Source organism: Levilactobacillus muriae (assembly GCF_045862015.1).
Lineage (GTDB): Bacteria > Bacillota > Bacilli > Lactobacillales > Lactobacillaceae > Levilactobacillus > Levilactobacillus muriae.
This window is the reverse complement of the sequence record NZ_BAAFRU010000002.1, coordinates 115,344-225,885: the sequence shown is the minus strand read 5'-3', so window position 1 is coordinate 225,885 and position 110,542 is coordinate 115,344. Positions and strand designations below refer to the sequence as shown.

Genomic DNA, 110,542 nt, shown 5'->3' with positions numbered 1-110,542 from the left:
TCTTCCGCCGAAGTAGGATCTTCTGGCCATCGAAAAAAGTAGTCTTTCCCAGATGGTCGTATGATGTGGCCAAGAAGCGTAAACCACGGTCAATACCTACAATTTTGGGACTACCTTCTCTGTCAAAATCAGCTACATTCTTAGTGATGCCAATATGTAGGAACCATTTTCCTTGGTTGTGGACCAGCTTGCCAGTTCCTAGCTTCCAGTCGCCCTGAAAGTAGTCTTCAAAACCTTTATTGGTAAAAGCTAGCTTCGTTCGCTTCCCAAGGGTGGTGATGGATATCTGGGTCATACCATTGATGAAGGAATAATTACTCTGACGAACCAAATCGGCTTGAGGCCGGCAAAAATCAATCGGTTTTTCCAGCCACGTCAAGTCTCGCGGAATTTGAATCCACTTGTTGTCGGCTGCCTTGTAGCGATAAGAATGTTGTTTCATTTGTTCCTGGACCGTCTTGTAACGGGCGACAACCGTGCGAAAGACCGATTGTACCATCTGACTATTGAGCGATGATTCTTGTCTAAACTTTTTATACAGATGATTATTTATTTTCAACCAACTCAGTGGAAAGTCGTGGTCAAAGACCCACTGGCTGACAATGTTCGCTAATCGCTGATATTCTTGGGTCATAGCTAGAAATTCACCGGCTTGAATCGTGTCTAGATAGAGTCGCAACTTAATCGTACGTCCTAGTTTAACCATCGGCAACCTCCCCTGTAGGTTGGATTTAGTATACCATATCTGGTAGTCCAACAGGGGAACGTATGTTTAAGAACGGCTTAAATTCTGGCATTCATCTCGCGATTGAAATCGCGGGTTTTCTGCCTAGTTTTTAATAAATTTTCGACGTTTTGTAAACACTTACATTATACCGGCTTTACGGTCATTTTAAAAGTGCTAATACGAAGCTACTCCTCCCTTTTTGTAATTTACTCATTATAACTGTTGTCACAACGATACTGGACCTAAAATTAGGCAATGTTGTCCAACCATTGCCTTACCGGCCGGTAGCTATGGGCTGGATCGGTGCGAACACAACTTGCAGCCTCGAAAGAACCAAGTCTCCAAGCTTGGTTTTCTACTAAGCCAGTGGAACATTCTGTAAAAGATTATTTTGAGCCATTCACAAGCACGTACAGGTCTAAGGTCGATATGCTTGACGACACTTTTATTCTAAACGCCTTCCCCTATCATCCTCCAAGTTTTCTGTCACCGCGTCCGTAAGTAACCGTCCACTAGCAGCCACCGCATTTTGTTTGCAATTTAGTAATAAATCGTTAAAAATGGAGGGTAAATGAAGCGACACCGAGTCGCGAGGGAGGAATTTATTTTGATTAAGGAATTTAAAGAGTTTATTGCCCGCGGCAATGTGATGGACCTGGCCGTTGGGGTTATTGTGGGGGCTGCCTTCACGGCGATCGTCAACTCGCTGGTGGAGAATCTGATCAACCCCCTCTTGGGAATCTTCATTGGCAGCATTGATTTTTCAGACTTAGTCTTAACGGTCGGCAAGGCCCACTTCCGCTACGGGGCGTTTATCAACTCCATCATTAATTTCTTAATTATTGCGTTCGTGGTCTTCCTGCTAATCAAGCTGCTGAATAAGCTGTTGCCAAAACCCGCGGAGGAACCGGCCAATCCGGAACCAACTGGTGAGGAGAAGTATCTGAAAGAAATCGTCGAATTGCTGAAAAAGGACGAAAAATAGTGAGCTAAGCTTATCGTTATGTGGGTCGTCTCCTGTGACGGCCTTTTTATTTTTTCTGTACGAAATCAAGCCAACACACAACGTGAACACTCTAAAACTTAATCGAAAGCTTAGATTTTGCTTGAAATCCCCTAACCCACCCCATAGAATGAGAAAGGAAGCCCTAACCGCTTCCATCCCGACAACGGCTAAAGCCGCTATGTTGGAAATTTCAATCTACATAAAGGAGTGGCTCATCATTTTTCTCACACTTATTTGGCTAGCCGCTTGTGCCGGCGGTGGCTACTGGGCATTTACGCACCATCGCAAATGGCTGGTTGCCCTTAGCGCCGTGCTCTTTATCTTTGGCGGACTGGTTGCGTTGGGTGCCAGCCAGCCCACGGTGCAAACGAAGACCGTCAAAGTCGGCACGCAACGGCTAACCGCTGCGCAGCGCGAATCCCGCCAGCTGGCGGTCTCCTCCAGTCGTCAGGCTGCAGCCTTTGCCGTGGTCGACAGCCAAGCAGCCGATTCTGAATCAGCTAGTAAATCACGCGCAGACAGCACCAGTGAAGCGGTGGCCAGTTCCAAGGCAAGCGCCCGCTCCATATCCAAGGCTGAATCGAAGGCCGCCACGCAAGCCGCAACTGCTGCCAGTAGTCAAGCGACCCAGACGAGCCGTGCAAGCCACAAGCAAGGCAATCTCGACACACACAAGGCCAAGAAGATTGTCGGTAACCGCAATTCCAAAATTTACCATACGCCCGATCAAGCTGGCTACCACATGAACAGTAGCAATGCCGTGTACTTCAACACTGAGGCTCAGGCTAGAGCGGCGGGCTATAGAAAGGCGCTGCGCTAATGAAAAAAATAATCACACTTACCGCCAGTCTGCTGGCTATGCTTGGCACCGGTCTCAGCGGTTGCGGGCAGCAGAAGTCAACCGCCAAGTCGGCCAGTTCCAGCACGAAAGTTGTGTACGATCACGGTCCCCAGAAGAAAGCCAGTAGCTTAGAAAAAGCCAATGCAGCTGAAAAGGCGCGATTGGATAAACGCCAGTCTAAGCTAAATAGTCAACAAGCTAGTCTCAAAGCAGCTAGCAAGGCTACTGGCCACAGATCAACAACTACTGCGTCACAAGCCAAAACCAAGTCGTCTGGCGTCAACCTCGGTAACTTGACCTACAACGGCCAACAGGAAATCACCGTCAATCAGAACAAGCCTGGTTTTAGTCGGACAGAACTATCCACCAAGAATGGGGCTTGGGCCACCTATCACAATCTGGACGGCTTGAACCGGGTAACGGGTGCCCAGGCCCTCCTGAATCAATCCTTGATGCCTAGCGCCAAGCGAGAGGCGCTGACGGTTGATCCAACGGGCTGGCATAACAAACGCACCAGTCACGGGTGGCTCTATAATCGCAGTCACTTAATTGGCTACCAATTTACGGGGCAAAACAATAATCCTAAGAACCTGATGACTGGGACACGTACGCTGAATAGTCCCTGCATGCTCCACAACGAAATGGACGTGGCGACCTACCTCAAGGAAAGTAAAAGTCATTACGTTCGCTACGCCGTAACACCGGTCTTTAAGGACAATGAACTGGTTGCACGGGGCGTTCAAATGCGGGCCCAGTCCATCGGCTCCAATGCGGTTCATTTCAATGTTTACATTTTCAATATCGAATCCGGTCACCATATTGATTACGCCACTGGATATAGTCGTGTAAGTTAATTGGTTCGCCAACCGGTACGATTAATTTGCAAGTTTGCTTACCATTCCCGGAGATAATGCTATACTATTCGAGGGATACGGTTTCGTAATCGTTATGGTTTATTTTGTTAGATCAATATTACATAAATTATGAAACGACAAGAGGATGAGCATATGAGAAATGAGAAGACTGAAATCACCAAAACTGATTGGCAACGTGCCCAAACGGCCGTTTTCAATGAATACGATCGTTTCGTTAAGCAGCTACACGTTGAAGGCGTTGACTATACCATTCTACTGGCACGGCGAATCGTCATCTATCAGGATTTAATCGAAGAGTGGAAACATAAACTACCGACGCTGATCACGGATTTAGAAGACAATTCACAAGCCCTCACCGTTTTCAATGATCTCGCCGAGGATGGGCAGAGTCATCTACTCTCCCGCTGTGCGAAGAAGATGGAAGCTTGGCCGGACTACATCCCCTCTCAACTGACGATTTGGTTGGAGTTGGCGGAGGATGCTGATCGGGAATAGGTCAGCAAAAAGCGCGTAAGACCATTGGCCCTGCGCGCTTTCTTAATTGGTCACGATGGACGCCTCATCAGGCGTCCAGGTAATGAGATCCAGGTGCACCAATCGAGATAAGTAAAAGGATAACTCAGTGGCGGTAATGCCCAATTTCTCGCGAATAGCCTTGACCGTTACGGGTTGTTCTGGTGCGACGGCAATATCTAACAGTGTTTCAATCAACGCAATTTCAGTTGCGTCTAGGTGATCAACGACCTGATTCAGCCGCCGACTAAAACCATGAACGCCATTCTTGAATTCAAATTCCATCAGCTTCATCTCCCCAAATAGTGAATTCCCTCAAAGTGGCTTGGCCTTAGCTTATCACGGTGATCCGCAATTGCCGTTGTGCACAGCTGACTATGATAACATGATTGCCCAACTAACCGATAGTATAAAGGAGACGACGGATCATGGATACACTCATTAAAACAATTTTAGACAAGGTTGCGAAGCTCCCCGCAAAACGCAACCTGATGTACGATGTCGAGGGCTTCACTGAAGAAGAAGTGGCGACTATTCAGGAAAAGCTGGCCACACATGAAGACCTCCACGTGGAATTGACTGGGACGAAACGGCATCCAGTGTTGGAGATTCATCCGCAGGCTTAGGCGTTTACTATATTTAACAATTTAGTTCTAGGCAACAGCCCCTAAAGCGGTTACACTGAGGGTAACCACGAAGGAGGCTTTCACATGCATCATAAAACAAACAAATGTCTGAATATTATTTCAATTATCGTGCACCTTGTGACAATCTGCTTACTGTTGCAGACACTCCATCTTGAACGTGAAGAAGAACGAGAAGATTAATCATAATAGAAGGGACCCCACTCACCATGAGTGGGGTCCCTCTTTGGTTACACCCGACTGCCATAATCGAGTAACTCAAGTTTGCTAAATTTTTTCAAACGCTGTTCGACTTCTTCAGCTGACAATTGAATCCCGCAATTGGGAATCACGCAGTCGTTGGTCCAAGACCACTGGGTAATCTGATCGAGCAACTGAATATCCTCATCGTCTAAGTCGTTAATCACCACTGTCAGACGATCGATAAAGGCCGTGGTCCCCCCGTGAAACTGAAATGCTAACCCCTTTGTCATTGGATACTCCCCCTTGATGGTAGCGTGTAAATCTAACCTGATTGTAGGTTACCATTATTATTGGGAAAGCGGCTATAAATTGACTTATCTGGACAGGCCAGTTTATGAACGAAGTAAAACCATTTTGTATTTTATTCAGTCGAAGCGTTAAATAACCGCACGGTAGTCAGTAGCAACCCAAATATTCAGAGTATTTAACGCGAAGTGCAAGTCGTGTACTGTTCACTGAATTGAATAAAATTGTATGCAAAAAGCCCGCATTTGCGGTAGCTTCTAAGATAACTAAACCAGAAAGAAGAACCGTAAATGTAAGCCCTCCTTACAATTAAATCACTAAAACCAACGTCGTTTTCTGAACGATAGCCCTAGTTCACAAATAGCCTGCAGAGATGTTTTCCTATCAGCTGTGCGGGCTAGGCTATAGTTCTAATTTCGTTCTTAGCGCTTCAGTTAATACCTGGGAGACATTAATCTTTCGCTCTTTAGCAATCACGTTTAGATACTCAGGAATGGTAACGTTCTTGCGAACAGTTCGTGAATACTTGATACGAAATTCTGCCAAGTCAACGGAAATATAAACCAAAGATTCTCCGTCTTCTAACTTAATGTCTTCTGGATTTGATGGCTTAGAATATTCTGATTGGTCTTCTAACAAGTTGCCAATCAGGTTCTCAGCCATGGTCACGGCGTCCAAGGTATCATTTCCTTGTGTAACCCCACCTTGTAGATCAGGGACTCGAACAAAAATATAGTCCCCATCCTTGCTAAAAATGGCAGGGTAAATTACCATATCCTTCTTCATAGAGTCGATCTCCTTCATGTTTTCTATATCAGCTTTTTATGTTCTCACATTCTGGACAGACAAACCCGAGAGAGTGTAACAAAACGATCAGTCATTTTGGCCGCAAAAAAGAAACACTATGGCTTCTCTATATTTGCTTCGCTCAAAATCGTGCTCTAACCCTTTCCCCAGCTCCTTAGCATGAATCGGTACCATAACAGTAATGTTGCTTTGAGTATTATAGAGTTTTAGAGGTTTCCACCTTCTTTCGTCATTAATTTTGGGCACTTAGACCAATGGAGAACATCAACAACAAAATCAAAGCAATCAAGCGAGTCGCATACTGTTTTGGCTGTTTCACCAGCTTTAGATTAAGGATCCATCTAGCATTTGGACTCAAAAAAATTGTCTAATCTCAAAGGATTAGACAATTTTATAAACGGAATTACCAACAACAGTTGCCATATCTTACTTCGTTTCATCCTCATCAGTCTTCAAAACGGCCATGAACGCTTCTTGCGGAATATCAACCTTCCCCACAGCCTTCATGCGTTTCTTCCCAACTTTTTGCTTTTCCAACAGCTTCATCCGCCGGGTACGGTCACCACCATAGAGCTTGGCGGTCACATCCTTCCGGTAAGCCTTGATCGTCGTTCTCGCGATAATCTTAGCGCCGATGGCAGCCTGCACTGGAATTTCAAAGTTTTGGCGAGGAATGATATTCTTCAACCGCGACGCAATCTCACGACCCCGTTGGGCAGCGAACGTCCGGTGGGCAATAAAGCTCAGCGCATCGACCTTGTCAGCGTTCAACAAGATATCGATCTTGACCAGGTCGGCCTCTTGGTAACCGCTCCGTTCGTAATCCAGCGATGCGTATCCGCGAGTGCTGGACTTCAATTTATCAAAGAAATCGAAGATAATTTCCGACAGCGGCATGTTATAGATAATATTCACACGATAATCATCCAAATATTCCATCGTCAGGAACTGGCCCCGTCGGTGTTGGCACAAGTCCATGACCGCTCCCACGTATTCGTTAGGCGCCATGATGGTGGCCTTCACGATTGGTTCCTCAATTCGCTTGATAGCTGAGGCTTCCGGCATCTCCGCTGGGTTCTCGACTGTCTTCATGGTCCCATCCGTCAAGTACGCGTGGTACGTCACAGATGGTGCCGTCGTAATCAGGTCCAGGTTGAATTCACGTTCCAACCGTTCCTGGATAACATCCATGTGGAGCATTCCCAGGAACCCACACCGGAACCCAAAGCCCAGCGCCTGTGAGGCTTCTGGCTCGAATTCCAATGCCGCATCGTTCAGCTTCAACTTTTCCAAAGCTTCCCGTAAATCATTCAACTTGGCATTGTCAGTCGGGTACAATCCGGCGTAGACCATCGGGTTCATTTCCCGGTAGCCTGGCAGTGCCTTTTCTGCAGGATTTGCGGCATTCGTCACCGTATCACCCACCCGCGTATCAGCAATGTCCTTGATGCTGGCGGTAATGTATCCCACATCGCCGGCAATCAGACAGTCACGTGAAATTGGCTTCGGCGAGTTGACCCCGACCTCGGTCACTTCGTATTCACTGCCACTGTTCATCAGTAAGATCTTGTCGCCGGGTTGAACGGTCCCTTCGAACACCCGCACACTCATAACCACCCCACGGTAGTCATCGTAAACGGAATCAAAGACCAAGGCCTTCAATGGCGCATCCAAATCACCGGTTGGTGCCGGCACCTTGTGAACGATCTGTTCCAATAATTCTGGAATACCGACTCCTTGCTTGGCACTCGCCAACACGGCATCGGAGGCGTCCAAACCAATGACGTCTTCGATTTCCTTCTTGACCTTCTCTGGGTCCGCCGCTGGCAAGTCAATCTTATTCACAACCGGCACGATCTCCAAGTCGTCATCCAACGCCAAATACACGTTAGCCAACGTCTGGGCTTCGACCCCTTGTGCTGCGTCAACGACCAGAACAGCTCCTTCACAGGCCGCCAGACTCCGTGACACCTCATAGGAGAAGTCCACGTGCCCCGGTGTATCAATCAAATGAAACTCATAGTCGTGGCCGTCCTTGGCGTGATACGTCAATTCAACCGCGTTCAACTTAATCGTAATTCCGCGTTCCCGTTCAAGATCCATACTATCCAACACTTGATCTTGCATGTCACGCTTGGAGATGGTATCCGTTAACTCCAAGATTCGGTCCGCAATCGTGGATTTCCCGTGGTCGATGTGCGCCACGATGGAAAAATTGCGAATATATTTTTGATGGTTTTTTAATTTCTCAAGATCCATGTTGATTTCCTACTTTCTTAAACACCATGTCCAGATAATTATACCAACCATCCGTGGTAATCACAAACTAAAAGGCAGGCCGGTCCTAATTCCCACCCAGTCGCGGCGCATTTTGTCTAAGCAAAGGCCACAAAAGGCCCGGGCATCAGCCCGGACCTCTCAGATTACTTGTTATTTTCGTATTGACTCAGCTGAGATGGTTCCAACTGCTGCCATTGCTTCTCATAGAATTTGTCACTGGTGTGATAACGCGGTTGGGCCTGCTTCTTGGTTAAGAATGGGTCCACTCGCTTATCAATAGCCAACCAGCCACGCCAGCCCGGATGAATCGTGTCGGTCATAAAGTACGGCACGTTCCCCTTATCCGATAAATCAACAATGTTGGTGAAGCCTTGCGACTGCAATTGATAATGAATCTTTTGGTCGAATTGCTTCAGCATCGTTGCGGATAAGCCGGTGTATTTCTGCCAGCGTTGATTGATTGGTGGAATGATGAACAGGACGTCGGTATGCAGCCGAGCAAATTGATCCAGACACAGCTGGAAGTCACTATATTCTGGCGATTGGAGGTAAGACAGGTTCTTTTGGAAACCCTTCAAGCTCCCTGTCTTAATTTCCTGTTTCAAGCCATGATTGTAGAACTGATCACTGATTTGGAACGGATTATTGCCCGTTGCTTGCTTCCCTAACTGACCGCCGAGTCGATCCAGCGCCGAATAGGAGTAATGAGTGGGTAACTTCTTGGCTTGCCGGTTGACACGACTCAAGTTCTGCGATGGTAAATTAATGCCGGAGAAGAACTGGTCTTCTTGGGTCAACATGTTCTTTCTGGTTTGCAGATAGAACCGTTGATCATCCGTCAATGATTTACCGGCCGCCACCCGTTGTAGTGCGGCATAGATGAAATGGTCGGACTTTGCGGCAGGCATCTGCAGGAGGCGCTTAGCTGCGTACTGATCAATTGCATCGTGCCGGTAGTGGGTCAACCACTCCGCCGTCTGTAATTGTGAGTAGTAGAAGCCAAAGGCATCTTTACGTGTCCCGCCCTTTACGAACCACTGTGGTGAAACGAAGAAGACTGCCTTCTTGTTCCGCAATTCACCTTGGATGTTTTGCATCACGAAGAACTGCGTTAACGACTGAGTTCCCCGCGCACCTAACAGAAATGGCCGATAGTCACGGTGATACTTCTGTGCCAGAACTGAGGGATGCATCGGATCGATCCGTGACCACTCCGATGACCCAAAGAATGGCACGTAACCGTCACTTAAGGCTGCTTCCTTGATATGCTTACCACGTAAAACGTTGGGTGACAGCGACACCGCTGCCTGCCGCTCCCGAGTGGCACTGATGTGCTTAAACCCGAAGGTGACCGGCGAAGCGAGTACCGCAAAAACTAGAATAGCTGCGAGAATTAACGGACCAAAGATCCGTAGTAATCGCTTTGCCATTGGCTAAGCCAGGCTTTCCACTTTCGCAATGATTTTGTTGGGCGTGTCCCACTCTGACCGCTCAAATTCGGAAACAGGCACGTTAACACCCAGTTCACTTTGTAGTGATAATAATAATTGGACGGAAGCCATGGAGTCCATGATGCCGCTGTCGAACAGGTTGTCATCCATTGCGCCACTAACATCGCTACCCGTTAAATCGTTTAAAATGTCTAATACAGTTGCTTTGATATCCATTTTTATTTCCCCCTCGATGAAATACATCCTCTACTGCTTACTTCAAAAACCAAACTTTATCCAGAATCCCTGAGAAGATCAAGAAACTAAAGCAAACCAGGTTGGCCGTTAAGAAGATGGCGAAGATCTGCGTAAACTTGTTATGCGGAATACTCTGCCGGTGTCTCTTCTTGTAACGTAACCAGATATCATTGACCATCAGTGCAACCCCGTGAAACAGACCGTACGTGATGTAATACCAGGTCACCCCATGCCAGAATCCCATGATCAGCATGTTGATGATATACGTGACGTTGGCAGTTGTCGTCGGCTTCTTAAAGATCTTATGCTTCATGAACCAGAAGACCAGTCGCATGTAGATAAAATCTCGGAACCAGAACGATAACGTAATATGCCAACGATTCCAGAAATCCTTAATGTTCGGTGACCGCCAGGGTTGATTGAAGTTCATAGGCGTGGCGATTCCCATGATATAGGACGTCCCCACGGCGAACAAACTGTACCCAGCAAAGTCAAAGAACAAGTCTGCACTATAACAGTACATGTAGCCCACAAGTGGCCACGAGATATCCAGGAACCCACCGCGTGAGTGCATCGCCATCAGTTGCAGCTTCGGCATCAAGATCGTCCCAAAATAGTAAGCCAGGATAAACTTGTACATAAAACCGACAAACAGATAGCGAATCCCCTTTTGCAGCATACCCAGATACTTGTCGCGATCCGGAACCGACCGATAATCGGCTTCAAATCGTCGATACCGATCGATTGGACCAGAAGAGATGGTTGGGAAGAACAACATGAATTGTAAGAATGTCATGATGTTATAGTTTTTCAACGTGCCATCCCGTGTTTCCATCATCGTCTGCACGGCTCTAAAGGTCAGGTAACTGACCCCCAGAAACCCAATCAGTGAGGCCTGACCATTCTCGACAGCCGGAGTCACCTTGACGATGGTTAAGGGTGCAATGGCAAGAATCACCAACAGGTAAAACAACGGCCCCGAATTATGGTTTCTCCGATAAACGGCATACCCCCAGGTCAAGACCACCTCATACAAAATGTAGATTATCAAGGCCACCCCTTGAGTCCATTTAGAACCCCCAAAGGTTAAGACCAGGAAGAAGATAGACACTAACGTTTCATAGAGGCGCGACCGTTTGCCGTACAGAAGACCAATCATCAGTGGCAGTAACGCCACCCCCAACAAGGCGAAGTACGTTGGGTTGCCATACGGTTCAAAAGTCAACATTATTGATTGACCTCAGCAATAATAGATTTAATATCAACCTTGCCGTTGGGGGTCATCGGTAGGCTATCCTTGTACACAAAGCGCTGCGGAATCATATATTCCATCATATCGCCACCTTGCAAATTATCCTTGATCGCCTTGGTCAGGTCTAACTCGCTGGCAAAATTATGACCACTTGGGACCACCCAAGCAATCAGCTGGCTGACCTTGTGATTCCGGTCATATCGCGGCACAGCAACGCCAACCTGAATGTGGTCTTCCTGTGACAAGTAGTGATTGACCTCCTCCAATTCGATTCGGTAACCGTGGAGCTTGATCTGAAAGTCGGTTCGTCCGCGGTACATGATCAGATCATCCGCCGTAACAACACCTAAGTCGCCGGACCGATAAACGGTCTTACCGTCCATGGTCACAAAAGCCTTAGCCGTCTTTTCCGGATTGTTCAGGTAACCCTTCGACATCGAAGGACCACTGATCAAAATCTCGCCTTCAGTCCCCACCGGTACCGGACGCAATTGGTCATCGACCACCGTGATCTCAGTATCGCCCTTGGCATACCCAATAGGTAACCGTGGATGATCAGCTAAGATCTCCGCCGTGATTTCAACTTGAGTCACTGCCACCGTGGTTTCCGTTGGCCCGTACGTGTTAAAGATTCGGGCATCTGGGAAGCGTTGGTGTAAGTTCTGCGCCGTAGCATGGGTCAATTCTTCTCCACAGAAGAGGAAGCGACTCAGTCGTGGATAATGTGCGGCATCAAAAGTGGGCTCTAACAAGCAAATATCCATAAAGGACGGCGTAGAAACCCAGACATCTAGGTCCATTTGTGGTAATGTCTCAAACAGTTCTTTGAAGTTATCCGTCACCGTCTTGGGCAAGGCAACAAGTGTGCCCCCGCTGGCCAATGTTGGTCCCCAATCCATGACAGACAGGTCAAACGAATAGGGTGCCTGGGACAACGTCCGTGGTGCGGTTGGCAACACGAAGTCGGCACTCAACATCCAATTGACATAACTCAATAAATTTTTGTGTGAAATCTGCACACCCTTGGGCTTACCCGTTGTTCCGGACGTAAAGATAATATAGTAATTCTCATCGCCACTCACGCCATGGTCGACCTGGTAGTCCACAACTGGACTGCTGAAGATGGTCTGCAGGTTATCCGGTGTAATCACCGGCGTCTCACCCAAAGTCGTGGGTAACGCGCTCACGGCAATCGCTGCAGCGGGTTGTGCAATCTCGTTAATGGTCGTAATCCGCTCGAGTGGCGAATGCGTATCGATTGGCGCATAGGCGTGCCCACTCTTGACGATTCCTAAGAAGGTCACCATCATGTCAAACGTTTGGCCCCCATAGACTAGGATGGGTGCGTGCGCTGGTAGCTGCATGGCGTCTAAATGAGCGGCCAAAGCATCCGAACGCTGTTTCAACTCACCGTACGTGTTTGTGTGTCCCAGATCATCGTAAGCGATGCGATCCGGATCACTGGTGGCAAACTGATCAATCGCTGTGATCATGTTTTCTATCATTCTATATCCCCCCCGAAGAAATCATGGTTAATGGTTAGTTGACCCCGCAACTAAAACTCGTTGTAAATAAAAGTCGAGTTATTCAAACCACTATAGCCATACAAATAAACCAAAACCATCAAAATCACAAAGTAAAACATGGTCCAACCAATGAAGGCTACCACCGGCTGATGCCATAACGCCAGCCACTTTGCTCTCATGAAATTCACCCCCAAGTTTTGCTGGTCGATTCGTCCCCCAAACCAGCTTCCGTTCGCAACCAATTCACCTGTATTTTCCCCGACGAATCCACGTGAATTGGTGAGGAGTTTTGCAGCTAAAGCCGCGCTCCTTATGTTCTGAGAGTATCATTGCCAAAACCGGATTGCAATTAACCTTACTCAAGCTTAAGCGTTTCTTTGACATTTTATAATTATTATTATATTTAGGGGCAATCAAAAAGGCTGCCGAAATCTTCAGCAGCCTTGATAGATTAGCTATTTGAGCACGTTGGTCCGCAAGCTAATTTTCATTAAATTTATCACGCATTTTGTTAAATAAGTTACCTTTGCCCGTACCTGTAACGGTCTCACCGCTGGCCTTCGCAAAGTCACGGAGTGCATCCCGTTGACCCTTGTTCAGATTCTTTGGCGTCAAGACCTTCACAGTGACGTGTTCATCACCATTTCCGTTACCACGCAGACGAGGTGCACCCTTGCCGCGTAGCCGGAAAGTCGTCCCAGCTTGTGTCCCGGCTGGCACCTTTAATTTGACATCCCCATGAACGGTTTTGACCGTCACGTCATCGCCCAGTGTTGCCTGAACGAATGAAATCGGTTGGTCAAAGTAGATCTCCGTGCCGTCACGCCGGAAGTCCTTGCTTGGTGTAACTTGGAAGATAATGAATAGATCACCGTAACCACCACCGTTTTGGCCGGCTTCACCTTGACCTTGTAACCGCATTTGTTGACCGTCATCGACCCCTGCTGGGATGGAAACTTCAACTTCATGCTGTTCTTCTTCGTGACCAGAACCCCCACAGGTTGGGCACTTTTCCTTGATTTCTTGACCCGTACCATGACAGACAGGGCAAGGTTGTTGGCTTCGCATCCGACCCAGTGGCGTGTTGGTCTCTGTCGTGACGTAACCAGTCCCGCCACATTGGTGACAGGTTACTGGTGACGTCCCCGGCTTAGCACCGTTCCCACCACAAGTGTGGCATTGGGACTCACGCGTATACTTAATCTTGGTCTTCTTCCCAAAAATGGCCTCTTCAAACTTCAAGTCCATCTGGTACTGCAGATCACGACCCGGCCGTGGCGCATTGGGGTTGCGTTGACCGCCCCCGCCACCACCAAAGAATTGATTGAAGATGTCGTCGAAGCCACCTCCGCCGCCACCAAAACCACCGAAGCCGCCACCGGCATTGCCGCTGCCAAAGCCGCCAAAGCCCTGAGGACCGTCAGCTGAACCGTACTGGTCGTAGTTAGCCCGTTTATCCTTGTCACCTAAAACATCGTAGGCATCCTGAACCTCTTTAAACTTGTCCGCCGCGTCGGGGGCCTTGTTTAAATCTGGATGATACTTCTTAGATAATTTCCGGTAGGCCTTTTTAATTTCATCTTGGCTGGCATCCTTTGAGACACCTAAAACGCCATATAAGTCCGATTGCGCCATCGTTTTCCTCCCAATCCATTCCGAAATTTTTCGCTACTAGTAAGAATAGCATACTCGAAACAAAAAGCCAAAGCCCCACGGACTCTGACTTTTTGCCATGACAATTTACGATTAAACAATCAGTCTTTACTTCTTGTCCTTATCGTCGTCATCGTGAACTTCATGGAAGTCTCCGTCAACGGTGTCGCCATCTTTACCGTCAGTCTTAGCACCATCAGCACCGGCAGCTTGATCAGCATCGCCGTTAGCGTCGCCTTGAGCTTGTTGTGCTTGTTGGTACAACTTCACGGAAAGGTCTTGGATAATCTTGTTCAGGTCATCCTTCTTAGCCTTCATGTCGTCCAAATCGTTGGACTCTTGGGACTTCTTTAAGGCATCACGCGCGTCTTCAGCCTTCTTGATTTCATCATCGGAGACCTTGCCCTTAACGTCTTTCAGTGTCTTGTCAGTCTGGAAGAGCAATTGGTCGACTTCGTTCTTGGTGTCGACTTCTTCCTTACGCTTCTTGTCGGCAGCTTCGTTTTCCTTAGCTTCCTTCATCATCTTTTCGACTTCTTCGTCGGAAAGACCACCGGAACTCTTGATAGTGATCTTTTGTTCCTTGTTGGTTCCCATATCCTTAGCGGAAACGTTAACGATCCCGTTCTTATCGATATCGAACGTCACTTGGATTTGAGGAACGCCACGAGGTGCAGCTGGAATGTCAGCGAGTTGGAAGTTACCCAACGTCTTGTTGTCAGCAGCCATTGGCCGTTCACCTTGTAAAACGTGAATATCAACGGCTGGTTGATTATCAGCAGCGGTTGAGAAGACTTGGGATTTGCTGGTAGGAATCGTGGTGTTCCGGTCGATCAGCTTGGTGAAGACCCCACCCATGGTTTCGATACCCAAAGATAATGGCGTCACATCAAGTAAAACAACGTCCTTCACATCACCAGTGATAACCCCACCTTGCACGGCAGCACCTAAAGCAACGGCTTCGTCAGGGTTGATGGAATGGTTGGATTCCTTACCCGTCCACTTTTCAACGGCATCTTGAACGGCTGGAATCCGAGTAGACCCACCATTTAAGATAACAACATCAATGTCGCCAGCCTTTAAATCGGCATCCTTCAACGCATTTTCAACGGGAATCCGAGTCTTTTCGACCAGATCAGCCGTCAATTCGTTGAACTTTGCGCGACTCAATGACTTTTCCAAGTGAAGTGGCCCGTTGTCGCCAGCGGAAATAAATGGCAAGCTGATCTGTGCTTCGGTAACCCCAGAGAGGTCCTTCTTAGCCTTTTCAGCAGCATCCTTTAGCCGTTGTAAAGCCATCTTATCCTTAGATAAATCGACACCGTTTTCTTGCTTGAAGTCGGCGATCAACCAGTCCATGATCTTCTTATCGAAGTCATCCCCACCTAAATGGGTATCACCGTTCGTTGAGAGAACGTCAAAGACACCATCACCTAAGTCTAAGACAGAAACATCAAAGGTCCCACCACCAAGGTCGTAAACCATAATCTTTTCGTCTTTATCTTGCTTGTCCAAACCATAAGCTAAAGCAGCAGCCGTAGGTTCGTTGATGATCCGTTCAACGTTCAAGCCGGCAATCTTACCAGCATCTTTAGTCGCTTGACGTTGGGCATCGTTGAAGTAAGCTGGTACCGTAATAACCGCCTTTTCAACTGTGTCACCGATGTAGTCTTCAGCGAAGGCCTTCAAGTGTTGTAAAATCATTGCTGAGATTTGTTGTGGCGTGTAATCCTTGCCATCAACGGAAACCTTGTAACCTGCTTCACCCATATGACTCTTGATGGATGAGATTGTGTTTGGGTTGGTGATTGCTTGCCGCTTGGCAACTTCACCGACTTGCGTTTCACCGTCTTTAAATGCAACAACTGATGGCGTCGTCCGGGCGCCTTCCTTGTTCGCAATAATCTTCGGGGTACTACCTTCAAGAACGGCAACGGCTGAGTTGGTCGTCCCTAAGTCAATTCCGATAATCTTGTTACTTGCCATCAAAAATTCCCTCTTTGTTAGTTTTTTTTAATTTGCTTTATTGTGCGACGACAACCATTGCTGGCCGTAGAACGCGATCCTTCAGTTGGTAACCCTTTTGGAGGACCTTAACGACCGTTTCGGCCGCCTGACCATCCTCTGCAGGCACTGATTGAACCGCTTGATGCAACGTTGGGTCGAATGTCTTCCCAATGGCTTCAATCTCCGTGACGTGGTTTCGCTTTAGGGCATCTTCCAAATGATCATAGGTCATCTGAACACCCTTCTTCAGTTGTTGCCCCGCCTCGTCCGCTGCTTCTACTGCGAGAGCACGCTCCAAGTTGTCAATGACGGGGAGCACGTCCTTAGCCAGTTGTTGGCCATCATACTTGATAAGCGTTGCCTGTTCCTTTTGGAACCGCGCTTGCATGTTTTGGACTTCCGCCTCCGCACGCAAATACTTATCTTCGAAGTCACTGGCCTTGCGCTTGAGTTCATCAACTTCGGCCGCGGTCGCAACCTTCTTAAATAACTTTGGCTTCTTTGGCGCTGCCTTTTCGGCCGATTCAGTCTTTGAATCTGGCTTAGTCGTGGCGGCCTTTGCCGCAGTTTGGTCATCGGTGGACGCTTGTTGCTTGTCAGCCACGATAAAAACCCTCCCTTTCTTTACTCGTCATAAAACCGGTAGTAATCTAATAGTTTCTTCGCGAGCTCTTCACGAAACGCCCCAACAATACCGAGCATCCGAGAATATGGCATTCGCGTGGGTCCCAGAATTGCGATCATCCCCTGACCATGTTGGTCAACATCATAGGTCGCCGTGATCAGACTGAAATTCTGCAACGCATCATTGGTCATTTCATTACCGATGCGCACGGAGATCTTATCGCTAGGTTGCCCCAACACACTCGCAATGTCATCGGTCTTATCGATCAACGAATACAAGGACTTCAGTGAATCAACGTCGCTATCCTGAGAAAAGTTCAGTAGGTTGAGTCGCCCACCAACGTAGAACCGCTCCTGAGCGGCCCGCGTCAGCACATCGCCAAAGATATCTAAGAATCCCTGAGGACTTTGTAGATAGTGCGCGATCTTTGCGGGAATATCAGCCTGTAGCTTCCGTAAGACTTCCGGTAAAGTCAGTCCCACCAATTGGTCATTGATCAAGCGGACCACAGCTTCAAGCTGCTCACCGTCAACGTCGCCGGCCACGTCAAACGTTTGGTTCTCCACGTCACCACTATCGGTGACGAGAATGGCCATAATCTGCCGCTTGCCCAAAGGCACTAACCGAAAGCCGCTGAGGCGACTATCCTTTAACTCCGGCTTCAACGTGAACGCCGTGTAACTCGTCAGGTTAGACAGGATTGTCGCGGATTGCGAAATGATTTCGTCAATCTTATGAAAATCGCCACCTAGTGATGACTGAATCACATCGATATCGTTGGGCCGCAAAGGATCGGGCTTAACCAGATGATCAACGTAATACCGGTAACCTTCGACCGAAGGAATTCGGCCGGAAGACGAGTGGGTCTTCTTAATCAAGCCCTGCTCTTCTAAGGCTGCCATCTCGTTACGAATTGTCGCTGAGCTTACGTGGATGGGTAACTGCTTGGCTAATGCCTTGGACCCCACCGGAACACCGGTATTGGTGAAGTCGCGGACAACGGCTCGCAGAATCATCATTTGTCTTTCTGAAAGCATCACAATCACCCCTTTTTTAGCACTCAAACTAATCAAGTGCTAAGACACATATATAATGTAGCAAAACCGGGATTTGAAGTCAAGAAATCTGGTAGAATTTTTAGCAATCTCTGCAATTAAGTGCTAATTTTTTGATTTGGCCGTGATCTTGATGACTATTGCCACCTGCGGCTGCCAGAGATTCCGGCGGCTGTGGGGATCGCCTGCAGCCTCCCCACAGCGTTCCGGCTTAAATTTGGTGAACGGTAAGCCGGCTGGTTTAGACAATGTAGCCAACTATTCAGGACGCTATCTCTACTGTGTAGAGGGTTATGCCAACATTTTATCTTTCACCCTTCAGTTAGCTAGTTGTACCACTAGCTATAACCCAGATTTCAACCGCCATAACCCTGTTTTCTAACTCAAAACACCTATTAACCAATCCCCAGCATAGCAAAAATCTTTCACCTTGCAATTATCTTCCCAAAATAAAAGAGCCCAGATAAAATTATCCAGGCCCCTCATTTATGCTGTGATTAAATTGCCTAATCTGAGACGACCTGGGCGAAATAATCTCGCGTAGCCGTCTCGTCCTTCTTGAGTTGGGCAATTAACCTCTCTGCGGAATCGAATTTCACTTGGCCCCGTAAACGGTGATGCCACTCAACTTCAACGTTTTCACCATAAAGGTTCCCCTGATAGTCCAGGAGATTCATCTCCACCGTGATTGGCCGATCGTCACCAAAGGTATCGTTATGTCCCACGGAAATCATACCGGGATACCAGATAGCCCCAACCTTTAACCGCGCCGTGTAGACACCAATGCCTGGCAACCATTCATTCTCCGGTGTCAGAACGTTTGCGGTTGGGTAGCCAATGGTTCGACCTCGAGCTTCACCATGAACAACGACCCCCGTCGACCGGTAAAGGTAGCCCAAAAGTGTATTAGCCGTATCGACATCGCCAGTCTTCATGGCCGCACGAATCCGCGTCGAACTGATCTTTTCCTGATCACCAATTTCCTTAGCCACCGTTTCCACCCCAAAGCGCCCCTGTGCATAGGCTGGCAACAGATCCATCGTGGCTACATCCTTCTTACCGTAAGTGTGGTCAAATCCAGCCACCGCTGTCAGCGTATGAAAAGCCACGAGGTAGTTGTCAACAAACTCTTGGGGCTTCTGGGCAGCGAATTCTCCGGTATAGCTGACCAGAAAGACCCGGTCGACACCCAATCGATCAAGCTGTTGGAGCTTACGTTCGGGCGTGCTCAGGTACTTGCGGTCATCACCCTCTAACGGCCGGTAGACCAACGCTGGATGGTGATCATAGGTCAATACCGCCAACTTGACGTGCTTGGCCGTAGCGAGCGCCTTAGCCCGCCTAATGACCGCCTGGTGCCCTCGGTGGACACCATCAAAGAATCCCATGGCCAAAACAACCGGGTCTGCCGGAATCTGGCGGGGGTCCAACGGATGATGTATGCGAATAACTTCCATTACGAGACGCCTCTTTCTTAACGCTTAATTCACCGTAAACATTTTCAACGGCTTATATTGTTTTTTTTCGGGAAGGTACTGGTACAAACACTTCGTCTGGTCCTGATACGTCAAGGCCACGATGCGTGCTGACAGGCCAACCTGATCTTCATCCAGGAAGACGCCGTTCTTCACGAGGCCCCAGAGCCGCTCTGATAACGCCACGTGTGGATAATCCTGCAAGGCATAGTCGATTGGTCGAAGAATCCCGGAAAGGTCCTCAGCGGCCATTGCAGCGGCCACCTGGTCCAACGTAACCGTTTGGTCCAGGTCAAAGCCACCACTCTTGAGCCGCGTCAACGAGGCCATCACGGCAGGTACCCCTAACTGTCGACCGAGGTCAACTGCGAGCGTCCGCACGTAAGTCCCTTTGGAACAGGCAATCTCAAACGCAATAGTCTGAGTACCCTGTTCGCCATCAAACTGGCCATCATCGACCAAGTCAAAGGCTGACACGGTAATCGTCCGAGTCGGCCGTTCAACGGTCTCACCAGCCCGCGCGTATTCATAGAGCCGACGACCGTTCACCTTCACTGCGGAAAACATCGGTGGTGTCTGCTGGATGGTCCCAGTCAACGTTGCGGCCGCTTGAAGCAGTGTAGCGCGATCAAACGGCGTTGTCAAAGGTTGGCGGTCAACGACGTCACCGTCCAAATCCTCCGTAGTCGTTGCCAGGCCTAGTGTGACTGTTCCCTTGTAGACCTTCCCAGAGGCCATGAGATACGGCACAACCTTCGTCGCACTCCCAATACAGATGGGTAGGACCCCATCCACACTCGGGTCCAGCGTGCCACTGTGGCCGACCTTCTTCGTATGCAGAATATGACGCAACTTCGCCACACAGTCAAAACTCGTGAGGCCGCGTTCCTTATAAAGCGGGATAATCCCATCCATCTTCGTTTCCTCCGTTTCGTGGTGCACTAATTATCGTGACTTGCTAAAAGCTGAAAATATTGGCGAACGATACCTTTAATTAATAAAAAGATTGCTCTACCAGGCGGTTAGTTGCCTAGCCAGAGATGGTCAGGGATGGAACCAGCTGTGACGAAAGCCTGACCTTTGGCTGCAGACGTTCCCACAGCAGACGGAATCCCTGACCACCGCAGGCAAATTAACCCTTGTTCGTCATTAAAAAGGGGCGTTGATCCGCTTGGATCAACGCCCCTCTCAAACACCGTGAGAAACTACTCGCGGCGGTGTAGATCATTCAGCAGTTCATCGATATGACTTCCGTAACGTACGGAAGAATCCTGTTCAAAGTTCAGCTCTGGCGTCTTATAGATGCTCAAGCGTGAACCCAGTTCAGACCGAATCAGACCCGTCGCCTTATTCAGACCTTGTTGTGTCTTTTCCGCTGAAGAAGCCTTGTCCGATAAAATACTGTAGTAAATCGTTGCCTGCTGCAAGTCACCTGTGACTTCCACGCCGGTAACGGTGACGCCCTCGACCCGGGGATCGCGGACACGTTTTAGGAGAATATCCGTAACTTCCCGCTGGATTTCTTGTTCCAACCGGCCAACTCGATATTGTGCCATGACGTTTGCCTCCGATTTTTATTTAACGGGAACTTCCTTCATGATGTAGGCTTCGATCACATCGTCCACCTTAATATCATTGAAGTTCTCGATAGTTAATCCTAATTCATAACCCATCTTAACTTGCTTGACGTCGTCCTTGAAACGCTTCAAGCTACCAAGCTTACCTTCGTAGATGACCACACCGTCACGGATTAACCGGACGTCGGCGTCAGCTGTCACGTAACCTTCAGTAACCATCCCACCAACGATTGTACCAACCTTAGAAGCATGGAAAATGTTCTTAACTTCGATTTGGCCAGTAACTTCTTCTTCGTAAGTAGGTTCCAGCATCCCCTTCATCGCCGTTTCGATTTCATCGATGGCGTTGTAGATGACGTTGTGCAAACGAATGTCGACCTTATCGCTATCCGCTTGCGTTCGTGCTTGTGGCGTAGGCCGCACGTTGAACCCAATAATGATGGCGTCTGAAGCTTCGGCTAAGGTAACATCACTTTCGTTAATGGCACCCACGGCGGAGTGAATGATGTTCACCCGGACACCGGAAACATCGATCTTTTGCAGGCTCCCTGCCAAGGCTTCAACGGAACCTTGAACATCAGCCTTGATGATAACGTCAACTTCCTTCATTTCGCCTTCTTTAAGAGAGTCGAAGAGGTTGTCCAACGTGACATGGCTGGTATTCTTACGTTCCTGAACCAAGGCTTCCTTAGCCCGTTCTTCACCAGCAGCCCGAGCAGTCTTTTCGTCGTCAAAGACCACGAAACGATCCCCAGCTTCTGGCACATCGCTCAACCCAGTGATTTCGACTGGTGTTGAAGGCTTGGCTTCCTTGATCCGACGACCACGTTCGTTGGTCATCGTCCGAACCTTACCAAAGGTGTTCCCAACCACGATTGGGTCACCCACGCGTAAAGTCCCTTGTTGAACCAGTAGGGAAGCAACAGAGCCACGGCCCTGATCCAAACTAGCTTCGATGACGGAACCGACCCCGTTTTGTTCTGGGTTAGCCTTTAATTCCAACACTTCGGATTGCAGGAGAATCATGTCGAGCAATTCGTCGATGTTCTTCCCAAACTTCGCAGAGATTTCAACGAAGATGGTGTCACCACCCCAGTCTTCAGGAATCAATTCGTATTCCGTCAACTGTTCCATAACGTGGTTCGGGTTAGCACCTGGCTTATCAATCTTGTTAACAGCCACGATAATTGGCGTCCCAGCAGCCTTCGCATGATGAATGGCTTCGATGGTTTGTGGCATCACACCATCATCGGCGGCAACCACTAAGACCGTAATATCGGTAATTTCAGCACCACGCGCCCGCATTTCAGTAAAGGCAGCATGTCCTGGTGTATCCAAGAACGTGATGGACTTGTCATTGTAGTGGACTTGGTAGGCACCAATGGCCTGCGTGATCCCCCCGGCTTCACCCTCAGTAATGTGAGAGTGACGCAGGTGGTCCAACAACGTCGTCTTCCCGTGGTCAACATGTCCCATAATGGTAACGACTGGCGCACGTGTTTCCAGATGATCCGTGTTGGCCATTTCAGCATCAAAGAACTTATCGATGTCGGTCACGTCAACTTGGACCTTCTCTTGTGCTTGGATGCCATAGTCATCGGCTAAGACTTCAATGGTATCCTTATCCAAGGATTGGTTCTGGTTGACCATGACGCCCAACATGAAGAGTTTCTTCACGATTTCGGCTGAAGAACGGTGTAAGATCTTGGCTAAGTCTTGAGCGTTCATGCCGTCCGTATAGACTAATACATCTGGTAAAGCCTTGTTCTTCCGTTCTGGTGCGCCCTTGTGTTGATTCGTGTCTTTGATCCGTTGGTTCTTCTTGTAACGATTATTATTGTTATTATTACGGCGGCGATTGTTGCGGTTGTTCCGGTTATTCCGGCCCCCACGACTGTTTCCATTGCTGCTGCCACGCCGGCCATTGCTATTATTTGTATTATTATTCAAGCTTCCACCAAATCTGCCGGTTCCGGAATTATGCTGCTCAGTGTGGTTACTTCCGGACTGGCCATTATTATTTTTATTGTTGTTAGTCGTGTTATTTGTCGTACGTTGTTGGCTACGATTATTGCTGTTACCGCTGTTGGACCGCTGGTTAGATGAATGATTACCACCGTTAGCCGATTGGTTGCCACCATTGCTGTTATGGTTCCCATTATTGGCTGGGCGGTTACCCCCATTCGACCGATTACCATTGCCCTGTGACGCAGGCTTATGACTGGTGGTCTTTGGGTGATCGCTCTTCTGACTAGCAGGCCGGGCCGCTTGCATCGTTGCAGGTTGCTTCGCAGGCTTGGCACTAGGTGTCGCTGTCTTGCCCGCAGGCTTCTTGCTAAATGCTTCGCGGAGCTGACGTTCTTCGTTCTCGCCGAGCGTTGACATGTGGTTTTTCACCGGAAAGCCCTTTGATTCAGCTTTCGCAATGATCTGTTTACTGGAGACATTAATTTCTTTGGCGAGTTCATAAATTCGCTTTTTCCCCATATCTTCACACTCCTTTGTATTCTGCCGATCACGAGAACGTCAGGCGGCTACTTAGCAAGTAATTGTTGTAACTTCCGGACGAAACCCGGATCGGTGATTGCGATGACCGTGCGCGCCGACCCAATGGCCGTGCTCAACTGGTCTTTCGTAAAGTCCTCGTTTAATTGGACGTCATAGCTCGCCGTCTTATCGCGAAACTGCTTCTGACTGGTCTTGCCGGCATCGTTCGCCATTAAAACCATCTTAGCTGAGCCGTCTCTGACTGCTGCCATAACGAAGGATTCGCCGGTGACCAGTTTGCCTGCCCGCCGCACTAATCCTAAAAGTTGTAAAGCACGCTCAGAATTAGTCATTGTCGAATAATTCCCGCCGTGCCTGTTGGTGATCCACGTAAGCAATTAAGTCATCGTAGAAGTCATCTGGAACCTTCACATCAAACACACGATCGAAGGTTCGTTCCTTCTTAGCCCGCTTCGCAATGTCCACATCTAAAGCAATGTAGGCACCACGACCGGATTGCTTACCGGTAGGGTCAACGCTAACTTCCTGTTCCTGGTTGCGAACAACCCGAACCAGTTGCTTCTTAGGCGCCATTTCCCCAGTCACAATATCCTTGCGCATAGGGACTTTCCGTTGTTTCATGGGACCAAGCCTCCTTTAGATGGGTGCTATTCAGCTGACGAAGAATCGTCAGTAGTTGACTCACTAGCTGCTGAATCTGTGGCGTCATCATCGTTAGCAGCTACATCGGTCGCGTCATCGTCAGCGACTTCATCGCTAACTGGTGCGTCTTCCGTCACTGGAGCTTCGTCAGCAGACGTATCTGCTGCGGTGTCGTCAGTGGCAACGGGCGCATCATCGTCAGCTGCTGGTTGTGCATCAGCAGTCTGATCAGCTTCCATTATAGCAGATGCTTCGGATTCTGATTTAATATCGATCTTATAACCCGTCAACTTAGCGGCTAACCGGGCATTTTGACCCCGCTTACCGATGGCCAAAGACAGTTGATAGTCCGGCACAATGACTTGACAAGCCCGTTCGTTGTTCGGATCAAAGATAACATCCAAAACTTCAGCAGGGTTCAGGGCGTTGGCGATGAACTTTGCCTCGTCATCCGTCCACTCTACGATATCCATGTTTTCACCGCCAAGCTCATTGACGATAGTTTGGACACGTTGCCCACGAGGACCAACGCTGGTCCCAACGGGGTCAATGTCGGGGTTGTTCGAACGAACAGCCACCTTGGCCCGGTCGCCGGCTTCACGTGCGATCGCCATGATTTCAACGGTTCCATCAAAGATTTCAGGCACTTCTTGTTCGAACAAGCGCTTCAATAAGTCAGCATTTGTTCGGCTAACGAAGACCTGAGGCCCCTTGGTGGCATTTTCCACACGGGTCACGTAGACCTTGATCCGGTCGTGAATCCGGTACGTTTCATTAGGCATCTGGTCTTGGTGGCCCATAACGGCTTCGACCTTACCTAAGCTAACGTAGACGAAGCGGGAATCTTGACGTTCAACTTCACCGGTGATGATTTCATTTTCATACTGGCTGTATTGATCGTAAATAATGTTACGTTCCGCTTCACGAACCCGCTGCAAGATGACTTGCTTAGCAGTCTGGGCGGCGATCCGACCAAAGTTTTTGGGGGTCACTTCAAACTTGATGTCATCACCAATTTCGTAACCCTTGCTGATGGCCAAAGCGTCATCCAAACCAACTTCCAAGCGGGAATCGTAGACTTGATCAACGACCTTCTTCACGGCAAAGACGTGAATGTCACCCTTCTTTTGGTCGAACTGTACTTCAACGTTTTGGGCTTGGTCGTAATTCCGCTTGTAAGCAGAAACTAAGGCCGCTTCCAAGGCGTCGATAACGACTGATTTCTGGATACCCTTCTCCGTCTCAAGGACGTCAAGAGCACCTAATAATTCTTTACTCATGTTGTGTTTCGCTCCTTATTTAGTTAGAACTTGATGGCTAACCGGGCTTGGGCAATCGCGTCACGTGGAATGGTCAACGTTTTGATGCGCCCCTTTAAATTAACGGTTAAATCCAAGGCATCATCGCGTAATTCTTCCAACGTGCCTTCGTAAATCTTGCTTTGTCCAATCTTTTGGTAAAGGGAGACGTGAATGTATTCACCCACGGCCCCTTCAAAATCTTCTGGCTTCTTCAACGGCCGTTCTGCGCCAGGTGAAGAAACTTCGAGGAAGTAGGCTTGGGGAATGGGATCTGGATCGATTGCATCCAACTGTTCGGACAACTCATCGCTTACCATCGCACATTCTTCAATGTTAATGCCACCGGGCTTATCAATGTAGACCCGTAGGTACCAGCCCTTACCTTCCTTGACAAATTCAACGTCAACTAATTCAAACTGATGCTGCGCCACGATTGGCCGGGCCAGATCCGTCACGGTCTCGACGACTGTACTCAAAGAATTCCGCCTCCTACATTTTTCCATTAAAAAGAGTGAGCATGGACTGCTCACTCATTTAAAAAACGAGTTTAACTACAAAGCCTACTTTACTACAGTTCACGCGGGATTGCAACCATTGTGCTATCTACTGTTCGCAGGTGAACAGGAGCAAAATGAATCCCGCAATCGTAATGAATTCAAAAACCAATAAGTTTAACCGATTCAGTGCCATTTCCTTTAAGCTAATCGCCTTGATTACGGTCAGAATAAACGCAATCAGGAAGTAGCCAATAACGACTGCCAAGAACGGCACCGCCGCGACAGTTGATACCAAGCCAAACAACACATAACCTAAACCAATCAAACAATAGCCTGCCAGAAACAACCAACCGTCTGGTAACCGTGCAAACCGCTGTAGCATGGTGAACACCCGCTTTCGTTAAAGTTTAGTAATGGTTCTCTGATTCCTCACCATTATTGTACCATAATTCAGCAGTTTTGTAAGCGCTTACCATGCTATTAGTCCTGATAAAAGCGGGTTTGTGTTGCGTTAGTTCACCAGCGTGCTTAATTCAGAAAATTTGGTTGCGAACTATCGCCTGTACCTGCCAGAGATTCCAGTTACTTCTGTTTTTTACCATCGCCTTGACAGTCGTCATCTCTGAACTGGAAACGTTTATCCATCATCATTGACCGCAATCTAATTTGACAAACAGTAAGCCGACAGATTCAGATCACCTTGCCATTTTTTGTGTTCTATCCCCTTACAATCAATTCGTGACTAAAACGAATTTCCAACTAATTGCCAAAAGAATGAGACAAATTCCTTCAAAATTACATTAGTAGTAAGTAAGGGGCTCCACTGAACTCAGCAGGCCATTACAAAAAGGCCCATCACCCAGCCATTTGGCTACAGTGAGGGACCTCCTATTTAGCATTCGTTAACAAACTATGACTTTTAGCGTCGCCAATCAGTTAACTTACCTACATTTGATGTCACCACAACCATGGACTACCGCAATCTTAGCCGCAGAGCCGGCGAAGTCATTGCCGTCCAAAGTTGCTGTTACATCATGTCGTCAAACAAACTCAGCTGGTTCTCATCTGGTAATCCAGCGAGGACGCCGTTTTCCGTCATGAAGTCGATCAAGGTCTTCGAGACCTTCCCCCGCTTAGCCAGGTCTTCTTTGGAAATAAATGGCCGATCGTTACGTGCGGCTACAATCTGCTTGGCCACATTCAGCCCCAGTCCAGGAGCCGACTTGAATGGCGCAATCAACGTATTACCGTCGATAATCCATTCTGCAGCATCGGACTTCTCAAGGTCGATCATCTTGAATTCATAGCCCCGTTCCAACATCTCATTGGCCAATTCGAGCACCGTCAAGAGGTTCTTATCCTTGGTGGACGCATCCATTCCTTGGTCGTTGATGGCCTTCATAGCCGCCTTAACTGCTGATTTCCCCTGAGACATGGCAACAACGTCGAAATCATCTGCCCGTACGGAGAAGTACGCTGAATAGTAGATAATTGGGAAATACACCTTGAAGTAGGCTACCCGCAGGGCCATCAACACGTAGGCAGCAGCATGGGCCCGTGGGAACATATACTTGATCTTCAAACAAGAATCAATGTACCAATCGGGACAATCCGTTGCCTTCATCTTTTCCTGCCAGTCGTCCGGGATTCCCCGGCCCTTCCGCACGTGTTCCATGACTTGGAAGGACGTTTCGGAATCAAGGCCGAAGTTGATCAAGTCGGTCATGATGTTATCCCGGCATCCAATCACGTTGGCGATGGTGGCGGTTCCGGCCTTAATCAACTCTTCGGCGTTCCCCAACCACACATCGGTCCCATGAGACAGACCGGAGATTTGTAGCAATTGCGAGTAGTTCTTCGGATGCGTTTCTTCCAGCATCCCTCGGACAAATCGCGTCCCAAACTCGGGCACACCCAGTGTCCCAGTCTTGGACTGAATCTGCTCTGGCGTAACACCCAGTGAATCCGTACCAGAGAACAGCGCCATGACGCCCGGATCATCCATTGGAATGGTCTGCGGGTCGACCCCGGACAAATCTTGCAGTGTCCGAATCATGGTTGGATCATCATGGCCCAGAATATCAATTTTTAAAATGTTATCGTGAATCGAATGGAAATCAAAGTGGGTCGTTTGCCAAGCGGCATTTTGATCATCGGCTGGATACTGGATCGGCGTAAAGTCGTAAATATCCATGTAGTCCGGCACAACAATGATCCCCGCCGGATGTTGACCCGTGGTCCGTTTGACCCCGGTTGCGCCCTTGGCCAACCGATCGATTTCGGCACCTCTAAAGGTCTGTTCCGTATCCCGTTCGTAAGCTTTCACGTATCCATAAGCTGTCTTGTCGGCAACCGTTCCGATCGTTCCGGCCCGGTACACGTTCTTCTCACCGAACAGCACCTTGGTATAATTATGGGCGATGGGTTGGTAGTCCCCGGAGAAGTTCAAATCAATATCGGGAACCTTGTTTCCCTTAAACCCTAAGAAGGTTTCGAACGGAATGTTGTGTCCGTCACCGATCATCAGCGTTCCACAGTTCGGGCAATTCTTTTCCGGCAAATCATAGCCAGAGCTGTACTCACCCTTGGTGTAGAAGTGGGAATACTGACAGTTTGGGCAACGATAGTGTGGTGGCAGCGGGTTCACTTCAGTAATTCCCGTGAACGTGGCAACCACACTGGACCCAACGGACCCCCGGGACCCAACCAAGTAGCCGTCTTTATTGGACTTAGCCACCAACCGTTGGGCAATTAAATAGATCACGGAGAACCCGTTCCCAATGATCGACTTCAATTCCCGGTCGACACGATGTTGTACCAGTTCCGGTAACGGATTGCCATACCATGCATGTGCGGTGTCCATAGTCCGCTGACGAATTTCGTCTTCGGCCCCTTCCATCCGCGGCGTGTACAACTTGTCCTTCAACGGGTGAACCTCGTCAACATCGTTCGCAATCTTCTGCGTATTGGTCACCACGATCTCCTTGGCCGTATCCTCGCCAAGGTAGGCGAAGTCATCCAGCATTTCGTTGGTCGTCAGAAAGTGTGCATCAGGAAGCTCTTGACGGTTGAGCGGATTGGCCCCACCTTGCGAATGAATCAAAATTTTCCGGTAAATGTAGTCCTCGGGGTTCAGGTAATGCACATCCCCGGTAGCCACGACCGGTTTATTCAAGTCATGACCCAATTGAACCATGTTACCCACGATTTCTTCCAAATTGGACTCGTCGGCAATCAGACCCGAATCAATCAACGGCTGGTAGGCCGCCTTGGGTTGAACTTCGAGGTAGTCGTAGTACTTGGCCTTCGCCGCAGCCTCAACCTGACCCTTTTGCATCATTGCGGTAAAGACTTCACCGGATGAACAGGCCGACCCCACAATAATCCCTTCACGATAGTGGTCAAGCACGCTCCGTGGCACCCGTGGTACCCGATAGAAGTAATCCACGTTGGAAGCCGAGACTAATTTGAACATATTCTTCAAACCAACCTGAGTCTTCGCAATCAAGATGGCATGACTTGGACGTGCATGTTTGTACGCATCGTTATCAGTCATGTGATCGTTCAATTGATCGTGGTACTGAATATTGTAGCGGTCCTCGGCGTCCTTCAAGAATAGATAGTTCAGGTGCCCCGTAGACTCGGCATCGTAAACGGCCCGGTGATGGTGCTCCAAGCTGACATGGAACCGTTTAGCCAGCGTATTCAGCCGGTAGCTCTTCAACGTTGGGTATAGGAAACGTGCCAACGTCAAGGTATCAATGATTGGATTACTGATCTCTGACATCCCGTGGCGCTTGTAGCCGGTATTCATGAATCCCACATCGAAGGTCACATTATGTCCAACAATAATTGCATCACCACAGAATTCACGGAAGAGCTTGAAGACTTCCTCCTCCGACTTGGATCCGGCAACCATATCATCGGTGATACTGGTCAGGTTCGTCGTCTGTTCGGACAACGGAAATCCGGGATCGATAAACTCTTCGAACTGAGAAATCACATTCTTGTGCTCCATCTTAACGGCAGATAATTCAATCACCTTATCATAAATGGCGGATAGCCCCGTGGTTTCCACGTCAAAGACGACGTAGGTCGCACCGTCCAGCGGCACGTGCACACTGTTATAACCAATTGGGACCCCATCGTCCACAAGGTTTGCTTCGACCCCATAGAGCATCTTAACGCCCGCCTTGGCACCTGCGTTAAATGCCGCAGGAAACCCCTGAAGGTCAGAGTGATCCGTGATGGCCAGTGCTGGCATGCCCCACTTCTTCGCCTGACTGACGTAATCACCGATTGGGTTGGTTGCATCCATCTGACTCATCGTGGTGTGCAAGTGCAGTTCGACCCGTTTTTCATCAGCGGGTGCCGTATCTTGACGACTCGCATGCTTCACTTCATTAATGTCATAGGCGTTCAGAGCCAGGTCACGCATGAAGCTGTCCTCTTGGACACTCCCACGAACCTTGACCCAGCTACCCTCTTCGACGCCAGCAAATTGGGCTTCATCCTCGGCACCGCGCGAGAATTTCTTCACGACGATGGAAGATGTGTAGTCGGTGATCTTGATGGTCAACAGCTGCCGGCCGGAGCGTAACTTCCGAACTTCCTTGTCAAAAATATACCCTTCAACAATGACGGACCGTTCTTCTTGGGTAATGTCGACCATCCGCATCGTCTGTTGATCGCCTTTGATGGCCTTCCCAATCTGGGTAGGACCGCTGGCGGCCTGAACATCCCCATTGCTTTGACTAGCACGTTTTTGATTGGCCTTTTCGATCGCCACAGCTGCCTGCTGTGCCAACTGGGCATCGGTCTTCTCCTGCCGCGCCTTGAATTCGTCAATCTTAGCCTGAGACTTGGATTCATCGACCATCACGTGGATGTTAAACTTCGGAAAACCAGCCTGCCGATAGGTATCCTCGATTGGCCCCAAAGCTTGGTTGGTCAGAAAGTTCTTCACAACTTCATTTTGTGCGTATAACAGGACCCGGTCATCCGGATCGAGCTGTGGGACCTGAGATTGGCAGAGTTCCTGTACCAAATTACTGGTCAGGCCGCTGTTCTTCACGACCCATTCCCAGTAATCACCCACCAGACGATTGGTCAATTCGGGCTGGTCAACCTCGATACTAGCGCCCACCGTCGCAATTTCCCGAAACGCAATTTGGAGGTGATTATGAAACTCCACAAAGGCTGTCAGGGGTAAAATACTGGGCATTTTGAGATAAAAATGCCAACGCCGTGACTGTTCGTGAACGGTCAACCGGTCGATCGTGGCCGTTTGGTAGTACGGCTGATCGGCCGCACCGGACAAGTCTAGTTGTTGTAATAATTTTTCAAATAATGCATGGCGATCTTCGTCCACAAGCGAACTCCTTTCACACTGTCTGAATCTCTTCTTATTTCCACATTTTATGGATTACTGATGGTTATAAACTGTCGCCTACGGCTGCCAGGGATTCTGCCGCTATGGAGACCGCCTACAGCCAAAGAACGGGCTTCCGGCTCGTTTTGAAACCTCGCGAAGGGCCCACGAGTTTCCAAACACGTCTCGCGCTGTAAGGTCGGGGAAAAACAACCGCCCGGCCTAACACCGCCGTCACAGCCGGCGCCATCCCTGGCCTCCTCCGGCTAAGCTAGTTTTTACCCATCAAACCACATTTAAATAACACGCTCTTAGTCTATTGTTACTGTACTCTAGGTACTCATTCATACCGACCACAACTAATTGCCCACAATAACTAGTTAAACCATCCGTCAGCTAATAGCTGGTTGAGATCCGTTCATGTCGATAACTTTAGCTACCGTTTAGGTTATAAAGCGGGCTTCAAGCCACGGCACAAGACCGCTCTTGGGATTACACCGGTCCTCTCAGCACGCATAATCTTTGACAGCTGGTCGGTGACAAACTACTTAGTCCACAACAACGACCAGCCTTAGCTGAACGTTGTTCTCAGATCAGCCACGTAAGCCGAGAGGTCGGCAATGGTTGAACAACGCCGCTTGATTTCAGGCCCAGCATTGTTGTTACGACAGTCTTCATGACTGTTTGGGAACTAGTCAAAAGACTAAAAAGACCAGCCGCTAGCTGGTCTTTCGGTAAGCTAGTCGATGTCCTTAAAGAGGATTTCCACAGTACTTGCGACTTCATCCTTAATAACTTCGACCGTTTCACCAGTCTTTCTGATCTTGATTTCAACGATACCCTCGCCGGCCTTCTTACCGATGGTGATGCGGACCGGAATCCCCATCAAGTCGGAATCGGCAAACTTCACACCGGGACGTTCCTTCCGGTCATCAGTCAGCACACGGTACCCCTTGGCCGATAATTGTTCTTCCAGCTCAGTGGTCAGGTTCGCTTGGTCTTCCTTCTTCAGGTTGACTGGAACCAAGTGAATATCAAACGGCGCAATATTCCGTGGCCAAACCAGACCATTTTCGTCAGCTTGTTGTTCGGCAATTGCTGATAGTAACCGGCTCACACCAATACCATAAGATCCCATGACGACGGGCTTTTGGCGGCCACCTTCGTCCAGAACGGTCGCACCCAAGGCATCGGAGTAACGCGTCCCCAACTTGAAGATGTGGCCAATTTCGATTCCCTTGGTGAACTTCAGTACACCGGCACCATCTGGAGACAGGTCGCCAGGTTGGACTTCACGCAAGTCAGCATAGTCGTCAACCCGGAAGTCACGACCAGCGTTGGCGTTGATGTAGTGGTGGCCATCCTCGTCAGCACCCACGGTCACATTGACCATGTCACTCACGTATTGGTCGGCCAAAATTTTGACGTCTTCGCCCACGCCTACGGGACCCAGTGACCCAAAGTTGGCTCCCAGGAACTGCTTGGCTTGATCTGGCGTTGCGGGATCTAAGAAGTCGGCATCCAAGTAGTTCTTCAGCTTGGTTTCGTTGACTTCGTGATCACCGCGCACCAGAACCATCACAGGTTGATCCTTGTTGGCCACATAGAGCATGCTCTTGACTAGTGTTGCGGGCTTCACATCCAAGAATTCGGCGACTTCATCAATCGTCTTGGCTCCTGGCGTCGCAATCTTTGTCATCTCTTCTGGTTGGGCGTGGGACTTCTTACTGATGAAGAGGCTCCGAGCCATTTCCAGGTTAGCTGCATAATCGGATGAGTCAGAGTAAACAATCGTATCTTCACCAACGGGTGCAATAGCAGAGAATTCCTTGGAATCCTTCCCACCCATGGCACCACCGTCACCAACGATAGCCCGGTAGTTCAAGCCCACGCGATCGAAGACGTTTTCGTAAGCGTGTTCCATTTGAGAGTAGATACGGTCGAGGTCTTCATCGTTGATGGTAAAGGAATAGCCATCCTTCATGATAAATTCACGACCACGCAATAACCCATAACGGGGACGATCTTCATCCCGATACTTGGGTTGGATTTGGTACATCACCAACGGCAAACGCTTGTAAGACTTAACGGCGTCACGAACCAACATCGTAAACGTTTCTTCATGGGTCGGGCCCAGAATAAAGTCACTGTCATGCCGGTTCTTCAGCTTGAATAAGTTTGGCCCGTATGTCTCGTAACGACCGGATTCTTCCCAAAGTGAAGCGGGCAAGATTGCTGGCATCAAAGTTTCAACGGCATCAATCTTTTCCATTTCCTCACGGATGATCTTTTCGATGTTTTCTAAGACCCGGTAGGCCAGTGGCAAATAGGCATAAACCCCTGCTGTCACTTGGCGAATGTAGCCGGCCCGTAACATCATTTGATGGCTCAAGGCCTCAGCACCATTCGGCACCTCTTTCAAAGTTGGAATGAGTAATTTCGATTGTTTCATAGTCAAATATTCCCTTCTCGTTACATCCCTAATTTACTAGTGAATAAAGTAGCGTTCGATATCGTTCCAGGTGACCAATAACATCAGAATCACTAGGAAGCCGACACCGACCAGCGTAATTCCCGCTTCCACATTTTCAGAAAGGGGCTTGCGCCGAATAGCTTCAATAAAGTTCAATAATATTTTACCACCATCTAAGGCAGGAATTGGTATTAAATTGACAATCGCCAAGTTGATCGACAAGAAAGCCAGGAAATTCAGCACACCGACTAATCCAAATTTAGTCGCTTGAGAGGTCGTCGCAAAGATAGCAACTGGCCCACCCAAATCGTTCAAACTAAAGTGTCCGGAGACCATACTCCAGAGTGCCCCAAAGAGCGCCTTGGTCATGGTCCACGTCTGCGTAAACCCGGAGGCTAGGATTGGCCCAATATGCTTGTTCTGCGCCTGGGTAATCCCAATCATCCCGACAGTCTTGCCATTAGACTGCTCACCCTTAGGGGTTAACGTCAGTATCTTCTTCGTACTCCCACGTTGAATGACGACCTTGGTAGCCTTGTTGGCACGTGGCTGGATAGCCGTACTCAATGCCGTCCAATCCTTAGTCTGCTTACCATTCACAGACAAAATCTTATCATTGTTCTGAATGCCAGCTTTCTTGGCAATGGACACGGGTGCACTCGCCACTTGAACCTGGTTCGTCCCCATAGCGACGCCGCCTTGTACAAGAGACATCAGCATAAACGTCACGATGGCCAAAATAATATTGTTCATCGGTCCCGCGAAATTGGTCATGAGACGCCGGCCTAACGACGCCGCCTGAAATTGCACATCCTTAGGGGCAATCTGCAGCTCGGTCCCATCAGTCTCGATGATAGTTGCATTGTGGGCAACTGGGTAACGTTTGACTTCGGACTCATCGCCGTTTTCATAACCTTCGATCCAGAGTTCATCCTCCAGGTCGGAACCAGTGATCTCAACCGGAATTCCGTTAAACAATGTCGACTTCTTGCTAGCATTGATCCGTTCGACTTGATCATCCTTACCTAAATACAGGCTGACCGGTGTCCCAGGCTTAATCTCATCTTCGTCATCTTCGGCGCCCGCCATGCGGACGTACCCCCCGACGGGTAACAGGCGGAGCGTATACGTCGTTCCGTCTTTTCCCCGCCGATAGAACAGCTTGGGGCCCATTCCGATAGAAAATTCTCGGACCAAGATACCACCACGTTTGGCAAAATAAAAATGCCCGAATTCGTGGACTATGACCAGAATCCCAAAGACGATAATAAAAGTAATAATCGTTGTAATCACAGCTGTCGTCCCTTCTACTGTTCGACTCGATCCTACGTTTTTTAACTGCTGTATAGCATACCTTAACCACCCCAAAGGGCGCAAGCGAACAGCAAAACTAACTTTGCAACCCAAGAGTTAACCTCATCGGATTTCAAACGGTCCACACGTCAAAACTACTTAACTTCAGCAGGTTAATTTCTGCCTTAGTTAAGGATGGCGTGAATTTATCAGTTTTCAGCGTCTAGATCAGACCAAACAAATGAATAACTGGCAGAACTAACAGTAAGCTATCGAACCGGTCCAAGATACCACCGTGACCGGGCAAAATCTTTCCAGAGTCTTTGACCCCATAATACCGTTTGAGCGCAGATTCAACTAAGTCACCAAACTGACCCACGATGGAGAAGATCAGTGTCAGAATGATCATCACGATCAAGCTGTAGTGACCGATTGGGAAGAAATACCAGAAAACACTGCCGACAATTGTGGCCACCAACGACCCACCGATAGACCCTTCCCAGGTCTTGTTAGGACTGATGTGAGGTGCCAACTTGTGCTTTCCTAATTTCCGGCCGATCATGTAGGCGCCAGAGTCCGTGGTCCACACGATGAACAACGCGTACAGTAAGGCCACCAGACTAACGGCCCGAGCCGCGATAAAGAAGTGGAATCCAATCCCAATATACAGCACGCTCAGGGTGATCATCCCGGCATCGTCAAATGAAAAACGGTTCTTAGAAACCACCGTCCGTAACAATAAGAGCAGGATAAACAGATAAACGATGTACCAAGGATCGAGGAAATGAGGCAGATCTGCCCACCATCCCTGCGGTGCAATGACCAGCAAGATACCAAGACCCGAAATAAAAGCTTCTGGACTTACTAATAACTTTTTGCGCATAATTAAAACTTCTGACAAGGCCACGAGACCCAATGCAAAGGCGGCAATGTCGACCCAGATTCCCCCAGCAATGATGATGGGAATGAAGATAATCAGGGCAACGACAGCCGTTATAACCCGCTGTTTCATATTACAAACTCCTCAATGTTCTCAATTTTTGGTCGTATCAGTCGCGGGGTTAAGCCCACCAAAGCGCCGATGACGTTGCTGATACGTGTAAATAGCTTGTTCTAGCGTTGCTTGGTCGAAGTCCGGCCAATGTTCTTGCATGAAGACAAACTCGCTGTATGCGACCTGCCAGAGCATGAAATTCGACAACCGTTCTTCGCCACTGGTTCGAATCAAGAGGTCCGGGTCGGCTAACTCGGCCAAGTCCCCAGTCATTAACTGTTGACCAATCATGTCCGCGGTAATGTCCGTAGGTGCCAATTCACCAGCCTGTACCTGGGCAGCCAGTTTTTGCGTTGCTGTGACCAATTCAGCCCGACCACCATAGTTCAACGCGAAGTTTAACACCATTCCCGTGCAACCAGCCGTATCCGCAATCGCATCACGAACCGCTTTTTGGGTCGCCACTGGCAACTGATCCGTATAGCCCATGACTTTCACACGAATATTATTCCTCACCAAATCGGGAACAAACGTGCTAAAGAAGTCGACCGGCAACTTCATAAGATAGTTGACCTCGGTGGATGGTCGCTTCCAGTTCTCCGTGGAAAAGGCATACAACGTGAGTACCTTGACGCCCAAATGGCTGGCCGCCTTGGCAACCGTCTTCACCGTATTCATCCCCTGCTTATGGCCGGCGATGCGGGGTAAATGTCGCTGTTGTGCCCACCGTCCGTTGCCATCCATGATAATGGCGATATGGGCGGGAATATTTTGCTCGTCCAACTGGCGCTCTGTGACCTCGCCCGTGGCTTGATCTTTATTTAAAAATGAAAACACTGCGCACCTCCGTTGATTCTAGGTTCATCTCTACAACCTCTCATCATAACAAAAAAAGAGCCGGGAAACTATCCCGGCCCCCAAATTGAGCAAATCTTTAGCTTTTGACCGGAATTACTCGATTAGCCGCCATTCGCCGCGCTTAGCGTCTACCAAAGTCCCGAAGTAGCTCAAGAGATTGTTGGCATCGTCAGCACTGGTTTGGCCCAAAAGATTCAAACCCGCACCAGTTGGCAGTGGATCTGAGAGATCGGTAATTTCGTTACCGTTCGTAATGGTGGCCTTGGAGAACGCCACGATCCAGTCGTCCCCAATTAATTGCGTCACGACGAAGAACAAGTTGAAGTCGTCACTGACGTATGCAGGTTGTGCATAGACGCCGTCTTGAATCTGTTCCAATTCTGCCCCATTATAGTTCAACACGGAAATATTTTCAGCGTTAACTGGGTTATTCAGACGGAAAACCATCTTTCCAAATTCCTCAGTACCAGGGGTGATTTCAACGTTATCTTGATCTTGGTTATTTTGGTTATCTTCTGCCATTTTTAAGTGCTCCTTACTCAGTTAGATTAGTCCGTTAAGACTTCTTTTTCTTTGTCTGCCGCAATGGCGTCAACACCTTTGATAGCCTTATCAGTTGCCTTTTGGACTTGGTCTTCCAGGTTGTGTAGGTCATCGTCAGTGTAGTCGCCGTCCTTGTGGCCCTTTTTAACGCTGTCCATGGCATCGCGCCGGACATTCCGGACTGCGACCTTGCCTTGTTCAGCGGTAGCCTTAACTTGCTTGGCGATTTCCTTACGACGTTCCTCAGTCAATTGTGGAATCACTAATCGCAGTGCAGTCCCATCGTTAGCTGGCGTGATCCCCACGTCAGATTCCAAGATACCTTTTTCAATATCCTCGAGGGCGGACTTGTCATAAGGCGTCACCATCAATACTCGTGGTTCGGGAATGGTGATGGAGGCTACCTGATTCAATGGCGTCTGAGCGCCATAGTAGTCCACTGTGACCCGGTTCAAAATGCTAGCATTGGCACGGCCGGCACGAATCGTCCCGAGTTCCCGCTTCAAAGCTTCTTCGGCCTTTTTCATCCGACTCTGTGCATCTGTAATAATCTGATCTGCCATATCTATTTTCCCCTAACTGTTGTCCCGATATTCTCGCCTTCAACGACCTTGCGAATGTTGCCACTCTCATTGAGGTTGAATACGACAAACGGAATATCATTATCCATCGAAAGTGAACTAGCCGTCGTATCCATGACGTGCAGGCCCTTGTTGATGATATCCAATTGTGTTAATTGGTCAAACTTAACGGCATCCGGATCTTTGTTCGGATCAGCGGAGTAAATGCCATCAACCCCGTTCTTTGCCATCAAGATGGCATCAGCGTTGATTTCCGCCGCCCGTAAGGCAGCCGTTGTATCCGTGGAGAAGTACGGACTTCCCGTACCCCCAGCGAAGATCACAACGCGTTCCTTCTCCAAGTGCCGGATAGCCTTGCGCCGAATGTACGGCTCGGCAATCTGCCGCATCTCAATAGAAGTCTGAACCCGCGTTGGTACGCCAATTGACTCTAGGTTGTCTTGTAAGGCTAACGCGTTCATGATGGTAGCCAGCATGCCGATGTAGTCGGCTTGGGCACGTTCCATGCCCATTTGCTCACCAGAGACACCACGCCACATGTTACCGCCACCAACCACAATAGCGATTTGAATGCCCAAGTTATAGACACTCTTAACCTCTTCCGCTACGGTTTTAATCACAGGCGGATTAATCCCAAAACCTTTGTCGCCGGCCAAAGCCTCACCACTAAGTTTCAGCATAATCCGTTTATACTTTACGTCCGCCATTGTGTTTCCTCCTATTGTATTCTGACAATAATTCTATCATATTCCCCGGGCTAGTGATAGTCAGGGGTTACGAATTACCACATTTCGCTAAAAATATATGAAAAAAGCGCAGCCTCCAACCGGAATCTACGCTTCTTTACTGAAATTAGCCGTTGATCTGGTCGTGAACTTCCTTGGCCAAGTCACTCTTAGGCTTTTCGATACCTTCGCCAACTTCGTAACGAACAAAGTTAACTAACTTGCCACCCTTGCTGGCAACAAATTGGCTGACAGTTTGGTCGCCATCCTTAACGAATGGTTGGTCAGCTAAGCTGATTTCGGATAAGAACTTGTGCAGACGGCCTTCGACCATCTTTTCAACGATCTTTTCAGGCTTGCCTTCGTTCAAAGCTTCTTGCTTCAAGACTTCACGTTCGTGAGCTAAACGATCTGCTGGAATGTCGTCCTTAGAAACGAATTCTGGGTTGATCGCAGCAACGTGCATCGCAACGTCCTTGGCAGTTGCTTCATCAGCACCTTCCAAGACAACAACGGCAGCAATTTGGCCACCTTGGTGTAAGTATGAACCGAACACTTGACCGTCCGTCTTTTCGACAACAGCGAAACGACGTAATTGCACGTTTTCACTGGTGATTTGCGTGGTCTTCACGATCGCATCGTTCAAAGTATCGCCATCAGTCGTCTTCAATGCTAAAGCGGCATCCAAGTCAGCTGGTTGTTGTGCGGCAATCGTGTTCGCAACAGTATCAACTAAAGCGTTGAACGTGTCGTTCGTAGCCACGAAGTCAGTTTCGGAGTTTACTTCGATGATGGCAGCGGTGTTCCCACTAACCTTCACACGAGCTAAACCGTTAGCAGCAACGTTGCCGCTCTTCTTCTTTGCCTTGGCGATACCCTTTTCACGCAGGAAATCGATGGCTTTGTCCATGTCGCCTTCAGAAGCAACGAGGGCCTTCTTAGCATCCATCATCCCAACTTGGGTCTTGTCTCGTAATTCTTTAACTTGTGCTGCAGTGATTTTGCTTGCCATGTGTAATGGCCTCCTTTTGAATTCATCTAATTCCGCAAAAAAGACTGACTCAATCTCAGGCCATTATCGGTCCTAAACATTAAGCCAGCCTAAGGTGCTTTAAATCTTATATTTGGAAAGTGTCAAAATGACACCTTGCATTTAATTACTTGTTGTCGCCTTCAACAGCGTTAACGATGTCTTCCATCGAGTTGTCAGAAGCAGGCTTGTCGCCCTTCTTGTCAGCTGGCTTCTTGCCTTCAAACGTCTTTTCGTCGACTTGGTCTTCACCTTGACGACCTTCAACGATAGCGTCAGCCATCTTAGAAGTGATCAGACGAACGGCACGGATAGCATCATCGTTAGATGGGATAACCACGTCAATTTCGTCTGGGTCAGTGTTCGTATCAACCATAGCAACGATCGGAATGTTCAACTTTTGTGCTTCGTGAACAGCGATTTGTTCCTTGCGAGGGTCAACGATGAACATAACATCAGGCAACTTAGGCATATCTTCGATACCGCCTAAGAACCGTTCCAACTTGTCTTGAGACTTCTTAAGTAAGGAAACTTCCTTCTTAGGAAGAACATCAAAAGTACCGTCAGTAGCCATCTTCTTCAAAGACTTAAGACGCTTGATCCGAGTTTGGATCGTTTCCCAGTTGGTCAAAGTCCCACCCAACCAACGGTGGTTAACGTAGTATTGACCGGCACGGGTAGCTTCTTCTTCGATAGAATCTTGCGCTTGCTTCTTAGTCCCAACAAACAGAACAACGGCGCCCTTAGCAGCTTCGTCCTTCATGTAGTTGTAAGCAGCGTCAATCAACTTCACCGTCTTTTGTAAGTCGATGATGTAGATACCGTTACGTTCCGTAAAGATGTATTGCTTCATCTTTGGGTTCCAACGACGGGTTTGGTGACCAAAGTGGACACCGGCTTCGAGCAGTTGTTTCATTGAAATAACAGCCATGATAAAATGCCTCCAAATAGTTTTTGATTTCCTCCCCCACGATCAATTGACCCGAGAACTCGCAAGCGAGCACCCCTCCGGTCATCACGCGAGGTGTGAATTGGCGCATACGCACCGAAAGTAATTATACAAAACTACTGGCACTAACACAAGCAAAAATTAACAAATCCAGCGATTTTCTCCCTCGATAAGCTATGCCAAGCTGGCGGCGTCCTCCCCCACGGCCTTCCAGCTTATTTTTGGTGAACGGTAAGCCGGCTGGTTTAAACTCAGTTTGTAAGCTTGTCGTAAGAACAGACCACTTACTGAAAATGGCGTTAGTACGGGTGAATCTTCCCGTTCTTACGCCATTAGACGATCTCGGAAACTCGCTAGTCTTTGCGTGGTTTCAAGTCGAGGCAAAAGACCACCGGTGGCTTTTGTCGGTTTCCACAGCGACAAAACTCCTAGCGGCCATGGCTAATATTTCCAGCCCACGTTGCTTTTATTTCCAGTTATGGTAAACTGCTTAGGCATAACTGAGGAGGAAACGAATATGATTAAAGCGGTCGTCTTCGATGTCGATGACACGCTATATGATCAAAAAGCACCCTTCGAGGCCGCCCTTGCGCCGATTTTAAATTTACCGCAAGACTTTGATCTTAATATGACCTTCCAGACTTACCGCCAGCAAAGTAGCCAGGCTTACGCCCAGGTTGCCGATGGCCGGTGGTCGCAACAGGAAATGGCCGTTAAGCGGCTCAACACCGCGCTTTTAGCCCAGCAGTTGCCCGCAGTCGATGTCCAGTCAGCGCTTGATTTTCAGCGCGCTTATACCACTGGCCTTCGCCAAATCGAGTTATTTCCCGGACTGGAAACAGCCCTCGATCAACTCAGCGAGCAGTATCAATTGGGGATTATTACGAATGGCAATACGGACGCTCAGCTTGCTAAAGTCATGCAACTCCAAATGCACCGATGGTTGACTAGGGATACCATCATCACCTCGGAGGAAGCTGGCCTAGCTAAGCCTGATCCCCAAATCTTCACGTTAATGAACCGCAAGCTTAACCTGCGGGCGAGTGAAGTTGCCTATGTTGGCGATAATTACAGTATGGATGTCAAGGCTGCCAAGCAGGCTGGCTGGCATGCCTTCTGGTTTAATCATCGTAACTTAGAGATTCCAGACGGGCAGTGGATTCCGGACCAAACGGTGACGGATTCATTCGAGTTACAGGACTTGCTCCTGGCACTCACAGCTGCCTATTCGGAAGCCTAAACGTTTTCATTATAAAAGCGTCGCGCAATTGCGCGACGCTTTTTTCGTCCGGTTAAGCTTAAAAAGCAACTTCATTCTCAGCCTTGCCAGTTTCAATCAATTGTTTATTGTTGTTCAATGCGAATTGCACCATGTTCTTGACAGCCGTCCGAGTATAGAACGCAATATGTGGACTAATCAAAACGTTCTCACGTTTCAGCAAGTTCTTCAGTCGTTCATCTGGAATGGCATCGAAGCTTCCGAAATCGGCGTTAAAGATCCCAACTTCGTCTTCATAAACGTCCAGTGCAGCACCAGCAACCTTGCCACTGTCCAGTGCCCGGATCAGCGCGTCCGTATCAATCAGAGCCCCCCGAGCTGGATTCAAGATCCAGACGCCATCTTTCATCTTGCCGAAGCTTTCATCATTCAGCATGTGCGCATTGTCTTTTGTGGCTGGTGCATGCAGGGAGATCACATCAGCTTGAGCGTACAGTTCGTCCAAGGTATCCACGTAGATGCCTTGTTTCTCCAACTCTGGATTGTGGAAGACATCGTAGGCAATGACCTTAGCACCAAAACCTTGGTAGATCTTCATAGCAGCCCGACCGATCCGGCCAGTCGCCACGATTCCAACTGTCATCGAGTTGAGTTCATCAGCAATATCTGGTGCCCAGCGCAAGTCACCATGGGCTTGCTTCCGAGCAAACGTTGGTGCCCGCCGCAGTAACCGCATCAGTTGAGATACTGTAAATTCGGCGATGGCTTCCGGTGAATATGCGGGAACGTTAGTCACCTTGAAACCGTTGCGTTTAACAGCATCGGCATCAACATTATCGACCCCAACATTTCGTAGTGATAAGTTCGTGATACCATCGGCAGCCAATTGGTCTAAAACTGCTGCCGTGTATGGCTTTTGTTGGTAAACCACTGCCCCGTCATAACCCTTGGCTAAATCAACCGTTGATTCGTCTAATAACTCACTCACGGCTTTAACTTCGATACCCTGGTCCTGAGACCATTCTTCTAAGTAAGGTCGTTCATCGTCACGGATGCCATAAGCAATAATTTTCACAGTAAGTTCCTCCTTCGCTTGTCTGAAAAATCACATCTACTACCCGCCACAAGTGTACCATAGTCCTTGTCATTAAAGGGAGAAAACGACTACTTTTCGACAGAAATTCCCTGCGCTTTTAAAAACTGTAGTTTTCTTTGTCGCGACTGGTGTTTAAAGGTCCATTCGGCGTGGAGCGCATCGTGTTTGTTGTCGAAAGTTTGGCTAAATAACACCTTCAATGGCCGGTGAAGCTTTGTATACTTGGCCCCCTTACCAGCAACGTGCGTGGCAAACCGCTTAGCAACGTCAGTGGTGAAGCCACCGTACAAGGAATTATCCGCACAGAGTAACACGTAAAAGTAATAATTTTTCGCCGGTTCCTTAGATATTTCCATAGAGTAACGCCTTCACTTCTGGAGAATATTCACCTTGCCGATCATACACAATCAGGGGATCAAGGAAACGTAATCCCCCGGATTTACCGTCCTTGATTGCTTCAACTAACACCATGTTGGCTTCCTTGCCGGGCTTGGGATGTACCAGCCGAATGCGCTTAGGCGCCAACCGATTTGCCGTCATCAGATCCAGGAGCTGAAGCAAACGGTCCGGCCGATGGACAAAATAAGCCTTACCATTCATTTTCAATAGGCCGCTGGTCGTCTGAACCACCGTAGCAAGATTCGTGGTGATCTCGTGGCGCGCAATGGCTAAATAGGGATTGGGATTTTTCTGGCTATCCGGCAGATCAGCAAAATACGGTGGATTACAGGTGACCACGTCCACCGAGTCCTTGGAAATCCACTGGTTGATCTTGGCTAAGTCACCCTCGTAAACAGTAACCCGTCCTGTGAGATTGTTCAATGCCACACTACGGCGGGCCATATCCGCAAGACGCGGCTGAATCTCGACCTCAGCAATCTGGCCCTTCGTCTTACTACTCATGAAGAGTCCCACGGCCCCATTGCCTGCACACAAGTCGACGATCTGACTAGACTGGCGTGCTGGTAGCTTGGCAAAGTCTGCCAAAAGTACTGCATCCAATGAAAAGGCGAAGACATCTGGGCTCTGGATAATTTGAATATCTTGGCTGTAAAGCTGGTCGATTCGTTCACCAGCCTGTAAATCTGGCGTGGTCACAGCCACCACCTTCTTTCATTTTTGGTTAAGATTACTTGCAACCCCGGCAGTTTTTTTGCATACTAGATTCATTAGATCCACTGTGAGAGGAGCACGACACATGTTTTATTCGTTTCTGCGGAACGTCATCCGCGTTATCTTATTTATCGTCAATGGTAAAGCTAAATATCTCAATCGTGAAAAATTACCGGATGGCCCTTACGTTTTGGTAGGACCTCACCGAACCTGGTTTGACCCCGTCTACTTTGCACTGGCCGCCAGTCCCCGAAAGTTCAGCTTCATGGCTAAGGAAGAGTTGTTCCAAAACTCTATTTTCCGATGGCTACTCCATCATGTCAATGGTTTTTCGGTAAATCGTGACCATCCGGGCCCATCGGCCATCAAAACACCGGTTCGACTTCTGCGGAAGGGTGACCTGTCCCTGATCATGTTTCCCTCAGGTTCCCGGCACTCGCAGGACCTCAAGGGTGGTGCGGCCGTCATCGCTAAAATGGCAAAGGTGCCACTCGTTCCTGCTGTCTACCAAGGCCCCCTGACCTTCAAACGACTCTTCTCTAGAAAACGCGTTACGGTAGCCTTTGGCGATCCCATCACTATCGACCGCAAATTAAAGTTAGATGAAGCCGGCCAAGCTGACATCGAACAACGAATGCAGGCAGCCTTCAACGCATTGGACAAGCAGATCAATCCGAGCTTCGAGTACGTGGATATCTCTGGTGAGAAGGAAAAAGAAGACCATCAAGACTAAATTTAAGGCCACCATGCCTAGTGTATAACTAGCTATGGTGGCCTTTTTTGCAACCGAAGATGGCGAATGGTTCGCCCAAAGCCATTTATTTTTAGTTAATTCCCCAATCCAATTTATGATTAAAACGATTCTTTTGATTATTTTCCCAAATCATGAGACCAATTCCGGAAAAATTACATTAGTAGTAAGTGAGTACTATTTTACAGCCGACTTTTGACGAATAAAGCGTCTAAAAAAGCGTCCAATTCGAAAGTAAATTGAACGCAATACTATTTAGATGCACTTTTTAAGCGTCGTGCGACACTGTCTAAAAACCAGTTAAGGAAATTATCTTCCCGCATTTCCACACCTGTCGTCATAAACAGCCATCACTGAAAGCTACCGACCACTGCTCTTGCGATTAGAATTAGTCGACGTGCGCCGCGTTCTGCAACTGAATCATGTCGTAGTAGCACCCGTGCTGTCGCATCAGGGAATCATTGGTGCCGCGTTCCACAATTTTCCCGCGGTTCAGCACCAGTATCAGGTCGGCATTTTGGATTGTCGACAACCGGTGGGCAATCGCAATCGTCGTTCGATTTTCTTGAATCCGGGATAACCCAGTCTGAATCATAGTCTCCGTTTCAGTATCCACGTTGGCCGTTGCCTCATCCAAGATCAGAATCTTCGGATCAGTTACTACCGTACGGGCAAACGTAATCAGTTGCCGTTGCCCAGCGGAGTATTCCGTCCCCCGTTCCAATACCGGTGTTGCATAGCCCTGCGGCAACTGGTCGATGAACTCGTCGGCCTGCACAAAGTGAGCTGCGCGTTGTACCTGATCATCCGAAATATCCGGATTGAACATGCGAATGTTGGTCTGAATATCCCCGTAGAATAGTTGTGGTTCCTGCAGCACTAACCCCATCTTCGCCCGTAACTCTTCAGCGGAATACTCGCGAATATCACGGTCGTCAATCAGAACTTGACCAGATTGGAACTCGTAGAAACGCATCAAGACATTGATCGTTGACGTTTTCCCAGAACCCGTCTGTCCGACCAACGCTACCGTCTGACCCGGTTCAACGACGAAGGACACGTCTCTCAGAACGGGATGTTCCTCATCGTAAGCAAAGGTAACGTGGCGGAATTCAACTTTACCACGCGTAATTTTGGCATCCGCTACAGGATGTTGTGCAGGGGCTAACGTTTGGTCATCGACCACCCTTAGAACCCGTGAACCGGCAACCATCCCGTTTTGAAAGTCGCTGAGACTATCCATCATGTTGCTCATTGGGCTATAGAAGTTATTCAGGTAAGTGATAAATGCGTAAATGACCCCGGCCGCAACGACCTCGTGGAGCCCCCGCATCCCGAACATGCCTAAGACGATCACCGTACCCAACGCGTAGAACAAGTTGATGATGGGACTCAACAATAGGGAGTTCGTCCGAATCATAGCCTTACGCGTATCGTAATAAGCTTGATTGGTCGTTTCAAAGTTAGCTGACGTTCGCCGCTCTTGCCGGAATTCCTGAATAACACTGATCCCGGTAATGGCCTCGGCCAATTTGGTGTTCAGTTCGCTCAGTCGTTCCCGCATCCGCCGATACACCTTGGAACTGTAACGTTGGTAATACCAAATCGTCACGCCCAAGAAGGGAACCAACACCAGCGTCCACAATGCGACCGTTACATCGGTGAAGTACATCGCCGCAAATGACGAAATAACCGCAAAGATAGCTAAGATTAACGTATTGAGTAACGCCCAGAAGTTGGAGAACGTCATGGTATCGTTCATCAGCCGTGAGAGAATTGAGCCCCCCGGTGTTTGGTCGAAGTAACGCATTCCCTTTTGGTGCAACTGGCTGAAGAGTTTCCGGCGAACATTTTCTAGCATGTACTCCGCCCCCATGGTACTGGTATAGTTCTGCCAGAACTGCATGAGTGCCCGCGTCACCATACCGAAGAAGTATAGCCCGGCAAACATCCACATGATCGCGATCGTCGCATTGCTAGTCCGCAGATAGCGGTCCATATACGTCTGCAACAACCACGGCAGGAAAACATTGATCCCACTGATGACCGCTGACAGAATAATTGAACCAATGAAGAACCACTTGTAAGGTGCCGCGAATTTCAGCAGGCGTTTGATGACCGTCAACTGTTCCCTGGTCGTCATACTATGTGCCCATGCGGATTCGTGTTTATCAGTCATCGCTAACGCCTCCCTTCACTTGCGTCTCTAATTGTTGCTGGTCAAACATCCGTCGGTACCAACCATGTGCCGCCATAAGCTGCGCGTGGTTTCCCCGTTCGACAACCTCACCGTGGTCGAGCACCAGAATCTCATCGGCACCCATCACAGAGCTCAATCGGTGTGCCGAAATAATGGTCGTCTTGTTGGCCCGTTCGGCCTTCAGGTTCGCCAGAATTTCGGCTTCGGTCTCGGCGTCAACGGCTGACAAGGCATCATCCAAAATCAACAATTCTGGGTTGATCAGGAGTGCCCGTGCAATGGCCATCCGCTGACGTTGCCCGCCGGATAAGGAAATTCCTTCTTCACCCACTTGGGTGTCGTACCCCGCAGGCAACTGCGCAATTTGACCGGCCAAATCACTTTTAGCCGCAGCCGCTTCGACTTCCGCTTGTGTGGCTTCTGGACGGGCAAAGCGAATGTTCTCAAAGATATTTGTGGAAAACAGAAAGCTCTCCTGTGGGACGTAACCGATGGCTGGCAAGTAGCTATCCAGTGCGTAGTCCTTAATGGGATGCCCACCGAATTGAATCTCACCGCTATAGGCATCAAACTCCCGCAGAATTAATTTCATAATCGTTGATTTCCCAGCACCAACGCGGCCAACGATACCAAGGGTCTTGCCAGCCTGCAGGTCAAAGTCGATCTGCTGGAGGCTAGCCCCGGCGTCATCGGGATAGTCAAACCGGTTGACGTGATAGCTCAGTGTCCCGGTTGGACGGGTCTTCAGGCCATTGACGCGGTCGATGATGTGGGTTTTCTGATTCAACAATTCCATGACCCGATCATAACTGGCATTTCCCCGTTCCATGGTATTAAACAGCATCCCCACGGCAAACATCGGCCAGACCATCATGGCTAAATAGCTGATGAAGGACACCAAATTTCCAATGGTAATAACGTTGTGGGTGACAAACAGGCCCCCTAAAACGATGGTCGCCACGTAAGACAGTGAGATAACCAGCGTAATCGCCGGATCAAACAGGGAATCTAGTCGGTTCACACGCCGGTTGATCTTGATCGTCCGGGCAACCTGGCTGTCGAAGTCAGCCACATCGGCGTCCTCTTGGCCTAATGCCTTGATGACTTTAATCCCACTGATACTCTCCTGCGCCTTGTTATTCAGCCGCGAGAAGGCCGCTTGTGACGCCCCAAAGGCCCGGTGAATCCGTTGCCCAAGGAACCACGAGATGACAGCCAGAAAGGGAAAGGGAATAATGGCAATTAACGTTAACCGCCAATCGATCAACAGCATCATAGCAATCAGGGTCGTCCCCCCCGTAATGATGGCATCGGCGAATTGCAGGATTCCTCCACCAGCCACCCGTTGCACGGCTTCCAAGTCATTGGTTGCATGAGCCATCAGATCACCGGTCCGGTAATGCTGGTAGAATTCGCGGTCCATCACCATAAAGTGGCTGAACAGCCGATTCCGCAAAAGTTGTTCCAGGTGAGCAGCGCCCCCCCAGATGGCATTGCGCCACATATAGCGTGTGGCATACTGACCCAACGCTGCCAGGGTAACCAAGCCCAAGTCGATGGCCAAGAGTCGCCCAGTCATAGTCTGCCCGTGAATGCCGTCAACCATGTTCCCAATGATTCGTGGCGGAATAATAGCAATGATGGCCGTTAAGATCAATCCAACGACGCCGACCAGGTACGTACGCCACTCTAGACGGAAATACCAGGCCAATTTACGAAAAATACTCACGAACATCCCTCCTTAAAATTAAAATATGATTAAATTGTAACAGACTTTCTAATTTTACAGAAATTAAATAAAAAAGCAAACAAAAAAACTCGCCCCCATGGAAACTGGAAGCGAGTCGTCAGTAAAACCAGATCTACTTTTTGTCGTGTGATTGTTGTTGCATCGCATTCATCATTTGATGTAACTTTCGTTGAGATGGTTTTTGTCCCATTTGCAACATCATAGCACGCAGTTGATCTTCGTTAATTGGCGGATTGTCTTTCAGATAGTTTTCCATGTACTTACGAGCACCGAAGAAGCCTCCAGCAGCACAGCCAAGGCCGACGACGATGACGATAATGATCCAGATCCAAGTTGACAAGGTATTCCCCTCCTTTATAAAGTCATTCAGTTTACAATTTTACACAAACTTAACGCAAAATAAAAGAGCGAATCCATTAAAAAGACTCGCCCTCGCAATTAATTGTCCCGTAAACCCTTCTCACGTTGGATATCACGGACCTTCTCCGGCGTAACTTCCTTACCACTTTTATCGTAAACCTGCATCATTTCGACCTGGCTCTTAAAGCTGGCCCGAAATAATTTCAGGTACTTCTTTCGTAAGGTTGCCCGTTCCGTCGTTTCGGCAGGGGTGAGGCCTTCACTTGTTTTGGCTTTGTGAGCCAGTTCGTTGATGCGAACTAATAAGGTGTCCATCGTTTCTTCAGCCATGAATAATCCTCCTTTACCTTTAATTTTGAATTTGGGTGATTACGCATCCGCGATTTTAGACCGAACGATTGCTTAATTCCCACGTCACATTCCAACTGAAACTTCGGCGCACACGACCGCCGCCATTTCAAGACAAGCCCTATCATATCAGGGTTAATTTCAAATTTCAATTATCGGGACATAATCCGTGAAAATTTAGGATTTCATCACTTAGTCTAGAAGAGGAATTGACACAACACAAAATAATTAGTGCCCGCCAGCACCTCTGTTCGCTGTGAGGTTATCAGCAACTAATCAGGTCAAAACCCCAGGTTGACAACGTTTACGGCTCAACTATGGCGGCAAAACATTTTGCGCATGTTGCAGCAAACAGATTAATGACTTAATTTACCCGAACATCTGTTTGAAAACGCTGGAAACCTATGCTACACTATGGTTAAACTATACTACGAATGACGAACGAGGTGGCAGAAAAATGAGTAAAGCTTCTGAAAGTAAACAGTTAGCCGTCCTACGCTTCATTTGGGAACGGGTCAACGAAAAAGGGTATCCGCCGACTGTCCGTGAGATTGGCGAAGCCGTCTCTCTCTCCTCAACCTCTACAGTGCATGGCCACATCGCCCGCCTAGAAAAGAAGGGCCTGCTGACGAAGGACCCAACGAAACCACGAGCTTTGGAAGTCACGCCTGCCGGTTTAGAAGAATTGGGCGTCCACGAACAACAGACTCGGATTCCCGTATTGGGCACTGTTACAGCTGGGGAACCCATCCTAGCTGTTCAGGAAGCGACCGACTACTTCCCAGTTCCTCCAGAATTCGAACGGGATGACGATCAACTCTTCATGTTGACCATCCGGGGCGAAAGTATGATCAACATTGGTATCCTTAATGGTGACCAAGTCATCGTCCGGCGGCAGCAAAACGCTGACAATGGCGATATCGTGATCGCCATGACGGAAGAAAACGAGGCAACGTGCAAGCGTTTCTTCAAGGAAGCGGATCACTTCCGACTTCAACCGGAAAATGACACCATGGCACCAATCATTCTCAACAATGTCAGTATTTTAGGTAAGGTCGTTGGTCTGTTCCGCGATGACGTTCACTAAAAATTAGCTTGAAAAGAGTGGGACAGAAGGCGTTTATATGTTGAGCACTGACGTCATAAGGAGAAAATTCCGGGTTTGGACTATTCTCCTTATGGGGTTAAGCGCAGGAATCTGCCTTCTGCCCCACCTTTCAGCAGTATAGCTTTGGGCAGTCAAAAAACGAGCCTGGGATAAAACCCCAGACTCGTTTTTTGACTGCCCAAGTTAATTGTGCGCGTTTTAGATGACTTTACCGTGATAATGGCTTTCAGGTAACGTCGAGAAGTCGTAAGCAGCTAGGGCCTCGGCTTCCTGAACATAGGCGTGCAGTCCTTCCGCAATCATCAAGTTCAACGTTGTATCCTTTTCGTGAAGGATGACAACTGGCTTCTTACTGTGAAAGGCATAGCCAATTTCGAAAACCGTCCCAGAATCCACCTGATCATCAACAAAGTCAACCATGCCGACCACGACATCTGCTTGGTCGATCTGGGTCACGTCCATCTGGAACGTTTGTGTTGCCCATTCAGGTGTACCTAGTGTCAATCCAGGAATTTCACTCTTTCGAGGGCTGAAAAAGTTTGTAACACGGGGGTTAGCGGTTAAGGCGCGTTCCACCCGTTCAATCCGCGAAATCTGCTCATCATCAAAGAATGGTCCTGCTAAATAAACGTTCGTCACACTAATCTCCTCATTTCTGTCTTATGTAATTTATATTATACCGGAAATGCTAACTTTTGGCGACACTATTTTAATTAATATTCGGTTATAAATCGTTGTGGGTCCCTAATTTAATAAATTCATTAATATTATTCGAGTTTAACGGTTTCAGGTAACCCCTTTCACGATATAATTATTTCATGCTATACTGAAAGCAACAGAAATTGGGGGGATTCAACATGATTCTTGGATTTGCCATTATGGGCGGTCTAATTACAATAATTGCGGCGTTTTCACTCGCCACAGCAATTCAACACGGCGACTCAAAGATTGGCTCGATCATTCTAATGACGCTGGCCCTGTTGGGAACTGTCTTCGCCATTTGGAAGCTGCCCTATTGGTCCCAGGACAACGCGCCGGCGAGTCAGACCGCTAAGCAGAGTCAGATCAGTTCGCAGTCCGGGCAGGCCTTTTCCGCCAGTTCAAGTGGTGTGACCCAGGCTGACAACGAGCAGAGCGTCAAGCAGCAATTGGCCAAGGCTCTAACAAAGTTGGGGGACGTCACCTTTGACAAGTCTAGCAAGACCTACACACTGACAGTCACCAACAGTGATTTGAAACAAACTATCTCGGCTTTGAATAAGAAACCAAGCTTGGCCAAACAAGCCAAGTGGCCACGTTTTGTCACAAATTTCACGAAGACTAGTGGTTCATTGGAAAAGTCCCTGGGTAAGGGTTACAGCCTGCAAATCAGAGTGGGAAAGCAGTCCCCCGTTTTGGTATTCAAGGATGGTTATGTCGTCAAAAATCAATTTGAATAAGTCAAACGCGCCACATCTCAGAAAAGGTGTGGCGCGTTTTTTAATTGGCTACTGAAGATTGAAAGTTTCAAAACACTCATTATGCCCGTTGCAACAACGATACTGGGCCTAAAACTAGGCAACGTTGTCCAACCACCGCCTTACCATAGTTGGTCTGAGGAAACATGGATTATGCTTCTAGAAACGTTGTTGACTTGTGCTTAAACTTTAGGCACCACATGGGATTCAGTGATTGAAATTGATGTGCACAATCAGAGCCGGAGGCGGCCAGGGATGGAGCTAGCTGTGTCGACGATGTTAGTCGGCGCTTTTTCCGGCTTACATCGTGGGACGACCTGAGAGACGCCTGCACTTGGCGGCTTTCAGGCGAGCTGGAAGCCCGTCCTTTGGCTGGAGGCGTTCCCCACAGCAAGCGGAATCCCTGGTGGCCGGAGTGCGACCATTGCCACTAATTTAGCGGTGCCAATTCCTACAGTCACAAGAGTAAGGTGAGTATTTTGGCTTTCAACCCTCAGTTGGCTATAACAAAATACTATTGTTCGCGGTATTGTCGCTGTTGATTTTGACGACCAGCGAGGTAGTATTGCGCGGTCTCATCACCCACTGGCAGTTGCACATCGCGGCTATCGTTGCTCAGTTGTGCCTGGTAAATATCTTCATATTCGGCCACACTCACGCGTTTTCGCTGGGCAAGTAATTCGGTCAATACAGTGTCATCGTACCCCTGTTGGAACCCACTCTGAAGAATGCCACTGTAAAATTCGCCCTCTGCGCCAGAACCGTAACTGAAGAACCCTAGACGCGCACCAGCCGTCAGTTGACCATGCCGAAGCAGTGACAACAGGCTGAGGTACAGCGATCCCGTATAAAGATTGCCCACGTTCCGGTTATCTTCTTGGCTGGCCTCAAAGGCTGCCTTCAAGCTTTTCTGTTGCTCTGGTTGGGCTTCGGGCAGCACCTGTCGGAGCCCTTTACGCCCCATCTTAGTGAACGGTAAATGAAAGACGAAGGCGTCAAAGTCTGCGATAGTCCGATTGGTTTGCTGTTGATAATTGGTCCAAACGGTCTTAAAGAAGTCGAGGTAGACATTGGTGGAATACTTACCGTCAACCAGTGCCTCGGTCCGGTATATCGGCCGCCAGAAGTCCATCACGTCTTCCGTGTGATAACTACTGACCATGTCTAACGCCAGAACTTGGGGATCAGCCGCCACCAACATGGCGACTGCGCCGCCTCCTTGGGTGACCTCACCAGCCGTTCGGAGACCGTAACGCGCCACATCGGCCCCAATAACTAACACCTTAGCCTGCGGATGAACCCGGACGTAATCAGCAGCCAACTGCAGACCAGCCGTCGCCCCGTAGCAAGCCTGCTTTAATTCAATCGCCCGTGTCTGCGGTGACAATCCCAATAGATGGGCAAGATAAACGGCACTAGCCTTAGAATTATCGATACCCGACTCCGTTCCAAACAAAACCATCGCCACCTCTGCCTTTAAGGCAGGCGTCAGAAACTGACTGGCGGCATTGGCGGCCATCGTCACGATATCTTGTGTCGGCGGAATAATGGCCTGCTTCGATTGACCGATTCCAATCAAGTATTTATTAGGATCTTCTCCCCGCGCAGTGGCCAATTCAGCCATATCCAAATACAGACTCGGCGTATAGAACCCGATTTTATCAATACCAACATTCACAGTCATCAGTCATTTCCTCCTACATTAAGCTTTATGTATCATACACTTAAGGTGTTACCTCGTCGTTCAAATATGCTCATCGCAATCAACTTCAAATTAATGAACAAGCCCTGTTGCTTTGTCATGAACTATTGTACTACACCGCACCAACTCGTCGCCGCTACACAACCAAATCTCTAAAAAGTCTTAATTTCTCCTGATCGAAAATACTGACATCTAACCTGAGAGTCACCTAAAGTCAGGCAGCTTTCAGGACAAATGTCAGTATTTGTATATAACAATTTCGGTTATTTTCATTGGTCTTAAAACTCTATAAGGTAGCTTTTTGCATCTAGCAATTGTCTATAATTTATGATCTTTCAATTGTTGTAGCACTGCTCGCAACTGTTGCTTCGTTTCCGAGCTAACTTTTGGATATTGTGGGTTCAGTGCCTGTAATCGATCGATCAGAATATTGGAGACGATTAACCGAGCCACACCTTTATCGTCAGCTGGAATCAGATACCATGGACTCTTCTTGGTTGCCGTGTTCTCCAGCATTTTGGTGTAGGCCTCTCGGTAATCGTCCCAGAAGGCCCGTTCCTGCATGTCGCTTGGCACGAACTTCCAATTCTTGCTAGGAACTTCGATGCGTCGTTCAAACCGATGCGTCTGTTCGTCCTTGGATAGGTGTAAGAAAATTTTGATGACCTCGAAGCCCTGATGCCGCAAATATTTTTCGTAGTTCTTCAAATCATGGTAGCGATGATCCCAGAACTCATCGTCAACATCTGCCACTGAATTGATCCCTGGTAGGTTTTGCGTCGTCAACATTTCTGGATGGACGTGACTGATCAAGACGTCTTCGTACTGGGATCGGTTAAAGATCCGAATCTCCCCTCGTGAAGGTAAAGCTTGGTTGATGCGCCACAGGAAATCGTGGGCTAACTGCACGTGAGTGGGCTCCTTGAAACTGACCACACTGGTCCCAGATGGATTCAACCCACTGAAGACGTGCCGAATTAAACCATCCTTGCCAGCGGTATCCATCCCCTGTAGGATCACGATGACCCCATGCTGCTTCTGGGAATAGAGCCGGGACTGTAAGTCACTTAAGGTTGCCACGTTGGCATCCAGTGCACTGTTGATGACGGCCTGATCCGGACCCTTTTCAACGTGCGTTGCCAACTGTGTTAAATCAATTGATTTTTCACCCGTATAACGATAACTGCTCTCAGTACTCATGCACACCATCTCCTAATATCTTTCACCTTAGCATGCTTGCCGGTCGGATTCCAGCGAAGAGACACACTTTTTTCAAAAGTCGCGGCAAAATGGTCGCGTTCTATTTTCAAGCTTGCTATACTGAGGATGGAAACACTTACTTGATCAACGGAGGCCTCGAGAAAATGAAGAAATTTACGGCATATTTTGTGCGTCATGGTCAAACGATGTTGAATCACTATAACAAGGTTCAGGGTTGGATCGATTCTCCTCTCACGGCAAAGGGGCGTGCCGACGCCAAACGCGCTGGCCAGCAACTCAGCAACATTCCCCTCGCTGCCGCCTACAGCAGCGACTCCGGTCGGGCCATTGAAACGGCGCGAATCGCACTTAAGGAAAACCCAGACAACATGAACATTGTGACCTACCAATATCCTGAATTCCGCGAACAATGTCACGGTTACTTTGAAGGTAATGACTTGAATCAAATGTGGCAATTCGTGGGGGCTCAGGTTGGCTTGACTTCCGAGTCAAAGGTACTCGGCACTTACGGCTTAGAGAAGGCCCGGGACCTGATCCACCAAGCGGATCTGTATGGTGAAGCTGAAAGCAACGATATGTTCTGGGAGCGGCTGGACCGTGGCTTCAACAAGCTGCGGAAAAATACCAAAAACGGCGATCAGATCATGGTTGTGTCTCATGGCATGACGATTCGATCCATCATCGACCGCTATGCTCCCGACTTGGATGAAGGTATCGCCACCATCAATGGCAGTATCACCAAGCTGGAAATCACGGATGATGACATTCACGTCGATTTCTTTAACAAAACTGATTTTCAATCTTAAATCAACTGGAGGAGGACAATATGAAAAACATCCATCGCTCTGCAAATAATCGGGTCTTCGCTGGCGTCATCGGCGGGATTGCGGATCACTTCGATTGGAATTCTGGCATTGCTCGTTTAATTTTCTTCATACTTGCACTCACCCCCTTCCCAGGAATCATTGTTTACTTGATCCTGTGGATGATTATGGGAGATCCCGAATAATCTACTAAAAGTCCGAGCAAAATCGGGCTTTTTTCATGCCTAAAAATAAAATAATGAAAACGCTATCAAAATATTCACAATTCGATTGACGTTACGGAAAGGTTAGTCTACAATTTGAATTAACAACTCGTTATACCCGTTATAACGGACGCTTTAAAAACTCAAGGAGGTTCTCTACCATGGCAAATTCAGAAAAAACTTTAGTCTTAGTTAAACCGGATGGTGTTGCGGAAGGACATATCGGAGAAATTATTTCACGGCTCGAAGGTAAGCGCTACCAAATTACTGCGCTCAAGGTGGTTAATGCATCAACTGACCAATTGAAGCGTCACTACAGGGAGCAAGTTGAAAAGCCTTACTTCAAGGAAATCGAGACCTACATGCAGGAAGGTCCCCTCGTTGCCATCATCGTGACTGGGACCGACGTGGTTAAAGCTGTTCACAATTTAGCGGGTAAGACGCGGCCTAATGACGCCCAACCCGGAACGATTCGGGGCGATTTTGCCCATGAATATCCCGATGGCATCTTAAGAAATATTGTTCACACCGCCGATAGCCGGGAGAACGCGCACCATGAAATTGCGATCTGGTTCCCAGAACTCGCCGTAGCTGCCCACCAAAAGGTGACGACTAAGGAAAAAGTTGGCGCCAAATAACAGCACATCAATTGAAGAATTAATGTAAACGCTTGGTAAATTTTGCCGAGCGTTTTTTTGTAAAAAAAAGCCTTGCCAGACAGCAAGACCTCACATATAGAATAAATTATTTAAGGAGAGTACAGGAATTGAACCTGCGCGCCGGTATTAGCCGGTTCGACGGATTTCGAGTCCGTTGCATTACCACTCTGCCAACTCTCCAAGTCACTACTCATATATTTTACCAATAATGACTATAATTGCAAGCGGATTTTTAAATTAGGCATCCGTCAAGATTTGAGGATCGAATGGATCGATCCAAGCGGGGGCAATTTCTAAGAGACATAATGGTGAAATATTGGTACTATCCAACTTGGCAGCCAATACTTGCTTATCCTCCTGGCGGGCCGTAGCAATCTCCCAATCGGTCCATTCCGATTGCCAGGTTTCTCGACTAATAATGACGAGAAACCGGCGTGAACGTTTGATTTCTTTTCTGAGTCGGCGTTTGATAGTCGCGGCGTGTAAACCAGTAAATTTTGCGGACAAATGCTGTTCATGAAAGCTGATTGTGGGGAACTCCCAGTCATGTGCTGCCCACTCGCGGAGCTGCTCTTGAAACGAATGGGCTAATGGATCGGCTGACTGGTAGCTGATAAATAAATCACTCATACGGCAAACTCCCTTTCTGATTACCAACAGTGTAGTCTGCTAAGAAGTCAAATCCATGACAAACATGTTTATTTCTTATGAATACTATATAACAAGACTAATTCATTAATTGAATAAGATTGACTGCTTTATCAATTTTTCGTTTATCTTTGCTTAAGTATAAATCATCCATAAACTTTTCTATTGAATGAACACCCTGATGGGCAATGTTAGTAAGGGATGGCTCTGAATGATCTCTTCAGTTCTAACTTTTTTAATATCATATTTCAATAATATCTGTATCTTATCGGATATTTTATCCTATAATGAGATTCAGAATATTATTTTGAAAGAAGCCTGTCCATGTTCAAACTCATCGGCCTGATCCTCGTCATTATTGCTCTAGGAATTGCACTCTATAGTTACTTCCTTTCCCGACGCAATCAATAGGTTCAACCGCTCACCAGTTAGTCATTTCCTCTCAGAAATGACTTTTTTGTCTCATTTTACTTGCCAAAGTTATCATTTTAATGCATAATATAATTATTAACTAATCTAATCTATTAGTTAATTAGTTCATTGACGCAACTCCCAGGATCTCTCGTCGTCAGTGAATTGGCTTCAAATCAACGCATCTCACTATCACATATTGCTTGCTGCCCCCCGACTTATCGAAGGAGGTAACACCCATGTACAAACGCCTACTCGTCCCACTCGATGGCTCCAGTAACGCTAACGAAGCACTCAAGACCGCGATTGACTTGGCCCAGGACTGGCATGCCAAACTGATTCTCCTGCACGTCATCGACATTACCCAGTTCTCCGCGCAGGGTCTGGGTGGTGGCTACGCAGCCGTGATCAAAAGTCTCCGCGATACCAGCCAAGAAATTTTACAAGCGGCTCGTGATACCGCCGAAGAAGCGAATCTGGAAGCCGTGCTGCTGGTACGTGAGGGTGCACCGAAACAGGTCATTGTAGAAATTGCTAACGCCGCTGAGAGCATGGTCGACCTCGTCGTCATGGGTAAGTCTGGAACAAACGCGTTCTCCCGCATGATCGTCGGCTCCACGACAAATTACGTGGTCCAGCACGCTGAACCCAACGTTATCGTCGTTAACGACCTACCCGAACCACACGAGTAAGACCAATTTAGCCTTAAGTTGTCACCTAAGTTTTGCAGAGAGGCCCTCCCCTCTCTGCTTTTTTATGCCTGCGCTTCCATTAAAAAACTTATACCTAATTTCGTTTTCATGAAAGAAATCACGCTCTCCCCCTTTTCTTCCATCCGCCAACCGGGCTATAATGGATTGACGCACAATACATAGGAGGCACTTATCTTGAAACAAACCCAACCTCGTTGGTTTCTGGTCGGTATGATGCTGATTGCTGCCAACCTCCGTTTACCGATCACCATTATTCCCCCGTTACTGCCCAGTATCGAGAAAACATTGAACCTACCGAGCTCGATGGCAGGACTGATCACATCGATTCCTCTGGTGACCTTTGCTATTTTTTCACCAATCATTGTCAAATTGGCCCAGCGTTGGGGAAATGAACGAACCGTCTTTGGCCTCTTTTTACTGCTGATCGTTGGAACTTACCTTCGGATCATCCCGACTTTGCCAGCACTACTCTTCGGAACCTTCCTCGTCGGTATTGGAATCGATAGTGGTAACGTTCTCGTCCCCGCTCTAATCAAGGAACACATGCCCTACAAGATTCGACTGGGAACGAGTCTGTACACCCTGTCGATGCTCCTCGTTGGTGCCATCGGGACTGCCATCTCTGGTATTCTGATCTCACGGACCAGTCTTGCTGCTACGCAAGCCTACCTGGGAATCATCAGTATTATCGCCATCCTTGCCTGGTTCCCTAATATTCGGACCAAACGTCAGGAACCATTGACGGACGAACAACGTGCCCACATTCCCCACTATCAGAGTGTCTGGCGGCAGCCCTTGGGCTGGCTGATCACTTTATTCTTTGGCCTACAGTCGTTGGTCTACTACGCGATTATCACCTGGATGCCATCGATTCTGGCCGTGCACGGCGTCTCAACGATCACGTCCAGTAACCTCCTGACCCTGCTGCAGATTAGTGGCCTACCCTTATCATTTATGGTGCCGCTTCTCTTCAACAAGCGTCATGGCGTCAGCATCCTGCTAACCATCATGACGTTAGGGTACGTCGTCGCCCCGCTCACGTGGCTGATTGATACCAACTCCGTCCCATTTCTCACCATCGTCTCGTTAGTCACCGGCTTGGGCTCCGGTGTGGCCTTTAACCTCGCTATCATGTTCTTTACGGAAAAGACAGCGAACCCTTATCAAACAGCTGCAATCTCCGGCATGGCCCAATCCGCAGGTTACCTCCTAGCTGCGATCGGTCCGATTCTCTTCGGTTACCTCCAGCAATTCAGCGGTTCCTGGATGCCAGTGATCTGGCTACTCGTTATCTTCGCTACGGCACTGACCATCACTGGCATCATCGTCCAACGGCGTGGCATGATTAAGAATTAACTGTATTAGAGCTAGCCAGCTTTCAACCTTTGGCTCATGAAAAAACAAAATGGCTTTACCCTCTAAACACGAAGGTAAAGCCATTTTTGATTATCTTAGTAAGTCATTAAGCTAAAGATATCGTAGCCTTTCAGCTTGTCGCGGCCGTGTAACTCTTCCAATTCAATCAGGAAGGCTGTCCCAACCACGATACCACCCAGATCCTCGACCAATTGGATGGTCGCGCCAATGGTGCCACCAGTGGCTAAGAGGTCATCGGTAACCAAAACTTTTTGGCCCGGTTTGATGGCATCCTTGTGCAAGTACAGGGCCGATGTGCCATATTCTAGGTCATATGACGCCTTGACCGTTGGCCGTGGCAACTTACCTTGCTTACGAGCTGGCGCGAAGCCAATGCCCATTTGGTAAGCCACAGGGCAGCCGACGATAAATCCGCGGGCTTCTGGACCCACAACCATTTCAACACCCTTATCTTGGGCGTATGCGACAATTTCATCGGTTGCGGCGTGAAAGGCCTTACCGTCCGCCATTAATGGGGAGATGTCCCGGAACATGATGCCCTTTTCGGGGTAGTCCGGAACGGAAGCAATATATTTCGTAAAATCAGTTGCCATAAGTTAAGTAGCTCCTTTATTTTATATCAATGAGGCAAGACGCTTCGCTAACGCCGCAGCCGGACAGGCCAATAGGTCCTCTTCCGTCTGCATCTGTTGTTGCCGAAGCTGGTAACTCGGAGCCATCGTCAGATCCTTGTGCTCCGGATGCACCACACCATTCATGAGGCCGTGATCGATTGCGACAAAGCCACACTCGAAGAACACCTGAATCATGAAGACTAACTGGGTACGTGGAATTTGCAAGAAAGTTGCCAATTGTACCAGCTGGTGCCCCACATCTACTTGTTGATGCGATGCAACGAACTTAAATAGTTTAGCATATTGCGAGCGAGTTGGCATCCCTAATTGCGAAAGACTTTCTTTCTTATAGAGATAAGCCGTGATTTGAGCGGGTTGAAGTTGTTTTAAAACGATTTCTAAATCAGTCGTAGCATCCGGACAATCCACAATAAACACGGCAGAATCGGCTGGCAGTTTTTCGACTACGCTGCCATCATAAAGCAGTGCCGTCGCTTCTTCTGGCAGTTGGTTAGCTAACTGTCGAAACACATTGTTGTGGAAGAAAACGTACGTTCCGGGCTGCTGGAACATGGTTTGGTGAAGCCGATTGGTTCGTTCAACTTTTACCGGATTATCCGTCAACCGGAGATCCTTGACCATCACCTGCAAGGAATGTCGGCCCTGCCAGGCATTGTCCTCGATAGCACCGAGAACAGCCGCTGAATCCGGTGATGCACTCAGTGCCGCTACTTCTTTCCCAGCGCCAAACTGAATCGCGTTGAGCTGGTTATTACCTTCCTGAAGCTGAAACTTCAGGTGAGACTTATCCTTACCGATAGCCTTGATCTGCGTCAATGTAGCCGTTTCGAAAGCAAACAGTGGCTGACTGTTGTCCGTCCCAAACGGTGCCAGTTGTGCCAATTCCTGATACAGGTTTGGTGTGACTGTACCGACCGCTAAGGATGCCGCGACCGGTAACTCGGCCGGACCACTCTCAGTCAACTTCTGGTTAGCCGCCTCTTGATTCAAGGCATCAGCTAAGGCCCCTAGCTGCTCACTAGGTACCGTTAATCCAACAGCCATGTGATGACCGCCAAAAGCCGTCATCAGGTCTCTATGACCGTCTAAGGCTTCAAAGAGGTTAAATGCGGTCACGCTTCGTCCAGAGCCCTTAGCCCGACCTTCCTCATTGACGTTCAGAACCAACGCAGGCTTCCCCGTGGTCTCAACGACCTTGCTGGCAACGATTCCCAGAACCCCTTCGTGCCAATCGTGCCCACTGATGATCAACGCTGCTCGGTCGCGATGATCGACATCTTCAGCCTGTGCTAAAGCGGCCTGACTGATCTGCTGGACGAGTTCCTGGCGTTTACGATTCTTCTCTTCGGTCTGTTGCGCCAATTCCTTAGCCCGTGCATCATCCAACGTCGTCAGCAGTTCAACTGCCGGACTGGCATCTTCCAGCCGACCTAGCGCATTCAACCGTGGGGCAATTCCGAAGCCAATCGATTGCTCGGTCAGTTCTTCAGGTTTGATACCCGCTCCGGCCATTAGGGCTTGCAACCCCGGCCGTTCGTCCTGCTTTAATAACTGGAGACCGAAGTAAACCAGCACCCGATTTTCATCGACCAACGGTACCAGATCGGCGACCGTCCCGATGGCCGCAAGATCCAAAACATCTTGTGGGATCTCTTCGCGAAGAGCCTGAGCAACCTTAAAAGCCACCCCAGCCCCGGACAAACCTCCAAAGGGATACTCAGCGCCTGGATATCGGGGATGAATGATGGCGTATGCCGCGGGTAATTCTTGAGGAAGTTCATGGTGGTCGGTAACCACAACATCCACCCCGGCCTCATTCGCCGCCGCAATTGCCTCATTACCAGCAACCCCGTTGTCCACCGTCACAATGAGTTGCGTACCCGCTGCAATCAGTTTTTTAAAGGCAGCCACGTTCGGACCATAGCCGTCAGTAAACCGATTGGGGATATACGTATTGACCTTAGCACCCATCTCATTGAGCGTTTCGTAAAGAATCGACGTACTCGTAACGCCATCAGCATCGTAGTCCCCATAGATCGTAATCTGCTGGTCACTCCCGATGGCGTCCTCAATGCGATCGACCCCCTTCTGCATGTCATGGAGAAGGCTGGGATCATGCAGCTGTTCCGGTCCCGGATTCAAGAAGGCATGGGCTGCATCCGGCGTCTGATAGCCCCGATTCCACAAAATTTGTGCAACAATCGGCGAAATCTCTGCGGCCTTTGCTAATGCCTGTGCCTCCGCGGAAGGCTGGTCAACATTCTTAATGTTCCATTGGTATTGTGCGGCAATCACCAGCAAATCATCCTTTCTAAACGTTAGAAAAGCGGTGTCACTGGCACCGCTCCTCACTATCGGTTCTTGTTATTTTTCAGCCAATTTTACCTTTAATTCAGCATTTTCTTTCTCTAAATCCTGTAACTGCTTTTCCTGTTGCCCAGCGATCTGCTTACTCTTAGAGTTTTGCAAACGTTTGGTTAGGCGCTCATTGTCCTTGGTCAGTGCATCGATGCGGTCATGACTACTCTGCTCCAAGTCTTTGTAGGCCCGGTTGTGTTGGAAAACGGTAATGGTTGAGAAGAGAATCATCAACACCGCGCCGATTAGAATCGACACCAACAGAATCAAAATCAGTGGCCAATGAACCGTTGTGAATCCAAAAGAAACCGGGACACTTTCCACATTTAAGATGGCAAAGATTGCCACAACGATCACGAGTAAGATTGTTAAAACGATTCGCCACTGATTTTTCATTTCCGGACACCTTCCGCAGTTATTTTTTGAAATGGCACATTGTATTCATCAAAGTCCTTGACGACTCGCGTGTTTTTAAAGACCTCACGCGCCTGTTGCTGTAGCTCCAAAGCCATCTTGCCAGTGTAGCGCGCCGAGATGTGATTGAGCAATAACATCTTCACGTTGGTCCGTTTCGCCAGCTCAGCCGCTTGAATATTGGTCGAGTGGTAGTAGGCGCGTGCTAACTTGCTTTCACCCTTGGCAAAGGTGCTCTCGTGGACAAGAACATCGGCGTCCTGCGTCAGGCGAGAAGCATTCTGCGTCTGACGGGTATCACCTAAGAGGGCGACGATCCGGCCAGGTTGGCTCGGACCTAAGAAGTCCGCACCACTCACCGTTCGACCGTCAGGCAGTGTAACCGTCTTACCAGCCTTCAATTCGCCGTAGACCGGTCCAGATGGAATCTGCGCTTCTCGCAATTTGTCGACCATCAATTCTCCAGGATGATCCTTTTCGACGACCCGGTAGCCAAAACATTCAATACGGTGATCGAGATGCTGGGCGTAGACGCGAAACTTATCATCCTCAAAGATCATACCATCCGCAGACAATTCACGGTAATGGATCTTGTAGGACAGTTTAGTCTCTGAGACACGCATGCTTACCTCAACGAAGTCGCGAATGCCCTTGGGTCCATAGATGGTCAACGGTTCATTACCGCCTTGAAAGGACCGGCTACTCAAGAGACCTGGCAGCCCAAAAATATGGTCACCATGCAGATGCGTAATAAAAATCTTATCGATCTTCCGCGGTTTTAACGTGGTCCGCAGAATTTGATGCTGAGTGGCTTCACCCACGTCGAACAGCCACACTGAATTACGCTCATCGAGTAAGCGCAACGCCGTACTGGTCACATTCCGAAACTTCCCGGGTGACCCGGCGCCCGTCCCTAAAAATTGAATTTCCATATTTTTTCGTTCCTATTCTATAATTAAAGTCCGTCCACTATTTTAGGGGATTTTAGGTAAAATCGCAACTCTCAAAACCGACCATCCCCAGTGAAGGGGATTATTGCTAGGGTTCTTTCCTGAAATTCGGTATAATCGAGGTAAGCTTGTGATTGGGGGCAACAGAACATGCGGCTCATTGACTTTAACCTGTCGACTATCGACTTACATCCCGCCTTGCGCCTGTATTGGGAGCACGACGGTCAGCAAGTCCCGGTGGTTGACCTACAAACCAAGACTCACCAGCTCCACCTCATCACGGGACCAGGGCGTCCGTTAACGTTGGATCAATTGCGAACCCGCGTGCAGCAGGTCGACCCCCAGACCAGCCTATTCATCGCCCAGGAATCGCCCCAACGCCTTTACGGTTACCGCCTAGTGCCCCATCAAATCTTATTCGGTTGAAAGGAGTTTTACCATGCGTTTCATCAAAGCATCATTGTTTCTCAGCCTCAGTCTCCTCGCACTGGGACTCGCTGGCTGCCAATCCAGCGGCCAAAAGAGTACCGCCAACTTCAAGGACAGCAGTAGTCAGTCCAGCAGTTACAGTGCCAAAGAACCTGACGCCGCGGTGACCTCATCGTCTGTCTCCCATAAAAAAGAGGCTCAAACTTATCATCCGCAGGCCAAATTGACCAAGAACACGCGTTATATGAAGTCAGGAAACCTCAAGAAAGCTGGCCAATACACTTTCGACAAGGTCGGCACGCAACTCACACTGACCACTGTCAAACATCCACAGACAACCATTAAGTCTGGTGACCTGACGTATAAGATCACCACCGTTCGCATCATTAAGAATACCGCCAAGACGGCCGCCGCCAAACGAATGGCAGCTCAGGCCTTAAACCTGGCACAACTCAAGAGTCCCTACTACACACTACAGGTTAAGTTTACCATTTATAACCACGGGAATCAGGCCGTAACCACCGATGGTATTCAAAGTATCCGACTGAGCGGTAACCGGCAACTCAATGCGGCTAATCAGTTGAGTGATGCCAGTGCCGGAAAGAACATTCCGGCCAAGGGCAAAATGGCCACATTTGCTACCGGCCTCGCCAGTGAAAAGACTAAGCCAACCTTCAAGTCCGTCAAAATTAAATTTGCGGGTGCCTTTGTTGACAAGAAGCAGGTGGTCAAGCCCACGACTTGGTTAAAACTGGCACTTTAAGCCAACACGTCATTTCCGTGAGCAATCGGCAATTATTCGCTTACCTTCATAAAGTTCAAAATTAAAGCGTGGTCAATCAGGATTCAAGTCTTGATTGACCACGCTTTTGTTGACGCTAAACTATTAAGCCATGTATTCGAAGGTAAAGTCGTCAATCTTGACCAGGTCGCCGTTCTTGGCACCGTGATCTCGTAAACCGTTGTCGACGCCCATTCCCCGCATCTGACGGGTAAAGCGTAACAAACTTTCATCATGATTGATGTCCGTCATCCGGAAGAGCTTCAACAGCTTGTCACCAGTCAGAACCCAAGTCCCATCGGCATCCTGTGTAATTTCAAATTCTGCCTCAGGTTTGAAGTCGTATTCAGCCTTTTCGACCACTTCTTCTTGCTTAACTGGGAATTTCGGCGTTGCGGCTAAGATGTCGGCCGTCCGCTGTAGCAGCGGGGTCAACCCATCATGAGTCAACGCGGAGACGGCATAGACTTCCGGCGCCTGAGCCAACAGCTCGTCTTGCTTCAAATCTTCCTTGAACTTAGCCAAGTTATCGGCAGAATCCGGCATATCCATCTTGTTGGCAACCACGATTTGTGGCCGCTTCAAAATATCAGGATCATACGTCTTAAGTTCTTCATTAATCTTTTCAAAATCTTCATAAGGGTCACGACCTTCGAGGCCACTCATGTCGATCAGATGCAGGATGACCCGCGTCCGCTCGACGTGCCGTAAGAATTGGAAACCTAACCCAACCCCATTAGCGGCCCCTTCGATCAAGCCAGGCAAATCGGCCATCACAAAGTCACGACCATCCGGTAACCGCACCATCCCCAGGTTAGGGACTAGCGTGGTAAAGTGATATTCCGCGATCTTAGGTTTGGCACTCGTGACCGTCGACAATAGCGTGGACTTTCCAACGGATGGAAAGCCGACCAAACCGACATCAGCGAGAACCTTTAATTCCAACCGAATCTCAAATTCCTGACCAGGTTCCCCATTTTCGGCGATTTCTGGTGCGGGATTCTTGGGTGAGGCAAAGTGGATATTCCCCCGACCGCCACGGCCACCCTTAGCCACGATGGCCGAGTCATCATTGGCAACTAAGTCAGCGATGACGGCACCCGTTTCATTATTATAAATGGTGGTTCCTTGGGGAACACTGATAATCGTGTCCGCGGCCCCACGCCCAGTCATGGACTTTATGGCACCGTTGCCCCCACTCTTGGCCTTAAACTTCCGTTGATACCGGAAATCCATCAGTGTCCGTAAGCCTTCGTCAACGGCGAACACGATGTTTCCACCGCGACCACCGTCACCACCGGCAGGCCCACCATTAGGCACAAATTTTTCCCGACGGAAGGCGACCATCCCGTCGCCACCCTTACCGGCCTTGACGTCAATTTTAACTTGATCTACAAACATAATTATTATTCCTCGTTTTCTAAACCAGCGCATGCTGCTTTCTTCGTAAAGTATCCTGCTAGCCAGTATACCGGCAAACGGCCGTCACGTCAAAGTTTCGTTGGCGTCCGCGGATTTTTTATTTCTGCCGTCTCTGCTTGCAAGGTCAAGCGAATCGTCTGCGCAACGGTTTTACTAACACCTAATTCTCGCAGATCATCCACACTGGCCTCGCTAATCTTCTTGGTCGATCCAAACTTCCGTAACAATTTATTCCGCGTCTTGGGCCCCACACCGGGTATCCGATCAAGCCGTGAACTCAGCGAATGCTTGCTGTGAACCTGACGATGGAAGGTAATGGCAAACCGGTGAACTTCATCCTGAATCCGCTGAACCAGATAGAAGCCCTGACTCTTCGGGTCCAAATGGACGTGGTGATCATCGGCGCCAAACAACAGATCAGCCGTCTTATGGTGGTCGTTCTTGACCATCCCGGCGACCGGAATGTGGAGATCAAATTCATCCGACAAGACTTCTTTGACCGCATTCATTTGAATGTCGCCCCCATCCATCAAAATCAGGTCCGGCATCTGTGCGTGCTCCTTGAGCAACCGACCGTAACGTCGGCGAATGACTTCCAGTGTACTGGCCGTTTCGTCGGCGTGATCGACGGTTCGCAATTTATATTTCCGATACAACTTCTTATTGGGTTGACCATCAACGAAGACCACCATCGCTGAAACCAGATCGGCCCCTTGAATATGAGAGTGGTCAAACGCTTCAATCTTGTGCCCCGGCGTAATCCCCAAAGCATCGGTAATTTCCTTCATGGCCCCAGTGGTCTTGCCCTCGTCGAGCTCTAACAGCCGAAATTTCTCTTCTAAGACCAATCGAGAGTTCTTGGCAGCCATGTCCAACAGATCACGTTTAGTCCCTCGCTGCGGCGTTCTAACGGGCACGTGAAGGATCTCCTCGATACTGGCAGCGTCAATGCTCGCCGGTACCAAAATTTCTCGAGGTAGCACCGTATTCTTCCGTTGATAGAACTGCACGATAAAGCTGGCCAATTCTTCTTCAGCGGTGCTGACAATCGGAAACAGCCGTTTCTCACGTTTCATCAACCGTGCTTGACGAATGAAGAAGACTTGAATCGACAGCCACCCCTTGTCTAGGTAAAAATTAAAGATGTCCCGGGGGGTGCTGTCATTAGAAATAATCTTTTGCTTTTCCACCGTGGCTTCAATATAGCGAATCTGATCACGTAGATCCGCCGCGCGCTCGTAAGCCATATCAGCGGCTGCGGCAGCCATGCGATCACTCAAGTCTTTTTCGGCGTGACCGACGTTGCCATTTAAGAAAGACTTGATCTTCTTGATCTGTTCATCGTAGTCGGCCTGGGGAACTTCCTTGAAGCAGGCACCAAGGCACTGTCCCATATGATAATACAAACACGGTCGCCCCTGATAGCCGGTACACCGCCGTAGCGGATAGACCTTCTGCAGGAAGTGAATGGTTTCCTCAGCCGCATAAACGTTGGGATACGGTCCGAAGTAATAGGCACCATCCTTTTTAATGTCGCTGACCAGCAGCAATTGTGGGTCCCGTTCGTTGGTAATCTTGATGTAGGGATACCCAGTTCCCCGTTTCAGCTTGATGTTGAAATACGGCTGATGCTTTTGAATCAGCGTAATTTCCAGGAGGAAAGCCTCCTTGTCCGTCGAAGTGATGATCGTCTCAAAGTCCACGATTTCACTGACCAACTGTGCCGTCTTCCCGGTGTGGCTACTCTTAAAGTACGACCGCACTCGGTTCTTCAGGTTCTTTGCCTTCCCCACGTAAATAATCTGGCTGTTAATGTTCTTCATCAAATAACAGCCAGGAAGGCCCGGCAATAACGCCAATTTGTGTTCCAAATATTCTGATGCCAAGGGCCAAACCTCCCGTTCATTTCTCGAATTAGCTTATAAAGTATAAGCCGAATACGTGTTTGGCGCAAGCAATTCGCCCCGGCCACAGCGCTGATTCAGGAGTGCACTGATCAGTCGTGAATCAATCCAATTTCTTCGGTTTTTATCAAGCTTCACCCTGATAAATGACAAATCTCATGAATTCTGCTATGATAACTGCTAAAGACAAGGAGGTGGCTTGAATGGCTCTTAAAGTAAAACGCCAGGATGACCTTGACTCCATGTTCGGTAAATTTGCTGAGATGGACCCCACGGACGTGAAGCGCGACAAATTTTTGAAGCGTGACGATGCCCACAAGGATAACAAGCGCGCTAAAGGCTTGATCAACGCCGATAAATCAAAACACGAACAGGATCACAGTCAAGACTAACGTCGAAAGCTAAAGGACTCACGGAAAAATCCGTGGGTCCTTTTATTTTTAGACTTTATCTTGAAGAACCCTATATCGCTCTCACGAAATGATTACCGTTCCGGTTGGAAGCCATGAGGATAGCGTTCATTGAGACGTTTAATGTTATCTTGTGCCACTTCATCGAAGTCGATGTCGGCCCACTGGGCGATCTGGCTTAAATACCAGAGCACGTCACCCATCTCCTTAACGATGGCTTCGTGATCCATGTCCTGACCGTGGAAGGTGTAGTTCTTCACGAGATCGACGACCTGACCAGACTCACCGGCCAACCCCAATGCACAGTTGGTTAGAACCTGCTCGTTGCCATACAACGTTCGGTTCGCAGCTTTTTGATAATCATTAAATTCCATTCCTATTCCTCCCCAAAGGCTTGTTTTTCGATCCAATTCCAGACGGCATCCTTCCCGGACTTCTTCGGTGCCGAGAACATGATGATATTATCTGTATTAGGTAGGTTCATGGCCTTCTTAATCTGACTTACAGCCTGATTCCACTTACCACGAGCAATCTTGTCACTCTTAGTGGCAACGATCAGCGTTGGCAGATTAAAATAGGCCAGGTACTGATACATCTGAACATCGTCTTCGGTCGGTGCGTGGCGAGCATCAACGAGCGAGACAACCCCTTTTAATTGGTCGCGTTGCGTCAGATACGTTTCGATCATCTGGCCCCACTTCTCCCGTTCCGTCTTGGAAACCTTGGCGTAACCATAGCCAGGGACATCGACGAAGTAGAGTTGATCCTCGACGTTATAAAAGTTCAGGGTCTGCGTCTTCCCTGGTTGACCGGATGTCCGAGCGTACGAGCGTCGATTGATCAAAACGTTGGTCAGTGAAGATTTTCCAACGTTTGATCGGCCGACCAGCGCAATTTCTGGATACCCCGTCGTTGGATACTGTGCGGGGTCAACCGCACTCATGACTAATTCTACGTGATTGACTTCCATTGGTTAATGCCATCCTCTCCAAATATCTTTCATTATTCTAACACAGAACGTCACCCCACTGGAGAATTTCTCGACCAGCGGTTCCGCAATAAAGCGGTTAAAGCCCGCTCCCCCAACCCTTTACGCAACCATAAAAAAAGCGACCAGCTTGAAGACTGGTCGCAACGCCACACTGTGTGGCAATTATGAAGCTTTTTGGTCCTTTAAAATCACATCCGGTTCGGCATGGTCGGTTACGGTTTCAGCCGTAATCACAACTTTAGCCACGTCATCGCGACTAGGCAGGTCGAACATGATATCACGCATCACGTCTTCGATGATTGACCGCAATCCACGAGCACCGGTATTCCGGGCAATGGCTAATTTAGACATTTCGCGGAGGGCAGCTGGCTGGAATTCCAGTTGAACGTCATCGAGGGACAGCAACTTCTCGTATTGCTTGACCAACGCGTTCTTAGGCTCCGTCAAGATCCGAACCAAGTCGTTTTCATCCAGTTTCTCGAGGGCCGTCAAAATTGGCAACCGCCCGATAAATTCTGGAATTAATCCGAACTGGAGCAAATCTTCTGGAATCACATGTTGCATCAAACCATCACCGGAAGCCAAGACGTTTTGTTCCTTACTGTCGGCACCAAATCCAATCGTTTGGTCACCCAGACGACGCTTGACGATGCCGTCAATGCCATCAAAGGCCCCACCAACGATGAAGAGGATGTTGGTCGTGTCAATTTGAATGAACTCTTGTTGGGGATGCTTACGACCACCCTGAGGCGGAACGTTGGCAATCGTGCCTTCAAGAATCTTCAGGAGAGCTTGTTGCACCCCTTCACCGGAGACGTCACGCGTAATCGAAACATTTTCGGACTTCTTCGCAATTTTATCGATTTCATCGATGTAAATAATACCCTTTTCGGCGCGGTCAACGTCGTAATCGGCGTTTTGTAGCAGCTTCAACAGGATGTTTTCAACATCTTCACCCACGTAACCAGCTTCAGTCAGGGTCGTGGCATCTGCGATAGCAAACGGCACGTTTAAAATCTTAGCCAGACTTTGGGCCAGGTAGGTCTTCCCGGAACCAGTAGGTCCAATCACAGCAATGTTGCTCTTCTGCAATTCAGGCCCCTCATCGTCGGCTTGAGCCATTTCGTTTACCCGCTTGTAGTGGTTGTAAACAGCAACGGATAACGTCCGCTTGGCTTCACTTTGACCGATAACATATTGGTCGAGCGTGTTGACAATTTCAGCAGGCGTTGGCACTTCTAAGGTTTCTTGTGCGGTGTCTTGACTGAATTCTTCATCAATGATTTCTTTACAGAGGTCAATACATTCATTACAGATGTAAACACCTGGGCCGGCAACGATCTTCTTGACTTGATCTTGTGATTTACCACAAAAAGAACAGGTCACTGGGCCATTCGTTTCGGTGTTTTCAAACAATAAACTTCACCCTTTCTCTCCAGGCTTAAGCCTAACTCATTACAAAGTACTGTGTGTCAGTAAACCTGTCGAACTAACCAGATTTCCCTATCAATCGTGTACTATACCACAGATAAGCCTATGATAAAATCAATTTGCCTCAACGGCTCAGAAAACCTGATTCTAATGAAAAACCGGGACAACAGCGACTGTCGTCCCGGTCAAGTCCTCAATTGGCTAAGGAATTAATCCTTATCTTCTGAGTCCTTCTTCTTGTCTTGCTTTGCGGAATCGGCAATCAAGTCAACGGCGCTCTTGATAGCAATGTCATGCTTTAACATGTCATCTGAAAGGGCACTGCGAACAGCACTTTCTTCCATGCCGTATTGGCCAGCTAAGTCCTTAACTTCAGCACTGATTTCGTCTTCTGAAGGTTCGATCTTTTCAGCAGCAACGACGGCTTCAAGCACAAGGTTAGTCTTAACCCGCTTTTCAGCGCCATCGGTGAATTGCTTCCGTAAGTCGTCTTCAGTCGTCCCAGTCAATTGGAAGTACATCTTTGGTTCGATGCCTTGTTGTTGCATGTTAGCCAGGTATTGGTCCATTTGACGGTTGATGTCATCCTTCAGCATAGCTTCTGGGATGTCGGCGATTTCGGCATTATCAACGGCTTCGCTGATAGCTTCGTCTTCGATAGCATCGTGAGCAGCTTGTGTCTTTTGTTCCTTCAAGCTGTCCTTCGTCTTGGCTTCTAATTCTTCTAAGCTGTCAACTTCTTCGTCAACATCCTTAGCGAATTCATCATCCAATTCTGGTAATTGCTTTGCCTTAACTTCGTGGAGGGTAACCTTAAAGGTAGCTTCCTTGTCGCGTAAGTCTTCAGCTTGGTAATCCTTAGGGAAAGTAACCTTAACGTCAACGTCATCGCCAGCTTTGTGACCAACTAATTGGTCTTCGAAGCCAGGGATGAAGGAGTTAGAGCCTAATTCCAAGGAGTAGTTGTCAGCCTTACCACCATCGAATTGCTTGCCATCAACGTAACCGTCGAAGTCAATCACAACAGTGTCGCCCTTAGCAGCGGCTTCATCTTCTTTAAGCACTAATTCGGCTTGTTGTTGACGTTGCTTTTCTAATTCGGCATCGATGTCCTTTTGGTAAACCCGCGTGTTTTGCTTCGTTACGCTGAGATCCTTGTAGTCACCAAGCTTAACGTCTGGCTTAACCGTAACAACGGCCTTCAGAACCCAAGCCTTACCCTTGTCCATGGATTCAACGTCCACTTGGGGTTGGTCGACTGGTTCGATACCAGCGTCCTTGATAGCTTCTTCGTAAGCATCTGGTAAAACAATGTTTAAAGCATCTTGGTACAATGCTTCTTCACCATACATTTGGTCGAAGATTTGGCGTGGTACACGGCCTTTACGGAAACCAGGTACAGCCAGGTTCTTCTTGGTGCGCTTGAAGGCCTTGTCCAGACCATCCTTGATCATATCAGGAGCAATTTCAAAGGTTAATTCGCCTTGATTAGAGTCCTTTTTTTCCCATTTTGCAGCCATTATTTTCCCTCCGAAATGAAAGATATTACTATTTACAATTCTATCAATTGCATACTGTATAAGTGTACCTTATGCTATCCAAATTGTAAAATAGTTTTTGCTGAAATGCCGTGAATGACGCGGCTTTCCTTAAATTTTTCGTCGAAAATCCGATAAAGATAAACCGCTACCGAAAATTTGACATCACGGGTTAACCCTCCGGTCGTCACACCAAGGTGTCAACCCGAAACCCGCACACCATTTACAGCGAGTCTCTAGGTACGAAAAAAGGACTGAAAGGTCACCCCTTCAGCCCCTCTTTCAAGGCACACTAATTAATAAATTAATTAGTCGTCAATTTCCGTAACAGTACCGGCACCAACAGTGTGGCCACCTTCACGGACAGTGAACTTAGTACCCTTTTCAATGGCAGCTGGTTGGATCAGTTCAACAGTGAACGTCACGTTATCACCAGGCATAACCATTTCTACACCATCAGGCAATTCGATAACACCAGTGATATCAGTGGTGTGGAAGTAGAATTGTGGACGGTAGTTTGAGAAGAATGGCGTATGACGGCCACCTTCTTCTTTGCTCAAGATGTAGACTTCACCCTTGAACTCTTTGTGGGTTTGGATCGAACCTGGTTGTGCAAGAACTTGGCCACGAACAACTTGTTCACGGTTAATCCCACGCAATAAGGCACCAACGTTATCCCCAGCTTCACCAAGGTCCAACGTCTTACGGAACATTTCAAGACCAGTAACAGTCGTCTTCAATACGTCGTCATGTAAACCAACGATTTCAACTTCGTCACCAACCTTAACCATCCCACGGTCGATACGACCGGAAGCAACAGTCCCACGACCAGTGATCGTGAAGACGTCTTCAACGGGCATCAAGAAAGGCTTGTCGTTTTCACGAACTGGCGTTGGGATGTAATCATCAACAACGTCCATTAAGTGAAGGATAACCTTGGTTTGTTCTTCGTCGCCTTCGAGAGCCTTCAAAGCAGACCCACGAATAACTGGAATATCGTCACCAGGGTAATCGTATTCGGACAGCAATTCACGAACTTCCATTTCAACTAAGTCGACCAATTCGTCGTCATCAACTAAGTCGGTCTTGTTTAAGAAGACAACGATGTAGTTAACACCAACTTGGCGAGCAAGCAAAATGTGTTCACGCGTTTGTGGCATAGGGCCATCAGTAGCAGCAACAACCAAGATAGCACCGTCCATTTGGGCAGCACCAGTGATCATGTTCTTGATGTAGTCAGCATGTCCTGGGGCATCGATATGCGCATAGTGACGCTTTTCAGTTTCGTATTCAACGTGGGCAGTGTTGATCGTGATACCACGTTCACGTTCTTCTGGAGCAGCATCGATATCAGCGTAATCTTCGGCCTTTGCTAAACCTTTGTCAGCAAGTACCTTAGTGATTGCAGCAGTTAACGTCGTTTTCCCATGGTCAATATGGCCAATAGTACCAATATTTACATGGGGTTTAGTTCTTTCATAATGTTCTTTTTCAGCCATTAATGAAACCCTCCTGTATTTTATCGCAAGGATAATCTCTTCTCACAAAGAAAATTAATCACCCTTTGCGTAAAATTATACTACTTCTTTTCAGAAAGGGAAAGCTGGAACCCTCCCAAAAAAGAATCCTTGACCAGTATATATGCTGCGGAATTATTTGTAAACTAAAATCTTGCCGAATTTACGGTTTTTCATGATTTTCATGGTTAATCGGCCCAAATAATGCACTCATGAAGTGATTTAAGCGGTTTTGCCACTCAGAAATTTCATTTAATTCTGCAGCATCGATCTGATCTGTCACCGGTTGCTGCGCCACGGTCTGGACCCAGGCCAGTGGATTCCGAATAATCTTGTCGATAAACGGATACAGCATCATTAATTGTAACGTAATTGTTTGTGAAACGCTAGCGGCAAGCATCGGATCTCTCTGGCCCAGGTCTTCATGTAGATAATTTTGCATCATATATGCAGCCCGACTCGCCCCGACCGGTTGCAATTGCGTGGTATCCAAAGTGTAACCCTCATCGTCTAACCAATGAAGACGAACGGTTTTCGTTGTGTGCAGGCGTAAAAGTTCTTCCAGAAGAGTCGCACGCATCAATGGATGTAAAAAAGGATCGACCAATAAATACTGAACGCCCTGCATGAATTCCTTGAGTGGTAACTGACGTGCATGTGTCAGTCGTTGCCGCTGCTCATCAAAATCCACATCTCCAAGATGATAGAATTGCTTAGCCAAGACCCGCTGCGTCTCCCCCAGTGCCTGGCGAGAAGCCGTCTCAGCGTTGACAATCTCTGAAATTCCCGCATCACGCCACGCCTTTGCCGCCGGCAGATCGCAGAATTCTCGTGCGAAAATAAATTGCTGATTCTTCAGAGCCACGTCTAAGCGTAGTTGAAAAGTCTCTGCCGTCGTTAAATAAACCGCATCCTGTTCCGCCGCAAATTGTTCCGCCGCCAAATACTTCTCATCGTGGTAGAGACTCGCCACCAAATAACGATTAAATTCGGCCGTTTGCTGGTCATTATAGAGCCGTTCAAACCACTCAGTCGCCGAGGACCACTCCTCCGCATCGAACGCCTGGTGAGCTCGCTCAATGGCTTGTTCACGAGCATCCGGACTAGAAAATTCTCCCATAGCACATTCCTTTCTGTACCAAAAATGATTGAATCAAAACGGACCGACGCCAAATGGTCTCGGTCCGTTCATATTTTTACTGTTTGTCTGTTGTTTCGACTGACTTAGCCACGTGCGGACGCCGCTTTCGATTGCGCCGTGGTTTATGCGTAACCTGGCCATCCTTAGTCGCTGCAGCAGGTTTATTGCCAGTTGCCTTTGATTTAGACCCCTTAGCTTTAGGTTTTGCCTTTGGCTTAGCGGGGACCTTGGTATCTTTAGCCTGTTCCTTCCCCGTGTCTGCCTTATCCTTGCTACTTGCTCGACGATGGTGCTGGTTGACCTCCATGATAACCGGTAAGATCACTGGGCGCCGGTGCGTCTGTTCAAAGAGGTAGTGACTCAAATGTTCCCGCACGTCCTGCTTCAAATGGCCCCAATCAAACTCTTTGTTATCGAGGTTATTTTGAACGGCCTTGCTGATGATTTGGCCACTCTCCTGCATCAAATCCTTGTTGGCCTTGACGTAGACGAATCCCCGAGATGTAATCTTGGGTTCCGCCACGATCTGTTTCTTCTTACGGTCAATCGTCACCACGGCGATAAAAATACCGTCGTCGGCCAAGACTTTCCGGTCACGCAGAACGATGTTTCCGATATCACCAACACCGATCCCATCGATCATGGTATCACTGACATCGATACCTTCACCAAGACCCATGGTCCCCTTGTCGTATGTTAGAACATCACCCTTGGCAAGAATGAAGACGTGGTCGGCAGGCATTCCTAACTCCATTGCGGCGTTAGCATGCGCGTTCAATAGTCGGTATTCCCCTTGAATAGGCACTAAATACTTTGGCTTCAACAGGTTCAGCATGAGTTGCAAGTCGCGTTTGTAGGCGTGACCTGAAGAATTCATTTCATCGGAAATAGCCTTCACTTCACCACCCGCACGGTAAACCATGTCCCGCGTCTGGGCAACCGTCGTATCCATAGCATGAGAAGGTGTCGTTGTAATGTAGACCAAGTCACCTTCTTGCAGATTGAGCGTTTTTTCCTGCTTATTCGCCATCCGTTGAATAGCCTTGATGGGTTCACCCATCTTGCCAGTCTGTAGGATCACCGTTTCAGCAGGCTCTAAGCTATCAAGTTGTTCTGGCGTAACCAAGAGATCGTCGTCAAAAGACAGCTTGCCCAACTTCATCGCCGTGTTAACGATTTTTTCCAGGTCCTGCCCAGTCAAACAAACCTTCCGTCCCGTCTTAGCGGCGGCATCGAAGACTTGCTGAATCCGCAAGATGTTTGAGGCCACACAGGCAACGACAACACGGCCGTTACGGTAATTAAACGTTTCCTCGATGGATTCAGCAATTTCCTGTTCGGAAGCATTCATCGTTGGATTTTCAGCATTGGCAGAGTCGCTCAGTACAGCTAACACACCAGCTTGGCCAATAGCCCCGAGCCGGGCGTAATCCGTCTGGTAGCCAGGCTTAGCTGTTTGGTCAAACTTGAAGTCCCCGGTATAAACGATTTGACCTTCATCCGTCTTCAGAACGATCCCCATGGATTCTGGAATCGAGTGAGTCGTTGAGAAGAAGGATACCACCACGTCACCGAAGTCAATTTCAGTCTTTTCATCAACCACGTGGAAGTCATCGTAGTTCTTTACCTTTGGTTCATCGGCGACGTTTAACTTAGCTAATGCAATCGTCATTTCTGACCCAAAGACTGGAACGTTGAACTCACTCAAAAAGTAAGGTAACGCGCCAATCGCATCAGCATGGCCGTGAGTCAGAAAGACCGCAACAATGCGATCCTTATTCTCACGTAAGTAGTTCCAGTCCGGAATCACAACATCGATTCCTAATAACTCATTTTCCGGGTACTTTAACCCACAATCTAAAATATAAATACTGCCGTTAACGTCAACGGCATACATGTTCTTCCCGTTCTCGCGGACACCACCAAACGGAATAATTTTTATCTTTGCACTCATAAGTTCACCTCAAGTATTTTCACTAGTTTTAAGTTAATCACTGATCTGCTGCGACCAGTCTTTTCTTATAGGTATCGCTACCTAAATTCGTCCATGATTAAACTTTCTCCAGTCTACCATACTTTGGACAATTACTGAACTAGGAAGGTGTCCCACGCAAAAAAAGTCCATCTCCCAGAGGGAAATGGACTCATCGGTGCGGCGAATTAACGACGCAGACCTAAGCTCTTGATTAATTCACGGTAACGTTGAACATCAGTCTTCCGTAAGTAAGCCAAAAGGTTCCGACGGTGACCAATCTTCTTCATCAAACCACGTTGGGAATGGAAATCCTTACGGTGATTTTGCATATGCACGTTGATTTCGTTGATATCAGCGGTCAAAACAGCAACTTGGACCTCAGTAGAACCCGTGTCGCCTTCGTGACGTGCGTATTGCTTGATAACTTCGTTTTTCTTTTCTGGACTAATAGCCATGGTAAATGTACCACCCTTCATATAATTGCCCTAAACTGAGTAAGTCGACGGTGGTTGTCGAACCAACTAAGTTAAGGGTTTGTGCTTTTGCACAGTTACCTATCATACTGAATTTCCACCAAAATAGCAAGCTTTTCCATGTAAATGCCTATCAAGTAAAATTGCTTTACATTTATCTCGCTAAGGTATTGCATTCGGTCTCTGGATTCTGTATAATTACATACGTTGAAATTAAGATTTCCGGTACAGGAATTCTCATTCGGAGGTGAAATTTTCATGCCAATTATCAAATCAGCAATCGAACGTGCCAAGACCAATGTTAAGGCCAACGAACGTAACTCAGCACAATTAAGCACGATGCGGACTGCCGTTAAGCGCTTCGAAGAAGCCAAGACGGCCGGTGCCGACAACGCGGATGAATTATACCGTTTAGCTAGTGCTGCTGTTGACCACGCCGCTTCCAAGGGCTTGATCAAAAAGAACAAGGCATCTCGTGACAAGTCACGGATGGCTGCACGTTTAGCTAAGTAATCAATTAATCAAACAGATTAGATGATGCAATTCAGGGAGTCGACCATTCTGGTCGGCTCCCTTTTTTGATACCATTTTAGGCCGTTTGACCCTCGGCGAATTGCGTCATAAATAACGAAAACAGCATTTCTGGCGCCATTGCAGTAGATTTCATCTGCTTCTCCACCCGAAACAATCCCAAATAGGCCTGATTCAAATCGGTCAGCTTGAACCGTCGCTGTGATTGCAGTGCCAGCTTGATCCGATAAGGATGGACTTTCAGCAGGCTGGCCAGCTTTCCCTGACTGTATCCCTGTTTAGCCAACACCTTTGTCTGGATCAGCAAGCGGAACTGGCCTTGCAAGATTGCATTGATCTTTAACGGTTCTTCCTTGGCCAGCAACAATTCCCGGTACAGCGTGACAGCTTTAGCCGTGTCCTTGGCCAGAACCTGATTGACCAGATCAAAGACATTTTGCGTCAATGTCTGAGCCACCAGTCCAGTAACGGCGTCCGGTTGAATCGTCTTCTGTGGATAAGCAAAGAGTTCCAGCTTTGGGAGCTCCGCCATCATCAGTGTCAGGTCTGCATCCGTACGTTGAATCAGTTCACCCAGTGCCGCAGGGGCCATGGTATACCCATCTTGTTTGAGCTGCGTCGTCACAAACTGCCGCACGTCTCGTTCAGAGAAGTTGCCAATATCAATGGTCGTAGCCACCTGTTTCAGCTGTTTAGATACCTTCTTACGACCGTCTAGCTTCTCATAAGGTGCAAAGAAGACCAGTACCGTACTTTCCATAGGCGATTCTAAGTAAGTTTGGAGGCTAGCAACATCGTGTTCTACCTTTTGCTTCTTGGTCTCCCCAGTCAAGAATTGGGGATTATCGATACATACAACCCGCCGTTCACCAAAGAACGGTGCTGCCATAGCATCATCTAATGCGACAGCCAGCGGTACAGCATCCATATCATAGGTAGCATAGTTCATTGTTTGTTCTTCCGCGGGAACGACCGACTTAAAGGCCGTCTTCAACCGCCGCTGAAGATAGTCTGCCTGCCCCATAATCAGGTATACCGGCGCTAGTTTGCCACCGGTTGCCAAGGTTTTTAAGAGTTCATTAATCGTCAAGAGTCCCGTTCCCCTTTTAATTTAGTCTGCCAGACGCCGTGTTTCCCCGTATAGACATAGCGAATCATGCCACTCGTTTGGGTGCTCACTGCCGGCACATCAGCCGCTCGCAACGTTGTCAGAGTCTCGGCATGCGGATGACCATAGCGGTTCTCCCGCCCAGCCGAAATAACTGCCCACCGTGGACGGAGTTGCTCGATAAAGGCCGGTACACTGGCCGTCTTGCTGCCGTGATGTCCTAATTTTAACACGTCAGTTCGAAGCTGTGGGTCATCACCCATAATTTTCCGTTCCCCTGCTTGGTCCAAGTCCCCCATGAAGAGAAAGTTCAGCCCACCAAAATCGCCCTGTAAAGCCAATGAATTGGCATTTTCGGCCGGCGCTGCCTCATATGGATGTCGAACGCGTAGTGGCACTTGACTGGCAATCGTGATCGGTTGAATCTTCACCGGGAAGCGACTGTGGACTAACACCCGTTGCCATCCCGGCTCAGTCTCCATCCCCGCCGGCACAAGTAACCGTTTAACCCGTATAGCCTGCAAAAAAGCGGGGAGATCCCCAATATGATCGGCATCGTGGTGGGTCAAATACAGGTCGTCCACGTGATCGATTCCGATGCTTCGTAGATAATTCAGATTCGTATGCGTCGCTGCATATGTCGTTGGCGTGGATGGCACCCATTTCGGCTGAGGAAAGGCCAAATGACCACCCGTGTCGATCATCGCAATTCGCCGATTAAACGGTTCCCGCAGCAAGATACTATCGCCCTGACCCACGTCAAAGTAAGCGACCTCACCGTGAAGTGGTAAATGGATTAAACCATACATCAAGCCATAGCTCGCGAGTAAACCAGTTAGCCACCGCCGACGCTGTCGTGGCGGCCGACTGAACAGCCACCAGGTCGATGCTAACCACAGCCAACAGACCCACCACAACGGTTTCCCAAAGCTCACGTTTCCCGGCAACTCGGCCAAACGTGCTAGCCCGCCATCCAGTAGTGCTAAAACGGTCGCACTCCACCCACTGATGACAGGAAACCAGGGGAAGCTCAGTGCGCCAATCAACGTTATCGGCAACATAACCAGCGGAAATAACGGCACCAACACAACATTTGCCAAGATTGTCAACGTATGCCACTGAAAGATACCATTAAGCAGACTGGGCAATCCGAGTAACGTCAGGCCGGTTTGGCGCCACCAGTGTGATTCTTGCGCCAAAAGAATCAGACCTAATGACAGGCCATAGCTCAGCTGGCTCCCCAACTCAAACAGCATGCCGTAATTCATCAACAGACCTATCGCTAAGGCGCCTGCCCAGGCGTCTAAAGCGCTCACTCGCACCCGAACCTTGCGGCCACCCAATTGAATACCACGCATTAAGCAGGCCCGGAGCACACCGCTACCACCCCCTGCCAGAATAAAGTAACCTGGAAGACCAAGGAGCAAGCCCCACTCCCAGTGTTCACGTTGCATCCGCAGATGCACGCACACCCACTCAACAGCCGTTAGCAGTAGTGCCACGTGGAGGCCAGAAATCGAAAATAAATGTAATAGTCCCAGCTGCTGCATCCCCTGAAGTTCCTGGACAGCTTCGGCTGCACGGCTTCCCGGTAGGAGGCCCAATGCATAAACGCGCAAGGCACCAGGCAGCCGATCACAATAGCGAATCAACCGAGTACGCTGCCGATGCCACCAATTAATTACATATTGTAGCGGCGTTGACGGTGCAGTCTGCCGCTGGAGAATGCTGCCAATCTTAAGGGACTTCGTCACCCCACGATGACGCCAATAACTGGCCGAATCGAATTGATTAAAATTCGTCGCCGGTAGGATGCCGACCTGTTGACTACTCACACGCCAGAGCTGCGGTTGGCGCAATCGTTGCAAGTACTGAAGCTCTGAAGCAGACTGCGCCCAGCCACGAACCGTTAACGGTTCCCCGGTCTGATGGTTTCGCGCAACAAAGTAGTAGCTGGCACCGCGAAAAACGAGTGCGTCCGGTTGAAAGGTCACGGTCAGCGCCACATTGGTCGGATGAAACGCTGAAATTTGTCGATGATTCACCTGGACCTGTCGCCATTCAAAAATACCGCTGAAGGCAACCCCTAGCAGTAACGTGACCAGCAATGCCCGTCGTGACCGCAACGCTACCACGCGCCCAATCGTTATGACCAGCAGTCCCACACCAGCCATCGGATGGCCATTAAAAATAACACTGACTGCTACCAGAGGCAAACACGCTAAGAACCAGTGGTTAGCCGCCACTAATCCTGTTTAGGTTGTTCAAATGGTAGCTGCGTCAACAGTGCCGGGTCAACACTAACCTGATTCAAGGCCACGTGCTTTAAAGCAATCAGTTTCTGAGCGTAGGGATCGTTGTGATAATTACGCATGTAAGTAATCTTTTTGATGCCAGCTTGCAATAACATCTTCGTACATTGCAGGCACGGAAAATCCGTGACGTAGATCTCAGCGCCATCCGTGGCTTCACCAAATTTGGCACACTGCAGAATGGCATTCATTTCGGCATGAATCGTCCGAACACAGTGACCATCTACCAAATAGCAACCCTCGTCCAGACAATGGTCATCGCCCGACACCGAGCCATTGTACCCTGCCGCAATAATGCGCTTGTCACGCACCAAGGTTGCGCCAACTGACAACCGATTACAGGTACTCCGCGTGGAAATCACTAACGCCTGAAGCATAAAGTATTGATCCCAAGGAATTCGTTCTCGCTGCATGTTAAAGTCCCCATTCATCTTCATATTAAAATGCCTTTTTTGACTGCCATTTCTCACAAGCTGCAGCCCGAATAACCTTCACTAGCTTACACCATTCGCCTAAAATTAACACTAACGTCCTGCCAGAAATTCCCCGTTGGTTGTTACCAATTTCAGCCGGCTAAGTTGTCAGTTGGTCCTGTAGATTAGCCACCGTCTTCTCGCCAAATCCTGGTACCTGCGTGAGATCCTTCACTGTTTGAAAAGATCCATGAGCCGTCCGGTAGTCCACGATTTTCTGGGCCTTCTTCTCCCCAATACCAGTCAGCTGTTGGAGATCAGCTACTGTTGCCGTATTCAAATTAATAACTGCTGTGGGGCCGCTCGCCTTGGTACTCCCGCCACTGTCAGATTGGCTAGTTGCCGCTGCCGATTCCTTACCACCAGCACTAACTGGCTTTTCCCCCTTTAGCGGAATGGTCAATTGCTGCTGATCGGTCAGACGAGAGGCCAAGTTCACCTGTTGCCGGTCGGCCTTGGCCGTCAGACCCCCAGCCGTCTTAATCGCATCGGCTACCCGCATCTCAGCCGAAAATTCATACAGTCCCGGATGAGCCACGGCACCCTGAACGTCCACAAAGACTCGTGTATCGTGACTGTTGACTTGACTGGCCGCGCCGCTGGTCCCCGTCGCCGGGTAACTTGAGGCATGACTCGTCTGCGTTTGTGCTGGTGGAATCGCCGCTGGTAGCGGCGCAGGTGTCGCATGACTCGTTATTAACCAGCCACCCAAGCCAATGCCCACCACGACCACTAGCACACTACCGATAATGACCTGATACCGCCGTTCTAATTTTGACCACCAATCCCCAACTAGTTGCATACCAATTGCCCCCTTTACTCTTAACTCCGTAATTAAAGGTAAAATAAATTTTTAAAATCAAAAAAATCCCTCTTTTTTCAAAGAGGAATTTCAACTTAATGTGTTTTGAGGTAATGAACCGCGTCGTCAAAGGACTTCACAGGAACCACTTTCATATTTGGCGCATACTTTTTTGCTGTTGCTTTGGCCAACTGGTAGTTGGTCATGTGGTGCTCTTCATACTTCAATAACAGTTTGCTTGGCTTGACGTACGGTGCAAAGAAGACGGTCGCACCGGCGCGTTTGGCCGCAACAATCTTCTTGTCAATGCCCCCGATCTCGCCCACGTCACCGTTGGCGTCAATCGTTCCCGTTCCGGCGACCTTCTTGCCATGACGAAGATTCTGGCCAGTCACCTGCGTATAGATCTGTAAGCTAAACATCAGTCCACCGGACGGCCCGCCGATATTCCCAGCATCAACCGTAACCTTAGGAGTTGCCGTCACCTTCACGTTATCCGTCAAGGTGATGCCAATTCCAGCCTTTTTGGTCGGCAGACGCATCAGCTTCTTCGTGACTGACCGTGTCTTGCCGTTATGCTGATAAGTAATCGTCGCCTTGGACCCAACTTTTTGGCGCTGAATGTACTGCTGATACCCCGCCATCGCGTTAAAATGGTGCCCGTTAACCTTGGTTACCGTGTCGCCAACCTGCAATTGCTTCGCGAACGGTGATTTCTGATCCACACTCAACACGTAGATTCCCAAATAATTCCGCGTCACGGGCTTCTTAGCCGCCTTATAAGCCGTATAAATCGACTCATTAATAGCGCTTTGCATGTAAAAGTCCTGAACCTTGTCGTAGGTAGCATTGCTCTGCCCGCCCGTCACAGCGTCCACGCTTTCAATGCTGTAAATGCTATTCATCTTAGCATACAGGTAAGTCGCCGGTCGTGCTTGGGCCAGCGCCACGGAGGTAATCATATACTTTCCCCGATCTTTATCGGGATGCCCGGGCATCTTCACAAAGGTCTTGAGGTTATCCGCTTCACCGGGGCCTTCAATATACTTGGGCAGTGGCATAAAGAAAAACGCCAGGACAGCAATTGCCAAAATCAATGTGCCGATCACTTGACGCCATTGATGTCGCGTCAACTTCCACATCTACTTGTCACGCTCCAATCGATCCCGCAGTCCCTGAGCGACCGCTGGTGGCACCAGCTGAGTCAGGTCACCACCGAATTGTGCCACTTCCTTCAACAGGCTGGATGACACAAATTGATATTTCGGCGCCGCCATCAAACAAACCGTGTCGATCTGATTATCCAAGGCTCGGTTCATCCCAGCAATGCCCTGTTCAAACTCAAAATCAGTACTGTTACGCAAGCCACGAACTAAAACTGTGGCGTTTACCGACCGCATAAAAGCGACAGTCAGTCCCGTCTCAACCTGAACGGAAACGTTCGTTAAGTCTTGTGTTCCGGCCTCGATGAAGGCAACCCGTTCACTGGCAGTAAAGACACCACGTTTGGACGTATTCTGCCCCACTGCGACAACCAGATGATCAAACATCCGGCTTGCGCGCTGAATCAGATCCAAATGACCATTTGTCAGTGGATCAAAGCTGCCTGGAAAGACTGCAATCGTCATTACCCTTCACTCCCTAACGCGTAAATCGTCAACTCGGTAATCCCATAGTCTCGGCGTTCAACAAAGTCAAAACCAGCAACATCATCGGGTAGCTGTGCCTGTTGATCCGTTTCACAAATAATCCGTGCACCGGATGCTAACAATCCCAGTTCCCGCAAAGTCGCCATCTGTTCGGCAATCTTTTGCTGAGCGTACGGCGGATCGAAGAAGACCAAATCAAATTGATCCCCCCGACCGGCCAGTTCCTTTAACGCGCGATTCGCATCGCGTTTCAGAATTTCAAATTTTTCTGGTGCCTTAGTGACCGCCACATTATCCTTAATTGTCTTAATGGCCGCATATTGCTTGTCGATCAGAACGGCTTGCGCCACCCCACGTGACACGGCTTCAATACTCAACCCACCGGATCCAGCAAATAAGTCCAGACTGCGGCCACCATCAAAATAAGGGCCAATGATATTGAACAATGCCTCCTTGACCTTGTCCGTGGTTGGCCTAGTGGCCATACCGGGGACAGCCTTGAGCCGCCGACCACCAAAATCACCTGCTACAATTCTCATTCATCATCATCCTTCGTTGCGGCCGCCATTTCTTCGGCGACACCATTAAACGTCTCATTGATTTCTGGGCGTTGTGATGCGACAACCCGTTTGACAAAGCGTAAATGATTCAACTGATCCGTCAGTGTCGCCACATCCGCTCGATCTACATAGAGCACCACATAACGCATCTTCTTAGACACGTACATAACGGTACCGTAGCGCTTCAATTGGCGGGTCTGTTTCAAACTATACGTATACACGATCAGACTCTGTCGTGGTTGGATTTCAAATGCCATCAGTCGACCTCCTCAGTTAATGTGTGACGCGGTACCGTTTCTGCCGCGCACTAATATTCATGACAACCCCCATGACCAACGCGAGAGTCCAGGTACTGGACCCCCCGTAACTGATAAAGGGAAAAGTTACCCCGGTAATTGGCAGTAAGCCCAGCACCCCGCCCAAGTTAAAGAGTGTTTGTACCGTCAAATAGGTAGCCGCCCCGTAACAAATCAGCGTGTGATAGGCAGAATTACTACGAATCCCGACCAATACCGTTCGGGTAATAATCAAGAACAGTAAGGCAATAACGCCTAGAGCTGTGACTAGCCCCAGTTCTTCGGCCAAAATGGCCATGATAAAGTCGGTGTTAGGCTCGGGCAAGTATCCCGTTTTTTGAATACTATTCCCCCAGCCAACCCCCAAGATACCCCCATTGCTCAACGCATAATAGGAGTTGACCAGCTGTTGGCCAACCCCCTGCGAATGCTCGAAGGGATTCACGAAGGCCACGATCCGCTGTAGTTGGTAATTATTTTTAGCAAAGCCCATCTCGGAAATCTTAACGGCCAAGGGAAAGACGATTCCCAGAACAAACAAGATGGCGCCCAAAAAGTAAGTGATGGCACGTTTCCAGTTAAATCCACTGGCCAGCAGCATCACAAAGACGATACTGGCGTTGATGGTCGCCCCTCCTAAATCCGGTTGAATAAAGATCAAGCCGATCATTAACCCACTAATGAGGACCGGCCGTAGCATCACAGCCCACCAGCCTTCAATAGCGATAGCATCTTGGCGTCGATCAATAATGTGTGCCAACCAAATAATCAGGTAGAACTTCACAAATTCAGCCGGCTGAATACTAATCGGACCCAACCGAATCCAACCAGCTGCCCCGTTGATGGTCTTCCCGATAATCAACAGAAATAGGAGTGAACCGATCGCAATGATGCTGGCATACTTCAAGATTTTCTTATCACGCAGTTTATTTAAATTCATAAGCACCATAAAGGTGTAGATGGCCAATCCCAGAATTACGTAAAGCAGTTGCTTCACGAGGTAGCTGCCAGGACTGCCCCCGTTTTGTGAGCCAATATCAGCGCTGGCGGAGTACACCATCACGATCCCAAAGAGGCTCAAAATTAAGTATGGCACAAATAGCCAATAGTCCAAATATTTTAACTTCCGCATATGTTTCACTCGCTCCAAGCCTGCCGTCCGTAGACGGTAATCGAATGTTTATATTATACTGATTTTGGGGTAACTTTAAAAGCGTTAATACGTGTAAAACCCATTATACAGGCATTCTTAAATTTTTACATTCTTTGTTTATCATTGTTAATCGTGGGTCTGTGGGAGATTCTGTGGGACATTTTGATGAAGTTTACAAGTCGGGCAGCGCCATTACATAATATATAGAAGAAAAAAATCCGTCTTACCTATTACGGTAGGACGGATTCCCAAGAAGTAGTCATAACGACTGCCCCAGCATATCACGTTTAACAGACCGCAAGTTGTAATAGTCACATTAGGATGGCAAACATTTCAACACTGATTGTCGCCTGTTATAAATCAAGCCAAACCGAAAAAATAATTGTACGCAAAAAGGGCCACCCTACCCAATCGGATAGAGTGGCCCTTGAGCTACTTGCTTTTACGAATCAGTTTAACCATGCCTTTGTTGGCGGTGATGAAACCTGAATCAGTTTTGATACGGTAGATGTTCTTATACTTTACAGCTTTACCGTAGATGGTAGACCCTTTGGTAAGCCGCATACGGCGCTTATTAGCCTTGTCTAATGTCACCTTTCCATACACGTTAACTTGGCTAGTAATGACCTCATACAGTCCATTATCAGACCAGTATGATGGTTTCTTAGGCTTTCCTACAATCTTAGTACCACTAAGCTTACCGGTGAAATCTAAGTCGCCATCAACCCCATGCCAGTTGTCTGTGTCTTGCCAGGCATCGGCGCCATTAATACCTGGGCGGTCAGTCCCATACGCTGCGACCCATGCCCCCTTATCAATCAATCCAGTACGATGGATGCGATGAGATGTGAACCAAGAGCGAGATCCATATGTGATTACATTTTTATAACCGTGTGACTTCAAATATTTCAGGAAAACATTAATTTGAGGCGTCGCATTGCTTGGCAACCCTTGGTACTCAACATCAATCGCTAGTAACGTGGTCTTGTCCAAGCCGAAATTCTTAACCCAGGAAAGAAAGTAACGTGCTTCCGCTAGACCATACCCATGAAAGAAGTGGTAGACGCCAATCGTGCCGAAAACTTTTAGTCCATTACTAATCTGCTTTGCTGCTTTAGGACTGATATAGTCCGTCTTTTCCGTTAATTTAACGATAACGAACTTGGCCCCCTGCTTCTTCTTAGTTTTCAAGTAAGCCAGTGAACTGTCTTGGTAACTAGAAATATCAATTCCGCGCTTAGTCATTGTCCTCACCGCCCTTGTCAGGTGTAATCACTTCGGTGGGTGCCGGGGTGATTTTGGGAGCATGATTATCTCCACCAACTACCTTGTAGGCCTGATAAGACTTTTCGACTAAGCTTGATACAATCATTGGGTCTACGTCGAGTCCCTTAGCGGTTAGCCGACTACTGACGAAACGAATCGCTTCCTTTTTGCGATCAGTCTTAGACAGACCAGCCATCACAGCCATTTCAGGCACGACAGCATCGGCAAGCTTTTCTCCGACTTCCAGTGATTGCTTGAGGTGAACGTTCTTCTCAGTGGCAATTTTTTTGTCTAAGAGTGGCTTGGCAAGCTTATATACGGCTGGAATTACTACAATCAAAAAAGCCACAACCCCAGTGGATTGAAGCCAGCTAAATACATCATTTACGTTGTTCATTTTTACTTTCCTCCATCATTTTCTTCATCTGGTTAATTGAACCTTGTAACGTTCTCACCTGCTGACGCATGGCTCGAAGCTGTTCTTTAAGGTCGTCGCGTTCCTGTGTCACCCTGTCCAGCTTTGCGTTAAGTTCGTCCATACGTTCCCACATCTCTTTGGTGTGGTCGGCGTAGACATTCTCCCGACTTGTACCGTCATTACGTGCACCGATAACCCAGCTGATAAATGCGGCGACTAACGAGGGGATGCCCACCGTTAAGAACTCCATGATTTGATGCTTCACGTCTTATCACCCCAAGCCAGCTCTGCAAATAAACGCACAAGTACGAAGCCGATTAGGATAGTCCCAAACTTCATGGGCCCTGGCGTGTGGAAGTCATGCCACATGAAAAGGATAAAGTAGACTGACCAGACCATTACCATAGCAGCCAAGGCCATTCGTCGCGCCCTGAATTGCCGCACGTCCAGCACAGCCACGATGATAGCCAGCGTCCCCACCACAATCAGCAAGATTGACACATATGGATCTTGAGCGTGCTGGATGATGTGATGGAACCGGTCAGGCTCCTTAAAGACGTTAGCAACGTAGATTAAGAAGGCTCCGAGAAATAGCGTCTCCATCCCAGTTACCAGCATGAAGTGATTGCGTTTAATATTTTCCCACATTTACTCACCCCTTTTTACGTAAATTAAAAGCGACCACTAAGTAGCTGCTACGTAATCCTTGCCAGTTAATTCTTTGTACTGATCAGTTGTCAGCCAACCACAAGTTACAAAGTCGGGCAAGTCCTTGTCTGAATACGTTCCTTGTTTGTATAGCTGGATAATCATACTAGTAAAGAAGTTCACTATTTTTCCGCCCCCTTCAATACTGCCAGTTCTTTAAGCAATTGAGCATTAACTACTTGCTGATTAGCAGCCAGCTTTAAAAGGTTGGCGTTAGCCATGATTGCAGCAGTTTGTTCATCATAAATTACGGCCGCTGTGCCATCATCAACTTGTCGTTGCTTGGCAACACCATTCTCATCCGTATAATCCTCTAGCTTTTGCTTAACAAGTTTCCAGCCAAAATACCGATGATTGCTGTAAGAAATTGGATCTAACTGATAGGCGGCATATCCTTCCGGTACTTGTCCTGGATTCGCATACTCATCTGTGCCTGCTTGCATGTGACACTACCTCCTTTGCCTTTTTAATGGTGCATACTGGCTTAACATACTTGTTGTAAAACTTGTAGCTGTTTGAGTGCTTCAACCAGCCCCAGTAAGCTATTACACTAGCCGCGTCAAATTTATTAAGATACGGTTTCTTAGATATTTTAACCATTCGCCGCCTGATTTTTAGGGCGTTGCGTCGTCGCAACGTTGTGTAATCCCTATACATTCTCATTCCCAGAAAATCAATCGGTCGGCTATTCACACGAAAAACCTGCCAGTTAGGCTTTACTTCTAAGTTCTCGTTAGCCAAATATTCAGAAATATTCCTTTCGGCACGGTGTAGTTTCTTCTTGTTTGGTCCCAGTAATACCAAGTCGTCAACGTTTCGGACGAAATAAGGAACCATCAATTCATTCTTAATTAAATGATCTAAGTCCTGTAAAAAGAAGTTAGCAAACCATTGAGACGAGTAGAATCCAATTGGAATCCCTTTGGGCAACTCATCAATTATGGTATCCAATAACCACAGTGCTTCCTTGTCTTTGATTTTTCGACGGCATTTCTGCTTAAGAATCGAAGTATCAATAGACTGATAAAAATGGTGAATGTCCATCTTAAGACAATATTTTGTCCTTTTTGGGTCATTCTTAAGCCACTTTTTCACCATTTTCTGTCCTAATGCAGTTCCACGTTTAGGGATAGATCCAACACTATATTCGTACATCCCCTTCAAAAATATCGGTTGTACTACTAGCATTGCAGCCCACTGAATAATCTGGTCAGGATAAAACTTTGGTTTAGTAATTAAGCGGTTCTTAACGGCATCATGAATCACTACTTGATGTGTTGGCCGTGGCTGGTACTCATGACTGATAAGTTCGGACTGAATTTGCATGATGTAAAAATCCATGTTATCCAGAACGTCTTTCACATTTCTTCGTTCTCTTTTGCCTTTAGATGCTTCTTCAATTGCTAGTTTCAGGTTTTCATAACTAACAATTTTAGAAAACAAGTCGCCATATTTCTTTACCATTTTCCACCTTCTTCATTTGATTTTTTGCGTTTATGCGTTTGATATACCTTATTAGCTTTAAGAACATTCGGATTACCTACTAGCCCCCACTTTGTATCAGCTTAATTTTTGCCAAGCGGCACGGAGTACATGATGCGATTTAAAGTAATAAGGGACGCGACCCGACGTTCGAGTTCGCCGTAGAAGCAGAGTTCTCCAGGTTCCAGTAAAAGAGCCCACCGTTGCCAGCACTCGTGTTCCAATAGCCGCGCACCACGTATCCCAATTTAATTGTTCCGGGGGATACCCCCGGTCCCCCTAGCCCAAAGGTCTTTTAAGGAGACGCGACCCGACGTTCGAGCCCGCCGAAGAAGCAGAGAACTCCAGGAGCCAGGAAAAGAGCCCACCGTAGCCAGCACCCGCGTTCCAATAGCCGCCCCACATAGCCATGTAAGTACCACTAGTAGTTGAGTACTGATAGTCTGAATAATAAGTCGTCGAGCTACCACCAGCCACTGATTCAAACTGTGCATAAGGATGATTATCATCGAGACCATTTTCTTTAATCCACCCAGACGCCAGTGAGTAATTCAGTTGCTGATATGGTGCTGCAAACAGGTCCGATTGATAATTTTCAGGATTATCACAAACCCACGCTCTGCTACCAGTAATGTTAACTCCGTCAATACACTGGTAAACGTTTCCGTATAGGTTTTCAATACCTCGATAATCCATTGGACCGTTGCTGGTAGCAAATCCAGATGACCCAGAGTGGTTAGTGCCAACTCCACATACCTGATTTCCATTACCACTAAGATTATCTAGTTCGCCCTTCATAACGTCTTGTGAATTTAATGTTGCAAATTCAATCAAAAATAGTGTTTGCAGAGCATCGACGGCGTGAATATCAAGCAACTGGTATCCAGATCCGTTAGCTTTCGCCTGACTTCTCATGGTCGTCATTGGTGTGCTTATCATAGCAACCTTACCTGTCTTAGATTCCATCCGTGAGGAAGTTCCTAGTGTAGCGTTATAACGTCCAACATCTATATATGGGAGTTCCTTATCATCGGCTGCATCCCAGAAGCACTTGGGTAAGTACCATCCATCACCATGACTAGCTAATGAGACCTGCCAAGTATTGACGGTATCAGACTGGCTTTTTTTAACGTAAAGTTTAGGCACTCTGACAAACTCGTTTCCAAACGAGTCAGTTGCAGTACTATCCATCTTTTTCCACGGTCCAACACTGTCAAAATCGTTTTTAGCTCCGTTGATTCCGGCCGTTAGGCCAGTAGCCAAATCTGTCCGTGTTAGAACGGGACTACTTGATTTGTCCCATGATGCTCCATAAATTCCAGTATCTGCACTCTTGGCGGTAGCCACATCAGAGTACGGACTATTGCCGGCCAAGTTAGTCGCCAAGACTTTAAAATCATACAGCGTGTTTGATTCTAGTCCGGTATAATCTACGCTTAGTTGACTGGCATCAATTGTCTTACTAATCCACGAATCACTCCCATCAGCTGCATAACTAATAGTGTAACTGATGATCGGTGAGTCACCGTCGTTAGTCGGAGGTGTAATCACGCATGTAGTCGTATCGCCCATACCCGTAGTGGCCGTAACGCTTGGTGCAAGCGGCGGAACAGCAGTTAAAAGTAACTTGTTTCCGTAGCTAAGATACCCATTGGATTCGGGAGAGATGTCCTTGCCACCCATACTCAGACTTGGGAAAATATTTTTACCTGAAAAGGTATTATCTCCATCAAGCGTAGGGTAGTTTGAAAGATCGATTTGAGTTCCATCCTTTCCGGCTGGGCCAACGTCACCGGTATCACCTTTTGGCCCCTGTGGTCCAGTAGCACCAGTGTCGCCCTTTGGTCCTGTGGGTCCAGTATTCCCCACATCGCCTTTAGCTCCTTGTGGACCTTGAATGCTACCCATATCAATCCATTTCCCACCAGCCCACGCATATAGTTTGTGGTCGCCAACTAGCCAATTATCCCCGTCTGAACCGGTTACGGGGAGTCTGGAAATGTCAGTAACTTGACCTTTGATTTCTAAGCCAGAACCGGTATCTCCTTTATCACCCTTATTTCCAGTGTCGCCTTTAATGCCTTGTGGACCTTGAGGACCGGCTTCGCCAGTGTCACCCGTCAATCCTTGCTCACCTTGCGGACCGGTTTCGCCAGTATCTCCTTTAACTCCCTGGATTCCTTGGGGCCCTTGCGCTCCAGTATCTCCCTTGTCGCCTTTTGGGCCTTGAATACCCTGAATGCCTTGGATACCCGTGTCACCTTTAGGACCTTGTAGGGTAGCTACCTTGTCTGTCAGATTGATTTCTAACTGACTGAACCGCTGCTCGTACTCGTCAAGTGAGATAACTGCGATTGTGTCGCCGTCTTGGTTCATTAAGTTTTCCTTGATGGTGAACCCTAAAACACCATCGCTAGGGAAGATAGCCGTATGTGGTTCAATCTGCCCATCGATGATAGACAGCGTTGCTGTACGTGAAGTAGTCGTTACACTGATAGGTTTAATGATCGTCCAAACTTCAATCTTGTAATCGTCAGGTGTCAGAATAGCCATCAGCTCGCCATCAACCGGCATTTCAATCTCGCCGCTTGCTGGGTCGTCGATACTAGTTAAGTCCACATCACGCGTAGTAATATATCCATCTGCGTTAGCAATCTGCACAGCTACTGCCTGGCAAGATGATAAGTCGAATGGAGCGCCATCAGCCGTCAGCAACAGGCTAATTGAAGTTGACGTATCCATGAACTTGACTGACGAAAAATCCTGTGTGAAATCAAGTTGCTTAATCACTGGTATCACCTGCCATTGCACTTGTAGCTTCATCTTTAAGACGCGTCAGAATGAGCGTCTTAAATCCTGCCCACATGTCTGTACTAGTCATCCCTTTAAATGCCGTTGTGGCTTCATCAGCTGTAGCATCGAAGTCCCCGTAGCATAAGTGGTTGGTACCAGCGAACGTCACCGTATACTTCACGTGAGTAGTATTATTTGTGTTCTGCTTTACATCTAAGCTCGTAATCATGCTTTAACCTCACTTTCTAACTGAGTAACCCTAAGCTGTAAATCTGAATTGCGCTTTGTGAGTTCCTTGACCGCCGCCATCAGCAACCCAACCTCGTTGTCAATCGACACTCCATCCGACTGAGAATTAATCATGTCTGACGAAATGTCATACTTCTTGGAGCCAATTTTATTTTCGTCATCAATAATTGGGCCAATATTAGTCTGCTGAGAATTGTCAGATAACCTATAGTCATACCGCTTAACATCAGTACCCAAGATTTGTGCTAGTGCGTAATCGCCCGTAACGTCCTGAATATTTCGCTTAACCGATAATTGAGACATTTTGTTGAAACTGGCAGCATGCACATCAGCACCAGGCTCTCCGCTACCACCCTCACCGCCTTCAAAATAAAACGAGCCTGTATAGCTGTTAATCGTAGATAAATTCATATTTAGATGAGATGTATTTACTGTGGTAGTTCCGACTGAATTGCTTAAAACGCCATCGGCATTCACATTCCCAGTACTAATATCATTTCCCTCAATACTAGTATGTCCGTTATAGCCTGAATCAGTTCCTCCACCTGAGCGGCTAATATACATCCCGGTATAATCATTCATTTTCACATCGTTCTGACCGCCAGAACTATCTGTATTCCGGTAATGGAACCCGTTGTAGTCAATCCAAAGCTGTCGGTGAACTCCGCCACTGGTATAGTCTTCGGTTAGGTTTGCTGATTTAATTGTTGAACTATCAATTTCAACACTATTAAGAATCCCAGCATTAATCGTGCCAAGGTTTGCTGATAATGCAGATAGCTCCTTAACATTGAGTGTTTCTTGGTCCCATTGTTTTTCCGACCATCCGCCAGCTCCGTACGTATACATAGCAGTGGTAACATTGTCCGACTGAATCAACCACAAATCACCGTCAGCATGATCCACGCCATCGTTAAATGGTGCTTGTGTGCTGATAGTGATTTTGCCATCCATCGACGTCTTTAAATCCTTTAACGCTTCCTCATTGTCAGCACCGGCCTGTTCAGCTAGCTTTGTGTTCTCATCGATGTTGACAGAACCAGTTGCGATAATCATTCTTTCACCACCTTAGTAACAATCGGATCATCGATGTTAAAGTCTGAGTCGTCATCAGACATTCCAACATCATCTTCAATATCTGAACTAGGATACGTGATGGTATGCACGCCCTCGCTACCCTCGCTAATGTCCTCAGTGGGGTACTCAACAGCCAGGTCCTTACTGTCATCTCGCCAGCCAAGCGGGAAGGCATACAGAGCACTGTGGGCAATAGCCTCAGTCCTTGAACCATCGCGGAACTCCGAAACATTGAAACCGACAATCAGCCGTGAGTTAGTCTTGTCGTAGTACACGCCTTCTGGCTCCATATGGCCGCCATTTTCAATGGGGATGTTCAGTTTGATGTCTTGGCCTTCGGTAACGGCATAATTAAAAATCATGGAGTGCGTAATCACGTTGACACACATTACTAGCCGGTCGTCAGCTCCGTTCACATCCCCCGCCGTGAAGAAAGCATAGGGGTAGTAAAGAGCGTTGGACTGCATGGTATTGTACGTGCTGTCATTGGTCACGCCTGTAGGTAGTGGGTTCCACCCGACGTCTTGAATCTTGAACTCAATCACTGGCTGGAACTTGCCTGCCTTCAAGTCGGAAATTTGGCAAATTTGTACAGTACCATCAGTCTTTGAACCAAGCCACAAGCCATGATCCAAGTCCACACAAGGCCGGTAGTATCCGTCAATCTTGCACCACTTGGTAACTGATCCACTGCTAATCACCTTGTGTGGAGCATATGGAAAGGTACACAGCCAGTTCTGACCGCCGCTTAAATCCTTCACTTGGCTGTAAATAGTATTGCTAGATTCATCGTAACTAAAAGAGCCGCCATGTTGGCCGCCCTGAACAATCATCGAATCAATTAATTTGCCATTAGCACCCCAGTGCAGGAACTGACAGTCACTTTGTGATGAGCTGTTAGGTTTGGCACTGTAAGCATAGCTTGCCAGTACTTCACCGTTAGACAGCACGAATGACTCTTGTAGTGCACCAACGTGGGAATTCTTCCACTCATCTTCGTTACCATAAGTGGTCTCCCACAGCTTCTTGAAAGTGCCATCGGCATTCTTACCGGTGTCAATCCACATTTCGGCTTCGTCCTTCACGAACATGTCGTCAACGGATACCATCAAAGTCCCAACGAATGGCGGCGTGATAGTTACTTCGTACCCGTCGTCTGAGTGCTCACTCTCCCAATCTAAATCATGAGTACCGTCGGTATTGATACGCTGCCAGTTCCACGCAGCAGCCGACAGAAAACCGGTCACATTAACACCTTCAATAAATATCCGGGCAACGATGCGCTTGCTAGTGTCTCCGTTAGCCCATGACTGGCCTAGCGGCGTAATCAAGCTGACCGTGGCCGCCGTTGAGTTCTTACGGGCGTCAGCAAACAGTTTCTTCACTTGGTCATTCCATCTCTGCTCCATGTTCTGGATGAAGTTAGGTGTAACCACGTTGACCGTAGCAAACTCACCTAACACAATTTTGTTCTGCGATGGGTCAGACAGACTAGTAGTCGATTGGATTACCCGCGCCTGTAATGTCAGCTGTGGGATCATCTTGAGGTCAATCACCTTGATGGTATCGCCCAGGTTCGGGTGAAAGTCTGTAGTTGGTTCAACAACATAGTTAACGCGGGGATGGTTATAGAGCTTAAGCTCTTTCATCCCCCACGCCAGTAGCGCATCAGGCTCCTTAATGGTCGAACTGGTGATAGTGCCTTCTAGCCAAGTGTTAGGGTCAGCGTTATAGAGCGAGTTGTTCTTGCTATCAGTCAGGTAGTTCCGACCTTTGTTGACACCCGAAATGCTCTTATCATCAGAGCCGTATACATACAGCTTAGTGACCAGCGTTGTGTCAACCGTTTCACGTTGCATCGTCAGAGCGTTATCACCGTATCGAATACGGCGGCCGGTGTTTTCACCCAGTCGGTCAGTCAGCTCCAAAATTTGGTCATCCACCATACCCCATTGGTCAAGGTGGACATAAGCATCCGCCTCACAATCGTAGGTAGATAGCACCGTCTGTAGCATTGCCTGACTAGTGCTGGAACCATCAAACGAAATGTCCGCAAAAATACCGGATGACGCATTGTTAGTCAACGTCCATCCGGTATCAGCCATGATCCAACTCAGGGCATCTTTCAATTTGCCTTCCTTTAAGTCCTTCTTGAGTGGCACCGTCTTGCCTAGCTTCCAGATTGCCGCGTTAACGGCACTCGCAGTCACTAAGTGGACCCCACTCGTTTGGTCAATTGGCTCAGTCACGGTATGAATCCGATAGGCTCGCCAGCGATCAGTTACGTCATCGTAGACAGCCAAGTAGTTGCCCTCACGCAAATACTGAGCGGCTGGCTCATCTTGCATCATAGTTAAGCCGTCAATCGTGTCATTCCAGCTCTTACTATTGGCGTTTGGATCGTTGCTATTAAAACTGTCAACGCCAACAATGTCGTCATTACTAGAGTTATCATCGGCAATCTGTCGATTGATGGTGTCACCCCAGAAGTAATTCGTATCGCCGGTCGGGTCCAGGGTCGCAACCCGCTTCATCGACTTATCTAGTACAACGTAATTCACATGAGTTCTCCTTCCTATTTAATGGCCGGCTTGTAATCAATCGTGATATCAGCCTGTGCCGGGTCCGGGTAAAAGTGCAATGTCTGAGCCACACCACCCGTAATTCCAGGGAATGTGGACAGCCAGCTAGTGTATTTGTCCAAATTACGTCCATTGACCGTCACTTTTTCAGCGGCCGTATCAATAATGACCTCTTCGCCTGGATTAGCGATGATATGCGGAATATCGTCAGGATCGCTACTGCCATCACTGGCCCATTCCTTATAGTCCGTCAACGTCAGGAAGTCAGACTTGTAGGCAACCGTTGGTTTGGCCAAGTCTTCCGTGATATCATGTTTTGCGAAGTACACACCCACATTAGCAAGTGAGAAATTGAATTTGCTTGGTACCTGAATGTCTTGCTTGCTGTATCGAGTGTGGTCATCATTTGTAGCTGAGTACGGCTCACCACTGATTAAATTCCATTGAATAATTGAAGCGCGGTAATAGTCCTTGCTTCCGCCATTCTTATCCGTTTTGCGGTACCGTTCCAGCGTAAATTCACCCCAAAACTTTGAGTACGCATCAGTGTTGTTGTACGAATACTCTTTCTTGTAGGTTTCAATATACTTCTTAACTGCTTTGGATTTTGTCTTAGCTTTTGGCTTAGAGACTTTCTTGGTACTTTTACCACCAGATTTCTTCTTTACCACCTTTTTCTTAGTAGACTTTTTCTTCTTGGTTTTCTTAGAAGATTTCTTAGCAGCCGACTTAAATGCCTCTCGCTGAACAGTAGACATATACGAACGGCTTGCCTTCGTGTTTTTCTTTTTGCTCGAAGATGACTTGACCTCTTTCTTTTCAAAGGGGATCTTGACGAAGGTAGTGTCTAAATTTGTATGTTGGGATGGATTGCCTCGGTTGTAGAAGATCGTATGGTACGTGCTCGTATTATCTGACTTAAACGACGTTCCTAACTGAATGTAAGCCACCGGCATACGGCCATGATCGTAATCTTGAATTCCCATGCGTCCACGAATCTGGCCGTCGTTATCTAGCAAATAAGCTTCAACTTTACCCATCGCACGACTGTTATGAGCACCCGTCTGCTTTTCGTGATGCAGCCGAACTGACACCTTCCAGTATGGTGTGATGCGAGGTAATCCATTATGAAGCACGGCAGGGCCGTAGAAGTCCTTGTGCTTACCTCTAGTACCCCAGTTGTAGTGGCCTTTATTGTCTTTGGCTACCATGATTGAATTGCCGTGAGCTGTCGCTTTACCATCTAAATCACCACGATATGGCACGATTGACTGCGTACTATTTCCAGCCTGAAACCAGGTTGCCATGGTGTTACAAGGGTCATCCACTTGAAGCCGTTGGTGTGCTGACATCGACTCAGTTACACCCTCTGCATTGGTAATCGTATTCCCTTGATTGGTGTTATAACCAATTGCCACGTACTCAGCATTAGTTTCATACCCGATGTAATAAAGTGGCTCTTTGGGGATAATATGAATTATTGGCTTAACCGTCATGTTACCCTCAGGAACAATTGTTTGGTCGTTATTGGTGATTTGGATGCTCTTAGTCGTCATGAATCCACGTGGGTCCGCCAACATGAACGTCAGCGTAGTCTGACAATCCTGAACCCCATCGTTAATGAACGTCGGAGTGGGAATGGCCGTAAAGTGCCCGTAGTACATCACGTCTGGATCGTCATTGAACCGTAGTGGGTACTGCGTTTCAATGTCGTCCGTCGTGTTGATGAGTGCGTTCGTCAGATTCCTAAGCTTCCGGTTATACTCATCACGGTCTTCGGCCATGATGGTGATAGGAATATCAAATTGACGTTCGCCGTAATGAGTACCTAAATAGACGCCCCCGTAACGCGCAGGGACGTCTTGATAAGATTCCGTCATGTTCGGTGCTAGTGGCTTGCTAACGTGGTTTACGATAAGCTCCAGATCGTCCCATGAATTGAATCCGCCAGTGCCGTCCTCATCAAATGCGTAGTCAAATGTATCTGAATACTTAATTCTAGCCAAATGGAGTCCCCCTTCCTAAGTTTCGGTTTACCCTTGATTGCTTATTATGCTGGTTGATAACTTGTACTACGTCAGATGAACGAACAACGGCCGGAATTGGATTGTGCTGTCCAGATACCAATTCTCCTAATAACTTAATTACAGAATCAAGCTTGCTACTAAGCTTTTTAATTGCACTGTCATCGTGTGAGATTGCCTGACTTGATTCGTTGCCCATCCCATCACGCTTAGCCATCATTGCAGCAGTCTTGCCAAGCAACTCATAGCCACGTGACTTCTTAAGTTGAGACATCGGAATAATCATTTCAGGCATGTTGTGCTCACTGATATGGGCAAGCTTTTCCGTGACACTTAAGCCACCATTAGCGTACCAGTTATGACTATTACGGAATGCTAAGGCCTTGTCAGCAGTACCATATCGGCCACTAATGTATTTCTTCATGGCTCGTAGTTGAGCAACTGCGTTAGTCCGCCAGTTCTTGCCACCCTTTTCCAAGTTAGCAATCGTGGTTTGTGGTAATCCATGATACTGTCCGTTAGCGGCATTAAGCCGCCAGCCCGATTCCTGCGTGACAATCGTGTTAATTGCGTTCCACCAAGACTTAGGCATACCTGCTTGCTGCATCCAGTGTTTACGGCTACCGGTTGGAGCTGGTGCATCACCACTACCAGAGCTGCTGGTGGCCTCAGTTAGTGGCGCTAAGAACTTCTTGACCCAGCTTAAGACGCCGGAATGTTTAAGTTGCTTAGTTGCGAACTTACTTAATCCGCTAACTACTTTCTTAGCCGCTTTGTTTCCAAAACTGCCATGAAGTTTAGTAACATCAAGCCAGCCTTTAGTGGATGAACCGCCGTGGTCCCACAAGCCCTCAGTTGTTGCACCAATATGCACGTGAGTACCACTGGGTCCTAGTTTGGCAATAGCTTGTCCTTGCTTGACGTGATCTCCTTTGTGAACTAGTAGCGTTGCACCTTTAGGACTCTTACCATTAAGTTCCTGATAAATCAGACGAAGCTTGCCACCCTTAGTACCAATAACCTCACCAACACCATCGCTTCCAAGCCATCGACCAGCTCCGGCTTCCGTGACAATCGCGTCCTGTAATGCATGAACAACTTTTCCATTAGTGAAATCGACACCGTCATGACTAGACATACCACCGGCAGTCTTACCACGATAGCCAAAGCCAGAACTGATAGTCCACCCTGCACCAGGTGAATGACGCACGGGACCACCGCCACCAGATGAGTTAGCGGCACCATCAATCACATTCCATGCTGCTGACCACCACTTCTGACCCTGCTTCTTGACTTTTGAATTAGCTAAGTGAGCATAGCTCTTGGCAACTGTTCCTTTTAGTTTTCCGAAGTCAGGATTAAACACAGAGTTAAAGCTCTTCGTAGAATCTTTAGTGAATCCAGAGATAGCCTTGAGCTTGTCTTTCAACGAACCAAATGCTTTCTTGAAGAAGTTTCCAACTTTACCAGCAGTCTTAAAGAGACCGCTAAATAACCCGGTACCACCGGAAAAATGCATCAGCCCTAACTGACTCATGAGCTTAGTCTCAGACGCATTTAATACCTCAGCACCAGGCTCTAACATCTTCATGGTGTTAGTACCCTTAACCAATTCAGCAAGCCCATTAGGATGCAGTACAGCCTCTTGATTGCCAGTCTCTGGCGAGTCATGCCCGTCATTGAGTACTGATAAAGTTGGCTTAGTAATTGCCCGGCGCATATTGCTGAAAGCACCAGTTCCTGATGCAAAGTAAGCTGCTGAGATTGGCGACAAGGTGTTAGTACCACCGTACTGACTAAATACCTTGTTTTGCCCCTTGATTACGCTCTTATTTAGGCCGCCAATCAGTTTACCAGCCCAGTTACCAACCGTCTTCCAGATGCCATGCCAAGTAGTATCATAGTTGTCTTTCGACTTTTTGTTGTTCTTCTTGGTGTTCTCAAACTGAGCCGCTGACTGCTTAGTGACACCCTTGTTCTGCTTGTGAGCATAGTCAACTGTATCATCATACTGGTCTTTGGCTTTTTTAACCGTGTCCTTCTGTTGCTTGTATGCAGCCGCAATGGCGTTATCACGTTGTTTGCGGGCATGTTCTTCAATCTTCTTCCGCTGGTCTTTAGCATACTTGGTATTGCCCTTGTACTCAGATTTAGCAGCAGCAACGGTCTTCCAATATTTCTTATTAGCAGAGCTGATTGAAGAACTTGCCTGTTTGGAGGCGTTCTTGGTGACAGTCTTACGTTCCTTGTTGGAGTTAGCCACAGCCTGCTCTAACTGCTTCTTAGATAGCTTCTTCTTTGAAGATTCAAGCTTTTTAAGAATCGTGACCTGCTTGTTGGAGGCCAGCTTGATTTTACCAGTCAGAGTCGTATGAAGCCTGGCTTCCTTGCCAGTAACTTGTGTAGCAAATTTCAGTTCCTGCTTATTCAGAGACTTCTTCTTATCGGCTTCATCCTTAGTGACTTGCTTAGAATTCTTACCATACTTCTTCTGGTCAGTTAGAATCTTACGGTTCCACTTTTCAGTTAAGGCCTGGCGTGACTGTGCATAATACTTGGTGACAGCACTACGATCCTTTTCGTTCATGGATGAAATACGAGTCATTTTAGACTCGTTCTTTTGAATAATAGCTAGACGCTTTTCGTATTCGGATTTAGTAATGTCACCGTTCTTATACAGCAGTTTCAGGTTCTGCTTGTCACCCTTAATCATGTCCTTGTAGTGATTACGAGCAGTTTTGTTCAGCTTGTCATAAGCGGTATCGTCAGAGATCTTTGGCACATGAATCTTCTGGAAGGTTAAGCCCTTCTGAATAGCCTTGCCAAACTTACGGCCAATGCTTTCGCCAGTAAGTCCGCCAAGTCCAGCACCAATTGCTGTGCCGATACCAGGCATGATTGCAGTACCGATAGCAGCACCGGCGGCTGTACCGCCTAAAGACCCACTTGCCGCACCAACGTGTGACCCGACTGTCTTCTTGGTTGTACCCAGCAAATCAGTACCAGCATTGATTACATCAAATGCACCAACTGAGCCAGCCAGCATCTTACCAGCCTTGGTGACGTTCTTAAACTCACCTAAACCATGTAGCTTGGAGGTTAACCTACCTATTCCACGCTTGGAACCGTACTTTTCGACACGGGTAAGTTCCTTGGCTTCTTTACCAGTACCACCACCGGCAACATCTTCAAGTGCGCCCTCAGCACCAGCAGTCTTACTACTCCCAGTGCCACCACCAATGCCTGAATCAGAATTCTCAGCACGGGCACGACTATTCCGATTGAGGGCCGCAGTTTCTTCGTCAATTGCAGTTGTCTCTTTCTTGAGTCCGAATATCTCAGTAGCCTTGCCAAAGAGGTCTTGGAATCCTCGAACTGTCTTGAGACCTTGATTAAATGCTTTGAGACCTTTGCTTGCTAAAAACCATGTGGCTGCGAACTTAGCAAACGTATCAGCACTGCCACCAATCATCTTGATCAGCGGCTTCAACAGGAAATTAACTATCTTCAGGGACTCAATCAACGTCTTAAAGCCAATTCCACCTAAACTTTTAAGCGTAGTGAATAGGTCTTTAATCTCAGGTGCATTCCTGGCAATTGATTTAGATGCGTTAGTTACACCTTTAGCCAGACTATTCATTGCTCTATCCATAGCCTGTGGAGCTGACTTGATGCCGAACGCCTTAGCAAAGGCCTTAGTGATGACACCGATCCCAGAGTTAGCTGCCTTACCTACTTTGGTAAATTCCTTTTCAGTACGCGGGTCAGACACCCACTTAGACACGCCTTCGTAGATAGGATTCTTGGCATTGATGATTGGCTTTTCCATGTCGCCAAGTAAAGCAGGCACACGGGCCTTAATGGTCCGTTGCATACCATACATGGTCTTCATCATGTTATCGGCGGCCTGCTTGTACTTGACCAATCCTAAGTGCTCGAACGTCTTTTCAAACTCTTTGCTACTGATCAGCCCTGCCTTCGTCATGGTAGGTAAATCAGACACGTCAACGCTCTTCATCATCTCAGTGTGTTTCTTCTTGGTCTTCGGGTCAGTAACCGTCGTACCATACTGAGATTCACCCGTCTTGATTTCATGAGTTAGCTGTTTAGCCAAAGCCTCACGGAACATTGGGAAATATTGACTAGTCTGATTCAGCAGGCCTTGTTGGACAGTGCCTTTAGACAAGCCGTTAACCATATCTTGCCGGACAGCTAACGACTGTTGTTTGTTGATACCAACGGCATCAGCCAAGTTCAGTGTTGACCGGGTCATCTTATCTGATTCGTGTTTGTTTGAATGCAGATGGTAGAAACCTTGTTGCAACTCATCAACTAAATCAGTATCCTGCCCAGTAGCTACAGAGTACTTATTGATCGTCTTGACCATGTCTTTAGCTTTGGCGATTGAGCCAGTCAACGTCTGCCAGGTGGCACCCATCTTCTGCTGGCTCATATCGAACGCGGCACCAGCTTTAATTGCGCCGCCAATGGCCGCTGTGACGTTCTGCCAAGCACTGACTAAGCCGTTGCCCAAGAAGTTAGCCGCAAACATTTTGCCAAACAGATGGTCAGCCTTATCAGCTCTCTTTGTAGCCTTGTCAGTGGCCGCAATCATGCGGTTAATCCCAGTTGGGTGTAACTTATCGTCCTCAGCACGAACCTCGCTTAAATCGGTCCGTAGGTGTGCTAACTTGCTTCCCAGTTCGTTGACTCGGATAGATTGCTTGCGATACTCATCGGAACCCTTGCCACTAGCCTCAGCTACTTCATTCAAGTGCCGCTTTTCGATGGTCAGTTCCTTGTTAATGTCATCGTAGGAATCACGTAGGCCCTTGTGCTTGGCCGATAATGCGGCATCAGTACGTCCTTCGGCCTGTAGTCGTTCTACGTAAGCTTTGTTGGCCTCAGCGGCAAGCTTGACTGACCGTTGGACGTCCAGAACCCCAGAACGAAAAAGGTCAGCTGACTTCTTAGCACGTTCTTGCTGTGCTGATAAGTTGCTGATCTCCGTTTTTGCTCTGTTAATTTGATTCTCGTACCGAACGTAGGCTGACCGACCTTTTTCAGTCTGCAGGTCTAAGCCTTTTTGCTGTTCACGAAGTTTGGATACAACTGCCTTCTGGCCTTCAATGGCTTTGTCAGCGTCCTTAACCTTGTGAGTGTACGCCTGCATGATACCTTCACCAGAACGAATCTCGGTAAAATTAGATTTCATGGCTGCTTTAAGTAGCTTGGCTTCATTCCGTAATTCTTTCAGAGAACGTGTCATGCCACCATCATCTAAGTCAATTCCAAATTTATAGCCTTGAATTTCTTCCATTATTCTCCTCCTTCCTTACATTTTATCTGGTGCCAATCCGATACGCTTAAGCATCTCCATTGGGTCCTCAGGGCGTTCCTTTGGACTTCTAGCTTGAAGAATTTGTTGCATTCTGTAGTAGTCCGTATTGTCGAAATCAGCCGGAGCCATACCTTTTTCAACCAACAGTGTTTGAGCATAGTAATCGAAATTTTCAATCTGGTCTTCCAGGCTTTTGATTCGTTTACGGAGTCTTATTTTGGGTTAGGTTCGTCCTCTCCGTCAGTATCTGGAACATCTTCGTCAACGTGCATTAATGCAAATTGCAAACGTCCCGAAAGATCACCCAATTCTTCTTGTGTTAAGTCCTCCAACGAGTCCTTTTGCTTCTTATTCAAGGATAAAGTAGTGGCTAAGAAGTCCTCTGTTTCATCAATAAGCTTGATTGTTCCATCAACATAAGTCTGCATTTCTTCGGTAGTCTCTGGATCGTCTTTCATGCTGAATGACTTCGATTGAGTTAATTGAAGCACTAAAACTTTCCGAATAATCTTATTTGTTGGCTTGATTTTCTTAACGCGATTAACGCCGATTTCTGGTGCTTTGAATTCTATATAATCTGCCATGACTTAACATTCCTTTCTATGCTAAAAAGCCGCCCCATCAGGTATTGTGAATTTAATAGGCGACAAAGTTCTATTCTCTTTAGACAGACGGCGTGCCAGAGGCTACGACGCCAAACAGTTCTTGATCAATGACACTCTGCTCAAATCCGGTATCACCATCGTAGTAAATCCGACCAACTTTGTTATCGTCATTAGCAAATGGCGTGAAAGTGAGGGCATCGTTAACACGGGTTTCATTTTCATTGTTGGTAGCCAGCGCAATGTCACCAGCCGTCATGTACCCATCGTAAAATCCGAAGTGGACCCCACCACCTGCAACTGTGTTTGAAATAAGTTCCATTGCCAAATCTACTGGGTGGCCTTCCAAATCGAATCCGCCCTTACCATCACCTTCACGGCCTAATACTGCTGCCAGTACCAAGTGATTCAGGAAGTTAGCAGTGAACGCAACGCTTGGCTGTGCCTTACCTACAGAAATATCGGCAACAGAGTTATTCCCCCAAACCCGTGTTACAGATGGTGCCAGCCCACTGAGGTTAGCCGTTGCAACACCACCATCAATCTTGGTAGACACAGTGTAGATTCCGTTAGCGTCTGCACCAGGAATTCCTTCATCCCCAGTCCGTGCCTTGCCAGTAGTAGCATCGATCAATGCCAGGCGGGCACTGTCAACACCAATGTAGCCACCATCTTTTGCTTTTAATACAGGATCTGCCATTTAAATCTCTCCTTTGCTATGATTAAACTTCATCGTGACCATAGTTTGCTGGTCATCCGGGCTCATAAAGTGACCGGTGTCACTAAAGCAGTAATATCCGGCTATTCTCATGAGTCTCTTTAAATTGTTTTCCAAGCTATCCATGCTTAGTGAATAATCCTTTGGATAGTAAATCTGAATCTGCGGCTTCTGAGCCAGATTAGTTGGATTGTTATTTCCGTATCCAGACTCGTCATTAGCAATTTCTGTAATTAAAAAGACAGGCTTGTCGTCTGTCTTGTCAGTCGGCGGAATCGTGTAGGTGTGAATATTCACAGCGGCGACCCCATCTAATTTTTCGATTTGCTCAACGAGTACGCTGCGAACGTCAGCAGCTAATGTCATTTACCCACCTTCTTATCCATTGATTGCTTGAGAGAGCCATAGACAGCTTTAGCAACCTGGCTTTTAGCCTCTCGCTGAGACTGTTCCCAGAAGTGCTTGCCAGTTACCTGGTCATAGTTTGACTTCTTGCTTCGACCGTAAGGTGCTTTAGGCTGCCAACCATCATTGAGAATTCGGCCAATATAGCCTTTCATGCCTTTCTTGGTAAATCCGACCACTATTGATCCATTTGCGTTCTCGACAGTAATTAATGAATCTCGCAAGTGGACAGGCTCACCTTTGCGCAAGGCATACCGATATGGGACCTTTGGCTTCATAACCTTCTCAAACTGCTTAGCGCCAGCCTCGTTAGCTTTGAATCGTTCATCGCGTCCAAAACCATCGGCTAGGTTATCCAGCAGTCTATCAAATCTGGCCTCATTCTCAATTCGATTAGCCATGCTTAGTCACCTTCTGGCAGGTAATCAGGTCAAAGCCATTCGTCTGTGAGCCATCATCAGCCGCGACGTTGACAACCTGGTAGACCTGGTCACCACGTTTAACCAGCATTGACTCCTTCACCGCCTCGTTATGGCGAATAAAAAAGACAGCCGCGTTAGTGATTCCTGCACCTGCCATCGTCAATTGCTGACCGATATTAAGTGACCACTGGCCAGCCCAACAGCTAAATTGCTTGCCAAACACTGATGTTGACTCACCGGTGTTGGGATTGCTTGGACCATCTACCCATGTACCGAAGTCTAGCCGAAAAGTCATGCGAGCTGGATTAATTGCTTTCGCCATTTTGTGCCTCCTCTTGCTTAGCGTATAGCCCCCGTAGCTGTCCGATAATGGAGTTTACAGGGAGATTAACACTAATCGTAGTTGTTGACACCAACGAGCTACGAACGTTGTAGTAAGAACTTGCTAGTGCCATTACTGCCACATCGTACAGGTCAGTCACTGATGGGCCAGTATAGAACTCAGCAACGTCAGTGCCAATTGCATTCTGGATATAGCTTTGCGCGGCTTTAAGATAGCCATTCAGCATGTCATCATCAGCCGTACTGTCAATCCGCAATGAATTTTTCAAACGATCTAAAGTGACCATCAGACACCTCCTACTCGCTTTCTACGCCAGAATTATCAGTAGATGTTGCTGGTGCATTGGGGTCAACCGGTGTAATCGTCACATCAGCTGACCGGTCCGACTCGCCAGCATTGTTAACTGACGCTGCTTCAAACGTGTACTGCACACCATTCGCCAAGTCATTCACAGTGCCTGTTAACTGGTCGCCTAATTCAATTGCAACCATATCTGTATCAGTAGCACTGGCGTAGTACATACGGTAGCTGGTAACCGCTGACCCAGCATCGTCCCCCGGCGTGATTGTATAGCTAACTTGCCCGTTACCAGCTGTCACGGCCAGTGTTGGCGCGTTAGCAGGCTCATCAGCAGTCACAATGTCATCAACTGAGTGCATCTCGGTAGTCCCGGTTGGAGCTACCTTGTAACCTGTGTACGTCGTGTTTGGAGTCAAGTCAGGAATTATGATAGGACTAGCGACGTTGGTCAGTACGGCCTTGCCATTTGAATCATACACATCAAATCGTTTAGCCAATTAGATCACCTACTTAGTAGCCGTGTCAGCAGTTGCAGAAGATGCAATCATTGCTGGCTGGTTAGCGATAGCTGTAAATGAACCTGCTACAAACGCATCAGCGTCAGTAGATTCCACATCAAACCGATCAATGACACGAATCTTAGTTTGGTCAGTCTCAAATGCACCGCCACCAATGTTGGTCGTCAGTAATGACATGTTTTCCCGGTCAAACAGTGTCACAGCCTGCTTCAAGTCACCGAAATAAAGTGGATAAGCTGGGGTAGCAGTCGTACCACCGTTTGGTAAATACTTATCAGCGATTTCTACAACTCGCTTTCCTTTAATAACATAACGGTCTGGTTGCGTTGGGTCTGGCTGTAATAAATACTTGCCAGTAGCATCCGTAACTTGTGACAGTAAGTCCAGACCAGAAGTGTTCGTCATTAAGAAAGAAGTCTTCTTGATAGCTGGATCAACAGCCGTATTAATCATATGGATAATATCGTTAAATTTCGCAATCGTTGGTTTCTTAGGCGCAGCATTCATAGCATCTACAATCTTCAAATTGCGCGTTACAACTACCTTTTTTGCAATCCAATCAGAAAGCCATGCCAAAATATTTTCAGCTGTGTCCTTAAGCAAGGTGTTAGTTACAGTTGAAATGCCAGCATAACGATGGATTAACCACTTAATCAAGGTCAACTTAGGATCATCGTTATCGTCAATCTTTGCCGTTTCGTCATCAAGGTCTTTCAATGGAGTCACATCAGTAAACTTCTCGTAGACCATTGACCCACTTGGGACAGAAGTTGGAACAACCTTTACATACTGTTGTAAAGAATCAAACTGACGAACTAACTTGTTGATAGCCGTTTGGATATCTTCTGGAATGGTCAGCCCAATGGCATTGCCAGATTCATCCTTAGAAGACGTAACCTGGTTCATAATGGTTGGATCACCCATCATCATCGCCTTAAAGTCTTGTACAAACTTATCCTTAGCAGAAATCTCACCCTTGGTCAAAGGCTTCTTGCCACTGTCTCCCATGTTGAGCACGGCTTGAGCGCGGCGTTCTTCATCCAATTGGTCATGAAGTGCATCACGCCGTACAACCGCACTATCACGTTCTGCCTTCATATTCTTAAACTTGTCTGCATCGAAATTATCGTCCAGCACTGCGACGTTTAATTTATCATTCAAGTCTGACACATGTTGCCCTTGAGCAATCCAAGCATCATTTAACTTATTAATATTCGTATTCCCTACAGCCATAATTGGCCTCCTTTAATTTTTGCCCATTAAAATAGCCAGCTTACGTGATTTCAAAGAATCCGTAGGCTGACTATTTTCATTTTCGTGTGGCTTGGTTTGTGGATTAACTCCACTCGCCTTACTAATCAGGTTCAACAGCTTGTTAACCGCAGACTTAGGCAGCATTGGTGAACTGCTATTAACTACTTGTGGCACGTCGTCGTTGACGAACATGATTTCGTCGGCGAATCCCTTGTCAACGGCATCTTGTGCTCCCATCCAGGTCTCATTACTCATAAGATTTAAGACATCAGATTGAGCCATCCCTGTTTTGGCTTCATAAGCCGCCGCAATGGAGCTGTCAATCTTGTCTAGTACCCCCGATTCGTGAGCCAAGTCATCAGAGTTACCCTGTGTACCTGACCAAGCTTTGTGGATCATAATCTGGGCTGTAGGCGCAATGCTGACCTTGTCACCAGCCATTGCAATTACACTAGCAGCGCTTGCCGCCAGCCCCTGAATATTTACGTTCACAGTACCCTTGTAGGATTTCAGCATCGAATAAATCTCGCTAGCGGCGAACACGTCACCACCATTAGATGCTACATTAACGGTCACATCATCATCGGTTCCATCGTTAAGAACCTCATCCACAGCAGATGGTGAGATTACCTTCATTCCGAAAAATTCATAGAATCCAGCGGTATCGTTGTCGTAAATGGCACCCTTGATGTTAATTGTCTTCGTTATCTTCACCCCCTTTCGTTGAGTTTGAATCAGTATCGTTGAGATTAGCCTGCGACTGTTGAGCTTCTGGCATATCTTCTGGGAAGTAGCCTGACTGCTGTAGTACCCACGTAGCCT

General features: G+C 48.0%; 110 protein-coding genes and 1 tRNA gene (1 of these 111 running past the window's edge). 19 read left to right on the top strand and 92 right to left on the bottom strand.

The genetic code is table 11. The annotated features are described in order from the left end of the window. Nucleotides 1-706: nuclease/transposase family protein (locus tag ACKTSF_RS02200; protein WP_491062235.1), on the bottom strand; the 706-nt coding region annotated here is incomplete at its 3' end. Nucleotides 707-1,334: 628 nt separating this feature from the next. Between ACKTSF_RS02200 and mscL the strand changes: the two genes are divergently transcribed. The 4 genes from mscL (at nucleotide 1,335) to ACKTSF_RS02180 (ending at nucleotide 3,944) form a co-directional block, all read left to right on the top strand. Further along, nucleotides 1,335-1,712: a large-conductance mechanosensitive channel protein MscL gene (mscL, locus tag ACKTSF_RS02195; protein ID WP_407886215.1), complete on the top strand. Its 378-nt coding sequence runs from the start codon at nucleotides 1,335-1,337 to the stop codon at nucleotides 1,710-1,712. A gap of 148 nt (nucleotides 1,713-1,860) precedes the next feature. Next, nucleotides 1,861-2,553 (top strand): sunset domain-containing protein, encoded by a 693-nt coding sequence (locus tag ACKTSF_RS02190; RefSeq protein ID WP_407886214.1) that lies wholly within the window; start codon nucleotides 1,861-1,863, stop codon nucleotides 2,551-2,553. Beyond that, nucleotides 2,553-3,428 (top strand): DNA/RNA non-specific endonuclease, encoded by an 876-nt coding sequence (locus ACKTSF_RS02185; protein ID WP_407886212.1) that lies wholly within the window; start codon nucleotides 2,553-2,555, stop codon nucleotides 3,426-3,428. The genes ACKTSF_RS02190 and ACKTSF_RS02185 overlap by 1 nt, the downstream gene beginning before the upstream one ends. A gap of 153 nt (nucleotides 3,429-3,581) precedes the next feature. Further along, nucleotides 3,582-3,944, top strand: a complete 363-nt coding sequence (locus ACKTSF_RS02180) for a hypothetical protein (protein ID WP_407886210.1) — start codon at nucleotides 3,582-3,584, stop codon at nucleotides 3,942-3,944. A gap of 42 nt (nucleotides 3,945-3,986) precedes the next feature. On the opposite strand, the gene ACKTSF_RS02175 is transcribed toward ACKTSF_RS02180, so the two are convergent. Then, nucleotides 3,987-4,247: a hypothetical protein gene (locus tag ACKTSF_RS02175; protein WP_407886208.1), complete on the bottom strand. Its 261-nt coding sequence runs from the start codon at nucleotides 4,245-4,247 to the stop codon at nucleotides 3,987-3,989. Between the two features lie 143 nt (nucleotides 4,248-4,390). On the opposite strand from ACKTSF_RS02175, the gene ACKTSF_RS02170 reads away from it, so the two are divergent. After that, nucleotides 4,391-4,588, top strand: coding sequence for a hypothetical protein (locus ACKTSF_RS02170; RefSeq protein WP_407886206.1), 198 nt, complete (start codon nucleotides 4,391-4,393; stop codon nucleotides 4,586-4,588). 248 nt (nucleotides 4,589-4,836) lie between these two features. Here the strand turns inward: ACKTSF_RS02170 and ACKTSF_RS02165 are convergent, their stop codons facing one another. After that, nucleotides 4,837-5,079 carry a hypothetical protein gene (locus tag ACKTSF_RS02165; RefSeq protein ID WP_407886204.1) on the bottom strand — a complete coding sequence of 81 codons (243 nt, stop codon included), beginning with the start codon at nucleotides 5,077-5,079 and terminating at the stop codon, nucleotides 4,837-4,839. Nucleotides 5,080-5,497: 418 nt separating this feature from the next. Further along, nucleotides 5,498-5,881: an antitoxin HicB gene (locus ACKTSF_RS02160; RefSeq protein ID WP_407886202.1), complete on the bottom strand. Its 384-nt coding sequence runs from the start codon at nucleotides 5,879-5,881 to the stop codon at nucleotides 5,498-5,500. A gap of 275 nt (nucleotides 5,882-6,156) precedes the next feature. Between ACKTSF_RS02160 and ACKTSF_RS02155 the strand changes: the two genes are divergently transcribed. After that, the gene (locus ACKTSF_RS02155) at nucleotides 6,157-6,273 is read left to right on the top strand and encodes a transposase (RefSeq protein WP_407886200.1); all 117 of its coding nucleotides are present in this window, start codon (nucleotides 6,157-6,159) and stop codon (nucleotides 6,271-6,273) included. Nucleotides 6,274-6,328: 55 nt separating this feature from the next. Here the strand turns inward: ACKTSF_RS02155 and lepA are convergent, their stop codons facing one another. The 29 genes from lepA to rpsB all read right to left on the bottom strand — a co-directional run bounded on the left by lepA (nucleotide 6,329) and on the right by rpsB (nucleotide 40,787). Next, a complete protein-coding gene (gene lepA, locus ACKTSF_RS02150) occupies nucleotides 6,329-8,161 on the bottom strand; it encodes a translation elongation factor 4 (RefSeq protein ID WP_407886198.1) in 1,833 nt (610 codons plus the stop codon). A 164-nt stretch (nucleotides 8,162-8,325) separates the two neighbouring features. Then, nucleotides 8,326-9,612, bottom strand: a complete 1,287-nt coding sequence (gene dltD, locus ACKTSF_RS02145) for a D-alanyl-lipoteichoic acid biosynthesis protein DltD (RefSeq protein WP_407886196.1) — start codon at nucleotides 9,610-9,612, stop codon at nucleotides 8,326-8,328. A 3-nt stretch (nucleotides 9,613-9,615) separates the two neighbouring features. After that, nucleotides 9,616-9,849, bottom strand: a complete 234-nt coding sequence (gene dltC / locus ACKTSF_RS02140) for a D-alanine--poly(phosphoribitol) ligase subunit DltC (protein ID WP_168849036.1) — start codon at nucleotides 9,847-9,849, stop codon at nucleotides 9,616-9,618. A gap of 37 nt (nucleotides 9,850-9,886) precedes the next feature. Beyond that, complete coding sequence (dltB, locus tag ACKTSF_RS02135; protein WP_407886194.1) at nucleotides 9,887-11,098, bottom strand: D-alanyl-lipoteichoic acid biosynthesis protein DltB; 1,212 nt, start codon at nucleotides 11,096-11,098, stop codon at nucleotides 9,887-9,889. Continuing rightward, entirely contained in the window at nucleotides 11,098-12,627 is a 1,530-nt protein-coding gene (dltA, locus tag ACKTSF_RS02130) for a D-alanine--poly(phosphoribitol) ligase subunit DltA (RefSeq protein WP_407886193.1), read from the bottom strand. The genes dltB and dltA overlap by 1 nt, the downstream gene beginning before the upstream one ends. Nucleotides 12,628-12,677: 50 nt before the next feature. Beyond that, nucleotides 12,678-12,827, bottom strand: coding sequence for a teichoic acid D-Ala incorporation-associated protein DltX (locus tag ACKTSF_RS02125; protein WP_407886191.1), 150 nt, complete (start codon nucleotides 12,825-12,827; stop codon nucleotides 12,678-12,680). Between the two features lie 301 nt (nucleotides 12,828-13,128). Continuing rightward, entirely contained in the window at nucleotides 13,129-14,283 is a 1,155-nt protein-coding gene (gene dnaJ / locus ACKTSF_RS02120; RefSeq protein WP_407886189.1) for a molecular chaperone DnaJ, read from the bottom strand. A gap of 126 nt (nucleotides 14,284-14,409) precedes the next feature. Further along, the gene (gene dnaK, locus ACKTSF_RS02115) at nucleotides 14,410-16,287 is read right to left on the bottom strand and encodes a molecular chaperone DnaK (protein ID WP_407886187.1); all 1,878 of its coding nucleotides are present in this window, start codon (nucleotides 16,285-16,287) and stop codon (nucleotides 14,410-14,412) included. Nucleotides 16,288-16,324: 37 nt separating this feature from the next. Further along, on the bottom strand, nucleotides 16,325-16,912 hold the full coding sequence (grpE, locus tag ACKTSF_RS02110) for a nucleotide exchange factor GrpE (protein ID WP_407886185.1): 588 nt from the start codon (nucleotides 16,910-16,912) through the stop codon (nucleotides 16,325-16,327). A 20-nt stretch (nucleotides 16,913-16,932) separates the two neighbouring features. Beyond that, on the bottom strand, nucleotides 16,933-17,970 hold the full coding sequence (gene hrcA, locus ACKTSF_RS02105) for a heat-inducible transcriptional repressor HrcA (protein WP_407886183.1): 1,038 nt from the start codon (nucleotides 17,968-17,970) through the stop codon (nucleotides 16,933-16,935). Nucleotides 17,971-18,494: 524 nt separating this feature from the next. Next, nucleotides 18,495-19,445 carry a riboflavin biosynthesis protein RibF gene (gene ribF / locus ACKTSF_RS02100; protein WP_407886181.1) on the bottom strand — a complete coding sequence of 317 codons (951 nt, stop codon included), beginning with the start codon at nucleotides 19,443-19,445 and terminating at the stop codon, nucleotides 18,495-18,497. A 24-nt stretch (nucleotides 19,446-19,469) separates the two neighbouring features. Further along, on the bottom strand, nucleotides 19,470-20,378 hold the full coding sequence (gene truB, locus ACKTSF_RS02095; protein WP_407886179.1) for a tRNA pseudouridine(55) synthase TruB: 909 nt from the start codon (nucleotides 20,376-20,378) through the stop codon (nucleotides 19,470-19,472). Between the two features lie 290 nt (nucleotides 20,379-20,668). Further along, nucleotides 20,669-21,019 carry a 30S ribosome-binding factor RbfA gene (gene rbfA, locus ACKTSF_RS02090; RefSeq protein WP_020088579.1) on the bottom strand — a complete coding sequence of 117 codons (351 nt, stop codon included), beginning with the start codon at nucleotides 21,017-21,019 and terminating at the stop codon, nucleotides 20,669-20,671. Between the two features lie 18 nt (nucleotides 21,020-21,037). Further along, nucleotides 21,038-23,527, bottom strand: coding sequence for a translation initiation factor IF-2 (infB, locus tag ACKTSF_RS02085; protein ID WP_407886177.1), 2,490 nt, complete (start codon nucleotides 23,525-23,527; stop codon nucleotides 21,038-21,040). Nucleotides 23,528-23,574: 47 nt separating this feature from the next. Next, nucleotides 23,575-23,880 carry a L7Ae/L30e/S12e/Gadd45 family ribosomal protein gene (locus tag ACKTSF_RS02080; protein WP_407886175.1) on the bottom strand — a complete coding sequence of 102 codons (306 nt, stop codon included), beginning with the start codon at nucleotides 23,878-23,880 and terminating at the stop codon, nucleotides 23,575-23,577. Continuing rightward, on the bottom strand, nucleotides 23,873-24,169 hold the full coding sequence (rnpM, locus tag ACKTSF_RS02075; protein ID WP_125699995.1) for an RNase P modulator RnpM: 297 nt from the start codon (nucleotides 24,167-24,169) through the stop codon (nucleotides 23,873-23,875). Before rnpM ends, ACKTSF_RS02080 begins: the two co-directional genes overlap by 8 nt. 26 nt (nucleotides 24,170-24,195) lie before the next feature. Then, nucleotides 24,196-25,470 carry a transcription termination factor NusA gene (nusA, locus tag ACKTSF_RS02070; RefSeq protein WP_407886172.1) on the bottom strand — a complete coding sequence of 425 codons (1,275 nt, stop codon included), beginning with the start codon at nucleotides 25,468-25,470 and terminating at the stop codon, nucleotides 24,196-24,198. A 23-nt stretch (nucleotides 25,471-25,493) separates the two neighbouring features. Then, entirely contained in the window at nucleotides 25,494-25,967 is a 474-nt protein-coding gene (gene rimP, locus ACKTSF_RS02065; protein ID WP_407886170.1) for a ribosome maturation factor RimP, read from the bottom strand. A 127-nt stretch (nucleotides 25,968-26,094) separates the two neighbouring features. Then, nucleotides 26,095-26,370 (bottom strand): hypothetical protein, encoded by a 276-nt coding sequence (locus tag ACKTSF_RS02060; protein ID WP_168849020.1) that lies wholly within the window; start codon nucleotides 26,368-26,370, stop codon nucleotides 26,095-26,097. Between the two features lie 645 nt (nucleotides 26,371-27,015). Next, nucleotides 27,016-31,359 carry a PolC-type DNA polymerase III gene (locus tag ACKTSF_RS02055; protein ID WP_407886168.1) on the bottom strand — a complete coding sequence of 1,448 codons (4,344 nt, stop codon included), beginning with the start codon at nucleotides 31,357-31,359 and terminating at the stop codon, nucleotides 27,016-27,018. Between the two features lie 739 nt (nucleotides 31,360-32,098). Further along, nucleotides 32,099-33,811, bottom strand: a complete 1,713-nt coding sequence (locus tag ACKTSF_RS02050; RefSeq protein ID WP_407886166.1) for a proline--tRNA ligase — start codon at nucleotides 33,809-33,811, stop codon at nucleotides 32,099-32,101. Nucleotides 33,812-33,847: 36 nt separating this feature from the next. Beyond that, complete coding sequence (rseP, locus tag ACKTSF_RS02045; protein WP_407886164.1) at nucleotides 33,848-35,125, bottom strand: RIP metalloprotease RseP; 1,278 nt, start codon at nucleotides 35,123-35,125, stop codon at nucleotides 33,848-33,850. Between the two features lie 223 nt (nucleotides 35,126-35,348). Further along, on the bottom strand, nucleotides 35,349-36,137 hold the full coding sequence (locus tag ACKTSF_RS02040) for a phosphatidate cytidylyltransferase (protein ID WP_407886162.1): 789 nt from the start codon (nucleotides 36,135-36,137) through the stop codon (nucleotides 35,349-35,351). A gap of 21 nt (nucleotides 36,138-36,158) precedes the next feature. Further along, entirely contained in the window at nucleotides 36,159-36,956 is a 798-nt protein-coding gene (gene uppS / locus ACKTSF_RS02035) for an undecaprenyl pyrophosphate synthase (RefSeq protein ID WP_407886160.1), read from the bottom strand. Nucleotides 36,957-37,070: 114 nt separating this feature from the next. Continuing rightward, the gene (locus ACKTSF_RS02030; protein ID WP_407886158.1) at nucleotides 37,071-37,499 is read right to left on the bottom strand and encodes a hypothetical protein; all 429 of its coding nucleotides are present in this window, start codon (nucleotides 37,497-37,499) and stop codon (nucleotides 37,071-37,073) included. Between the two features lie 26 nt (nucleotides 37,500-37,525). After that, complete coding sequence (gene frr / locus ACKTSF_RS02025; protein ID WP_407886156.1) at nucleotides 37,526-38,083, bottom strand: ribosome recycling factor; 558 nt, start codon at nucleotides 38,081-38,083, stop codon at nucleotides 37,526-37,528. Between the two features lie 2 nt (nucleotides 38,084-38,085). Further along, entirely contained in the window at nucleotides 38,086-38,808 is a 723-nt protein-coding gene (gene pyrH / locus ACKTSF_RS02020) for a UMP kinase (protein ID WP_020088594.1), read from the bottom strand. A 145-nt stretch (nucleotides 38,809-38,953) separates the two neighbouring features. Then, complete coding sequence (tsf, locus tag ACKTSF_RS02015) at nucleotides 38,954-39,838, bottom strand: translation elongation factor Ts (RefSeq protein ID WP_407886155.1); 885 nt, start codon at nucleotides 39,836-39,838, stop codon at nucleotides 38,954-38,956. 145 nt (nucleotides 39,839-39,983) lie between these two features. Beyond that, nucleotides 39,984-40,787: a 30S ribosomal protein S2 gene (gene rpsB / locus ACKTSF_RS02010; protein WP_407886153.1), complete on the bottom strand. Its 804-nt coding sequence runs from the start codon at nucleotides 40,785-40,787 to the stop codon at nucleotides 39,984-39,986. Nucleotides 40,788-41,322: 535 nt separating this feature from the next. Between rpsB and ACKTSF_RS02005 the strand changes: the two genes are divergently transcribed. Continuing rightward, nucleotides 41,323-42,045 carry an HAD family hydrolase gene (locus ACKTSF_RS02005; RefSeq protein ID WP_407886151.1) on the top strand — a complete coding sequence of 241 codons (723 nt, stop codon included), beginning with the start codon at nucleotides 41,323-41,325 and terminating at the stop codon, nucleotides 42,043-42,045. Nucleotides 42,046-42,103: 58 nt separating this feature from the next. Here ACKTSF_RS02005 and ACKTSF_RS02000 read toward each other — a convergent pair whose 3' ends face one another. The 3 genes from ACKTSF_RS02000 to ACKTSF_RS01990 all read right to left on the bottom strand — a co-directional run bounded on the left by ACKTSF_RS02000 (nucleotide 42,104) and on the right by ACKTSF_RS01990 (nucleotide 44,218). Then, nucleotides 42,104-43,099, bottom strand: a complete 996-nt coding sequence (locus ACKTSF_RS02000) for a D-2-hydroxyacid dehydrogenase (protein ID WP_407886149.1) — start codon at nucleotides 43,097-43,099, stop codon at nucleotides 42,104-42,106. Between the two features lie 89 nt (nucleotides 43,100-43,188). Then, nucleotides 43,189-43,476, bottom strand: coding sequence for a GIY-YIG nuclease family protein (locus ACKTSF_RS01995; protein ID WP_407886148.1), 288 nt, complete (start codon nucleotides 43,474-43,476; stop codon nucleotides 43,189-43,191). Continuing rightward, nucleotides 43,463-44,218 (bottom strand): tRNA1(Val) (adenine(37)-N6)-methyltransferase, encoded by a 756-nt coding sequence (locus tag ACKTSF_RS01990; protein WP_407886146.1) that lies wholly within the window; start codon nucleotides 44,216-44,218, stop codon nucleotides 43,463-43,465. Before ACKTSF_RS01990 ends, ACKTSF_RS01995 begins: the two co-directional genes overlap by 14 nt. Nucleotides 44,219-44,318: 100 nt before the next feature. On the opposite strand from ACKTSF_RS01990, the gene ACKTSF_RS01985 reads away from it, so the two are divergent. Further along, nucleotides 44,319-44,966 carry a lysophospholipid acyltransferase family protein gene (locus ACKTSF_RS01985; RefSeq protein ID WP_407886144.1) on the top strand — a complete coding sequence of 216 codons (648 nt, stop codon included), beginning with the start codon at nucleotides 44,319-44,321 and terminating at the stop codon, nucleotides 44,964-44,966. 406 nt (nucleotides 44,967-45,372) lie between these two features. On the opposite strand, the gene ACKTSF_RS01980 is transcribed toward ACKTSF_RS01985, so the two are convergent. From ACKTSF_RS01980 to ACKTSF_RS01965, 4 genes are all read right to left on the bottom strand, one after another. Further along, entirely contained in the window at nucleotides 45,373-47,163 is a 1,791-nt protein-coding gene (locus ACKTSF_RS01980; RefSeq protein ID WP_407886142.1) for an ABC transporter ATP-binding protein, read from the bottom strand. After that, entirely contained in the window at nucleotides 47,156-48,913 is a 1,758-nt protein-coding gene (locus ACKTSF_RS01975) for an ABC transporter ATP-binding protein (protein WP_407886140.1), read from the bottom strand. Before ACKTSF_RS01975 ends, ACKTSF_RS01980 begins: the two co-directional genes overlap by 8 nt. Before the next feature lie 133 nt (nucleotides 48,914-49,046). Then, nucleotides 49,047-49,274, bottom strand: coding sequence for a YneF family protein (locus tag ACKTSF_RS01970; protein ID WP_407886138.1), 228 nt, complete (start codon nucleotides 49,272-49,274; stop codon nucleotides 49,047-49,049). A 98-nt stretch (nucleotides 49,275-49,372) separates the two neighbouring features. Beyond that, on the bottom strand, nucleotides 49,373-49,624 hold the full coding sequence (locus ACKTSF_RS01965; protein WP_407886136.1) for a DUF896 domain-containing protein: 252 nt from the start codon (nucleotides 49,622-49,624) through the stop codon (nucleotides 49,373-49,375). Between the two features lie 475 nt (nucleotides 49,625-50,099). Here ACKTSF_RS01965 and lexA point away from each other — a divergent pair, with 475 nt between their 5' ends. Next, nucleotides 50,100-50,729 carry a transcriptional repressor LexA gene (gene lexA, locus ACKTSF_RS01960; protein WP_020088607.1) on the top strand — a complete coding sequence of 210 codons (630 nt, stop codon included), beginning with the start codon at nucleotides 50,100-50,102 and terminating at the stop codon, nucleotides 50,727-50,729. 219 nt (nucleotides 50,730-50,948) lie between these two features. On the opposite strand, the gene ACKTSF_RS01955 is transcribed toward lexA, so the two are convergent. Next, entirely contained in the window at nucleotides 50,949-51,389 is a 441-nt protein-coding gene (locus ACKTSF_RS01955) for a nucleoside 2-deoxyribosyltransferase (protein WP_407886134.1), read from the bottom strand. A gap of 218 nt (nucleotides 51,390-51,607) precedes the next feature. Between ACKTSF_RS01955 and ACKTSF_RS01950 the strand changes: the two genes are divergently transcribed. Further along, complete coding sequence (locus ACKTSF_RS01950; RefSeq protein WP_407886132.1) at nucleotides 51,608-52,189, top strand: hypothetical protein; 582 nt, start codon at nucleotides 51,608-51,610, stop codon at nucleotides 52,187-52,189. Between the two features lie 532 nt (nucleotides 52,190-52,721). Here ACKTSF_RS01950 and ACKTSF_RS01945 read toward each other — a convergent pair. Continuing rightward, nucleotides 52,722-53,885: a hydroxymethylglutaryl-CoA synthase gene (locus ACKTSF_RS01945; RefSeq protein ID WP_407886221.1), complete on the bottom strand. Its 1,164-nt coding sequence runs from the start codon at nucleotides 53,883-53,885 to the stop codon at nucleotides 52,722-52,724. A 342-nt stretch (nucleotides 53,886-54,227) separates the two neighbouring features. Continuing rightward, nucleotides 54,228-55,109 carry a PPK2 family polyphosphate kinase gene (locus ACKTSF_RS01940; protein ID WP_407886130.1) on the bottom strand — a complete coding sequence of 294 codons (882 nt, stop codon included), beginning with the start codon at nucleotides 55,107-55,109 and terminating at the stop codon, nucleotides 54,228-54,230. Nucleotides 55,110-55,273: 164 nt separating this feature from the next. On the opposite strand from ACKTSF_RS01940, the gene ACKTSF_RS01935 reads away from it, so the two are divergent. The 3 genes from ACKTSF_RS01935 (at nucleotide 55,274) to ndk (ending at nucleotide 56,795) form a co-directional block, all read left to right on the top strand. Continuing rightward, a complete protein-coding gene (locus ACKTSF_RS01935; RefSeq protein WP_407886128.1) occupies nucleotides 55,274-55,936 on the top strand; it encodes a histidine phosphatase family protein in 663 nt (220 codons plus the stop codon). A 20-nt stretch (nucleotides 55,937-55,956) separates the two neighbouring features. Continuing rightward, the gene (locus tag ACKTSF_RS01930) at nucleotides 55,957-56,139 is read left to right on the top strand and encodes a PspC domain-containing protein (RefSeq protein WP_407886126.1); all 183 of its coding nucleotides are present in this window, start codon (nucleotides 55,957-55,959) and stop codon (nucleotides 56,137-56,139) included. 179 nt (nucleotides 56,140-56,318) lie between these two features. Further along, entirely contained in the window at nucleotides 56,319-56,795 is a 477-nt protein-coding gene (gene ndk / locus ACKTSF_RS01925) for a nucleoside-diphosphate kinase (protein WP_407886124.1), read from the top strand. Between the two features lie 113 nt (nucleotides 56,796-56,908). Here ndk and ACKTSF_RS01920 read toward each other — a convergent pair. Beyond that, a tRNA-Ser gene (locus ACKTSF_RS01920) sits at nucleotides 56,909-56,996 on the bottom strand. A 57-nt stretch (nucleotides 56,997-57,053) separates the two neighbouring features. After that, nucleotides 57,054-57,446: a TIR domain-containing protein gene (locus ACKTSF_RS01915; protein WP_407886122.1), complete on the bottom strand. Its 393-nt coding sequence runs from the start codon at nucleotides 57,444-57,446 to the stop codon at nucleotides 57,054-57,056. Nucleotides 57,447-58,114: 668 nt separating this feature from the next. On the opposite strand from ACKTSF_RS01915, the gene ACKTSF_RS01910 reads away from it, so the two are divergent. Both ACKTSF_RS01910 and ACKTSF_RS01905 read left to right on the top strand, forming a co-directional pair. Further along, nucleotides 58,115-58,567, top strand: coding sequence for a universal stress protein (locus ACKTSF_RS01910; protein ID WP_407886120.1), 453 nt, complete (start codon nucleotides 58,115-58,117; stop codon nucleotides 58,565-58,567). 195 nt (nucleotides 58,568-58,762) lie between these two features. Continuing rightward, the gene (locus tag ACKTSF_RS01905) at nucleotides 58,763-59,944 is read left to right on the top strand and encodes a CynX/NimT family MFS transporter (protein WP_407886118.1); all 1,182 of its coding nucleotides are present in this window, start codon (nucleotides 58,763-58,765) and stop codon (nucleotides 59,942-59,944) included. Nucleotides 59,945-60,039: 95 nt separating this feature from the next. Here ACKTSF_RS01905 and ACKTSF_RS01900 read toward each other — a convergent pair whose 3' ends face one another. The 4 genes from ACKTSF_RS01900 to rnz all read right to left on the bottom strand — a co-directional run bounded on the left by ACKTSF_RS01900 (nucleotide 60,040) and on the right by rnz (nucleotide 64,304). After that, nucleotides 60,040-60,558 carry an adenine phosphoribosyltransferase gene (locus tag ACKTSF_RS01900; RefSeq protein WP_407886116.1) on the bottom strand — a complete coding sequence of 173 codons (519 nt, stop codon included), beginning with the start codon at nucleotides 60,556-60,558 and terminating at the stop codon, nucleotides 60,040-60,042. Between the two features lie 21 nt (nucleotides 60,559-60,579). Beyond that, nucleotides 60,580-62,895, bottom strand: coding sequence for a single-stranded-DNA-specific exonuclease RecJ (recJ, locus tag ACKTSF_RS01895; RefSeq protein WP_407886114.1), 2,316 nt, complete (start codon nucleotides 62,893-62,895; stop codon nucleotides 60,580-60,582). A 69-nt stretch (nucleotides 62,896-62,964) separates the two neighbouring features. Next, complete coding sequence (locus tag ACKTSF_RS01890) at nucleotides 62,965-63,354, bottom strand: LapA family protein (RefSeq protein ID WP_407886112.1); 390 nt, start codon at nucleotides 63,352-63,354, stop codon at nucleotides 62,965-62,967. Further along, nucleotides 63,351-64,304 carry a ribonuclease Z gene (rnz, locus tag ACKTSF_RS01885; protein WP_407886110.1) on the bottom strand — a complete coding sequence of 318 codons (954 nt, stop codon included), beginning with the start codon at nucleotides 64,302-64,304 and terminating at the stop codon, nucleotides 63,351-63,353. The genes ACKTSF_RS01890 and rnz overlap by 4 nt, the downstream gene beginning before the upstream one ends. 168 nt (nucleotides 64,305-64,472) lie before the next feature. On the opposite strand from rnz, the gene ACKTSF_RS01880 reads away from it, so the two are divergent. Next, nucleotides 64,473-64,748, top strand: a complete 276-nt coding sequence (locus ACKTSF_RS01880; RefSeq protein WP_407886108.1) for a hypothetical protein — start codon at nucleotides 64,473-64,475, stop codon at nucleotides 64,746-64,748. 13 nt (nucleotides 64,749-64,761) lie between these two features. Next, nucleotides 64,762-65,514, top strand: a complete 753-nt coding sequence (locus tag ACKTSF_RS01875) for a hypothetical protein (RefSeq protein ID WP_407886107.1) — start codon at nucleotides 64,762-64,764, stop codon at nucleotides 65,512-65,514. 123 nt (nucleotides 65,515-65,637) lie between these two features. On the opposite strand, the gene obgE is transcribed toward ACKTSF_RS01875, so the two are convergent. Next, a complete protein-coding gene (obgE, locus tag ACKTSF_RS01870) occupies nucleotides 65,638-66,933 on the bottom strand; it encodes a GTPase ObgE (RefSeq protein ID WP_407886105.1) in 1,296 nt (431 codons plus the stop codon). Between the two features lie 89 nt (nucleotides 66,934-67,022). After that, nucleotides 67,023-68,840, bottom strand: coding sequence for an excinuclease ABC subunit UvrC (uvrC, locus tag ACKTSF_RS01865; RefSeq protein ID WP_407886103.1), 1,818 nt, complete (start codon nucleotides 68,838-68,840; stop codon nucleotides 67,023-67,025). 221 nt (nucleotides 68,841-69,061) lie between these two features. On the opposite strand from uvrC, the gene ACKTSF_RS01860 reads away from it, so the two are divergent. Continuing rightward, entirely contained in the window at nucleotides 69,062-69,250 is a 189-nt protein-coding gene (locus ACKTSF_RS01860) for an SPJ_0845 family protein (RefSeq protein WP_020090262.1), read from the top strand. A gap of 92 nt (nucleotides 69,251-69,342) precedes the next feature. Here the strand turns inward: ACKTSF_RS01860 and ACKTSF_RS01855 are convergent, their stop codons facing one another. From ACKTSF_RS01855 to rpsO, 8 genes are all read right to left on the bottom strand, one after another. Then, entirely contained in the window at nucleotides 69,343-69,642 is a 300-nt protein-coding gene (locus ACKTSF_RS01855; protein ID WP_020090261.1) for a nucleoside triphosphate pyrophosphohydrolase family protein, read from the bottom strand. 2 nt (nucleotides 69,643-69,644) lie between these two features. Next, nucleotides 69,645-70,238: a ribosome biogenesis GTP-binding protein YihA/YsxC gene (gene yihA / locus ACKTSF_RS01850; protein WP_407886100.1), complete on the bottom strand. Its 594-nt coding sequence runs from the start codon at nucleotides 70,236-70,238 to the stop codon at nucleotides 69,645-69,647. Between the two features lie 183 nt (nucleotides 70,239-70,421). Continuing rightward, nucleotides 70,422-71,675, bottom strand: a complete 1,254-nt coding sequence (gene clpX, locus ACKTSF_RS01845) for an ATP-dependent Clp protease ATP-binding subunit ClpX (protein ID WP_407886098.1) — start codon at nucleotides 71,673-71,675, stop codon at nucleotides 70,422-70,424. 224 nt (nucleotides 71,676-71,899) lie between these two features. Beyond that, nucleotides 71,900-73,210, bottom strand: a complete 1,311-nt coding sequence (tig, locus tag ACKTSF_RS01840; RefSeq protein WP_407886096.1) for a trigger factor — start codon at nucleotides 73,208-73,210, stop codon at nucleotides 71,900-71,902. Nucleotides 73,211-73,536: 326 nt separating this feature from the next. After that, nucleotides 73,537-74,727, bottom strand: a complete 1,191-nt coding sequence (gene tuf / locus ACKTSF_RS01835) for an elongation factor Tu (protein ID WP_125700037.1) — start codon at nucleotides 74,725-74,727, stop codon at nucleotides 73,537-73,539. Nucleotides 74,728-74,908: 181 nt separating this feature from the next. Continuing rightward, a complete protein-coding gene (locus ACKTSF_RS01830; RefSeq protein WP_407886094.1) occupies nucleotides 74,909-75,865 on the bottom strand; it encodes a hypothetical protein in 957 nt (318 codons plus the stop codon). Nucleotides 75,866-75,941: 76 nt separating this feature from the next. Further along, a complete protein-coding gene (locus ACKTSF_RS01825; protein WP_407886092.1) occupies nucleotides 75,942-77,840 on the bottom strand; it encodes a ribonuclease J in 1,899 nt (632 codons plus the stop codon). A 206-nt stretch (nucleotides 77,841-78,046) separates the two neighbouring features. Further along, nucleotides 78,047-78,316 carry a 30S ribosomal protein S15 gene (gene rpsO / locus ACKTSF_RS01820; RefSeq protein WP_020090254.1) on the bottom strand — a complete coding sequence of 90 codons (270 nt, stop codon included), beginning with the start codon at nucleotides 78,314-78,316 and terminating at the stop codon, nucleotides 78,047-78,049. Between the two features lie 276 nt (nucleotides 78,317-78,592). On the opposite strand from rpsO, the gene rpsT reads away from it, so the two are divergent. Next, a complete protein-coding gene (rpsT, locus tag ACKTSF_RS01815; RefSeq protein ID WP_407886090.1) occupies nucleotides 78,593-78,847 on the top strand; it encodes a 30S ribosomal protein S20 in 255 nt (84 codons plus the stop codon). Between the two features lie 76 nt (nucleotides 78,848-78,923). On the opposite strand, the gene holA is transcribed toward rpsT, so the two are convergent. From holA to ACKTSF_RS01650, 33 genes are all read right to left on the bottom strand, one after another. After that, nucleotides 78,924-79,955, bottom strand: a complete 1,032-nt coding sequence (gene holA / locus ACKTSF_RS01810; protein ID WP_407886088.1) for a DNA polymerase III subunit delta — start codon at nucleotides 79,953-79,955, stop codon at nucleotides 78,924-78,926. Continuing rightward, on the bottom strand, nucleotides 79,952-82,147 hold the full coding sequence (locus ACKTSF_RS01805; protein WP_407886086.1) for a DNA internalization-related competence protein ComEC/Rec2: 2,196 nt from the start codon (nucleotides 82,145-82,147) through the stop codon (nucleotides 79,952-79,954). Before ACKTSF_RS01805 ends, holA begins: the two co-directional genes overlap by 4 nt. 71 nt (nucleotides 82,148-82,218) lie before the next feature. Continuing rightward, nucleotides 82,219-82,698 carry a ComE operon protein 2 gene (locus tag ACKTSF_RS01800; protein WP_407886219.1) on the bottom strand — a complete coding sequence of 160 codons (480 nt, stop codon included), beginning with the start codon at nucleotides 82,696-82,698 and terminating at the stop codon, nucleotides 82,219-82,221. A 160-nt stretch (nucleotides 82,699-82,858) separates the two neighbouring features. Further along, nucleotides 82,859-83,560 (bottom strand): helix-hairpin-helix domain-containing protein, encoded by a 702-nt coding sequence (locus ACKTSF_RS01795; protein WP_407886084.1) that lies wholly within the window; start codon nucleotides 83,558-83,560, stop codon nucleotides 82,859-82,861. Between the two features lie 95 nt (nucleotides 83,561-83,655). Beyond that, nucleotides 83,656-84,702, bottom strand: a complete 1,047-nt coding sequence (locus ACKTSF_RS01790; RefSeq protein ID WP_407886082.1) for a SepM family pheromone-processing serine protease — start codon at nucleotides 84,700-84,702, stop codon at nucleotides 83,656-83,658. Continuing rightward, complete coding sequence (gene coaD / locus ACKTSF_RS01785; protein WP_407886080.1) at nucleotides 84,703-85,188, bottom strand: pantetheine-phosphate adenylyltransferase; 486 nt, start codon at nucleotides 85,186-85,188, stop codon at nucleotides 84,703-84,705. Then, nucleotides 85,188-85,748 carry a 16S rRNA (guanine(966)-N(2))-methyltransferase RsmD gene (gene rsmD / locus ACKTSF_RS01780; protein ID WP_407886078.1) on the bottom strand — a complete coding sequence of 187 codons (561 nt, stop codon included), beginning with the start codon at nucleotides 85,746-85,748 and terminating at the stop codon, nucleotides 85,188-85,190. Before rsmD ends, coaD begins: the two co-directional genes overlap by 1 nt. Continuing rightward, nucleotides 85,745-86,026, bottom strand: a complete 282-nt coding sequence (locus tag ACKTSF_RS01775; RefSeq protein WP_407886076.1) for a YlbG family protein — start codon at nucleotides 86,024-86,026, stop codon at nucleotides 85,745-85,747. Before ACKTSF_RS01775 ends, rsmD begins: the two co-directional genes overlap by 4 nt. Before the next feature lie 16 nt (nucleotides 86,027-86,042). Further along, nucleotides 86,043-87,197 carry an FtsW/RodA/SpoVE family cell cycle protein gene (locus ACKTSF_RS01770; RefSeq protein WP_407886074.1) on the bottom strand — a complete coding sequence of 385 codons (1,155 nt, stop codon included), beginning with the start codon at nucleotides 87,195-87,197 and terminating at the stop codon, nucleotides 86,043-86,045. Nucleotides 87,198-87,650: 453 nt separating this feature from the next. Continuing rightward, nucleotides 87,651-88,463, bottom strand: coding sequence for a GH25 family lysozyme (locus ACKTSF_RS01765; protein WP_407886072.1), 813 nt, complete (start codon nucleotides 88,461-88,463; stop codon nucleotides 87,651-87,653). Next, nucleotides 88,456-88,881, bottom strand: coding sequence for a hypothetical protein (locus ACKTSF_RS01760; protein ID WP_407886071.1), 426 nt, complete (start codon nucleotides 88,879-88,881; stop codon nucleotides 88,456-88,458). The genes ACKTSF_RS01765 and ACKTSF_RS01760 overlap by 8 nt, the downstream gene beginning before the upstream one ends. Continuing rightward, entirely contained in the window at nucleotides 88,865-89,167 is a 303-nt protein-coding gene (locus ACKTSF_RS01755) for a hypothetical protein (protein WP_407886069.1), read from the bottom strand. The genes ACKTSF_RS01760 and ACKTSF_RS01755 overlap by 17 nt, the downstream gene beginning before the upstream one ends. Continuing rightward, the gene (locus ACKTSF_RS01750; RefSeq protein ID WP_407886067.1) at nucleotides 89,164-89,550 is read right to left on the bottom strand and encodes a hypothetical protein; all 387 of its coding nucleotides are present in this window, start codon (nucleotides 89,548-89,550) and stop codon (nucleotides 89,164-89,166) included. Before ACKTSF_RS01750 ends, ACKTSF_RS01755 begins: the two co-directional genes overlap by 4 nt. Before the next feature lie 36 nt (nucleotides 89,551-89,586). Beyond that, the gene (locus tag ACKTSF_RS01745; RefSeq protein ID WP_407886065.1) at nucleotides 89,587-89,733 is read right to left on the bottom strand and encodes an XkdX family protein; all 147 of its coding nucleotides are present in this window, start codon (nucleotides 89,731-89,733) and stop codon (nucleotides 89,587-89,589) included. Beyond that, on the bottom strand, nucleotides 89,733-90,053 hold the full coding sequence (locus ACKTSF_RS01740) for a hypothetical protein (RefSeq protein ID WP_407886064.1): 321 nt from the start codon (nucleotides 90,051-90,053) through the stop codon (nucleotides 89,733-89,735). Before ACKTSF_RS01740 ends, ACKTSF_RS01745 begins: the two co-directional genes overlap by 1 nt. After that, a complete protein-coding gene (locus ACKTSF_RS01735; RefSeq protein ID WP_407886062.1) occupies nucleotides 90,034-91,074 on the bottom strand; it encodes an RNA-directed DNA polymerase in 1,041 nt (346 codons plus the stop codon). Before ACKTSF_RS01735 ends, ACKTSF_RS01740 begins: the two co-directional genes overlap by 20 nt. A gap of 297 nt (nucleotides 91,075-91,371) precedes the next feature. Then, the gene (locus tag ACKTSF_RS01730) at nucleotides 91,372-93,882 is read right to left on the bottom strand and encodes a fibronectin type III domain-containing protein (protein WP_407886060.1); all 2,511 of its coding nucleotides are present in this window, start codon (nucleotides 93,880-93,882) and stop codon (nucleotides 91,372-91,374) included. After that, nucleotides 93,875-94,114: a hypothetical protein gene (locus ACKTSF_RS01725; RefSeq protein ID WP_407886058.1), complete on the bottom strand. Its 240-nt coding sequence runs from the start codon at nucleotides 94,112-94,114 to the stop codon at nucleotides 93,875-93,877. The genes ACKTSF_RS01730 and ACKTSF_RS01725 overlap by 8 nt, the downstream gene beginning before the upstream one ends. Next, a complete protein-coding gene (locus tag ACKTSF_RS01720; RefSeq protein ID WP_407886056.1) occupies nucleotides 94,111-95,190 on the bottom strand; it encodes a hypothetical protein in 1,080 nt (359 codons plus the stop codon). The genes ACKTSF_RS01725 and ACKTSF_RS01720 overlap by 4 nt, the downstream gene beginning before the upstream one ends. Beyond that, on the bottom strand, nucleotides 95,187-97,772 hold the full coding sequence (locus tag ACKTSF_RS01715) for a phage tail spike protein (RefSeq protein ID WP_407886054.1): 2,586 nt from the start codon (nucleotides 97,770-97,772) through the stop codon (nucleotides 95,187-95,189). The genes ACKTSF_RS01720 and ACKTSF_RS01715 overlap by 4 nt, the downstream gene beginning before the upstream one ends. A gap of 14 nt (nucleotides 97,773-97,786) precedes the next feature. Further along, on the bottom strand, nucleotides 97,787-99,799 hold the full coding sequence (locus ACKTSF_RS01710; protein ID WP_407886052.1) for a distal tail protein Dit: 2,013 nt from the start codon (nucleotides 99,797-99,799) through the stop codon (nucleotides 97,787-97,789). Then, nucleotides 99,792-105,137 carry an aggregation-promoting factor C-terminal-like domain-containing protein gene (locus ACKTSF_RS01705; RefSeq protein WP_407886050.1) on the bottom strand — a complete coding sequence of 1,782 codons (5,346 nt, stop codon included), beginning with the start codon at nucleotides 105,135-105,137 and terminating at the stop codon, nucleotides 99,792-99,794. Before ACKTSF_RS01705 ends, ACKTSF_RS01710 begins: the two co-directional genes overlap by 8 nt. Nucleotides 105,138-105,152: 15 nt before the next feature. After that, nucleotides 105,153-105,302, bottom strand: a complete 150-nt coding sequence (locus ACKTSF_RS01700; protein WP_407886048.1) for a hypothetical protein — start codon at nucleotides 105,300-105,302, stop codon at nucleotides 105,153-105,155. A 68-nt stretch (nucleotides 105,303-105,370) separates the two neighbouring features. Further along, entirely contained in the window at nucleotides 105,371-105,742 is a 372-nt protein-coding gene (locus ACKTSF_RS01695) for a phage tail tube assembly chaperone (RefSeq protein WP_407886046.1), read from the bottom strand. 79 nt (nucleotides 105,743-105,821) lie between these two features. After that, complete coding sequence (locus ACKTSF_RS01690) at nucleotides 105,822-106,460, bottom strand: phage tail protein (protein WP_407886044.1); 639 nt, start codon at nucleotides 106,458-106,460, stop codon at nucleotides 105,822-105,824. Next, on the bottom strand, nucleotides 106,461-106,844 hold the full coding sequence (locus ACKTSF_RS01685; RefSeq protein WP_407886042.1) for a DUF806 family protein: 384 nt from the start codon (nucleotides 106,842-106,844) through the stop codon (nucleotides 106,461-106,463). Continuing rightward, nucleotides 106,841-107,284, bottom strand: coding sequence for a phospholipase D-like domain-containing protein (locus ACKTSF_RS01680; protein ID WP_407886040.1), 444 nt, complete (start codon nucleotides 107,282-107,284; stop codon nucleotides 106,841-106,843). The genes ACKTSF_RS01685 and ACKTSF_RS01680 overlap by 4 nt, the downstream gene beginning before the upstream one ends. Then, complete coding sequence (locus ACKTSF_RS01675; RefSeq protein WP_407886038.1) at nucleotides 107,277-107,627, bottom strand: phage head closure protein; 351 nt, start codon at nucleotides 107,625-107,627, stop codon at nucleotides 107,277-107,279. The genes ACKTSF_RS01680 and ACKTSF_RS01675 overlap by 8 nt, the downstream gene beginning before the upstream one ends. Further along, nucleotides 107,611-107,934 (bottom strand): head-tail connector protein, encoded by a 324-nt coding sequence (locus tag ACKTSF_RS01670; RefSeq protein ID WP_407886036.1) that lies wholly within the window; start codon nucleotides 107,932-107,934, stop codon nucleotides 107,611-107,613. The genes ACKTSF_RS01675 and ACKTSF_RS01670 overlap by 17 nt, the downstream gene beginning before the upstream one ends. Before the next feature lie 10 nt (nucleotides 107,935-107,944). Beyond that, complete coding sequence (locus tag ACKTSF_RS01665; protein WP_407886034.1) at nucleotides 107,945-108,445, bottom strand: fibronectin type III domain-containing protein; 501 nt, start codon at nucleotides 108,443-108,445, stop codon at nucleotides 107,945-107,947. Nucleotides 108,446-108,454: 9 nt separating this feature from the next. Further along, on the bottom strand, nucleotides 108,455-109,699 hold the full coding sequence (locus tag ACKTSF_RS01660) for a phage major capsid protein (protein WP_407886032.1): 1,245 nt from the start codon (nucleotides 109,697-109,699) through the stop codon (nucleotides 108,455-108,457). A 12-nt stretch (nucleotides 109,700-109,711) separates the two neighbouring features. Further along, the gene (locus tag ACKTSF_RS01655) at nucleotides 109,712-110,434 is read right to left on the bottom strand and encodes a head maturation protease, ClpP-related (protein ID WP_407886031.1); all 723 of its coding nucleotides are present in this window, start codon (nucleotides 110,432-110,434) and stop codon (nucleotides 109,712-109,714) included. Beyond that, nucleotides 110,412-110,542, bottom strand: partial view of a phage portal protein gene (locus tag ACKTSF_RS01650; RefSeq protein WP_407886029.1) — the 3' end only. Its footprint extends 1,066 nt past the window's final position; the window shows 131 of its 1,197 coding nt (coding positions 1,067-1,197); its start codon lies beyond the right edge, outside the window; the stop codon is at nucleotides 110,412-110,414. The genes ACKTSF_RS01655 and ACKTSF_RS01650 overlap by 23 nt, the downstream gene beginning before the upstream one ends.

Coding starts and splice junctions, on each gene's coding strand:
- ACKTSF_RS02190 (WP_407886214.1), top strand. CDS start 1,861: ATGAGAAAGGAAGCCCTAACCGCTTCCATCCCGACAACGGCTAAAGCC.
- ACKTSF_RS02185 (WP_407886212.1), top strand. CDS start 2,553: ATGAAAAAAATAATCACACTTACCGCCAGTCTGCTGGCTATGCTTGGC.
- ACKTSF_RS02180 (WP_407886210.1), top strand. CDS start 3,582: ATGAGAAATGAGAAGACTGAAATCACCAAAACTGATTGGCAACGTGCC.
- ACKTSF_RS02175 (WP_407886208.1), bottom strand. CDS start 4,247: ATGGAATTTGAATTCAAGAATGGCGTTCATGGTTTTAGTCGGCGGCTG.
- ACKTSF_RS02170 (WP_407886206.1), top strand. CDS start 4,391: ATGGATACACTCATTAAAACAATTTTAGACAAGGTTGCGAAGCTCCCC.
- ACKTSF_RS02165 (WP_407886204.1), bottom strand. CDS start 5,079: ATGACAAAGGGGTTAGCATTTCAGTTTCACGGGGGGACCACGGCCTTT.
- ACKTSF_RS02160 (WP_407886202.1), bottom strand. CDS start 5,881: ATGAAGAAGGATATGGTAATTTACCCTGCCATTTTTAGCAAGGATGGG.
- ACKTSF_RS02155 (WP_407886200.1), top strand. CDS start 6,157: ATGGAGAACATCAACAACAAAATCAAAGCAATCAAGCGAGTCGCATAC.
- lepA (WP_407886198.1), bottom strand. CDS start 8,161: ATGGATCTTGAGAAATTAAAAAACCATCAAAAATATATTCGCAATTTT.
- dltD (WP_407886196.1), bottom strand. CDS start 9,612: ATGGCAAAGCGATTACTACGGATCTTTGGTCCGTTAATTCTCGCAGCT.
- dltC (WP_168849036.1), bottom strand. CDS start 9,849: ATGGATATCAAAGCAACTGTATTAGACATTTTAAACGATTTAACGGGT.
- dltB (WP_407886194.1), bottom strand. CDS start 11,098: ATGTTGACTTTTGAACCGTATGGCAACCCAACGTACTTCGCCTTGTTG.
- dltA (WP_407886193.1), bottom strand. CDS start 12,627: ATGATAGAAAACATGATCACAGCGATTGATCAGTTTGCCACCAGTGAT.
- ACKTSF_RS02125 (WP_407886191.1), bottom strand. CDS start 12,827: ATGAGAGCAAAGTGGCTGGCGTTATGGCATCAGCCGGTGGTAGCCTTC.
- dnaJ (WP_407886189.1), bottom strand. CDS start 14,283: ATGGCGCAATCGGACTTATATGGCGTTTTAGGTGTCTCAAAGGATGCC.
- dnaK (WP_407886187.1), bottom strand. CDS start 16,287: ATGGCAAGTAACAAGATTATCGGAATTGACTTAGGGACGACCAACTCA.
- hrcA (WP_407886183.1), bottom strand. CDS start 17,970: ATGCTTTCAGAAAGACAAATGATGATTCTGCGAGCCGTTGTCCGCGAC.
- ribF (WP_407886181.1), bottom strand. CDS start 19,445: ATGGAAGTTATTCGCATACATCATCCGTTGGACCCCCGCCAGATTCCG.
- truB (WP_407886179.1), bottom strand. CDS start 20,378: ATGGATGGGATTATCCCGCTTTATAAGGAACGCGGCCTCACGAGTTTT.
- rbfA (WP_020088579.1), bottom strand. CDS start 21,019: ATGGCACAATATCGAGTTGGCCGGTTGGAACAAGAAATCCAGCGGGAA.
- infB (WP_407886177.1), bottom strand. CDS start 23,527: ATGGGGAAAAAGCGAATTTATGAACTCGCCAAAGAAATTAATGTCTCC.
- ACKTSF_RS02080 (WP_407886175.1), bottom strand. CDS start 23,880: ATGACTAATTCTGAGCGTGCTTTACAACTTTTAGGATTAGTGCGGCGG.
- rnpM (WP_125699995.1), bottom strand. CDS start 24,169: ATGAAACAACGGAAAGTCCCTATGCGCAAGGATATTGTGACTGGGGAA.
- nusA (WP_407886172.1), bottom strand. CDS start 25,470: ATGAGTAAAGAATTATTAGGTGCTCTTGACGTCCTTGAGACGGAGAAG.
- ACKTSF_RS02060 (WP_168849020.1), bottom strand. CDS start 26,370: ATGCTACAGCGGTTTGCACGGTTACCAGACGGTTGGTTGTTTCTGGCA.
- ACKTSF_RS02050 (WP_407886166.1), bottom strand. CDS start 33,811: ATGAAACAATCGAAATTACTCATTCCAACTTTGAAAGAGGTGCCGAAT.
- ACKTSF_RS02040 (WP_407886162.1), bottom strand. CDS start 36,137: ATGAAACAGCGGGTTATAACGGCTGTCGTTGCCCTGATTATCTTCATT.
- ACKTSF_RS02030 (WP_407886158.1), bottom strand. CDS start 37,499: ATGGCAGAAGATAACCAAAATAACCAAGATCAAGATAACGTTGAAATC.
- frr (WP_407886156.1), bottom strand. CDS start 38,083: ATGGCAGATCAGATTATTACAGATGCACAGAGTCGGATGAAAAAGGCC.
- pyrH (WP_020088594.1), bottom strand. CDS start 38,808: ATGGCGGACGTAAAGTATAAACGGATTATGCTGAAACTTAGTGGTGAG.
- tsf (WP_407886155.1), bottom strand. CDS start 39,838: ATGGCAAGCAAAATCACTGCAGCACAAGTTAAAGAATTACGAGACAAG.
- rpsB (WP_407886153.1), bottom strand. CDS start 40,787: ATGGCTGTTATTTCAATGAAACAACTGCTCGAAGCCGGTGTCCACTTT.
- ACKTSF_RS02005 (WP_407886151.1), top strand. CDS start 41,323: ATGATTAAAGCGGTCGTCTTCGATGTCGATGACACGCTATATGATCAA.
- ACKTSF_RS01995 (WP_407886148.1), bottom strand. CDS start 43,476: ATGGAAATATCTAAGGAACCGGCGAAAAATTATTACTTTTACGTGTTA.
- ACKTSF_RS01985 (WP_407886144.1), top strand. CDS start 44,319: ATGTTTTATTCGTTTCTGCGGAACGTCATCCGCGTTATCTTATTTATC.
- ACKTSF_RS01980 (WP_407886142.1), bottom strand. CDS start 47,163: ATGACTGATAAACACGAATCCGCATGGGCACATAGTATGACGACCAGG.
- ACKTSF_RS01965 (WP_407886136.1), bottom strand. CDS start 49,624: ATGGCTGAAGAAACGATGGACACCTTATTAGTTCGCATCAACGAACTG.
- lexA (WP_020088607.1), top strand. CDS start 50,100: ATGAGTAAAGCTTCTGAAAGTAAACAGTTAGCCGTCCTACGCTTCATT.
- ACKTSF_RS01950 (WP_407886132.1), top strand. CDS start 51,608: ATGATTCTTGGATTTGCCATTATGGGCGGTCTAATTACAATAATTGCG.
- ACKTSF_RS01940 (WP_407886130.1), bottom strand. CDS start 55,109: ATGAGTACTGAGAGCAGTTATCGTTATACGGGTGAAAAATCAATTGAT.
- ACKTSF_RS01935 (WP_407886128.1), top strand. CDS start 55,274: ATGAAGAAATTTACGGCATATTTTGTGCGTCATGGTCAAACGATGTTG.
- ACKTSF_RS01930 (WP_407886126.1), top strand. CDS start 55,957: ATGAAAAACATCCATCGCTCTGCAAATAATCGGGTCTTCGCTGGCGTC.
- ndk (WP_407886124.1), top strand. CDS start 56,319: ATGGCAAATTCAGAAAAAACTTTAGTCTTAGTTAAACCGGATGGTGTT.
- ACKTSF_RS01915 (WP_407886122.1), bottom strand. CDS start 57,446: ATGAGTGATTTATTTATCAGCTACCAGTCAGCCGATCCATTAGCCCAT.
- ACKTSF_RS01910 (WP_407886120.1), top strand. CDS start 58,115: ATGTACAAACGCCTACTCGTCCCACTCGATGGCTCCAGTAACGCTAAC.
- ACKTSF_RS01900 (WP_407886116.1), bottom strand. CDS start 60,558: ATGGCAACTGATTTTACGAAATATATTGCTTCCGTTCCGGACTACCCC.
- ACKTSF_RS01890 (WP_407886112.1), bottom strand. CDS start 63,354: ATGAAAAATCAGTGGCGAATCGTTTTAACAATCTTACTCGTGATCGTT.
- rnz (WP_407886110.1), bottom strand. CDS start 64,304: ATGGAAATTCAATTTTTAGGGACGGGCGCCGGGTCACCCGGGAAGTTT.
- ACKTSF_RS01880 (WP_407886108.1), top strand. CDS start 64,473: ATGCGGCTCATTGACTTTAACCTGTCGACTATCGACTTACATCCCGCC.
- ACKTSF_RS01875 (WP_407886107.1), top strand. CDS start 64,762: ATGCGTTTCATCAAAGCATCATTGTTTCTCAGCCTCAGTCTCCTCGCA.
- obgE (WP_407886105.1), bottom strand. CDS start 66,933: ATGTTTGTAGATCAAGTTAAAATTGACGTCAAGGCCGGTAAGGGTGGC.
- ACKTSF_RS01860 (WP_020090262.1), top strand. CDS start 69,062: ATGGCTCTTAAAGTAAAACGCCAGGATGACCTTGACTCCATGTTCGGT.
- ACKTSF_RS01855 (WP_020090261.1), bottom strand. CDS start 69,642: ATGGAATTTAATGATTATCAAAAAGCTGCGAACCGAACGTTGTATGGC.
- yihA (WP_407886100.1), bottom strand. CDS start 70,238: ATGGAAGTCAATCACGTAGAATTAGTCATGAGTGCGGTTGACCCCGCA.
- tig (WP_407886096.1), bottom strand. CDS start 73,210: ATGGCTGCAAAATGGGAAAAAAAGGACTCTAATCAAGGCGAATTAACC.
- tuf (WP_125700037.1), bottom strand. CDS start 74,727: ATGGCTGAAAAAGAACATTATGAAAGAACTAAACCCCATGTAAATATT.
- ACKTSF_RS01830 (WP_407886094.1), bottom strand. CDS start 75,865: ATGGGAGAATTTTCTAGTCCGGATGCTCGTGAACAAGCCATTGAGCGA.
- ACKTSF_RS01825 (WP_407886092.1), bottom strand. CDS start 77,840: ATGAGTGCAAAGATAAAAATTATTCCGTTTGGTGGTGTCCGCGAGAAC.
- rpsO (WP_020090254.1), bottom strand. CDS start 78,316: ATGGCTATTAGTCCAGAAAAGAAAAACGAAGTTATCAAGCAATACGCA.
- rpsT (WP_407886090.1), top strand. CDS start 78,593: ATGCCAATTATCAAATCAGCAATCGAACGTGCCAAGACCAATGTTAAG.
- ACKTSF_RS01805 (WP_407886086.1), bottom strand. CDS start 82,147: ATGGCTGGTGTGGGACTGCTGGTCATAACGATTGGGCGCGTGGTAGCG.
- ACKTSF_RS01800 (WP_407886219.1), bottom strand. CDS start 82,698: ATGCAGCGAGAACGAATTCCTTGGGATCAATACTTTATGCTTCAGGCG.
- ACKTSF_RS01795 (WP_407886084.1), bottom strand. CDS start 83,560: ATGCAACTAGTTGGGGATTGGTGGTCAAAATTAGAACGGCGGTATCAG.
- ACKTSF_RS01790 (WP_407886082.1), bottom strand. CDS start 84,702: ATGTGGAAGTTGACGCGACATCAATGGCGTCAAGTGATCGGCACATTG.
- coaD (WP_407886080.1), bottom strand. CDS start 85,188: ATGACGATTGCAGTCTTTCCAGGCAGCTTTGATCCACTGACAAATGGT.
- rsmD (WP_407886078.1), bottom strand. CDS start 85,748: ATGAGAATTGTAGCAGGTGATTTTGGTGGTCGGCGGCTCAAGGCTGTC.
- ACKTSF_RS01775 (WP_407886076.1), bottom strand. CDS start 86,026: ATGGCATTTGAAATCCAACCACGACAGAGTCTGATCGTGTATACGTAT.
- ACKTSF_RS01770 (WP_407886074.1), bottom strand. CDS start 87,197: ATGCGGAAGTTAAAATATTTGGACTATTGGCTATTTGTGCCATACTTA.
- ACKTSF_RS01765 (WP_407886072.1), bottom strand. CDS start 88,463: ATGACTAAGCGCGGAATTGATATTTCTAGTTACCAAGACAGTTCACTG.
- ACKTSF_RS01760 (WP_407886071.1), bottom strand. CDS start 88,881: ATGAACAACGTAAATGATGTATTTAGCTGGCTTCAATCCACTGGGGTT.
- ACKTSF_RS01750 (WP_407886067.1), bottom strand. CDS start 89,550: ATGTGGGAAAATATTAAACGCAATCACTTCATGCTGGTAACTGGGATG.
- ACKTSF_RS01740 (WP_407886064.1), bottom strand. CDS start 90,053: ATGCAAGCAGGCACAGATGAGTATGCGAATCCAGGACAAGTACCGGAA.
- ACKTSF_RS01735 (WP_407886062.1), bottom strand. CDS start 91,074: ATGGTAAAGAAATATGGCGACTTGTTTTCTAAAATTGTTAGTTATGAA.
- ACKTSF_RS01725 (WP_407886058.1), bottom strand. CDS start 94,114: ATGATTACGAGCTTAGATGTAAAGCAGAACACAAATAATACTACTCAC.
- ACKTSF_RS01720 (WP_407886056.1), bottom strand. CDS start 95,190: ATGATTATCGCAACTGGTTCTGTCAACATCGATGAGAACACAAAGCTA.
- ACKTSF_RS01705 (WP_407886050.1), bottom strand. CDS start 105,137: ATGGAAGAAATTCAAGGCTATAAATTTGGAATTGACTTAGATGATGGT.
- ACKTSF_RS01695 (WP_407886046.1), bottom strand. CDS start 105,742: ATGGCAGATTATATAGAATTCAAAGCACCAGAAATCGGCGTTAATCGC.
- ACKTSF_RS01690 (WP_407886044.1), bottom strand. CDS start 106,460: ATGGCAGATCCTGTATTAAAAGCAAAAGATGGTGGCTACATTGGTGTT.
- ACKTSF_RS01685 (WP_407886042.1), bottom strand. CDS start 106,844: ATGACATTAGCTGCTGACGTTCGCAGCGTACTCGTTGAGCAAATCGAA.
- ACKTSF_RS01680 (WP_407886040.1), bottom strand. CDS start 107,284: ATGGCTAATCGAATTGAGAATGAGGCCAGATTTGATAGACTGCTGGAT.
- ACKTSF_RS01675 (WP_407886038.1), bottom strand. CDS start 107,627: ATGGCGAAAGCAATTAATCCAGCTCGCATGACTTTTCGGCTAGACTTC.
- ACKTSF_RS01670 (WP_407886036.1), bottom strand. CDS start 107,934: ATGGTCACTTTAGATCGTTTGAAAAATTCATTGCGGATTGACAGTACG.
- ACKTSF_RS01660 (WP_407886032.1), bottom strand. CDS start 109,699: ATGGCTGTAGGGAATACGAATATTAATAAGTTAAATGATGCTTGGATT.